The organism is Pedobacter nutrimenti (assembly GCF_003208655.1).
Lineage (GTDB): Bacteria > Bacteroidota > Bacteroidia > Sphingobacteriales > Sphingobacteriaceae > Pedobacter > Pedobacter nutrimenti.
In genome coordinates this window covers 230,687-337,705 of sequence record NZ_QKLU01000008.1, presented here as the reverse complement: position 1 = coordinate 337,705, position 107,019 = coordinate 230,687, and the positions used below count along the sequence as shown (strand labels likewise).

General features: G+C 42.3%; 104 protein-coding genes and 1 tRNA gene (1 of these 105 running past the window's edge). 22 read left to right on the top strand and 83 right to left on the bottom strand.

All coding sequences use genetic code 11. The features are described 5' to 3' along the window. Positions 1-112: 112 nt before the first annotated feature. The 13 genes from B0O44_RS21145 to truA form a co-directional block, all read right to left on the bottom strand. Positions 113-1,183, bottom strand: a complete 1,071-nt coding sequence (locus B0O44_RS21145; protein WP_110834074.1) for an agmatine deiminase family protein — start codon at positions 1,181-1,183, stop codon at positions 113-115. Next, the gene (locus tag B0O44_RS21140) at positions 1,167-2,042 is read right to left on the bottom strand and encodes a carbon-nitrogen hydrolase (protein WP_110834073.1); all 876 of its coding nucleotides are present in this window, start codon (positions 2,040-2,042) and stop codon (positions 1,167-1,169) included. The genes B0O44_RS21145 and B0O44_RS21140 overlap by 17 nt, the downstream gene beginning before the upstream one ends. Positions 2,043-2,139: 97 nt before the next feature. Then, positions 2,140-4,095: an SPFH domain-containing protein gene (locus tag B0O44_RS21135; RefSeq protein WP_110834072.1), complete on the bottom strand. Its 1,956-nt coding sequence runs from the start codon at positions 4,093-4,095 to the stop codon at positions 2,140-2,142. Positions 4,096-4,193: 98 nt separating this feature from the next. Continuing rightward, positions 4,194-4,397 (bottom strand): cysteine-rich CWC family protein, encoded by a 204-nt coding sequence (locus B0O44_RS21130; RefSeq protein ID WP_110834071.1) that lies wholly within the window; start codon positions 4,395-4,397, stop codon positions 4,194-4,196. A 378-nt stretch (positions 4,398-4,775) separates the two neighbouring features. Then, a complete protein-coding gene (locus B0O44_RS21125) occupies positions 4,776-5,906 on the bottom strand; it encodes an RCC1 domain-containing protein (protein ID WP_146229883.1) in 1,131 nt (376 codons plus the stop codon). 154 nt (positions 5,907-6,060) lie between these two features. Then, positions 6,061-8,439: a ribonucleoside-diphosphate reductase subunit alpha gene (locus B0O44_RS21120; RefSeq protein ID WP_110834099.1), complete on the bottom strand. Its 2,379-nt coding sequence runs from the start codon at positions 8,437-8,439 to the stop codon at positions 6,061-6,063. 109 nt (positions 8,440-8,548) lie between these two features. Continuing rightward, entirely contained in the window at positions 8,549-9,523 is a 975-nt protein-coding gene (locus B0O44_RS21115; RefSeq protein WP_110834098.1) for a ribonucleoside-diphosphate reductase small subunit, read from the bottom strand. Between the two features lie 388 nt (positions 9,524-9,911). Beyond that, positions 9,912-10,301, bottom strand: a complete 390-nt coding sequence (locus tag B0O44_RS21110) for a septal ring lytic transglycosylase RlpA family protein (RefSeq protein ID WP_110834097.1) — start codon at positions 10,299-10,301, stop codon at positions 9,912-9,914. Between the two features lie 254 nt (positions 10,302-10,555). Continuing rightward, positions 10,556-11,035: a methionine-R-sulfoxide reductase gene (locus B0O44_RS21105; RefSeq protein WP_110834096.1), complete on the bottom strand. Its 480-nt coding sequence runs from the start codon at positions 11,033-11,035 to the stop codon at positions 10,556-10,558. 147 nt (positions 11,036-11,182) lie between these two features. Continuing rightward, positions 11,183-11,266 (bottom strand) — tRNA-Leu (locus B0O44_RS21100). 116 nt (positions 11,267-11,382) lie between these two features. Beyond that, the gene (gene sucD / locus B0O44_RS21095; RefSeq protein WP_110834069.1) at positions 11,383-12,255 is read right to left on the bottom strand and encodes a succinate--CoA ligase subunit alpha; all 873 of its coding nucleotides are present in this window, start codon (positions 12,253-12,255) and stop codon (positions 11,383-11,385) included. Positions 12,256-12,380: 125 nt separating this feature from the next. Beyond that, entirely contained in the window at positions 12,381-14,150 is a 1,770-nt protein-coding gene (locus B0O44_RS21090) for an ABC transporter ATP-binding protein (RefSeq protein ID WP_110834068.1), read from the bottom strand. 3 nt (positions 14,151-14,153) lie between these two features. Continuing rightward, positions 14,154-14,906, bottom strand: coding sequence for a tRNA pseudouridine(38-40) synthase TruA (gene truA, locus B0O44_RS21085; RefSeq protein ID WP_110834067.1), 753 nt, complete (start codon positions 14,904-14,906; stop codon positions 14,154-14,156). Between the two features lie 94 nt (positions 14,907-15,000). On the opposite strand from truA, the gene B0O44_RS21080 reads away from it, so the two are divergent. Then, on the top strand, positions 15,001-15,465 hold the full coding sequence (locus B0O44_RS21080) for a DUF4293 domain-containing protein (protein ID WP_110834066.1): 465 nt from the start codon (positions 15,001-15,003) through the stop codon (positions 15,463-15,465). A gap of 89 nt (positions 15,466-15,554) precedes the next feature. After that, positions 15,555-17,405, top strand: a complete 1,851-nt coding sequence (locus tag B0O44_RS21075) for a DEAD/DEAH box helicase (protein ID WP_110834065.1) — start codon at positions 15,555-15,557, stop codon at positions 17,403-17,405. Between the two features lie 81 nt (positions 17,406-17,486). Here B0O44_RS21075 and B0O44_RS21070 read toward each other — a convergent pair whose 3' ends face one another. From B0O44_RS21070 to B0O44_RS21050, 5 genes are all read right to left on the bottom strand, one after another. After that, entirely contained in the window at positions 17,487-20,264 is a 2,778-nt protein-coding gene (locus B0O44_RS21070; RefSeq protein WP_110834064.1) for a TonB-dependent receptor, read from the bottom strand. Between the two features lie 132 nt (positions 20,265-20,396). Continuing rightward, positions 20,397-20,720, bottom strand: a complete 324-nt coding sequence (locus B0O44_RS21065; protein ID WP_170123384.1) for a hypothetical protein — start codon at positions 20,718-20,720, stop codon at positions 20,397-20,399. 46 nt (positions 20,721-20,766) lie between these two features. Then, on the bottom strand, positions 20,767-21,765 hold the full coding sequence (locus B0O44_RS21060) for an NAD(P)H-dependent glycerol-3-phosphate dehydrogenase (protein WP_110834062.1): 999 nt from the start codon (positions 21,763-21,765) through the stop codon (positions 20,767-20,769). Between the two features lie 74 nt (positions 21,766-21,839). Beyond that, complete coding sequence (locus B0O44_RS21055) at positions 21,840-23,213, bottom strand: efflux RND transporter periplasmic adaptor subunit (RefSeq protein WP_110834061.1); 1,374 nt, start codon at positions 23,211-23,213, stop codon at positions 21,840-21,842. Positions 23,214-23,251: 38 nt separating this feature from the next. Beyond that, the gene (locus B0O44_RS21050) at positions 23,252-24,628 is read right to left on the bottom strand and encodes a TolC family protein (RefSeq protein ID WP_110834060.1); all 1,377 of its coding nucleotides are present in this window, start codon (positions 24,626-24,628) and stop codon (positions 23,252-23,254) included. An 83-nt stretch (positions 24,629-24,711) separates the two neighbouring features. On the opposite strand from B0O44_RS21050, the gene B0O44_RS21045 reads away from it, so the two are divergent. Together B0O44_RS21045 and B0O44_RS21035 are read left to right on the top strand one after the other, a co-directional pair. Further along, positions 24,712-25,329, top strand: a complete 618-nt coding sequence (locus B0O44_RS21045; protein WP_110834059.1) for a polysaccharide deacetylase family protein — start codon at positions 24,712-24,714, stop codon at positions 25,327-25,329. Between the two features lie 287 nt (positions 25,330-25,616). After that, a complete protein-coding gene (locus tag B0O44_RS21035; RefSeq protein ID WP_110834057.1) occupies positions 25,617-27,893 on the top strand; it encodes an aconitate hydratase in 2,277 nt (758 codons plus the stop codon). Between the two features lie 188 nt (positions 27,894-28,081). Here B0O44_RS21035 and B0O44_RS21030 read toward each other — a convergent pair whose 3' ends face one another. Both B0O44_RS21030 and B0O44_RS21025 read right to left on the bottom strand, forming a co-directional pair. Continuing rightward, entirely contained in the window at positions 28,082-29,416 is a 1,335-nt protein-coding gene (locus B0O44_RS21030) for a GH1 family beta-glucosidase (RefSeq protein WP_110834056.1), read from the bottom strand. Positions 29,417-29,577: 161 nt separating this feature from the next. Continuing rightward, the gene (locus B0O44_RS21025) at positions 29,578-31,407 is read right to left on the bottom strand and encodes a MutS-related protein (protein WP_110834095.1); all 1,830 of its coding nucleotides are present in this window, start codon (positions 31,405-31,407) and stop codon (positions 29,578-29,580) included. A 98-nt stretch (positions 31,408-31,505) separates the two neighbouring features. Between B0O44_RS21025 and rlmH the strand changes: the two genes are divergently transcribed. Next, entirely contained in the window at positions 31,506-31,979 is a 474-nt protein-coding gene (rlmH, locus tag B0O44_RS21020) for a 23S rRNA (pseudouridine(1915)-N(3))-methyltransferase RlmH (protein WP_110834055.1), read from the top strand. 262 nt (positions 31,980-32,241) lie between these two features. Here the strand turns inward: rlmH and B0O44_RS21015 are convergent, their stop codons facing one another. After that, positions 32,242-32,781: a DUF5606 family protein gene (locus B0O44_RS21015; protein ID WP_110834054.1), complete on the bottom strand. Its 540-nt coding sequence runs from the start codon at positions 32,779-32,781 to the stop codon at positions 32,242-32,244. A gap of 31 nt (positions 32,782-32,812) precedes the next feature. Further along, a complete protein-coding gene (locus B0O44_RS21010; protein WP_110834053.1) occupies positions 32,813-33,274 on the bottom strand; it encodes a peptidylprolyl isomerase in 462 nt (153 codons plus the stop codon). A 179-nt stretch (positions 33,275-33,453) separates the two neighbouring features. Here B0O44_RS21010 and B0O44_RS21005 point away from each other — a divergent pair, with 179 nt between their 5' ends. After that, positions 33,454-34,635, top strand: a complete 1,182-nt coding sequence (locus B0O44_RS21005; protein WP_211321430.1) for an asparagine synthetase B — start codon at positions 33,454-33,456, stop codon at positions 34,633-34,635. A gap of 22 nt (positions 34,636-34,657) precedes the next feature. On the opposite strand, the gene B0O44_RS21000 is transcribed toward B0O44_RS21005, so the two are convergent. From B0O44_RS21000 to lpxK, 3 genes are read right to left on the bottom strand one after another with little or no spacing between them, the layout of a single operon-like run. Next, the gene (locus B0O44_RS21000; protein WP_110834051.1) at positions 34,658-36,649 is read right to left on the bottom strand and encodes a putative porin; all 1,992 of its coding nucleotides are present in this window, start codon (positions 36,647-36,649) and stop codon (positions 34,658-34,660) included. Then, entirely contained in the window at positions 36,649-37,464 is an 816-nt protein-coding gene (locus B0O44_RS20995) for a purine-nucleoside phosphorylase (RefSeq protein WP_110834050.1), read from the bottom strand. The genes B0O44_RS21000 and B0O44_RS20995 overlap by 1 nt, the downstream gene beginning before the upstream one ends. Next, positions 37,424-38,491: a tetraacyldisaccharide 4'-kinase gene (lpxK, locus tag B0O44_RS20990; protein ID WP_110834049.1), complete on the bottom strand. Its 1,068-nt coding sequence runs from the start codon at positions 38,489-38,491 to the stop codon at positions 37,424-37,426. Before lpxK ends, B0O44_RS20995 begins: the two co-directional genes overlap by 41 nt. Positions 38,492-38,601: 110 nt before the next feature. On the opposite strand from lpxK, the gene pruA reads away from it, so the two are divergent. Then, a complete protein-coding gene (gene pruA, locus B0O44_RS20985) occupies positions 38,602-40,236 on the top strand; it encodes an L-glutamate gamma-semialdehyde dehydrogenase (RefSeq protein ID WP_110834048.1) in 1,635 nt (544 codons plus the stop codon). A gap of 71 nt (positions 40,237-40,307) precedes the next feature. Here pruA and B0O44_RS20980 read toward each other — a convergent pair whose 3' ends face one another. The 3 genes from B0O44_RS20980 to B0O44_RS20970 all read right to left on the bottom strand — a co-directional run bounded on the left by B0O44_RS20980 (position 40,308) and on the right by B0O44_RS20970 (position 42,999). Next, positions 40,308-40,973 (bottom strand): carbonic anhydrase, encoded by a 666-nt coding sequence (locus B0O44_RS20980; RefSeq protein WP_110834047.1) that lies wholly within the window; start codon positions 40,971-40,973, stop codon positions 40,308-40,310. Positions 40,974-40,979: 6 nt separating this feature from the next. Further along, entirely contained in the window at positions 40,980-42,581 is a 1,602-nt protein-coding gene (locus tag B0O44_RS20975) for a SulP family inorganic anion transporter (protein WP_110834046.1), read from the bottom strand. A 79-nt stretch (positions 42,582-42,660) separates the two neighbouring features. Then, complete coding sequence (locus B0O44_RS20970; protein WP_110834045.1) at positions 42,661-42,999, bottom strand: hypothetical protein; 339 nt, start codon at positions 42,997-42,999, stop codon at positions 42,661-42,663. Positions 43,000-43,181: 182 nt separating this feature from the next. Here B0O44_RS20970 and B0O44_RS20965 point away from each other — a divergent pair, with 182 nt between their 5' ends. From B0O44_RS20965 to B0O44_RS20935, 7 genes are all read left to right on the top strand, one after another. Further along, the gene (locus B0O44_RS20965) at positions 43,182-44,414 is read left to right on the top strand and encodes a porin (RefSeq protein ID WP_110834044.1); all 1,233 of its coding nucleotides are present in this window, start codon (positions 43,182-43,184) and stop codon (positions 44,412-44,414) included. A gap of 48 nt (positions 44,415-44,462) precedes the next feature. Beyond that, positions 44,463-46,004, top strand: coding sequence for an acyl-CoA carboxylase subunit beta (locus tag B0O44_RS20960; protein WP_110834043.1), 1,542 nt, complete (start codon positions 44,463-44,465; stop codon positions 46,002-46,004). Continuing rightward, positions 46,005-47,174: an MFS transporter gene (locus B0O44_RS20955; RefSeq protein WP_110834042.1), complete on the top strand. Its 1,170-nt coding sequence runs from the start codon at positions 46,005-46,007 to the stop codon at positions 47,172-47,174. Next, positions 47,167-47,580, top strand: coding sequence for a GNAT family N-acetyltransferase (locus B0O44_RS20950; RefSeq protein WP_110834041.1), 414 nt, complete (start codon positions 47,167-47,169; stop codon positions 47,578-47,580). The genes B0O44_RS20955 and B0O44_RS20950 overlap by 8 nt, the downstream gene beginning before the upstream one ends. Positions 47,581-47,639: 59 nt before the next feature. Further along, positions 47,640-48,752, top strand: a complete 1,113-nt coding sequence (locus tag B0O44_RS20945; protein ID WP_110834040.1) for a M42 family metallopeptidase — start codon at positions 47,640-47,642, stop codon at positions 48,750-48,752. A gap of 114 nt (positions 48,753-48,866) precedes the next feature. After that, positions 48,867-50,411 (top strand): helicase HerA-like domain-containing protein, encoded by a 1,545-nt coding sequence (locus tag B0O44_RS20940; RefSeq protein ID WP_110834094.1) that lies wholly within the window; start codon positions 48,867-48,869, stop codon positions 50,409-50,411. 91 nt (positions 50,412-50,502) lie between these two features. Further along, positions 50,503-51,402, top strand: a complete 900-nt coding sequence (locus tag B0O44_RS20935) for a nucleotidyltransferase family protein (protein WP_110834039.1) — start codon at positions 50,503-50,505, stop codon at positions 51,400-51,402. A gap of 60 nt (positions 51,403-51,462) precedes the next feature. Here B0O44_RS20935 and dnaK read toward each other — a convergent pair whose 3' ends face one another. Next, on the bottom strand, positions 51,463-53,385 hold the full coding sequence (gene dnaK / locus B0O44_RS20930; protein ID WP_110834038.1) for a molecular chaperone DnaK: 1,923 nt from the start codon (positions 53,383-53,385) through the stop codon (positions 51,463-51,465). Between the two features lie 156 nt (positions 53,386-53,541). Further along, positions 53,542-54,735 (bottom strand): class I SAM-dependent methyltransferase, encoded by a 1,194-nt coding sequence (locus B0O44_RS20925; protein ID WP_110834037.1) that lies wholly within the window; start codon positions 54,733-54,735, stop codon positions 53,542-53,544. 57 nt (positions 54,736-54,792) lie between these two features. Between B0O44_RS20925 and B0O44_RS20920 the strand changes: the two genes are divergently transcribed. Then, complete coding sequence (locus B0O44_RS20920; RefSeq protein ID WP_110834036.1) at positions 54,793-55,347, top strand: 2'-5' RNA ligase family protein; 555 nt, start codon at positions 54,793-54,795, stop codon at positions 55,345-55,347. A 53-nt stretch (positions 55,348-55,400) separates the two neighbouring features. Here the strand turns inward: B0O44_RS20920 and rplQ are convergent, their stop codons facing one another. The 31 genes from rplQ to B0O44_RS20765 all read right to left on the bottom strand — a co-directional run bounded on the left by rplQ (position 55,401) and on the right by B0O44_RS20765 (position 71,768). After that, entirely contained in the window at positions 55,401-55,949 is a 549-nt protein-coding gene (gene rplQ / locus B0O44_RS20915) for a 50S ribosomal protein L17 (RefSeq protein ID WP_110834035.1), read from the bottom strand. A gap of 84 nt (positions 55,950-56,033) precedes the next feature. Then, on the bottom strand, positions 56,034-57,026 hold the full coding sequence (locus B0O44_RS20910; protein WP_110834034.1) for a DNA-directed RNA polymerase subunit alpha: 993 nt from the start codon (positions 57,024-57,026) through the stop codon (positions 56,034-56,036). A 78-nt stretch (positions 57,027-57,104) separates the two neighbouring features. Beyond that, entirely contained in the window at positions 57,105-57,713 is a 609-nt protein-coding gene (gene rpsD, locus B0O44_RS20905) for a 30S ribosomal protein S4 (protein WP_110834093.1), read from the bottom strand. Between the two features lie 65 nt (positions 57,714-57,778). Continuing rightward, complete coding sequence (rpsK, locus tag B0O44_RS20900; protein WP_039475175.1) at positions 57,779-58,168, bottom strand: 30S ribosomal protein S11; 390 nt, start codon at positions 58,166-58,168, stop codon at positions 57,779-57,781. An 18-nt stretch (positions 58,169-58,186) separates the two neighbouring features. Next, positions 58,187-58,564, bottom strand: coding sequence for a 30S ribosomal protein S13 (gene rpsM, locus B0O44_RS20895; RefSeq protein ID WP_110834033.1), 378 nt, complete (start codon positions 58,562-58,564; stop codon positions 58,187-58,189). A gap of 82 nt (positions 58,565-58,646) precedes the next feature. Next, positions 58,647-58,763, bottom strand: a complete 117-nt coding sequence (rpmJ, locus tag B0O44_RS20890) for a 50S ribosomal protein L36 (RefSeq protein ID WP_107214554.1) — start codon at positions 58,761-58,763, stop codon at positions 58,647-58,649. A gap of 1 nt (position 58,764) precedes the next feature. Continuing rightward, complete coding sequence (gene infA, locus B0O44_RS20885) at positions 58,765-58,983, bottom strand: translation initiation factor IF-1 (protein WP_008244555.1); 219 nt, start codon at positions 58,981-58,983, stop codon at positions 58,765-58,767. Positions 58,984-59,050: 67 nt separating this feature from the next. Continuing rightward, positions 59,051-59,839, bottom strand: coding sequence for a type I methionyl aminopeptidase (gene map / locus B0O44_RS20880; protein ID WP_110834032.1), 789 nt, complete (start codon positions 59,837-59,839; stop codon positions 59,051-59,053). Positions 59,840-59,847: 8 nt separating this feature from the next. Next, the gene (gene secY, locus B0O44_RS20875) at positions 59,848-61,185 is read right to left on the bottom strand and encodes a preprotein translocase subunit SecY (protein ID WP_110834031.1); all 1,338 of its coding nucleotides are present in this window, start codon (positions 61,183-61,185) and stop codon (positions 59,848-59,850) included. A gap of 3 nt (positions 61,186-61,188) precedes the next feature. After that, positions 61,189-61,635, bottom strand: a complete 447-nt coding sequence (gene rplO, locus B0O44_RS20870) for a 50S ribosomal protein L15 (RefSeq protein ID WP_110834030.1) — start codon at positions 61,633-61,635, stop codon at positions 61,189-61,191. A 110-nt stretch (positions 61,636-61,745) separates the two neighbouring features. After that, positions 61,746-61,925, bottom strand: a complete 180-nt coding sequence (rpmD, locus tag B0O44_RS20865; protein WP_108554171.1) for a 50S ribosomal protein L30 — start codon at positions 61,923-61,925, stop codon at positions 61,746-61,748. Positions 61,926-61,929: 4 nt separating this feature from the next. Then, a complete protein-coding gene (rpsE, locus tag B0O44_RS20860) occupies positions 61,930-62,448 on the bottom strand; it encodes a 30S ribosomal protein S5 (protein WP_110834029.1) in 519 nt (172 codons plus the stop codon). Between the two features lie 18 nt (positions 62,449-62,466). Further along, positions 62,467-62,820: a 50S ribosomal protein L18 gene (rplR, locus tag B0O44_RS20855; protein WP_110834028.1), complete on the bottom strand. Its 354-nt coding sequence runs from the start codon at positions 62,818-62,820 to the stop codon at positions 62,467-62,469. Positions 62,821-62,825: 5 nt separating this feature from the next. Then, a complete protein-coding gene (rplF, locus tag B0O44_RS20850; protein WP_110834027.1) occupies positions 62,826-63,383 on the bottom strand; it encodes a 50S ribosomal protein L6 in 558 nt (185 codons plus the stop codon). 18 nt (positions 63,384-63,401) lie between these two features. Next, positions 63,402-63,800, bottom strand: a complete 399-nt coding sequence (rpsH, locus tag B0O44_RS20845; protein WP_110834092.1) for a 30S ribosomal protein S8 — start codon at positions 63,798-63,800, stop codon at positions 63,402-63,404. A 129-nt stretch (positions 63,801-63,929) separates the two neighbouring features. Beyond that, positions 63,930-64,199 (bottom strand): 30S ribosomal protein S14, encoded by a 270-nt coding sequence (rpsN, locus tag B0O44_RS20840; protein WP_110834026.1) that lies wholly within the window; start codon positions 64,197-64,199, stop codon positions 63,930-63,932. Further along, positions 64,199-64,765: a 50S ribosomal protein L5 gene (gene rplE / locus B0O44_RS20835; RefSeq protein WP_110834025.1), complete on the bottom strand. Its 567-nt coding sequence runs from the start codon at positions 64,763-64,765 to the stop codon at positions 64,199-64,201. The genes rpsN and rplE overlap by 1 nt, the downstream gene beginning before the upstream one ends. Then, positions 64,765-65,106, bottom strand: coding sequence for a 50S ribosomal protein L24 (gene rplX, locus B0O44_RS20830; RefSeq protein WP_110834024.1), 342 nt, complete (start codon positions 65,104-65,106; stop codon positions 64,765-64,767). Before rplX ends, rplE begins: the two co-directional genes overlap by 1 nt. 1 nt (position 65,107) lies before the next feature. Continuing rightward, on the bottom strand, positions 65,108-65,476 hold the full coding sequence (gene rplN, locus B0O44_RS20825; RefSeq protein ID WP_008244575.1) for a 50S ribosomal protein L14: 369 nt from the start codon (positions 65,474-65,476) through the stop codon (positions 65,108-65,110). A 1-nt stretch (position 65,477) separates the two neighbouring features. Beyond that, positions 65,478-65,732 (bottom strand): 30S ribosomal protein S17, encoded by a 255-nt coding sequence (gene rpsQ / locus B0O44_RS20820; protein WP_084237687.1) that lies wholly within the window; start codon positions 65,730-65,732, stop codon positions 65,478-65,480. Between the two features lie 13 nt (positions 65,733-65,745). Next, positions 65,746-65,955 carry a 50S ribosomal protein L29 gene (gene rpmC / locus B0O44_RS20815; RefSeq protein WP_110834023.1) on the bottom strand — a complete coding sequence of 70 codons (210 nt, stop codon included), beginning with the start codon at positions 65,953-65,955 and terminating at the stop codon, positions 65,746-65,748. Positions 65,956-66,027: 72 nt separating this feature from the next. Then, positions 66,028-66,450 (bottom strand): 50S ribosomal protein L16, encoded by a 423-nt coding sequence (rplP, locus tag B0O44_RS20810; RefSeq protein ID WP_110834022.1) that lies wholly within the window; start codon positions 66,448-66,450, stop codon positions 66,028-66,030. Between the two features lie 38 nt (positions 66,451-66,488). After that, the gene (gene rpsC, locus B0O44_RS20805) at positions 66,489-67,325 is read right to left on the bottom strand and encodes a 30S ribosomal protein S3 (RefSeq protein ID WP_110834021.1); all 837 of its coding nucleotides are present in this window, start codon (positions 67,323-67,325) and stop codon (positions 66,489-66,491) included. A gap of 9 nt (positions 67,326-67,334) precedes the next feature. Beyond that, a complete protein-coding gene (gene rplV, locus B0O44_RS20800; RefSeq protein WP_108554181.1) occupies positions 67,335-67,694 on the bottom strand; it encodes a 50S ribosomal protein L22 in 360 nt (119 codons plus the stop codon). Positions 67,695-67,701: 7 nt separating this feature from the next. Beyond that, positions 67,702-67,968 (bottom strand): 30S ribosomal protein S19, encoded by a 267-nt coding sequence (rpsS, locus tag B0O44_RS20795; protein WP_008244581.1) that lies wholly within the window; start codon positions 67,966-67,968, stop codon positions 67,702-67,704. Beyond that, positions 67,968-68,792, bottom strand: coding sequence for a 50S ribosomal protein L2 (gene rplB / locus B0O44_RS20790; RefSeq protein WP_110834020.1), 825 nt, complete (start codon positions 68,790-68,792; stop codon positions 67,968-67,970). Before rplB ends, rpsS begins: the two co-directional genes overlap by 1 nt. Positions 68,793-68,815: 23 nt before the next feature. After that, positions 68,816-69,106: a 50S ribosomal protein L23 gene (gene rplW / locus B0O44_RS20785; RefSeq protein ID WP_110834019.1), complete on the bottom strand. Its 291-nt coding sequence runs from the start codon at positions 69,104-69,106 to the stop codon at positions 68,816-68,818. Between the two features lies 1 nt (position 69,107). Beyond that, positions 69,108-69,737, bottom strand: a complete 630-nt coding sequence (gene rplD / locus B0O44_RS20780; protein WP_110834018.1) for a 50S ribosomal protein L4 — start codon at positions 69,735-69,737, stop codon at positions 69,108-69,110. 4 nt (positions 69,738-69,741) lie between these two features. Beyond that, positions 69,742-70,359: a 50S ribosomal protein L3 gene (gene rplC / locus B0O44_RS20775; RefSeq protein ID WP_110834017.1), complete on the bottom strand. Its 618-nt coding sequence runs from the start codon at positions 70,357-70,359 to the stop codon at positions 69,742-69,744. 180 nt (positions 70,360-70,539) lie between these two features. Next, the gene (locus B0O44_RS20770) at positions 70,540-70,935 is read right to left on the bottom strand and encodes a DUF1634 domain-containing protein (RefSeq protein ID WP_110834016.1); all 396 of its coding nucleotides are present in this window, start codon (positions 70,933-70,935) and stop codon (positions 70,540-70,542) included. Next, positions 70,932-71,768, bottom strand: a complete 837-nt coding sequence (locus B0O44_RS20765) for a sulfite exporter TauE/SafE family protein (protein ID WP_110834015.1) — start codon at positions 71,766-71,768, stop codon at positions 70,932-70,934. The genes B0O44_RS20770 and B0O44_RS20765 overlap by 4 nt, the downstream gene beginning before the upstream one ends. Positions 71,769-71,848: 80 nt before the next feature. On the opposite strand from B0O44_RS20765, the gene B0O44_RS20760 reads away from it, so the two are divergent. Further along, complete coding sequence (locus B0O44_RS20760) at positions 71,849-72,457, top strand: hypothetical protein (protein WP_110834014.1); 609 nt, start codon at positions 71,849-71,851, stop codon at positions 72,455-72,457. Positions 72,458-72,518: 61 nt separating this feature from the next. Here B0O44_RS20760 and rpsJ read toward each other — a convergent pair whose 3' ends face one another. The 8 genes from rpsJ to B0O44_RS20720 all read right to left on the bottom strand — a co-directional run bounded on the left by rpsJ (position 72,519) and on the right by B0O44_RS20720 (position 78,372). Next, entirely contained in the window at positions 72,519-72,824 is a 306-nt protein-coding gene (gene rpsJ / locus B0O44_RS20755) for a 30S ribosomal protein S10 (protein ID WP_008244591.1), read from the bottom strand. 59 nt (positions 72,825-72,883) lie between these two features. Then, positions 72,884-74,998, bottom strand: coding sequence for an elongation factor G (fusA, locus tag B0O44_RS20750; RefSeq protein WP_110834013.1), 2,115 nt, complete (start codon positions 74,996-74,998; stop codon positions 72,884-72,886). Positions 74,999-75,015: 17 nt separating this feature from the next. Next, positions 75,016-75,483: a 30S ribosomal protein S7 gene (gene rpsG / locus B0O44_RS20745; RefSeq protein ID WP_084287544.1), complete on the bottom strand. Its 468-nt coding sequence runs from the start codon at positions 75,481-75,483 to the stop codon at positions 75,016-75,018. Positions 75,484-75,499: 16 nt separating this feature from the next. After that, positions 75,500-75,913: a 30S ribosomal protein S12 gene (gene rpsL, locus B0O44_RS20740; protein ID WP_008244597.1), complete on the bottom strand. Its 414-nt coding sequence runs from the start codon at positions 75,911-75,913 to the stop codon at positions 75,500-75,502. A gap of 173 nt (positions 75,914-76,086) precedes the next feature. Continuing rightward, positions 76,087-76,782: a carboxypeptidase-like regulatory domain-containing protein gene (locus B0O44_RS20735; protein WP_110834012.1), complete on the bottom strand. Its 696-nt coding sequence runs from the start codon at positions 76,780-76,782 to the stop codon at positions 76,087-76,089. A gap of 117 nt (positions 76,783-76,899) precedes the next feature. Next, positions 76,900-77,217, bottom strand: coding sequence for a hypothetical protein (locus tag B0O44_RS20730; RefSeq protein ID WP_245943760.1), 318 nt, complete (start codon positions 77,215-77,217; stop codon positions 76,900-76,902). Between the two features lie 82 nt (positions 77,218-77,299). Continuing rightward, entirely contained in the window at positions 77,300-78,142 is an 843-nt protein-coding gene (locus B0O44_RS20725) for an isocitrate lyase/PEP mutase family protein (RefSeq protein ID WP_110834011.1), read from the bottom strand. Between the two features lie 5 nt (positions 78,143-78,147). Further along, positions 78,148-78,372, bottom strand: coding sequence for a VF530 family protein (locus B0O44_RS20720; RefSeq protein WP_110834010.1), 225 nt, complete (start codon positions 78,370-78,372; stop codon positions 78,148-78,150). Between the two features lie 36 nt (positions 78,373-78,408). Between B0O44_RS20720 and B0O44_RS20715 the strand changes: the two genes are divergently transcribed. After that, on the top strand, positions 78,409-79,047 hold the full coding sequence (locus tag B0O44_RS20715; RefSeq protein WP_110834009.1) for a hypothetical protein: 639 nt from the start codon (positions 78,409-78,411) through the stop codon (positions 79,045-79,047). 65 nt (positions 79,048-79,112) lie between these two features. Further along, the gene (locus B0O44_RS20710; RefSeq protein ID WP_110834008.1) at positions 79,113-80,426 is read left to right on the top strand and encodes a mechanosensitive ion channel family protein; all 1,314 of its coding nucleotides are present in this window, start codon (positions 79,113-79,115) and stop codon (positions 80,424-80,426) included. Positions 80,427-80,432: 6 nt separating this feature from the next. Here B0O44_RS20710 and B0O44_RS20705 read toward each other — a convergent pair whose 3' ends face one another. The 3 genes from B0O44_RS20705 to B0O44_RS20695 all read right to left on the bottom strand — a co-directional run bounded on the left by B0O44_RS20705 (position 80,433) and on the right by B0O44_RS20695 (position 83,662). Further along, positions 80,433-82,415, bottom strand: coding sequence for a M1 family metallopeptidase (locus B0O44_RS20705; RefSeq protein WP_110834007.1), 1,983 nt, complete (start codon positions 82,413-82,415; stop codon positions 80,433-80,435). A gap of 92 nt (positions 82,416-82,507) precedes the next feature. Continuing rightward, on the bottom strand, positions 82,508-83,245 hold the full coding sequence (locus B0O44_RS20700) for a hypothetical protein (RefSeq protein WP_146229882.1): 738 nt from the start codon (positions 83,243-83,245) through the stop codon (positions 82,508-82,510). 63 nt (positions 83,246-83,308) lie between these two features. Then, the gene (locus B0O44_RS20695; RefSeq protein ID WP_110834005.1) at positions 83,309-83,662 is read right to left on the bottom strand and encodes an ArsC family reductase; all 354 of its coding nucleotides are present in this window, start codon (positions 83,660-83,662) and stop codon (positions 83,309-83,311) included. 163 nt (positions 83,663-83,825) lie between these two features. Between B0O44_RS20695 and B0O44_RS20690 the strand changes: the two genes are divergently transcribed. From B0O44_RS20690 to B0O44_RS20680, 3 genes are read left to right on the top strand one after another with little or no spacing between them, the layout of a single operon-like run. Then, positions 83,826-87,299, top strand: a complete 3,474-nt coding sequence (locus B0O44_RS20690; protein ID WP_110834004.1) for a response regulator — start codon at positions 83,826-83,828, stop codon at positions 87,297-87,299. A gap of 1 nt (position 87,300) precedes the next feature. Next, positions 87,301-88,137 carry a CheR family methyltransferase gene (locus tag B0O44_RS20685; RefSeq protein ID WP_110834003.1) on the top strand — a complete coding sequence of 279 codons (837 nt, stop codon included), beginning with the start codon at positions 87,301-87,303 and terminating at the stop codon, positions 88,135-88,137. A 33-nt stretch (positions 88,138-88,170) separates the two neighbouring features. Next, complete coding sequence (locus tag B0O44_RS20680) at positions 88,171-89,760, top strand: response regulator (RefSeq protein WP_110834002.1); 1,590 nt, start codon at positions 88,171-88,173, stop codon at positions 89,758-89,760. A 21-nt stretch (positions 89,761-89,781) separates the two neighbouring features. Here B0O44_RS20680 and pth read toward each other — a convergent pair whose 3' ends face one another. The 3 genes from pth to B0O44_RS20665 form a co-directional block, all read right to left on the bottom strand. Further along, complete coding sequence (gene pth, locus B0O44_RS20675) at positions 89,782-90,342, bottom strand: aminoacyl-tRNA hydrolase (protein WP_110834001.1); 561 nt, start codon at positions 90,340-90,342, stop codon at positions 89,782-89,784. Positions 90,343-90,482: 140 nt separating this feature from the next. After that, a complete protein-coding gene (locus tag B0O44_RS20670; protein WP_110834000.1) occupies positions 90,483-91,061 on the bottom strand; it encodes a 50S ribosomal protein L25/general stress protein Ctc in 579 nt (192 codons plus the stop codon). A gap of 56 nt (positions 91,062-91,117) precedes the next feature. Beyond that, a complete protein-coding gene (locus tag B0O44_RS20665; protein ID WP_110833999.1) occupies positions 91,118-92,059 on the bottom strand; it encodes a ribose-phosphate pyrophosphokinase in 942 nt (313 codons plus the stop codon). Between the two features lie 438 nt (positions 92,060-92,497). Between B0O44_RS20665 and B0O44_RS20655 the strand changes: the two genes are divergently transcribed. Continuing rightward, on the top strand, positions 92,498-95,530 hold the full coding sequence (locus B0O44_RS20655; RefSeq protein ID WP_110833998.1) for a glycosyltransferase family 117 protein: 3,033 nt from the start codon (positions 92,498-92,500) through the stop codon (positions 95,528-95,530). 81 nt (positions 95,531-95,611) lie between these two features. On the opposite strand, the gene B0O44_RS20650 is transcribed toward B0O44_RS20655, so the two are convergent. The 8 genes from B0O44_RS20650 to B0O44_RS20610 form a co-directional block, all read right to left on the bottom strand. Then, the gene (locus B0O44_RS20650) at positions 95,612-96,574 is read right to left on the bottom strand and encodes an acetyl-CoA carboxylase carboxyltransferase subunit alpha (protein ID WP_110833997.1); all 963 of its coding nucleotides are present in this window, start codon (positions 96,572-96,574) and stop codon (positions 95,612-95,614) included. Positions 96,575-96,625: 51 nt separating this feature from the next. Next, positions 96,626-98,179 carry a S10 family peptidase gene (locus tag B0O44_RS20645; RefSeq protein ID WP_110833996.1) on the bottom strand — a complete coding sequence of 518 codons (1,554 nt, stop codon included), beginning with the start codon at positions 98,177-98,179 and terminating at the stop codon, positions 96,626-96,628. Between the two features lie 274 nt (positions 98,180-98,453). Beyond that, on the bottom strand, positions 98,454-100,346 hold the full coding sequence (locus B0O44_RS20635; protein ID WP_110833994.1) for an alpha-amylase family glycosyl hydrolase: 1,893 nt from the start codon (positions 100,344-100,346) through the stop codon (positions 98,454-98,456). A gap of 1 nt (position 100,347) precedes the next feature. Beyond that, positions 100,348-101,685 (bottom strand): MFS transporter, encoded by a 1,338-nt coding sequence (locus tag B0O44_RS20630; protein ID WP_110833993.1) that lies wholly within the window; start codon positions 101,683-101,685, stop codon positions 100,348-100,350. A 10-nt stretch (positions 101,686-101,695) separates the two neighbouring features. Further along, the gene (locus tag B0O44_RS20625; protein WP_245943759.1) at positions 101,696-103,492 is read right to left on the bottom strand and encodes an alpha-amylase family protein; all 1,797 of its coding nucleotides are present in this window, start codon (positions 103,490-103,492) and stop codon (positions 101,696-101,698) included. Continuing rightward, a complete protein-coding gene (locus tag B0O44_RS20620) occupies positions 103,483-105,801 on the bottom strand; it encodes a glycoside hydrolase family 65 protein (RefSeq protein ID WP_110833992.1) in 2,319 nt (772 codons plus the stop codon). The genes B0O44_RS20625 and B0O44_RS20620 overlap by 10 nt, the downstream gene beginning before the upstream one ends. A 16-nt stretch (positions 105,802-105,817) precedes the next feature. After that, on the bottom strand, positions 105,818-106,492 hold the full coding sequence (gene pgmB, locus B0O44_RS20615; protein ID WP_110833991.1) for a beta-phosphoglucomutase: 675 nt from the start codon (positions 106,490-106,492) through the stop codon (positions 105,818-105,820). A 13-nt stretch (positions 106,493-106,505) separates the two neighbouring features. Beyond that, positions 106,506-107,019 carry the final stretch of a glycoside hydrolase family 13 protein gene (locus B0O44_RS20610; RefSeq protein ID WP_110833990.1) on the bottom strand. It continues 1,334 nt past the right edge of the window, so only the last 514 of its 1,848 coding nucleotides appear in the window; its start codon lies off the right edge, out of view; it ends in the stop codon at positions 106,506-106,508.

Below are 107,019 nucleotides of genomic sequence, written 5' to 3'. Positions count from 1 at the left end.
CTTTGAAATTTTAATGACTATTTTAATCCTGTCGGATTCATCTGTTCGTATTTATTGCTATTCAGTTGTCAGATGGAGCCTTGGAGGATTCATCTGATAAATTTATTTATAATTAATGCGCGTGGTTAATTTGTAAAGCAGGTTCCTGCTGGCTTAAACAATGGAAACTGCCCAGTCCCCAAATGATGTCAACTGAATCAATACCGATTACTTTTCTGTCTGGGAAAGCCCCCTGAATAATTTCCAGCGCTTTAGCGTCATTGACATCCCTGAAAGTCGGGACCACCACAACCTTATTGGCAATATAAAAATTAGCGTATGAAGCCGGCAAACGGGTATCTTCATGAATAACAGGAGAAGGCATCGGAAGCTCAATGATGTTCAACGCTTTGCCGTTGAGCAACCTCATTTGTTTTAAGCTTTCCAGGTTTTCCTGCAACAACAGATAGTTTTCGTCCAGCGGATTGCTTTCCACCACGGTCAGTACCGTATCCTGGCTTACAAAACGGGTAATGTCATCAATATGGCCGTCCGTATCGTCACCGACAATACCATCACCCAGCCATAAAACCTGCTCAGCCCCATAAAAGTCCATTAAATATTGTTCAATCTGCGCTTTGTTGAGCTCCGGATTGCGGTTTTCATTGAGCAGGCAGGCCGTGGTGGTCAAAATGGTACCGGCACCGTTAAATTCGACCGATCCTCCTTCCATCACAATGCCAGGATTATAGAGCGGCAATTTAAAATGCTGCGCAATTCTGGTTGGCACCACATCGTCCAGGTCAAATGGAGGGTACTTACCGCCCCAGGCATTATAACCCCAGTCGATAACGGCCTTTTTACTTTGATCGGCATTCAGCAGAAAAGCGGGGCCGTGATCCCGGCACCAGGCATCGTTTGTCGGATGAAAATAAAATTCGATATTGGCCAATTCTGCCCCGGCTTTTTTAAGCTCAGCAATGGCAAAATCCCTGGTCTTTTCATCGTTCACATTGATCCTCACTTTTTCCCCTTCGGCTACGGCTTTGATGAATTCACAGTAAGGGGCATAAATCGTTTCGATTTTACCCGGCCAGGAGGCTTCTTTATGGGGCCAGCTTAACCAGGTGGCTTCATGCGCTGCCCATTCGGCAGGAAAAACATATCCGGCCGCTTTAGGCGTATCTTTAAATAGACTCGTCATCTATATATCTTTTTGTAATTGGTGAATAACTATCGATACGTCTGTCACGTAAAAACGGCCAGTGGGTCCTGTAACTGTCTGATTTGGACAAGTCCAGTTCCACGACTTTTAATTCTTCCTGGTTGTGACTGGCCTGGTATAAAAGAGATCCAAAAGGATTAGAGACAAAGGATCCGCCCCAGAATTCTACACCGGCTTCTTCGCCCACACGGTTGATGCTCACCACCGGAACACCGTTGGCAATGGCGTGTGAACGCTGTATGGTTTGCCATGCATTGTATTGCTCTTTATTGGTTTGTTCATCCTGAGTGGTTGCCCAGCCGATTGCAGTCGGGTAAACCAGAAAATCTGCACCCATCAGCGCGGTCAGACGTGCTGCTTCGGGATACCACTGGTCCCAGCAAATCAGCACACCAATTTTGGCATATTTGGTTTTAAATACTTTATAGCCTAAATCGCCTGGGGTAAAATAAAATTTTTCATAAAAGCCCGGATCATCCGGAATGTGCATTTTGCGATATTTACCCAAATAAGCGCCATCTGCATCCAGAACAGCGGTTGTATTGTGGTACAGACCTTCTGCTCTTTTTTCAAACAAAGAAGCCACAATGACCACTTTCAGTTCAGCTGCTACTTTGGACAACACCTCTGTAGAAGGTCCTGGAATGGCTTCCGCCAGTTTAAAGTTCTCGTAATTCTCTTCATCACAAAAATAAAGAGATGTAAACAATTCCTGCAGACAGACCACCTGAGCACCCTGAGCAGCAATTTCACGTATTTTAACGATCGCTTTATCTAAATTTTCCTGTTTATTACTGGTACAGCTCATCTGCACCAATCCAACTTGTACTTTAGCCATTCTATAAAAATTTAAAGTGCAAAGTTAACCAAAAAGGTTAAAGCTAAAAGGATAAACCTTAAAGCTTCATGACCTTAGGACACAGGAAGCTTAATATTTACTCCAGAGACTTATTTTCACTGGTTTTATCGGCAATAATTTTGATTTCTTCAATTAGCGGATCTTTCTTTTTGGGGTCCATCATATCCATCAGCTTTAAACCCAATAAGCCGTCCATGGCAGATCCATTGCCACTAGCACCTCCAATCAATACATCAGGAATGAGTTTAATTTTTGCCTTAGAAAGTTCTTCAGTAATCTTGTACCGGGTGAAATTTTCTTCTCCCAGTGCTTTAACGGCCAATTCATAGGCCTCTGCTGTAGATTTACCAATGGCCAGGATTTTACCTGCCTCGGCGCTACCGGTTAAAGAGATTTGCTCCGCCTGTGCAGAAGCTTTCAGTTTTATGGCCTGTGACTCTGCCTCGGCCCTTGCTTTCATGGCTTCGGCCTCCGCATGAGCCCTCATTTTTGTAGCCTCTGCCTCGGCGCCCACAGCCAGCTTTACACCTGCCGCATCTCCCTCCGATTTTTTAACGGTCGCACTGGCCGTACGTTCGGCAATCTCTACACTTTGTTGCGCCTTCACAATATCTTTCTGCATATCGGCAATCGCTGTTTCCTTTTCCATACCTTGCCGTGTCTCCTGCGCTTGTTTTTGAGTATTATAAGTCACTTTCTGTTCCTCTGCAATCTTACGGTCAGTCAGGGTCTTCATTAGAGATTCCGGCGGAACGATATCCCCAATTAAGGTATCTACCGCATTGACATTGTATTCGTCCAGTACTTTTTTAATATGCGCCTTTGCAGATTCCTGTCTTTCTTTACGTGTACTCAAAAAAGCAATCACATCACTGTCCTGGGCCGAGTTTCTGAAATAGTTACCAATTGTCGGTTCCAAAACCTGAGAAACCAGGTTAACCATATTTCCAAAGCGGGCAATCACTTTCGGCGCTTCGGTGGTGGGTACATGGATAATTTGGGCAACATCCAGGTTAAAAGGGAATCCATCTTTGGAACGAACAGTAATTGTGGAAAGGTTCTTATCCAGATTGTGGGCCTCACTTCTGGCACTTGCCCAGTTCAGGACCAGGTTGGTGGTCGGCACCTGCTCCACTTTCATAATGTATTTATTGATCGGATATTTACCGGGTCCTAAGGGCTGTAACCATACGCCCTTGAAGCCTTTTTCCACAATATTTCCGTGTTTAAACTCAGAACCTGTCAGATCGTTCCCTTCCTGTCCGATATAGGAAATGACTACACCAACATAACCAATAGGGATCTCGGTCATAGGAATTTCTTCTATTTGTACCGCCCAGGGGTTTAAGTTATAGGACCCCGCCAGTATCACCTGTGGCTGCAAACCGCGGTTACCGCCACCCGTTATAAATTTATCAAAATCCTGAAAATTATTATGTCCGGCAATTAATTTACCGGCAATCTGGCCTTCTTCAATCGGCAAACCATCCAGCGTGGTCACAATGCCAACCATGCTTTCCTGGATGCGCACCATATCTGTTACAGAAACCTGGAACAACATGGTATTGATCCGGTAAGAACCCGCAGTGATGTAAGCCGTTTGGCGGCCGCGCTGCCCCCCGTTTAACAGAAATTTTGAGGCATCCTGGTAATTGTCACATTCCACATGCTCTGCCAGTATATTTCCTGTTGGGATTTCCACTCCGTCTTTTGCAAGGACCAATCCAATCTGTCCCTCAGGAATAATGGTAAATTGTTCCATCGTTACATTGTACTGCCAAAACCACATGCCAAAATACAATCCCGGGGCCAGTCCTTTTGCCTGGAAGCCCGCCTCTCCCTTTGTAGCAATGATCCGCCCATCGGGCATTTCTTTATCTCCCCCAAAAAGCACGAATTTTTTTGTGACCAGACCAATGCGGTCTTCCGGAACGATGACCATCCCAAACAGAAAGCGCAGGATATATTTATACAGGATTAAACAAATGGCGGCCAGTAATATCCACCAGTAAGAGCGCAACAGATCTTCCATGAAATAAGAATATTTTTTGGTAATTCTAGTAAATATTCCAGATATAAAATAGCATTTTAATAAGAATATTTTTACCGATAAAAAGGGGACTTAGGTCCTTAGATATGTACGCTGTCCCGGTACTCCTGCTGCAGTTCAAACAGGCATTTGGCACAAAGACAGCCATCGTACAATTCGCTAATGTACTGCACCTCGTTCAAGTCAAGCTGCACCACGCTGCACTGGCATTTGGTATAAGAATTTGCCTTACACTCTATTGCTGCACCGCAACGTTCACAAGGTATAATTTCGTGCTTAGCCATGACCACAAAGATACGGCATTATCTGTAATCTTCTTTTGTGGGAAATAAAATGACAAACCAGCGATCGGATAAAACCCAGGACCTGCGGCCAGGCATGTAGCAATTTTTTGGATTTGTTCCAAAAAAACCAGGTGGTTATTATAAATTAATACAGTAATAATCAGATGAAAACTATATAAATGACCCTGTTATCACCCTGTTACCACCCTGTTAAGACCTAGTTACCACCTAGTTTTTTTAAAAAAATTTTGCAGCACTTTATACAGATAACATCCACAATTTTTTGAAGTTTTAATCCTGGATTAAAACTTCAAAAATGAACTCGTTTAAACTTCAGAAACTGCACTGTTTTACCGGTGGTTGTGCACCGAAAAATCATTAAAACAACTTAATGGCTTTGTGGCTATTTGTGGTTGTCCCCTGCCCAAGCTGACCGGAACGGTTGTCACCAACACCATAGACCTCTCCATTGTTTTTTAAGACCATGCAAAATAAAGTCCCCGCAGCGATGGATTTTACCTGGTCCATAAGTTTTACTGGTGTAGAAATTGGGTTAATGTCCCCGGTACCCAACTGGCCCATTTCATTATTACCTGTTATCCAGGCGGAGTTATCTTGTTTAAGAACCAGGGCAAAGGCACCAGCAGCCATATCCAGTACCCCATCCATAATTTTTACTGGAACGTTTGATCCTGTAGTGGTTCCATTGCCAAACTGACCATAGTTATTTTTGCCTGTTGCCCAAAGGCTGTTGTCTGCTTTCAGGATCAGCGTAAGGTACTCTTTGGAAGATACTTTTTTGACCCCATCCATGAGTTTAATAAAGCTGCTCACATTTTTATTGTCACCGGTCCCCAGCTCACCATATTGATTGAATCCGGTTCCCCATAGACTGTTGTCCTTTTTAATAACAAAGGTAGTATTTTCACCTGCCCCCAACTGCAACACATCATCCATTAGCTTTACAAAGCCATTTCTGTCTGTTGTTGTTCCGTCACCCAGCTGACCAAAAGTATTTGCGCCTGTCCCCCATAAAGTACCATCATTTTTAATGACAAAAGATTGCCAGTAGCCTGCGCCAATGTCTTTTACATCACTGTTCACCTTTTGAAGTTCTGCTCTTCTATCTAAATCCCCTCCGCCCAGCTCTCCCCAGCTGTTTCTTCCGGTAGACCATACGGTACCATCTTTTTTAAGGATAAAGGTATGGCTGATGCCAATAGAGATTTTTGAAACCTGATCGGTGATAAACAACGGTTTTGGATTTTCAACAACACCGGTTTTTTTTCCAAGTTGTCCCCAGCCATTATCGCCAGCAGCCCATAAACTGCCATCCTGAAGGATAAAGTAACTACTGGACCCTCCAGCCTGGATCTGAGCAATATTTTGTAATACCGGCTTTTCAGCAGGCACAACAACAGGTGGATCAACTGGAGCGGGATTTTTCTTTTTGCAGGCCGGTACAACAAATACCAGGGCCAGGGCAGCGGCTATAAAAATTTTCTTCATAAAATTAATCTGTTCTTCTTTGGTAGATAGGTAAAAGTAATATAAAATAAGGAGCCAAAGGTTAATCAAGTATTAATTTTTATAAATATAACGACCAAAAAAAGGGCTGTAAACTTTAACAGTTTACAGCCCTTGATCAGATAAAATGCGGGTACTATCCCGAGCAGCTGATGCAGCCCTCTTCCATCGTACATACCGGTCCTTCGATAATCTCTTCGGCACTTTGTTCAATGTGCTCAGGGATTACAGGTTCCATATTTTTTCCGGCCTGGTTCTCTACGGTAAATTTAACAGCCTGGGAAGCGGCCTGTGTACGCAGGTAATACATTCCGGTTTTCAAACCTTTTTTCCAGGCATAGAAATGCATAGAAGTCAGTTTGGATGTATTTGGTGCATTGATAAACAGGTTCAGGGATTGCGACTGGCAGATGTAAGCACCGCGATCGGCTGCCATATCAATGATGCTGCGCATTTTAATTTCCCAAACTGTTTTGTACAGTTCTTTAATATAATCCGGAATCTCGGCAATGTCCTGAATAGAACCGTTTGCCAGAATAATTCTGTCTTTCATCGCAGGCGTCCATAAGCCTAGGGCCACCAGGTCTTTTAACAGGTGTTTGTTCACCACGATAAATTCACCGCTCAATACCCTTCTGGTATAAATATTTGAAGTGTAAGGCTCAAAACACTCATTGTTGCCCAGAATCTGTGAAGTGGAAGCCGTTGGCATCGGCGCCACCAGCAGGGAGTTGTACACGCCGTTTTTGACTACTTTTTCACGCAATGTTTCCCAGTCCCAGCGGTTGCTGTCTGGTTGTACATTCCATAGGTCAAACTGGAATTTACCTTCTGACAATGGAGAACCTTTGAAAGTCTGGTAAGGACCATGTTTAACAGCCAGGTCATGTGAGGCCGTCATGGCAGCAAAATAAATCGTTTCAAAAATTTCTTTATTTAAAATTTTTGCCCCTTCACTTTCGAATGGTAAACGCATCAGGATAAAAGCATCCGCCAATCCCTGTACACCTAAACCCACTGGCCTGTGGCGCATGTTGGAATTTTTGGCTTCCTCTACCGGATAATAATTATGATCAATAATTTTATTCAGGTTCAGGGTAGCCTGATAGGTTACATCGTATAATTTCTGATGATCAAACTCCCCGTTGATGACAAATCTTGGCAAAGCCAAGGAGGCCAGGTTACATACAGCAACCTCATCTTTGGAAGTATACTCTATAATTTCTGTACAAAGGTTGGAACTTTTGATGGTTCCTAAATTTTGCTGGTTGGATTTGCTGTTTGCTGCATCTTTATACAACAGGTAAGGGGTTCCGGTTTCAATCTGTGAATCCAGAATGGCAAACCAAAGCTCTTGTGCTTTAATGGTTTTACGGGCACGTCCTTCTTTTTCGTAACGCTCATATAAAGCATCGAATTCTGCACCAAAGCAATCTGCCAGTCCCGGGGCTTCATGAGGACAGAATAAACTCCAGTCCCCGTTTTCTTCTACCCTTCTCATGAACAGGTCACATACCCAAAGGGCATAGAATAAATCTCTGGCACGAAGTTCTTCTTTACCATGGTTTTTACGCAGGTCCAGAAAACTCAGCACATCCGCATGCCATGGCTCCAGGTAAATGGCAAAAGCACCTTTACGTTTACCTCCACCCTGGTCCACATAACGGGCGGTATCGTTAAATACTTTCAGCATAGGTACAATCCCATTGCTGGTCCCGTTTGTTCCACCAATATAAGATCCCGTGGCGCGGATGTTATGGATGCTCAAACCAATACCACCTGCACTTTGTGAAATTTTAGCGGTTTGTTTTAAAGTATCGTAAATTCCTTCAATACTGTCGTCCTGCATGGTTAGCAAAAAGCAGGAAGACATTTGAGGTTTAGGAGTCGCTGCATTAAATAAAGTTGGGGTTGCATGCGTAAACCAGCGCTCGCTCATCAGGTTATACGTTGCAATCGCACTTTCAATATCTTCTTTGTGAATCCCTACGGCAACACGCATAAACAAATGTTGCGGGCGTTCTACAATTTGTCCTTCTATTTTCAGCAAATAGGATTTTTCAAGGGTTTTAAAACCAAAATAATCGAATCCAAAATCCCTGTCATAAATAATGGTGCTGTCCAGAATCTCTGCATTTTCTTTGATCACCTCCCAAACATCGTCTGCAATCAGTGAAGCAGATTTGTCTGTTTTGGAATCCACATAGTTATACAGCATCTCCATGGTTTTGGAGAAAGATTTCGTGGTGTTCTTGTGCAGATTGGATACCGCAATACGGGAAGCCAGCAATGCATAATCAGGATGCTTGGTGGTCAGTGAAGCTGCCGTTTCCGCAGCCAGGTTATCCAGTTCTGAGGTGGTTACCCCATCGTACAAACCTTCAATTACCTTTTTCGCCACATCAATCGGATCCACCAGTTCTGCATTAAAGCCATAGCAGAGCTTTTCAATACGGGCGGTTATTTTATCGAACCTTACCGCTTCCATGCGGCCGTCTCTCTTTTGTACAAACATATTTTCCGGGTATTTAGTGCATATCAGCTTGCCGGGAAGCAATATAACAGCGGCACTTGTGATTAATTATTTTCTTTATCTCTATACTTTAGTGTTTCTTTGGCTGGGCTTAAAAATCATCATCCAGGGAGAAGGCCGAAGCTTTATCTTCCGTAGAGGTCAAGACCCCACTTTTTTGATAATCACCCACACGTTTCTCGAAGAAATTGGTTTTGCCCTGCAGGGAGATCATCTCCATAAAGTCAAACGGATTGGTGGCATGATATATTTTGGTATAACCCAGTTCCTGCAGCCATCTGTCTGCCACAAATTCAATATACTGTGACATCAGCTTAGCATTCATCCCGATCAGGGCAACCGGCAAGGCATCTGTAATAAATTCCTTTTCGATTTCTACCGCGTCGCGGATAATTCCATGAACGACTTCCTGGCTCAGTTTATTTTTGAGCATTTTATAAAGCAGGCAGGCAAATTCACAATGCATCCCCTCATCTCTGGAAATCAACTCATTACTAAAAGTTAGCCCTGGCATCAGGCCTCTTTTTTTCAGCCAGAAGATTGAACAGAAGCTCCCGCTGAAGAAAATGCCTTCCACTGCGGCGAAAGCCACCAAACGTTCGGCAAAATTTCCGCCCTCAATCCAGCGCAACGCCCATTCTGCTTTTTTCTTTACACAAGGAACCGTTTCTACGGCATGGAACAGCCTGTCTTTTTCTTCAGGATCTTTAATATAGGTATCGATCAGCAGCGCATAGGTTTCAGAGTGGATGTTTTCCATCATGATCTGGAAGCCATAAAAACAACGGGCTTCGGGAAGCTGTACTTCGCTCATGAAGTTCACTGCAAGGTTTTCATTTACAATGCCGTCACTTGCAGCAAAAAAAGCAAGTATATGAGAAATGAAATGACGCTCGCCTGTATTTAAGTTGTCCCAGTGCTTCTGGTCATCAGAAAGGTCAATTTCTTCAGCGGTCCAGAAACTTGCTTCACTCTTCTTATACATTTCCCAGATTTCAGGGTATTTAATAGGCAAAAGAACAAAGCGGTCCTTGTTTTCTCTTAATAGTACTTCTTCTTCCTGCATAAGCATTGTTTTTTTAATGAGTGATGATTATTTATTCTGATTGTTCCCAGCAAACCACAGCCGCCAAGCAAGCCATACTTAATTTATAAAGACCAAAAAAAAATGAAATTCCTCTGTAATCTTATCAACTAAATACAACAGCTTTAACTAAAAATCGGTGTGTGATTTATTAAAGAACTTTATGTAAACAAATATAAAGTGCATGCCTTTTTGTTGATCACAATAGTTGTTAACAACTCTTAGTTTTTATTAACAACCAGAGGAGAAATTGACACATTAATTACCCGGAAAACTTGGTGTGGATTCCTTTTTTAAAACCCGAATAAATCAAAAAACAGTGTTAATAAATTTAAAATTCTGAGTTCAAATGTTTTGCGGAAAAAGGTGTTTAAACACCTTGGTGATCATAGCTGATTTCCACTTTTGAATGCCCCTTTTTATAAAAGCCCAGAATTTTTGCAGCGGCGGCTGAAATGTCTATAATATATCTCTTTGTGAATGGGCCCCGGTCGTTGATTTCCACATCGACCGATTTTCCGTTGGCAAGATTGGTAACCGTTACAATGGTGCCGAAAGGAAGGAACCTATGGGCCGCTGTTAATTTTTTAGCCCTGTACCTTTTACCACTGGTTGTTCTTCTTCCTTCAAACCGGTTCGCGTAATAGGTCGCATAACCCGTTTTCACATGGGCTTTAGCTGGCTTTTCTGCTGTTCTTTCTTCTTGTGCAGGCGCCTGTAAAAACAGGAACATACTCAGTAAAATCAAACAATACTTCATCTGCATATATTTATTTTTTTCAGTGGCCTTTATTGCTCCTTTTGTGCTCAAGCAGCCTTCGGCAGTTCCTCTCTCAGATGGATCCTTTGACGTTTAAAATCACCTGTTTTTTGTATTTAATGATTCCTTTTAAACCTATTGGATTCCCCATCAATCTCAGTTAATGAACGCGCAAAGATAAGAAAACTAACCATTTATAAAAGCAAAAAGGCCCGGAAGCTGATCTTCCGGGCCTTTTTGGGCTTTTCAGGGCCTTATTCACTGTCAGGCACAAATTTCATAGAAATAGAATTTACGCAGTGCCGGGTATTTTTGGTGGTAAAGCCTTCGCCCAGAAAAACGTGCCCAAGGTGCGCTTTACAATTGGCACAAACAATTTCAGTACGGGAACCGTCGGCATCCGGAATCCTTAAAACCGCGCCTTTTATTTCATCATCAAAACTTGGCCATCCGCAATGGGAGTCAAATTTGGTTTCGGACCTGTACAGGGGGGCATTACATCTTCGACAGATATAAGTTCCTTTCTGTTTATTGTTCAAAAGGGCACCGGTACCTGGATATTCTGTCCCTTTACGGACAATTACATCTTCCTCTTCTTTTGTTAGGTTATTCCATTCCATATTCTTATTTGTTTTAACAGGGGGTGTTTTATCCTGCTTTTGGGCGCATGCGGTAAAGCTGGTTAAAAAGACCAGGCCTGCAATACTTAGCATTCTATTAATCCGGATGTTCATTTGCATTTGTTTATACAATATACGCATCCTTAAATTTTAAAGTTTCAGCGCTGGGTAATAATTCTGTCATTAGCCCTTTTGTCCGGATGTTTTTTTCATAAAAAAACCCTGAAAGATCATTTCAGGGTTTCATTCTTGAATCGGGTGTGCCCGAAGAGAGACTCGAACTCTCAAGGATTGTGCTCCAACGGCTTCTGAGACCGCAACGTTTACCAATTTCGCCATCCGGGCATTTTGTAAATAAGCATTTTCCGCTCAATGGCACAAAAGTAATATTATTTCCTGAAATAAAAAAGCTCCAATGAAATTATCACCAGAGCTTTTTAGCATTATACAAGAAGATCTTATTATTTTTTCAATAACGCTGCCATTGCAGCACCAATTTCGGCCGGGCTTTCAACCACACGGATACCACACTCTGCCATAATTTTCATTTTTGCAGCAGCAGTATCGTCGGCACCACCAACAATCGCACCGGCATGTCCCATTCTGCGGCCTGCAGGAGCAGTTTGTCCGGCAATAAAACCAACAACTGGTTTTGTACCGTTTTCTTTAATCCAGCGTGCAGCTTCTGCTTCCATACCGCCACCAATTTCACCAATCATAATGATGCCTTCAGTTTCAGGATCGTTCATCAGCAATTCAACCGCTTCTTTGGTTGTGGTACCAATAATCGGGTCACCACCAATACCAATGGCAGTGGTAATACCCAGACCAGCTTTAACAACCTGATCAACGGCTTCGTAAGTTAAAGTACCTGATTTGGACACCACACCTACTGTACCTTTTTTAAAGATAAAACCTGGCATGATACCGATTTTAGCTTCATCAGCGGTAATGATTCCCGGACAGTTAGGACCGATTAAACGGCAATCGCGGTCTGAGATATATTCTTTAACCTGAATCATATCCTTGGTCGGGATACCTTCAGTAATACAAACAATAACTTTAATTCCTGCTTCAGCAGCTTCCATAATGGCATCTGCAGCAAATGCAGGAGGAACAAAGATGATAGATACATTGGCACCGGCCTTGTCAACCGCATCCTTAACTGTATTAAATACCGGTCTGTCTAAATGAGTTTGTCCACCTTTACCAGGGGTAACTCCTCCAACAACGTTAGTCCCGTATTCTATCATTTGAGAAGCATGATAAGTGCCTTCATTTCCTGTAAAACCCTGAACAATAACTTTTGAATCTTTATTTACTAAAACACTCATGTATCTATATTTTTTTGTTGCAAATCTAAGGTAATTGAAATGGATTGTCAAATCGATTACCATTTTTATTACAGATGTTTTCCCATTCTGATTTATATGGGATATTTATGACATGAGGCAGGAATTTAATTGGAGATGCCCACGGAATTGAACTGCAGGTCATACAGTTTTTTATAATATCCGTCTATTTTCAGCAGTTCCTGATGGGTTCCTTTTTCCTTGATCTCCCCTTTGTCCAGTACAATAATCTGATCTGCTTTTTGAATCGTAGACAAACGGTGCGCAATCACAATCGAGGTCCGGCCGGTCATCAGGTTTTCAATAGCCCTTTGGATCAGCAGTTCAGTTTCCGTATCCACTGAAGAGGTGGCCTCGTCCAGGACCAGAATAGCAGGATTGTAAACCAGGGCACGGATAAAAGAAATCAGTTGTGCCTGCCCCACAGAAAGGGTTGCCCCCCTTTCCATCACATTATACTGATAGCCGCCAGGCAGCTTTTCAATAAAATCATGCGCCCCCACTTTTTTGGCCGCATCCACCACTTCCTCCATACTGATGTCGGGGTTGTTTAAAGTGATGTTGTTAAAAATGGTATCAGAAAACAGGAAAACATCCTGTAATACGGTGGCAATATTTTTTCTGAGGTAACTCAGTTCATACTGATGAATGTCAATCCCGTCCAGTTCAATATCCCCTTTTTGAATTTCGTAAAAACGGTTCAGGATATTAATGGTAGAAGATTTTCCTGCTCCTGTGGCCCCCACCAGGGCAACAGTCTGACCGGCTTTTACTTCAAAGGAGATGTCTTTTAAAACATAATTCTCATCGGTATAGGCAAACCAGACTTTTTTAAAGGAAATGCGGCCCGTTAGTTTCTCCGGGGCAAGCGCACCCTCATTCGGGGTAACTTCTTTTGTATCCAGCACATTAAACACGCGTTCTGCCCCAACCATTCCCATTTGCAGGGTATTGAATTTATCGGCCAGCTCCCGGATTGGCCTGAACAGCATGCTGATGTACATTAAAAAAGCGGTAATTGTTCCTGGAGTCACATCTAGTGGCCGGTTCAGGATACTTTTTGCTCCATACCAAACCAGCAGGCCCATAGACATCGCCGAAATGATTTCCACGACAGGGAAAAAGATCGAATAATACCAGTTTGAACGGATATTTGCATCCCTGTAACGGGAATTGATTTTTTTAAATTTAAGGTATTCCTGGTCTTCCCTTGCAAAATACTGAATGATGGAAATACCGGTAATGTGCTCCTGTAAATAGGTATTCAGGTTGGATACCTCTGTTCTGATTTCCTGGAAGGCAGATTTAATGGCTTTCTGAAAAATGGAAGTGGCCAGCATCAGTAAAGGCATTGGAAGCAGGACCATCAGGCTGAGCTGCCAGTCTTTATAAAACATAACCGCTATAATCGCAATCACTTGCAGGATATCCCCGATCATGGCGATCAGGCCTTCCGAAAAAATATCTGATATGGTTTCCAGATCCGATACCGTCCGGGTAATCAGTTGTCCGATCGGTGTCCGGTCAAAATATTTGAGCCTCAGCTTGGTAATGTGGTTAAACACATTGATCCGTAAATCCCGAATCGCCGATTGCCCAAGGGTATTGGTCATCAGGGTCTGGCTGTACTGAATGACACTTTGCAGCACCAGTAAAACCAGCATCAGCACGGTCATGTTTAGCAAACCGCTGTACTGACCGGTCATGATGTATTTGTCTAAGGTATATTCAATCAGCAAGGGTCTGACCGGGGCCACAACCGCCAGTAAGATGGTTAAAATCACCGACCAGATAAAAATGCTCCGGTAAGGTTTTACATATTGAAAAACCCTTTTGAGTAAACCGACATTTAAAGCATCTCCAGTTATTCTTGACATATATTAAGGTATAAAAGGATATTTAACATCCACCAGGTACAATCCACAGGCCGGCACCGACTGTCCTGCTTTACTCCTGTCTTTACTTTCCAGTATGTCGGCCAGGTCCGTCAGACTGATTTCTTTGCGGCCTATCCTGACCAGCGTTCCCATGACCGCCCTGACCATATTGCGTAAAAAACGGTCCGCCCGGATGGTAAATACCAGACCATCTTCCAGTTCTTCAAAAACAGCCTCTGTAAGCACACAGTTATTGGTGAAGGTTTGGGTGTGGGATTTACTGAAACAGGAAAAATCTTTATAATTCTTTAAAATTTCAGCGCCCTGGTTCATCAGCGCTATATCCAGTGTTCCTTTAAACAGCCAGGACCGATCGAGTTTAAAAGGATCTTTGTGAAAATGAAGATAATATTTATAGGCCCTGGAAGTTGCATCAAAACGCGCATGGGCATTATTGTCCACTGCAAAAATCCTTTTCACTGCAATATCATAAGGAAGCAGGGAATTGATCCCAGGTACCTTTCGTTCCATTTGAGTCCCCAGTGCCCCGGGTAAATCAAAATGGGCAAAAAAACGTTTGGCATGCACACCTGTATCCGTTCTTCCGCAGCCCAGGGTCTGCACCGGCTGACGAAAAAAAACAGACAAAGCCTGGTCCAGGCATTCCTGAACAGATAAGGCATTGGGTTGTATCTGCCAGCCGTGATAGGCTGTACCATTATAGGACAATTCGATAAAAAAACGCTGCGTATTCAATAAGACAAAGTTAACCGATAATATTCCGATCCTTCCATATTGGATTAAAAAAATATGCAGGTTTTGATATATTTGCTAAAATTATTGAACTGATATGATACAAAGAGTGCAGTCGGTATGGCTATTGTTAACAAGCTTGACTTTGTTTGTTTTGTTGGCTTTACCCATCGTAAGTACATTAGACAAGGGAACCGAATTTAGCATCTATGCACATGGATTGCACCACAAAGCCGTCACCGCAGGAAGCGAGCTCATCGTCGATCTTTTTCTTCCACTGATTATTTTTACTGCAGCAGTTGCCTTACTCTCCTTGGTGAACATCTTTATGTTCCGCAACAGGCTTCTGCAGAAACGCATTTGCATCATGATCATTCTGGGTATTCTTGCACTGGGGGTCTGGATTGGCTGGATGGCTTCAGAAATACCGGGCGGCCTGGAAAATGCTTCTTATAAAGCTGGCACTTTTTTACCATTGCTGGCCCTGATTTTTTGTATACTGTCCCTTCGGGGCATCCGAAAAGACGAACAGTTAATCAGGTCTGCAGATCGTTTGCGCTAAGTAACTGAGCCCCTGCGCTTTTTTATTTAGTTCGCTACCAGTGAAATACCAATTTAAAAGCGTACCTTTGCGGCTTAATTAAATAATACATGACAAACCCATTTAAATTATTGGGGATAAGTGATGACGTTGTTAATGCTGTAAAGGATTTAGGTTTCGAAAATCCAACACCTATTCAGGAACAAGCTATTCCTGTGCTGTTAGAGGGCAATAATGACTTTGTTGGTTTGGCCCAGACAGGAACAGGAAAAACAGCCGCATTTGGTTTGCCGCTGTTAGAATTGATAGACTTTAAGAGCAATAAGCCTCAGGCATTGATTCTATGCCCGACAAGAGAGCTTTGCTTACAGATTACTAGCGACATCAAGAATTTCTCTAAGAACATCTCAGGTGCAAATGTGGTTGCCGTTTACGGTGGCGCTAACATTATGCAACAGTTGCGTGAGATCAGAAACGGTGTACAAATTGTAGTGGCTACACCGGGCCGTATGTTGGACATTATAGGCCGTAAGGCTATAGATTTCAGTAATGTGAAATATGTAGTCCTGGACGAAGCCGATGAAATGTTGAACATGGGCTTCCAGGAAGACATTAATGATATTTTGTCTACTACGCCTGATGATAAAAAAACATGGTTATTCTCTGCAACTATGCCTCCTGAGGTAAGAAGAATAGCTAAAAATTACATGGACAGCCCAACCGAGCTGACTATGGGTACAAAAAATACCGGTAACGTTAATATTGAGCACGAATACTATGTGGTCCGTGCAAGGGATAAATACGCAGCACTTAAACGCATTGTGGATTTCAACCCTGAAATTTTTGGTGTGGTATTTTGTAAAACCAAAATGGATACCCAGGATGTTGCAGAACACCTGATCAAAGATGGTTACAATGCCGATGCACTGCACGGAGATCTTTCCCAGCAGCAACGTGACAAAGTAATGCAGCGTTTCCGTGACAGACATATGCAATTGTTAATTGCAACTGACGTGGCTGCACGTGGTATTGATGTGAACAACGTGACACACGTGATCAACTACTCTTTACCTGATGAAATTGAAAGTTATACCCACCGTAGCGGCCGTACCGGTCGTGCCGGCAAAACAGGTATTTCCATCTGTATCGTCAATTCCAAAGAAATTGGTAAAATCCGTCAAATTGAAAGAATTATTGGCAAACAGTTTACCAAAGCTGAATTGCCTACTGGTTTTGATGTTTGCGAAAAACAATTGTTCTCTCTGGTTCATAAAGTTCACAATGTTGAAGTGAATGACAACCAGATCGATCAGTACATTCCGCGCATTATGGACGAGTTTGCCGAACTGAGCAAAGAGGATGTCATTAAACGTTTTGCTTCTTTAGAGTTTAACCGCTTTTTAGAGTATTACAAAAATGCACCGGACCTGAATGCTTCGGCAGATGACCGTGGTGAGCGCGGGGAAAGAGGAGAACGCGGTATGAGGTCAAGAAGCAGCGAAGGATATACCCGTCTGTTTATTAACCTTGGATCAGTGGATGATTTTACCAGAGGTGACCTGTTGTCTTTCGTTTGCAATAACGGTAAGATCAGCGGAAAAAACATTGGAAAAATTGACCTGAAAGGTGTTTATTCTTTCTTTGAAGTTGAAAATGCTGCTGTAGATTCTTTATTCAGCAATTTCAGGGACATTCAGTTCAACAACCGTGGCGTAAGGATTGAAAAATCTGGTGATGCCGCAGAAAGCAGAAGCGGTGGCGGACGTTCACGCAATTACAGCGGTGGTGGCGGTGACAGAAGAAGTTCTGGCGGCGGTCGTCGTGACGGCGGAAGCGGAAGACGTGAAGGCGGAAACAGTGGCGGTGGTTTCAGGGATTTTTCCGGAAGAAGCCGTGAAGACCGTGGCGGAAGACGCGACGGTGGTTTCAGTGGCGGAAGCGACAGAAAACGCAGGTCTTAACAGATTCCCGTTTTAAAAATAAAAAAAGCCCCGGAAAACCGGGGCTTTTTTGGTGATTGGGTTAGGGTTGTTGATGGTTCATTAAAAATTAAGAGACAAACGGGTAAATACATAACGGCCTAAAAAACCAAATTGAGGGGCCTGGTTGGGATAGAGTATACCCGAAGTACCCTGGCTACCCAACAACAGTTCTGCCGGATAAACATCAAATACATTATTGGCCCCAATGGTCAGTTTCAGGTTACTGGTTAAGTTATAACCGGCACCTATATCTGTAATGACCCGGCCGGGCAATACCTGCTGATTGGCCAGCACATTGGTTGGCTGAGATACTTGCCCGAAATACACATTTCTTAAAAATACATTCCACTTACGGATGCTGTAATCCAGGGTCAGGTTGGCTTTAATTCTTGGGGTTACTTTTTCAATCAGGATCCGGCTGGCATCGTCCAGGTAAATATTTTCTTTCCCGGCCAGCAAGGGGGAGGAATGAATTCCATGCACAATTTCTGTTTTGGTAAGTGTTGCGGCCAAATCGGCACGCAAAGTACCTGCGCTGAGCGCTGTGGTATAAGTCAGGACAGCATCAATGCCTTTAGTACGGGTATCTACCGCATTGGCAAAAAAACGTGCCGTCGTTGCATTGGCCTGGCGCAGCAGGTCATAGATTTCCTTGTCCTGGGCACTTGCACCCGGGGCATTGCTGCCACTGAATTGTCCCGTATAAATCACCCGGTTGTTGATCTGGATCAGGTAAGCATCTACCGTTAACTTAAATTTCCCAAGATTAGAGGTAAAACCCAAACTGTAGCTGTCTGAAGTTTCCTGCTTTAATTTGGGAATTCCCAACAGTTGGGCCACCCGGCTGTCGTTGGCAAAGGTCCCCGATTCTACAAAAGCGCCATCTATAAATACCGTTGAGGTGGCGCTGAAATACCTTTGATGTAAGGAAGGTGCCCTAAACCCTGTACTGAAGGCCCCTCTGAGTAAAAACTGATCTGAAAACTTATAGCGTGTTGCAATTTTTCCATTCAGCGTAGAACCAAAGTCCGAGTAATTTTCAAAACGCAATGCACCGTCTACAAGCCACTTTTCCGTAAAATTAAGTTCCACATCTGTATAAGCGGCTACAGAAGATCGGGAAGCAGTGGTTTGGTTGTCTTTACTGATACCGGGAAAACCCTGGGCACCGCCCGCATAGGCCTGACCATTTGCCGCAAAACGGGTAGAAATATTTCCTTTCGGATCTGGCACCAGAATGGGCTTGCCCGAACCATCTGTACCTACCTGAATGGCATTGCCATAATTAACATAGGAAGCTTCTTCTCCGGCAATGATTCTATAATTCTCTACCCTGTTTTCAAAACCAAAGGCTACATTCAGGCCACTCAGCGTATTTTTATAAAAACGGGAAAAGTCCAGATTGGTGGTGTTTTGGGAAAAAGCGAAACCACCCGACTCAAAAGAGGTCGGAGAGGCGCTCAGCAAAGATGCATTTAACGAGTTTTCTGTCCGCAGATCTATTTTATTGCGCCCGAAATTGTTACTCAGGTCGACTTTCCATTGTCCAAGTGTGCCCCGTATACCGACCGCGATGGACTGGTCGAGGTTACCGGTGACAATATTGGGCAGAAATCCATTGGGATAAATTGTGGCAATGTTTTGAGTCAGCTGGCGCGGCGTGCGGTAAAATGCAGTAGAACGTCCGTTCCGGTAATTCAACCCTCCAAAGGCATAGACTTCTGCACCAGCCGAAACCGGAATGACGGAGTTAAAAAACAAAGCACCTCCCCTGTTTTTAGACTGCCCGATATTCGGGACAAAGTCCGACCGGCTTAAGCCCCTGCGCTGGAGCTCGGCATCGGTAATGTCTTTTCCTGTTGGCGTGGGATATAAAGCCGGGTTATTGTAATCTGTAAAGATCACCCCTCGGTAAGGAGTGGTCCTGGAGGCATAGTCGCGATAATCGAAAGAGCCCGATACATTTAAAAAACCACCTTTATCGGTTAAGGCAACTCCGTAATTGACATTGGCTTGTATGGTCTGACCATCCAGGCCATCAGAATGTTTTCCGGCAAAACCACCAGCGGTGAAATTGGAGTTTAACTGATTGACATTGTCGTTCAGCACAATATTAATGACACCGGCAATGGCATCAGAACCATACTGGGCCGCAGCCCCGTCCCTGAGGATCTCCACTCTTTTAATGGCAGAGGTTGGAATGGCATTTAAATCGGTTCCTACCGACCCCTTACCTAAACTGCCGTTGATGTTTACCAGTGAAGTGGTATGTCGTCTTTTTCCATTGATCAGCACCAAGACCTGATCGGGACCAAGTCCCCGTAACGAGGCCGGATCGATATGGTCAGTACCATCTACCAGGCTCATTACATTGGAAGTAAAAGAGGGGGCCACATAATTCAGGATCTGGTTCAGGGAAACCTGGGGTGCATTTTGTGTCAGTTTTTTTATGTCCACCACATCTACCGGCACAGGTGTATCCAGATAGGAACGGGGTGCACTTCTTGAACCGACAACCACCACATCACTCAGGTTGTTGCTGTTGTCCTTTAAAACAAAGTCAAGTTCTTTGCTTTCACCCTGGGCCAGGGTAATGGTTTGCTGTGCCTGCTGGTAACCGATGTAGTTGACCAGAACGGTATAGGTACCCGGGGCATTCAGTTTAATTTCGTACCTGCCCTTTGCGTCAGTTCCGGTGCGCTGTTTTTGTCCGGCCACCGAAACGGTTGCCCCTACAATGGCTTGACTGGTGTCCCGCACCACACCTTTAATGGTTTGGGATTGGGTAGCTACCGCGCTGCCCAGCAGCAAAAAAACAATAAAGTAAAATCTTCTCATATAATTGGTTACGTTGATGTAACACAAATATATCTTATAAATACTACTTTATTGGTAGTATTTATACAAAAATATTACAAAGAAAAAAAGCCAGGACAAACATCCTGGCTTTTTCATCTTCTTTCCATGTTTTTAACTCTTTTTTTCCGGTCTGGTTTTAATTTCAGAGGCTTTCAAATATACTTTTGCCCCTTTTTTATTGACATAGTATTTCCGGTTTTTATTGTTGATGTAAACATCGGAACCATCGGGGGCCATTTTGCCTTTCCAGGTTTTATCCCCGATTTTAGAGGTCCCTTTTACGGCCACCTCTGCGGTTTTATTGCCCACTTTATCGGCAGTTTTTTCAATCTTTTTTCCTAAAGATTCTTTTTTCTTTTCCTGGGCTTGTGCTGAGAGCGCAACCGAGGCTAGCAATCCAAGGGCCAATAGCCCTGAAAAAAATTTCTTATTCATAGTGATCCTTTTCAGCTATAACAGCTTTCTGTTCAAATTGTTTGCTTCAATTCAACTGTTCGCTAAGTAATTTCATTTCAATAACCGGAGAATGCTTTTCGTAAAGGATGGCATAAACAGCCCTGCTGATGGGCATATCTACTTTGTATTTCTTGTTGATCACGTGCATACAATTCACCGCATAATAGCCTTCTGCAATCATATTCATTTCCAGCTGGGCAGATTTAACCGTATAGCCTTTACCAATCATATTTCCAAAGGTCCTGTTCCTGCTGAACTGGGAATAAGCCGTCACCAGCAAGTCTCCCAGGTAGGCCGATTCTTTAATATCTCTGGATATCGGATGCACCGCATTTACAAAACGGTCAATTTCGCGGATTGCATTTGAAATGAGTACGGCCTGAAAATTATCGCCATAACCTACCCCATGGCAAATTCCGCTGGCCACGGCATAAATATTTTTCAATACCGCTGCATATTCTGTCCCAAAAATATCGTCCGACACATTTGTCCGGATATACCTGGTATTGAGCATACCGGCAAATTCTTCTGCATGAACGGTACTAACAGAAGCTATGGTCAGATAGGAAAGCTTTTCCAAGGCCACCTCTTCTGCATGGCAGGGCCCGCTGATGACCAGGATATTTTCCAGGGGAACACCAAATTTTTCATTTAAAAATTCGCCAATGATCTGGTTTTCATCAGGTACAATACCTTTAATTGCAGAAACGATCTTTTTTCCTTCCAGGTCCTTTGGTCCCAACTCCTTCAGGGTTTCTTTCAGGAAAGCAGCAGGGACATTCAGGACCACATAATCTGCTGACGCAATCATTTCCCTGATCTGATCGGAAATATTGGCTTCAGGAATACGGATTTCTACTGAACTTAAATAATTTGGATTGTGTCTGTATTTTTTGATGTGCTCTATGGCTTCGGTGTTTCTCATCCACCAGAACAGCTCTTTTTCGGTGATGTTATCTGAAAGCATTTTTATGATGGCTGTAGCCCAGCTACCCCCACCAATCATTGCAACTTTTGGCCCCATATGGTATAAATAAAAATCCCGGTTAATCAGAATTAACCGGGACAATTTACTCAATTTATTGCGATTGCTTTGCCTTACTTTTTCGAAGGGCTTGCAAAGAGCTGATCTTTAGAAGTTTTTTCTACTTTAGCACCATCCTTTAATCGGTTCTGGATGGCGGAATATGGACCTGTAACCACTTCGGTTCCTGCTTTTATTCCCGACTTCACAATGATGTACCTGTCGTTCTGGATACCTGTAGTCACTTCTACTTTTTTAACGGTTCCGTTATTGAAAGTATACACATACTGCTTAACGGTTTTATCCGCCAGCTTGCTTTTTTGTTTATCCTTTTTATCACTATTTTCACCATTATCCTCATCATCCCCTCCTTTAGGTTTGTCTGTGGAAGATTTTTTCTCTGTAAAAACAGATTGGATAGGAATAGACAAGCCTTTTAGGGATTCGCTTTCTATATCCACACTGGCAGAAAGTCCTGGTCTGAAAGGAGATGGCAAATCTTTTGCCCCGCTTTTAACATCTGTATAAGAATCTGGCAAAACGCGCACTTTTACCACAAAATTGGTCACCTGATCTACCGAAGAAGTCGCTGTCGTCCCGATATCTTTGGAAGAACTGGCAATTTCCCGGACTACACCTTTAAATTTCTTGTCCGCAAAAGCATCTACTTCTATGGTCGCTTTATCACCAACATTGACCCTGTTGATGTCATTTTCATTTACATCCACCCTGACTTCCATTTTGGCCAGATCTGAAATTCTCATGATTTCTGTTCCTGCCATTTGGGCTGTTCCAAGGATACGGTCTCCCTTTTCAACAGAAAGTTTTGAGATTACCCCATCTACAGGGGCAAAGATGGTGGCTTTAGCTAAATTGGCATTTGCCTCCTGGGCGCTGGCACTAAATTGGTCCATTTGAAATTTGGCAGCATTCAGGTCTTCTTTGGACTTGGCCAGATTTGTCTTGGCGGTCAGGTAAGTCGCTTTTGCTGCGTCAAACTCTGAAGCAGATATCACCTTTTTGCCAAACAACTCTACATTACGTTTATAAGTTGCTTCAGCATTCACAAAATTGGCTTCATTTTGTTTGAGCAATTGCGCCGCTGAAGCGACAGATGATTTCTGGGAACTGAAAGCGGCTACTGCACGGTCATAACCAGACTTCAAAACGTCCGGACGAACTTTACAAAGCAACTGGCCTTTCTTAACCACATCGCCTTCTTTCACCAACAATTCCACAACTTCTCCTGAAACCTCAGAACTTAGCTTGACCTCTGTCTCGGGCTGAACCTTACCGCTTGCGGTAACTGTTTCAACCACTTCCCGGTCGGCTGCTTTTTCCACCGTTACTTTTTCGACCCCGCTGCCCCCTATTACGCCGGTTACTTTAAGAACAACCACTAAGGCGATGAGTACAACGACGGCTATGATAATGTGTTTGAGTTTCATTGATTTGTTGTTTTATTGTTTATTGATGCTAAGCTGTATTAAAATATAATTTGTTTTCCTAAATAATAATCAATCACTTTTGCTTTAAACAGCAGATCATACTTGGCCCGGATCATATCTACTTCTGCTTTGTTCTTGTTGCTTAGAGAAGTACTGTAATCTAGTGAATTCACTAGCCCAACCGCATAACGCTGCTCAATCACATTAAAAGCATCTTTTTGCGCCAGAAACGTGTTTGTGGTCGAAGCATAATTACTTTCTGCAGCTTTTAAATCGGCAACAGCCTGGTAAATCACTTTGTTCAGGTTGTTTTTGGCAAGTTGCTCCTGTGTCTGATTCTGAAGATAGCTGATTTTTGCTTTTCTTACCGATGACCTGGCCTGGAAACCATTAAAAATTGGCACACTCAGGCTAAATCCAATAGATTGACCAAAGTTATCTTTGATCTGATCAAAAAAGTGATAAGCTGAGGGGTCAGGCACTCCACCTGGCAAAATGCGTTTGTTGGTACTGGCAAAGTTGGAAGCGAGCGTTCCACCGAAAGTCAGTTTGGGATAATAATTTCCTTTGGCTACCTCAATTCCTTTTTTGGAGGCTTCTGTTCTCAAGCCTGCTAATTTAATATCCGGAAAAGTAGCCATGGCCTGACCATAAACCTGATCTGGATCATAGTTTACTGAAGGTTTATTAAAGCTCGATAGAACCGGCGCCTGTACTTCGTATTTGGAAGAGGACGGGATTTCCATCAGCTGTGCCAAGGTCAGATAAGATATGGTCAGTGCATTTTCGGCATTGGTCCTGTTGAGTTCGGAAGTCGCCAGCTGGGCTTTTGCCTGGGATAAATCGGCCAGGGTTTTATTGCCTACATCCAGCAATTGCTGCTGCACGTCCAGCTGCTGTTTGGATACAGCCAGCTGTTGGTCTGAAGCTTTTAAAAGGTCTTTATTATACAAAATCTGCATATAAGCCGTTACAACCTGTAAAATCAAATCGTTCTTTACTTTTTCCGTATTGGTTTTATCTGCAGTAAACAACAATCTGTTCTGTTTAATCTGATTGAGCTTTTGAAGCCCTTGGAACAAAACCACATTACCAGACACACTCCCATTGTAGGAGGAGAACTGGCGGTTGTTATAAGTATAGGTAGATTGGTCTAAACTCCGTCCAAAATTGATGTTGTAGCTATTACTATTATTAAAACTCGGCAGCAAGGCATATTTGGCCTGACTTAAGTCTTCTTCAGAAATACTTTCGCTTAACTTCGCCTGTTTTACCTGTAAGTTACCGCTAAGTGTTTTATCAATTGCTTCCTGGATGGTAATCACTTGTTGTGCCATCGACTTTTGTACAAAGCCTGTTGTAAATACAACCGACAGGATCAAACCGATTTTGGGTAACGCACTATATATTTTCATAATTCTAATTTCACAATAATTCGATAAACAACTAACTGATTTTGTAAATTTCAATACAGCCGGTACATTTTATACCTTTGGGCATGTATCTGGTTAAATCTCCTCTTCTGTTAAAATGGTATTACCCATCTTTGGTCTGGAACAAAACCCGCTCTGACAAAGTCATTTATTTAACCTTTGACGACGGACCTATACCCGATGTTACAGACTTTGTTTTAAAAACTTTAAAAAGCTTTAATGCTAAGGCAACATTCTTTTGTATTGGCGATAATATTATGAAGCATCCTGCGGTTTTTAAACGTCTGAAAGAGGAAGGGCATAGTATAGGCAATCATACCTTCAACCACCTTAAAGGATGGAAAACGGAAAATGAAGCCTATGTTCAGAACTTCAGTAAATGTCAGGAGCTAACCGCTACCAAGCTCTTTCGTCCGCCATATGGCCGGATTAAAAAATCCCAGGTAAAAGCCATAAGAAAGCTGATGCCTGATGTACAAATCATTATGTGGGATGTGCTCAGCGGTGATTTTGACCTGAAGCTTGATCCCCATACCTGTTTTACTAATGTGATTAAACATACGGTTAATGGCTCTATTGTTGTTTTTCACGATAGCCTGAAAGCTTTTGAGCGATTGGAATATACCCTTCCGCGTGCCTTACAGTACTTCAGTGAACAAGGCTATAGTTTTAAAGCACTATAGTCTTCGTGGGCTTTACACTAAGTTCAGGCCAGAACAAAAAAAAACGCATAAACAACCGTACAACAACACATTAACGGAAGGCATTTTATCCATACTGTTCATTTATGAACAGTATTGTCCGCAATTGAACGTCCTTTTAAAGCTGCCACCACCTCTGCCATGCTACAGATATTATTTAGAATATGTATAAATAATATAATGATCTGCGGATGATCACTCAGCCCTGTTTTTTTTTGTAAATTCGCTACAAATAATTCTAATATATTACCTTTTAACACAGATTATCAATGGCTTTTGATATAGATATGATCAAAAAGGTGTATGCAAACTTCGGACCCCGTGTAGAGGCGGCCCGTAAACTAGTAGGCAGACCTTTAACACTTTCAGAGAAAATTTTATATACGCACCTTTGGGATGAAAACACCAGCACATCCTATGTAAGAGGTACTGACTATGTAGATTTTGCTCCTGATCGGGTAGCTATGCAGGATGCTACGGCCCAAATGGCTTTACTGCAGTTCATGCAGGCTGGCAGGCCTAAAGTTGCGGTACCTTCGACCGTACACTGCGACCACTTAATTACAGCTAAATATGGCGCTGAGCAGGATTTGCCAGCAGCCAATACAGAAAGCAAAGAAGTATTTGACTTCCTGGCTTCTGTTTCCAATAAATATGGTATCGGCTTCTGGAAACCGGGAGCAGGTATTATTCACCAGGTGGTTTTGGAAAACTATGCTTTTCCAGGCGGAATGATGATCGGAACAGACTCCCACACGGTAAATGCCGGTGGTTTGGGTATGGTGGCCATCGGAGTGGGTGGTGCTGATGCCTGCGACGTCATGGCAGGTCTTCCATGGGAGCTTAAATTCCCTAAATTAATTGGTGTGAAGTTAACCGGAAAATTAAACGGATGGACTTCTCCTAAAGACGTGATTTTAAAAGTAGCAGGTATCCTGACGGTAAAAGGTGGTACCGGAGCTATTGTTGAATATTTTGGTGAAGGTGCAAACAACATGAGCTGTACCGGTAAAGGCACCATTTGTAATATGGGTGCTGAAATTGGGGCAACAACCTCGACTTTCGGTTACGATGAAAGCATGGAACGTTACCTGCGTGCCACCAACCGTGCCGACGTTGCCGATGCAGCCAACCAGATTAAAGCGCATTTAACCGGTGACCCTGAAGTTTATGCCAATCCGGATAAATACTTCGATCAACTGATTGAGATTAATCTTTCTGAACTGGAACCATATCTGAATGGTCCTTTTACACCAGATCTGGCTACGCCGATTTCAAAAATGAAAGAGGTGGCAAAAGAAAACGGATGGCCAACTAAAGTGGAAGTGGGCCTGATCGGTTCTTGTACCAACTCTTCTTATGAAGATATTTCACGCGCGGTAAGCATCGCCAAACAGGTTTCGGCCAAAGGCTTAAAAACCAATGCCCAGTATTGCATTAACCCGGGTTCAGAACAGATCCGTTATACCATTGACCGTGATGGTTTCCTGGATGTATTTAAAGAAATCGGGGCAACTGTATTTACCAATGCCTGTGGTCCATGTATTGGAATGTGGGACAGGGTTGGTGCCGAAAAACAAGAAAAAAACACCATTGTACACTCCTTTAACAGGAATTTTGCAAAACGTGCAGATGGTAACCCAAATACTTTTGCTTTTGTGGCCTCTCCCGAGGTGGTCACAGCCCTGGCAATTGCAGGTGATCTGAGCTTTAACCCGCTAACCGATACCCTGACCAATGCCAATGGCGAACAGGTAAAACTGGACGAGCCTACTGGCCACGAATTACCGCCAAAAGGTTTTGATGTAGATGATGCCGGCTTCCAGGCACCTGCTGCGGACGGCAGTGGTGTACAGGTGATCGTTTCCCCTACTTCTCACCGTTTACAATTGCTTGATCCTTTCAAAGCCTGGGAAGGTACTGATCTTAAAGGTTTAAGGTTGCTGATCAAAGCAAAAGGAAAATGTACTACTGACCACATCTCTATGGCTGGTCCGTGGTTAAAATTCCGTGGTCACCTGGACAACATTTCCAACAACATGCTGATCGGTGCGGTCAATTTCTTTAATGAGAAAACAGACAATGTTAAAAATGAACTGACCGGAGAGTACGGTCCTGTACCAGCTACACAACGTGCATATAAAGCTGCAGGAATTGGTTCTATCGTGGTTGGTGACGAGAACTATGGTGAAGGATCCAGCCGTGAGCATGCCGCCATGGAGCCACGTCACCTGGGTGTTCGTGCCGTACTGGTTAAATCTTTTGCGCGTATTCACGAAACAAACCTTAAAAAACAAGGTATGCTTGGCTTAACCTTCGCGAACAAAGAGGATTATGACAAGATTCAGGAGGACGACGTAATTGACATCATTGGCTTAACTGAATTTACCCCTAATGTTCCCCTTACGGTTGTGTTAAACCACAAAGACGGTTCTAAAGAGGAGATTAAAGTGAACCACAGCTACAACGCCCAGCAGATTGAATGGTTCAAAGCAGGAGGTGCATTAAACATCATCCGCAGAGAAGCTGCTGCTAAAAACGCATAAAGTTTTTATATTGTATATAAACAAAAGGCTATCCCCAGGGATGGCCTTTTTTAATGGACCCTGGTTGGTTTTTTTATAGATGTTGGATGGAAGGGTTCAGATGCTCCGCTTTCAGGGAGCCTGGTCAGGCGCCAGTCCTGGAATAGCGTTTGCCAGATTTGTCAGGATTGATCCTATTCCCTGCAAAGTTACTGACTAAGGAATTCCCGAAACCAAAGCCCTGAGTCCTTCACAATCCTTTCCTGAGTTTTAAAATCGGTATAAGCCAGGCCAAAACGGGCATTATAACCTTCGGCCCATTCAAAATTGTCCATCAGGGTCCAGGCCATATAGCCTTTGATGTTGATGCCTTCTTTTTTAGCGCGCAACAAAGCCTCCAGATACAGCTTAAAATAACTGATTCTTTCCTGGTCATGAACCCTTGTTCCGGTCAGTTTATCATGAAAAGCAGCACCGTTTTCGGTTATAATCAGGTTCTTTACCTTTGGATAAGCGGCAAATTGCCGGATTACATTATAAAAGCTGTCTGCATTAATTTCCCAGCCCATGCCGGTATGTGGTTTTTTACGACTTTTTGCCTTCACCTCCCAGGCCTGCAGCACGGGGATAAAGGCATTGTATTTTATGGTAATCGGGAAATAGTTTTGTAATCCGATAAAATCAAAATCAAAAGTAAGGCGCTCGGTATGTCTCCAGGTAGAGTGGTTAATGGAAAATTTTTCCATCACATCCCAGTCTGCCTGCGGATAACCCATACCCAAAGCGGGTTCTATGAACAGGCGGTTCATTAAACAGTCTACCCGTTTTGCCGCCAGAACATCCGCATCACTTTGTGTATAGGGAACCACTTGTGAGCAGGAATATGTCGTTCCTATATTTGCTCCGGCCACCTCTGCCCGAAGAATTCTTCCGCCCTCAGCCTGTGCAATCGCGGTATGGTGTACCGCTGAAAAGAAATTGGTCAGCCCGGTTTTACCCGGAGCGTGTATGCCCAGCATATAACCCAGAGAGGTAAAACCAAAAGGTTCGTTCAGTACGATCCAGTTTTTCACTTTATCCCCATATGTTTTTGCACAGACTTTTACAAAATGGTTAAAGGCTGTATTGATGCTAAATGCCGTCCAGCCACCTTCCTGCTCCAGGGCCTCAGGTAAATCCCAGTGGTAAAGGGTAATGTAAGGGGTGATGCCCTGCAAAAGACATTCATCTATCACCTGGTGATAAAAGCGGATGCCTTCCTGGTTCACTGCTCCCTGCCCGGAAGGCAAAATTCTCGACCAGGAAATGGAAAAACGGAACACGCTAAAACCAAGGCTTTTTAAAAGGGCGATGTCCTGTTTGTAGCGATGATAAAAGTCACAGGCCATTTCAGGATGATGGCCTTTTTTAATTTTACCGGGCCGTTTCGAAAAGGTATCCCATATGGATGGTCCTTTTCCATAACTTGCGGATGCGCCTTCAATTTGTGCGGCTGCTGTAGCCACCCCCCAGAAGAAATCATCTCCAAAGTCAGATGCTTTCATCTATTTTATATTTATTGTCTTTTTCAGTAGTTCCTGTTGTTTCTTTTGCCAATGCCCCCTTTGATGGTAAACTTAAGCCCGTCAGGTTGACCTTAACCTTAAATTAACCGACAAGATGGACATTACATATTAAATCCATGTTAAAAAAACAACAAGATCACCTAAGCGCTTTCTTCGTCTGTCAAACTCAGGCCTATTTGCTTTAACAAAATGGCTGCATTGAAAGTTTTACAAGGGCCATGTTTCAGCCGATAATCAAAATGCATCTGGTGCTCGGTGATCTGTATATCAAAATGATAATTGCGCAACTGCTCAGGATAGGCACTAACCATTTCCGACAGCTGGAGGTCATGGGTAGCGAACAAAGCCGGGGTATGCTGTTTAATCATTTTCTGGATAAAAACTTTAGAGCCTAAATACTTATCCCGGCTGTTTGTCCCCCTTAACATTTCGTCAATAAGGACAAAAGCATTTTCCTGCTCGCTGGAATGGCCCAGGATCATTTTTAAACGATTCAACTCTGCTTTAAAAGTAGAAGTCTGGTCATTAAGCGAGTCTTTAATGCGCATATAGGAAAGAACGTTAAAAATAGATAAGCTCAATTCTGCAGCACAAACCGGCGCTCCGGCATAAGCCAGCACCATATTAATGCCAACAGTTCTTAAAAAAGTACTTTTTCCGGCCATATTCGATCCGGTAACCACATCCACTGTTGCCTGTGGCTGGAGTTCAAAATCATTCGCTACTCTTATTTTTTCCTCGATCAAAGGATGCCCAAGGGACTTTGCTTTCAAACCAAAAACAGAGCTGATGACCGGAAATTGCCAGGAAGGTTCATTATACTTTAAAGTTGCAAAACAGATCAGCTCTTCAAATTGACTGATCCTGTACAAACCCTGTAAAATCTGTTCTGAAGATCCTTCATACCATTTAGATAGCCTGAGGCAGCATCTAAGGTCCCATAAAAAACAAAGATTCAGAAAGGAGGCAACCAGAAGATTTAATCTCGCATCAAAATCCTGTATAATGGAAGATAGTTTTTTAATCTTGGCGCTTACACTGACCTGTTGGTTTGCGCCCTTAAAAAACTGAAGGATGTACGCACTTTTCCAGGAGATTCCTTCGGTCCAGGCAATGGTTCCCGAAAAAGCCTTCAACAGGTTCGCACTACCGCTAAAGCCAGAATACACCTGATTGATTCTGCTTAGGTTCAGAAAGGTAAGGCCTGCATTAAAAAGCAAAAGCAAGGCAAAAAAATTCCAGCATAAGCCTCCTAAAAATAATGCGGCAATAAAAAAAACAGTTGTTAAAAAGGGAACAAGCAACACATATGATTTTAAAAATCTATGTCTTATAAAATGCAACTGTAAGGGCAGTTCATGGACCAGTTTTCTTTCTATATTTCTCAGCTGCTCGGGTTGGTGTGCCTGAAGCTTTGCCCGGAAATGAAAAGTATCGTCTATATGCCCCCCTAGCTCTTCGATGGCAGTTTGTCTTTCCTCTATTTCCGTTTTACTTAAGGGTACTCCAAGATGCCTGGCCAGCAGGTCCTGCGCTTTAACGGTTTTACACCGGTTCAGCAGCGAATACAGCGAAGCCGGTCCGTAAATATCCAGGTCCGAGGCGTAAGGGTGTTGTTCCTGTTCGTAATTTTTTCCATCCGAATACCCGTTTTTATGTCTCAGGACCTGATCCTCTTCATTTTGAAATATCCACAGCAATTGCTTCGCATATTCCAGCTCCTGCTGAACTTTTACCTGTTTTTTAACCTGCATTAAAAACAAGAGCACAGGGATAAACAGCAGCACAGAAAAGATCCAGTGAAACCCTTGCTGGATCATCAGGGCCACGATGAGTAACTCTGCAACAAATAGCCCCAAACGGGAAAAAGAAATGTTATTCAGTTTACGGCCAAGCACCTGAATCAGGTTTTGCTGCACCAATATGTGATTTTGATAACTGTTTAAAATCTCTTCTTTAGTTTTTAGCATATATTTGAAAATTCTTTGAGTTGTTAAATATAGCAACTTAATAAAGTCCTGGTGGGCTTTGGACATTTAAAAAATTAAAACCTAAACAAATTACCTCCATGAAGATTACCCTGCTGGTGGTTGGCAAAACCGAAGATAAATACCTGATCGAAGGAATTGACAAATACCTGAACAGACTTAAACATTATATTGGTTTTAACCTGGTGGTGATACCTGAAATAAAAAACACCAAAAACCTGACCCAGGCACAGCAAAAAACAAAAGAAGCTGAACTGATTTTTAAACAGATCAGTAATCTGGACATGGTCATTTTACTGGATGAAAAGGGGAAAAAACACAGTTCTGTCTCTTTTGCAAACTACCTGAACAAACAAATGATCAGCAGTGTACAACATATGGTTTTTATCATCGGAGGGCCTTATGGTTTTGATGAAAGTATTTATAAAAGGGCTGGTTCCAGTATTTCTTTATCTGAGATGACCTTTTCCCATCAAATGGTCCGCTTGTTTTTTGTGGAACAATTATACCGGGCTTTTAGCATCCTTAAAGGAGAGCCTTATCATCATGAATAATTTGAGAACATCTTGTGGAAATTAAAAAGAATCATCATCATTGTATAAAAGGAGGTTTGTATGTTGCCCGGAGATTTTTTAAGGAAATATAAATTTAAAAGTGATACCAGTACTGCAAAAGGCAGTTACTGGTTGGCCATTATCATTTCGGCCATCGCATTTGCGTTGATCTGGTATCTGCTCTGAGCTCAGGGCAAATCGTTTTGGCCATAAAAAAAGCCGGATACTTTTAAGTATCCGGCTTTTTTTATGTTGTATCAGCTTACACGCCTTTTTTACTGGTCATGTTTACTTTTTTTGCAGGCTGAGCTGTTTTACTCGGTGCTTTCGCATTCGAAGGTTTAGGGCTTGCTTTTGGCTTTTTCTCTACCACTTTTTCTTCTGCTTTAACCGCATCCTGCTCTTCAGTACCAGCTGCTTCCTCACTAAACAATGGAAGATCTTTCAGCAAATGATACCAGGTTACAATCTTCTTCATGTCCGAAGTGTAAACCTTCTCTGTATCGTGCGTTGGAGCAACTTCCTCAAAGAAAGACCGCAATACTGCTGCATCCGACTTCGCGTCCGGAACATTTGTTTTGCTGCTGCTGATGTTCGACAATACGTCTACCAGTTTCAAATCATCCTCCTGGCCATATACGGTAATGTCTTCCAGTGAAGCCAGTTTAGTGGTTGAAATATTCGCTATAATTTTTACTTTCTGGGCGTCCAGGCTTTCCAATACATATCCTGCCTTGTTTTGTCCAACCAGTTTAAACAAACCTGGTCTGCCTGACACCGCTACGATTCCTCTTAAATTCATATGTTTGCGTCTTTTTCTAAAAGCGACAGGATTAATCCTCTATCACCTCGATATTTAAAATCTTATCTCCCTGTTTGATGTCATCAACCAGGTCTACATTTTCTGTTACTTTACCAAAGCAGGTATGGTTCCTGTCCAGGTGGGCTGTATTTGTTCTGCTGTGGCAGATGAAAAACTGCGATCCGCCTGTATTTCTTCCTGCGTGTGCCATAGACAATACTCCACGGTCATGAAATTGGTTCTCGCCATCAAGTTCGCAATCAATTTTATATCCCGGACCACCAGTACCTGCTAAATGAGCTTTTGCAGGATCTTTTGAGTTCGGACAACCGCCTTGTACTACAAAATTAGGAATCACACGGTGAAAAGTAACGCCATCATAAAAGCCTTCTTTAGCAAGTTTTTTAAAGTTGGCAACGGTATTCGGTGCATCTTTGTCGTAAAATTCGACAGTCATATCACCTTTTTCTGTTTTTATTATTGCTTTGCTCATATTCGTTTTGTAAGTAAATGCCAAACTTAGATAAAATTGTTTTTATATGCAATTTACCTCTGGGGAGGGATAAAACAATTTTATAATTACCTTTAACTATGATTTCCAAAAAGTATCTGTTTTTGCTGGTCCTCTTGGTCCTTACGCTTGGCGTAAAGGCTTCTTCCATTCTTATTTATATGGATGAAGATCAGAAAAACCATCTGAAAGCCTATGGCCTGGCTTATTGGAGCATTAAACAGAATACAGAGGTAAGCTGGTTGCTCAATTACAGGGGCGGGAGCTTTCTGATTAAATATGCAAAGCCTATAGAAGACGAATGCAAGACCAGGGGGGTATCCTATCAGGTCATTACGGATGCAAAGGTTACAGCCCTGCTCAATGAAATCAGTAATCCGGGTGTAAACATGGAAATGGTCAAATTGGAAAAGGCCCCTAAAATTGCAGTGTATTCTCCCAAAAGCAAACTCCCCTGGGACGATGCGGTAACCCTGGTGCTCACCTATGCGGAAATACCCTATGATGTGCTTTATGACGATGAAGTCCTGAAAGATAAACTAACCGGCTACGACTGGCTCCATCTTCATCATGAAGATTTTACGGGTCAGTATGGACGTTTCTGGAGTGCATTCAGAAATGCTTCCTGGTACAGGGACGATGTAGCCAATCAGGAGGCCGCAGCAAAACGAAACGGTTTTAAAAAAGTCTCGGAAATGAAACTGGCTGTGGCCAAAAGAATCAGTGAATTCTGTGCTGGTGGGGGCTTTCTATTTGCCATGTGCTCGGGAACAGATAGTTTTGACATTGCACTGAGTGCTGAAGGTGTAGACATTTGTGAAAGGATGTTTGATGGTGATCCTGCGGATCCTAATGCCCAGTCCAAACTGAATTTCAAGAAGACTTTCGCTTTCAGGGATTTTAAACTGGACCTGAACCCCGCAAATTACGAGTTTTCGGACATTGATGTTACCCAGACCAGGACCCTGGTACAAAGCAATGACTTTTTCACTTTATTTGACTTTTCTGCCAAATGGGATATCGTACCCACCATGTTAACCCAAAACCACGAAAAGGTCATTAAAGGTTTTATGGGACAAACTACAGCCTTTAGAAAATCATTGGTTAAACCGGAAATTACTGTACTGGGTGAAAACAAAGGTGCCGAAGAAGTCCGATACCTGCACGGAGATTTTGGTAAAGGCCAGTTTACCTTTTATGGCGGGCACGACCCGGAAGATTATCAGCATGCGGTTGGAGACCCGCCCACCGACCTGAGTTTACATCCCAATTCACCAGGTTACCGGCTCATTTTAAACAACATCCTGTTTCCTGCTGCTAAGAAAAAACCTCAGAAAACCTGACCAAAGGAAAGCGGCAGCTTTTCTAATCGTAAAAATTCCAGCTTACCCCAAACTTCAGCATACGGTCTGGCATCGGATAACGGTACACCGAATAATAACCTTTGGACAACAGGCCCTGGTTAACATAGTCGTATTTTACAAAAAGATTGGCCTTTCTTAAACTGGCCCTGACCCAGACATCCACAATAGGCGTGGTTGCCAGTTTAACCGGGTCTGTGGTTGTATAAAATTGTCCCGCAGCGGGTGAATAAGCATAGCCATTATAAACCGTATTGTACCTCAGGTCAAAACCCACATTGGTTTTCAGCACTTTAAAAAAATTCTGGTTCAGGTAAAAGCTGTTAAAAGTGTACAACTCCGGTGTGCGCAATACATTCTGTTTGTCCGTTTTCTGATAAACGATATAACTGTCCAGGTTAAACTTACCAAAACTTAATTTCTTACCTACCGTGATTTTTAACAGGTTCACACTCCCTTCCTGAGCCGGTTTTATACCTACTGCACCAGCCTGTGCAAAATACAGGTAATCCGTAATCAGGTTGTACTGCGCCCCTGCTTCGAATTTGTATTTGTCATTAAAGTAATTGAAAGAGAGGTTTAAAGTTTTGGTTTTGTTAAAATCATTTACCCAGTTGTAGTGGTTTCCGAAATAACGGTTGTAAATTTCTTCCGGTGATTTACTCTGCAGATAAGCCCCCAGAACAACTCTTCCAACGGAATTGCTCAGCAGCACATTACTTTTGGCTTCATACAAGAAATCGCCAAACTGTTTCCCCTGAAAAATCTGCTGGACATCTACATTCAGGTCAATCCTGTCACTGAACCGATAGCCCAATGCACCCAATAGGGTAGAATTCTGGAAAGTAGAGTTGTAATTGTAGTAATTTGTCCGATCTGCATATCTTGCCACCTGCTCATATTTGTAATAATCATGGCGGATCCCCACGTCCAGTTTTAACTCGTTTTTGATAAATGAATTCGACTTTCCCCGTAGAAAAAAACTATAAATAAATTCATTTTGTAAATGTTTAACATTGGTCGAATCATTGGTCGCAACCGTATCTATAAGGCCTTTTGGAATTACTGAATGGTCGTCCGCTTCATTTTTCTGAAAACTATAGGACTGAGAGGAATAAGACATCGTGTAACTCACTTTATTGGTCGGCAACACCTTCTTCATGACTTCCTGCTCAACTGTATCAATGCGTCCAATAAAATAGGTTTGCTTAAGGACCAACGCATTCTTTCTCCAAAGCTGTTTGGCAGAATTTAACCTGACTACCTCCGCCGCTCTGGCAACAGGCCTGTTCTCATTGGTAAAAATAAGATCATTGTTTACTGCCCCATTTTCCTGTGCTTTAAGTGTATTAAAAACAACACTTGCAAATAAATTGTATCTCTTATTTGGAGATTGGTACCAGGAAAATAAAGATGCATTCAGATCATCTCCTTTTTGATTTGAAAAAATACCTTTTGAACCAATTCTAAAATAGTTGGCCCCTACATTAAAATTTCGCTTTACATTCTGGGAATGGGTCACCTTGAACAGCTCACCTTCTCCCCCTCCGCTGTAATAGGAAAGGTTACTGAAAGGAGATCGGGCCTGATAGTAAATGATGTCTTCGTTATTAAGTAAATACACATCCAAAGCATGAAAACCGGCATCAAAGCCCATGGTTTTTGAAGGTTCATAAAGCAGGGCTTTGGCCGCCTGTCCGGAGGCTCCTAAATTGATGGTAGGCCGGCGGGGCTGGTTAAGTACGTTATAGTTCTGAAAATTTCTTAAACTCGTATCCAAAGGCAACGTCTGTATGCTGTCCTTGGTGAGCCGAAGGGTAGTATAACGAACATATCTTGAGGTAAATACGACTGAATCTTTTGAGCCATCCAGTTTTTTTCTCAGGGAGTCCAGTTCTTTATTGTTACCGACATTCGTCTTTAAATCTTGCGCCACAGCTACGCCTCCCATCAAAAGGCAAGAAAACAAAAAAGAAACAGCGAGGATTTTATACATTAGAGTCGGGAAATTAACTGGCTCAATATCTTTGTCATCTTGGGTTCAGCAATGCGGGCGGTCTCCAGGATATCTTCCAGGCTAAAAGGGTGCAGGACTTCAGGAAAACCTTCATCGGTCAGGACAGAAATTGCAAATACAGGAAGGCTCATATGGTTTGCGACAATCACTTCAGGAACGGTGCTCATTCCAACCGCATCGCCTCCGATAATCCGGAGGTACTTATATTCTGCACGGGTTTCCAGATTCGGGCCTGTAACCGAAACATACACCCCTTTATGACAGGTGATCCCATCCTTTTCAGCAATGGCCAAAGCATCTGCAATTAATTTTCTGTTATACGGTTCACTCATATCCGGAAACCGCGGACCCATTTCTGCATCATTACGTCCCCTTAAAGGGCTTTCCAGTTGCAGGTTAATATGATCATCTATCACCATCAGGTCTCCCTTTTTGAAATCAGGATTTAAGGAGCCTGCGGCATTGGAAACAAACAGGTATTTTATGCCCAGTTCCTTCATCACGCGCACCGGAAAGGTAATTTGCTGCATGTTATAGCCTTCATAATAATGCAAACGCCCCTGCATGGCCACTACCCTTTTTCCGTTCAGGGTTCCAAAAATGAGTTTGCCGGAATGGAATTCAAGCGTAGAGATTGGAAAATTTGGTATATTCGGGTACATTAGGCTAAAAGCAACATCAATTTCTTCCACCAGACCACCAAGGCCGGTTCCAAGAATGATTCCGATTTCAGGCTGAAAATCGGCTGTCTTTTTATTTATGTAGTCTGCGGTTTCGTGTATGGTTTGAGACATAATCTATAATATTTTGATCAAATGTAGCTTTATCTTCTGCCAGTATATCTATTTTAATCGGCAAATAAAAGACGGGCAAATTTAAAAGTAATTCTTTTATTCTAATATCAGATAAACGCTGGGCGTCCTTTTCTGTTGTGAGGATTAACTTTTTAACCGTTTTTTCTTTTTCAAAGGCAAGAATAACTTTGCGGATGTCTTCCGCCGTAAAGGAATAATGGTCGGGATAATCAAAATGCACGATGTGCGGGGTCATTTCCTTTACATACGAGTGTAAAGGTTGCGGATTGGCAATTCCTGTCAGCAGCAGTACACGGGTATCCTGGTCAATAATTTTCTCTGTCACAGGTCCCTGGTCATAGACGGGCTGCAATGTTCCATATTTAATCCTGGAAAAACAGGGGGAATGCGATGGGGAAAACCGGTGCCGGATTTTATGTTTTATCTTTTCGTCCAGTTTTCCGGAAACTTTCGTGATCAGGATCTGCTGGGCTCTTTTATAGCCCATAAAAAACTCTCTTAAATTACCTGCCGGCAATAAAAATTGTGGAGACAATATTTTCCGGTAATCAAAAAGCAATATGTTATAGCCAGCGGTTACTTTTCTGTGCTGAAAAGCATCATCCAGTATAATCAGATCATGCTCCTGTTCCAAAAGCCGGATTCCCTTTACCCGGTCCTCACAAACAGCAACACTTACCTGCTTAAATTTTTTATAGTATTGCATTGGCTCATCACCTATAAGCTCAGCGTTTGCTTTTTCATCTGCAAGAATAAAACCTTTTGTGCTACGGCCATAACCCCGGCTCAGTATGGCAATTTTATAATTGTCCAGTAAACCGACCAGGTATTCTGTGACCGGTGTCTTCCCGGATCCCCCAACCACAAGATTTCCCACGCAAATGACGGGTACATCGAATTTCATGGAAGGGTAAAATTTCCAGTCATATAGCTTGTTCCGGATCATGGTAACCAGACCATACAGTAAAGAGAATGGCAGCAGCAACAGCCTGAGGTAGTTTATCATTTCTGCTTCAAAAATAGGAATTATCGACCAGAATATCCGATACAGATTACCCACTCCATACACGGGCTGAAAAATAAAAACTATCTTTGTAAAAACAACAATTTATTATCATGCTTAAAGGATTTTTTAACGTACCTGCACCGGTAAATGAGCCCATTTTGGGTTATGCACCAGGAAGTAAAGAACGTGAACTTTTAAAGGCCGCGCTGGCCGATGCCCGGTCAAAACAGATCGATATCCCTATGTATATTGGTGGAAACGAGGTTCATACTGAAAGTAAAGGAAAAGTTACGCCACCACACGATCATCAGCACATCCTGGGTTATTACAGCAAAGGGAATAAAGATCATGTAAGTAAAGCCATTGATGCAGCCCTGGCTGCAAAGTCAGACTGGGAGAACCTAGCCTGGGAACAGCGTGCAGCCGTTTTCTTAAAAGCTGCTGACCTGATTGCCGGTCCGTACAGATATAAATTAAATGCAGCAACCATGCTTGGCCAAAGCAAAAACGCTTACCAGGCCGAAATTGATTCTGCTTGTGAATTGATTGATTTTCTCCGTTTCAATGTCAGCTATATGGCTGAAATTTATAAACAACAACCTCCTGTTTCTCCTAAAGGTTCCTGGAACCGGGTGGAACAGCGTCCTTTAGAGGGTTTTGTATTTGCCCTAACCCCTTTCAATTTTACCGCTATTGCCGGCAACCTGCCAACCTGCGTGGCCATGATGGGAAATGTGGTGGTCTGGAAACCTGCAAATACACAGATTTTCGCTGCAAATGTTTTAATGCAAATCTTTAAAGAAGCTGGTTTACCTGATGGGGTCATCAATCTGGTGTATGTTTCCGGTCCGGATGCTGGTGAAGTTATTTTTAACCATCCTGATTTTGCCGGTATACATTTTACAGGATCAACCGGGGTATTCCAGGACATCTGGAAAACCATTGGAAACAACATCCACAAATTTAAAACCTATCCACGTATTGTTGGGGAAACCGGTGGAAAAGATTTTATTCTGATCCATGGTTCTGCTGAAGCAGAAAGTTCAAGTACTGCGATTATCCGGGGTGCATTTGAATACCAGGGACAGAAATGTTCCGCAGCTTCCAGGGTGTATGTAGCCAAAAGCATTTGGGCGGAAGTTAAAAAGTTTATGCTCCGTGACCTTGCCACTTTTAAAATGGGCGGAACAGAAGATTTCAGTAACTTTATCAATGCGGTTATTGATGAAAATTCCTTCAACAAGTTAACCAAATATATTGATGAGGCTAAGAAAGACCCTGCCGTAGAAGTGATTGCCGGTGGTGGTTACGATAAATCTAAAGGTTATTTCATTGAACCAACCGTATTAGTCGTTAAAGATCCGAATTATGTGACCATGAGCGAAGAGTTGTTCGGCCCGGTACTGACACTTTACGTCTACAATGATGAAGATTACGAACAGGTATTAGACCTGGTTGATCAGACTTCTATTTATGCATTAACCGGTGCAGTGATTGCAAGGGACAGGTATGCTATTGAAAAGGCAACACACCGTTTACGCAATGCAGCTGGAAATTTCTATATCAATGATAAATGTACAGGGGCTGTTGTTGGCCAACAGCCTTTTGGCGGTGCCAGGGGCTCAGGTACAAATGACAAAGCCGGATCTATGATCAATTTGCTTCGCTGGGTATCTCCCAGAACGATCAAGGAAACTTTTGATCCGCCAAAGGATTACCGTTACCCATTTTTAGCTGAAGATTAAAAAACAAAGGCCCGGTGTGTATACCGGGCCTTTTGTTTTCACAAAGTACTAATCTCTAAAGAGACAGTTTTTTACGCTTTCATTTTGAATACAGGAGACAGCTCATCGGAATTCGAGGCACTTACCTGCAGATCGGTAATCAATCCTGTTTTCAGGCTATACACCCAGGCATGAACAGAAAGCTCCTGACCTGAAGCCCATGCATTTTGTACAATAGAAGTACTCATTACGTTAGCGGCACTTTCTATCGCATTCAATTCTACAAGTCTGTCAGACCTTTTTTGAGGATCTTTAATCGTAGACATTTCACGTTCATGCATACGGATCACATCTTTGATGTTTCTTAACCAGTTGTCGATTAATCCTACTTGTTTATCTCCAAGGGCCGCATTCACACCACCGCAACCATAATGACCACAGACTATGATGTGCTTTATTTTTAATACATTAACTGAATAATCCAGTACACTCAGCAGGTTCATGTCCGTATGTGTGACCACATTGGCAATATTGCGGTGTACAAAAATATCACCAGGCATGGTATTGGTAATCTGATTGGCCGGCACGCGGCTGTCGGAACAGCCAATCCACAATACCGGCGGGGCCTGCCCAGCGGATAACCGGTCAAAAAACTGAGGATCTTCTTTCAGCGTGGCTGCAACCCAGTCTTTGTTGCCTTTAAGTAATCCTTCGTAGGTGATTTGATGAGCTTGTTGTTGTTCTAATTTTGCACACATGGTATGTTAATTATTAATGTCTTCTAATTTGTTAGTTAATTTAGGTACTATGTAATGGGATTTTATATCCTCCAATATCACAATAATTCCTTTGGTATAAGCATTGTGCTTATAGTTAAAAATGGTCTCCAGCACGTCCGGATCTATATATCTGGAATTGCTCCCGTCAATTGTCACCGTAGTTTCCTTAGGAATCCTGTTGAGCATCACCTGTATGGCGGCTTTATTTAAAAAGGAAACTTCTTCGGCGAGCTTGATCCTGATGTTCTTTTTATTTCCCTCTTCATGGATCCTGTAAAAGAAAGGGTTACGCATATTGGTGCGCAGCAAATAGAATATGGAAACCAGCATCCCAATAGCAACTCCTTTTAACAGGTCTGTAAGCAATACCGCAACCACGGTCACCACAAAAGGAACAAACTGGTCCCAGCCTTTGTGGTACATATGCTTAAACAATTCTATTCTGGTCAGTTTATAACCCGTTACCAACAGGATCGCCGCCAGACAGGCCAGCGGAACCATATTGATAATTCCTGGTATAAACAATAAGGACAACAATAACCAGCAGCCATGAAAAATAGCTGACATTTTTGTTCTTCCGCCCGCATTCACATTCGCAGAACTTCTTACAATAACTGAAGTCATCGGTAAACCGCCAATCATTCCGCTGGCCACATTCCCGATACCCTGGGCAAAAAGTTCGCGGTTTGTCGGGGAAATCCTTTTAATCGGATCGATCTTATCAACAGCTTCAATACTCAGCAGGGTTTCCAAACTTGCAACAATCGCAATGGTACCTGCAACCACCCATACGTCTTTATTTCCTATCGCCGCGAAATTAGGCAGGGTGAACAGTCCCATAAACTCCGACCAGCCTTGTACCACGGGGATAGCCACCATCTGTTTGGCTTCCAGCGCATAAGAGGTGCTTTTAAATGCATAACTTAGTGCAATCCCCAGCACAACGACAATTAAGGGGGCGGGGATGCTGCTGACTTTTTTAATTTTCGGCCAAAATAAAAGTATGGCGATGGATAAAGCACTAATGACAATAGCCGCCAGGCTAAAATGGCTCAGTGCACTATTAATTGCCGAAAATGTATTCTCGTCATTTTTCTGGAAAAAACTCTCGTCTCCAGGAAAATCAGAGTCCACTCCTAAAGCATGTGGGAGCTGTTTAAGGATCAGAATTAACCCGATCGCTGCCAGCATTCCTTCGATCACACTCGAAGGAAAGTAATTCCCGATCGTTCCGGCTTTAATCATTCCCAAAACCATTTGCATTACCCCTGCCAACACAACGGCCAGCAAAAAAGTCTGGTAGGATCCCAGTTGTGCAATCGCACCCAGTACAATTACCGTTAAACCAGCAGCTGGTCCGGTCACACTTAATTGTGATCCGCTAAAACTCGCAACGACTACCCCTCCGATAATTCCGGCAATCAATCCTGCGAAAAGCGGTGCACCTGAAGCCAAAGCAATACCCAGACAGAGTGGCAGTGCAACTAAAAACACTACAATACTCGCCGGAAGATCACGCTTCAGGTTCTTTTTTAAAATATATTTCTTTACGTCCAACCTTGAAAAGATTGAATTCCCTTCTTGCATAAAATTAAATTTTATTCGTGTATATAATTATTTTACTATACAGTAACGACTTAAATAACAGTCGCTTCTATAAAAAAACTTATACCAAGTTAGGAGGAGGTGTCGGCACGGAAGGGTGATATGGATTTACATATCTTTTGAAATGATCAATATAACTGTTCCTGATAAAGAAATGATAGCGCACCGGAACATAGGAAAAAGGTGCATGCAAAGCAATCAATTTGCAATCTACATATTTCAGCGTTTTTGCAGAATCTCCCTCAGAACCATGTTCCAGTTCAATCTGCATAATTACATTTTTGATGATCTCTTTATCCAGATGGGCAAAAAATACAGGCGCAGCAGAAATTACCATCTTCGCTGAGAAGATGCCAATGAAGGCAATTACAATCAGTAAACGGTATTTTCTTAAGCTCATGTTTATTTTTGCTTATCTCTTTTTCCCAAAAATAGTTCCAAACTTCCCTAATAAGCAAATTAAGTTGTAAAAAAAATGTAATTAAAAAAAGGCCCTAAATGGTTTACATTCCAAAAAACAACAGGAGCTTACCATAAAATTATACATTAAACGTAATTTAGCACCGCGATGAGCAATTGCCTATGAAACGATACCTACTTCTGTTACCCCTCTTATTTCCACTGGCCGCCCGGAGTCAAAGCAACAACGCCCCATCCACTTATGACCCCCATGAAATTGCCATTACCGGTTACCTGCAGACACAGTATCAAAGGGCGCAGTCTGAAGGTATTCTGTCTTTTTCAGGTGGGGATTTTTCAAAAAACTCCAGGGACCGTTTTATCATCCGGCGCGGAAGATTAAAAATAGACCGTGTGGATAAGTACTCCAGTATTGTTTTTCAAATCGATGCCACACAAAACGGGGTACAGCTCATGGATGCTTTTATACAGCTTTACAGGCCCACTTCCAAAGACCTTATTTTTACAGCGGGTTTGTTTAACCGTCCTTTCGGGCACTCCATTGTCTATTCATCAGGTTTCCGCGATTTTCCGGAAAGGGCCCGGGTGTTCCAAACACTGATGCCCCGGGAAAGGGATATCGGCGCCATGATCAGCTACCATCCTAAGAACATTTTTAAATTCATCACCGCAGACCTGGCCCTGGTTAGTGGTAGCGGTTATGCAGCCCGGGATTATGACTCTAAAAAAGATGTGATCGGAAATCTTGCTTTTAAATTTGACAGTCTGGCCAATAAAAAACTGCATATCGGTTTTGGGGGCTCGGTTTACAAGGGTAGCGTGAGAAATGATACAGAAAGCTATTATACTTTTGAAGGAGATCAGTATGTTAAACACAGCGGCGCCGAAAATGTAGGATGGAACGCCAAAAGAGATTATTTTGGAGGAAATCTTCAGCTTCAGTATGACAATACCTTCGGGAAAACTATTTTTAAGGCAGAGTATATCGGAGGAACCCAGCCTGGTGTGGCTTCTTCGCCCAGTATTAATGGCCCTATGGCCAGTCAGAGTTTTTCTGCCCAGCCAACCACAGACCTGTACCTGCGCCCCTTTTCAGGTTACTATTTATGGCTGACCCAACAAATTGCAAAATCGAAATTTACGGCCTTGCTGGCTTATGATGCTTACGACCCCAACCGGAAATTAAAGGAAAGTGACATTGGTTTAAAGAGCAATACTTCTGCAGGTGACATCAAATTCAGCACGCTGGGTTACGGCTTGACCTATGTACTCAATACACGCGTAAAAATAACTTTGTATAATGAACACGTTGTAAATGATCCAACCAGTTTACCTGGCTATACCGAAGATTTGAAAGATGATGTGTTTACCGCCAGGCTGCAATATCGCTGGTAATTGTTAATTTAGAAAAGTTTAGAGGATAAAAAAATTGATTCAGCATACATGAAGAATAAAATAGAATTACTTCAGGATAAAATAAAACAAGCCCATCTGGGTGGCGGGGCAGCGCGTATTGCCGGTCAGCATAAAAAAGGAAAACTAACCGCCCGTGAGCGCATCCATTTCCTGATGGATGAAGGTTCTTTCGAAGAAATCGGAATGCTGGTCACCCACCGCAGTACAGATTTTGGAATGGAAAAGGAAAAATATCCCGGAGATGGTGTGGTTACCGGTTATGGCAACATCAACGGACGTTTGGTCTATGTTTTTTCCCAGGATTTCACTGTTTTTGGTGGTTCCCTGTCTGAGACACATGCCGAGAAAATCTGTAAAATAATGGACATGGCCATGAAAAACGGAGCCCCGGTCATTGGTCTTAATGACAGTGGCGGTGCGCGTATACAGGAGGGCGTAGTATCCCTTGGTGGTTACGCCGATATCTTCTATAAAAATGTACAGGCTTCCGGGGTTGTCCCACAACTTTCGGCGATCATGGGGCCCTGCGCTGGTGGCGCGGTCTATTCTCCGGCCATTACAGATTTTATTCTGATGGTTGAAAATACCTCTTATATGTTTGTCACCGGCCCCAATGTAGTCAAAACCGTTACTCACGAAGAAGTTACCTCTGAAGAACTTGGCGGCGCGTCTACCCATGCGACCAAATCTGGTGTTACCCATTTTGCCTGTCCAAACGAGCTCGATGCGATAAACCACATCAAAAAATTATTGAGTTATATGCCGCAGAACTGTGAGGAACTGCCTGCTTCAATTCCTTATACTCCCGGAAATGAAGTGCGTGAAAAACTCAATGATTTGCTGCCTCAAAATTCTAACCAGCCCTATGACATCCGGGATGTCATTACCGAAACTGCAGATGAAGACAGTTTTCTGGAAGTCCACAAGGACTATGCAGAGAATATTGTGGTCGGTTTTGCCCGGCTCGGTGGACGAAGTATTGGCATTATCGCCAACCAGCCCGCTTATCTGGCTGGCGTACTGGATAATCACGCCTCTGTAAAAGCAGCCCGTTTTGTCCGCTTCTGTGATTGCTTCAATATTCCGATACTGGTCTTTGAAGATGTGCCTGGCTTTTTGCCGGGCACCGATCAGGAATGGAATGGTATCATTTCCAATGGCGCAAAATTACTTTATGCTTTTAGTGAAGCTACCGTTCCAAGAATTACGGTCATTACCAGGAAAGCTTATGGTGGCGCCTACGATGTAATGAACTCCAAACACATCGGAGCCGACCTGAACTATGCCTGGCCTTCAGCAGAAATTGCCGTGATGGGCGCTAAAGGTGCAGCAGAGATCATTTTCAAAAAGGAAATCACCACCGCAGAAAATCCGGAGGAAAAATGGCTGGAAAAGGAAAAGTTATATTCAGATATTTTCGCCAATCCTTACCGGGCCGCTGAACGCGGCTTCGTAGACGAAGTCATTCTACCCGACCAGACCAGGATAAAATTAATCAAAGCTTTTAAAATGCTGGAAAATAAAGCTGTTAAAAATCCACGTAAAAAACACGGGAATATCCCATTATAGATGAAATTAAGCCGTAAAGACATTTTACTCATGGCCTTTTGTACAGGGCTGATTGTTGCAAATATTTATTATTGTCAGCCCCTGGTGATCCTGGTGGCCAAAGAATATGGCCTGACCGAAAGTTATGCAGGTCGCATCACTTATCTTACACAGGCAGGTTATGCCATAGGCCTGTTCCTGCTGGTCCCCCTAGGAGATATGTTTGAACGCAGAAAACAAATCCTGGTGATCACCGGACTTGCCATTGCATCGCTGCTAATGGCCGCCTTTTCGCATACGTTCCTGGTTTTGGAAATTGCCTGTGTGCTGATTGGCGCAAGCTCTATTGTTCCACAATTGATCCTGCCCATGGCAGCCAACCTCAGTTCAGATGAAAGCCGGGGACATACCATTGGCATTATTATGAGTGGTTTACTTGTTGGAATCCTTGGTTCCAGGGCCATAAGCGGAAGTATTGGATTTTTATGGGGCTGGAGGGCCATGTTTGGCATCGCCGCAGGTCTTTGTTTCCTATTGCTTTTATTAATGGCCAGCCGCTTTCCCCAAAGCAAACCCACATTCAAAGGCACTTACCGGGAACTCATGTCTTCCATGTTTAACTACATCAAAACCCAACCTGTACTCCGGGAAGCTTCTTTAATCAATTTTCTTGCTTTTGCTACACTAAGCGCTTTTTGGACAACGATGGTTTTGTTTCTTGCCAATCCGCCCTTTAATTTCCAGTCTCTGCAAATTGGTTTATTTGGAATTGCCGGTGCGGCCGGGGCCCTGGCTGCTCCTTTGGTTGGAAAATTAAGTGATGGAAAAGAACCAAGAAAAAACCTGCTGATCGGGCTCTTGCTTCAACTGGCAAGTATTGCCGCCTTTTATTTTACCGGAAGTCATTTATACCTGTTTGTTGTTGGGATTATCCTTATAGACATTGGGCAGCAAGCCATCCATGTAACCAACCAGACCAGGATTTATGCCCTGATCCCTGAAGCCAGAAACCGGTTAAATACGGTTTTTATGTCTGTGAGTTTTGTGGGAGCTTCTTTCGGATCAGCCATGGGGCTTTGGCTTTGGGACAAGGGCCAATGGCCAATCTATTGTCTTGGTTCGGTGCTGGTTATTGCCATCAACATCCTCATTTACCGTTTATACGCAAGGAAAATATTTAATTATGCCTAAGATCCAGATAGAACAGATCCATCCGGCACTGACCTGGAGAATCCGGCACCAGGCCATGTACCCGGATATGCCTTTTGACTCGGTCAAGCTAAAGAATGATGACCAGGGAATACATTTTGGTTTATATGCAGATGATCAGCTCAGCTCAGTTGTCTCCCTTTTTGAGCAGGGCGAACTTTGTCAGTTCAGAAAATTTGCGACCCTCCCTGAAGCTCAGGGAAAAGGTTTTGGAAGCCTGTTGCTGGAACATATTATTGAATTCATCAAAAAAACAGGTGCAAAAAAGATATGGTGCAATGCAAGGGTCAATGCCTCTTCTTTTTATGCAAAATTCGGTTTTAAAAAAACGGAAAAGACTTATTATGAAAATGGTTTTGACTTTGTCATTATGGAGTTAGAACTTTAACCCTTAACTTGTGGCTTTGTCCCTTGTTTATATATTTGTTTACATTTTAATACCGACATATGGCTAAAAAGAAAGATGACAAGCAGAAACATGTTTCTGTTGTCAATAAAAAATCGCTACAATTTTTTGAAAAATATATCAATAATCCTTCACCAACTGGTTTTGAATATCCAGGGCAGAAACTTTGGCTTGATTACCTTAAGCCATATATAGATGAAAGCTTTATTGACAGTTATGGAACAGCCGTGGGTGTGATTAATCCAAAAGCAACCTACAAAGTTGTCATAGAAGCACATGCTGATGAGATTTCCTGGTTTGTGAACTACATTACCTCAGATGGCCTGATCTATGTGATCCGTAACGGTGGTTCAGATCATCAGATTGCCCCATCAAAAAGGGTGAATATACATACCGACAAGGGATTGGTAAAAGCGGTATTCGGATGGCCTGCCATTCATACCCGTGGTGGAGAAAAAGAACATGCCCCTGCTTTAAAAAACATCTTCCTGGACTGCGGTTGTACCAGCAAAGAAGAAGTAGAGGCACTTGGGGTTCACGTAGGATGTGTGATTACATATGAAGATGAGTTCATGATCTTAAACGACCGGTATTATGTAGGCCGTGCCCTGGACAACAGAGCAGGTGGTTTTATGATTGCAGAAGTAGCCCGGTTACTACAGGAAAACAAGAAAAAACTTCCTTTTGGTTTATACATTGTGAATTCGGTACAGGAAGAGATTGGTCTTCGCGGGGCAGAGATGATTGCCAACCGGATCAAACCCAATGTAGCGATCGTTACAGATGTAACTCATGACACAAGTACCCCAATGATCAATAAAATTACCCAGGGGGACCTGGCTTGCGGAAAAGGCCCGGTTGTATCTTACGCCCCTGCGGTACAAACCAATCTGAATAAATTACTCATTCAGACTGCAGAAAAAAATAACATTCCTTTCCAGCGTCAGGCTTCTTCACGTTCTACAGGAACCGATACAGATGCCTTTGCTTATTCCAATGACGGGGTACCATCGGCCTTGATTTCCTTACCTTTACGCTATATGCATACCACGGTGGAAATGGTACATAAAGAAGATGTAGACAATGTCATCAGCCTGATTTATCAGACGCTGCTGAACATCAAAAAAGATCATGATTTTACTTACGGCAAGTAATTTTTAAGCCTTATTAAAAACGTGTCCGGCCTCAGCCCGGACACGTTTTTTTTTCCACGTTTTACAGCATCTTTCCTTACTTTTATAATTCACACAGGAATTAAATTATTTCTTATGCCTGATCAATCTGAAAAATTTATAGAAAAAATCAAAGCTTCTTATAGTCCCGAGGGATCTTCTATTTATCTGGGCGCCGGTATGCTGGATGGAAAGGTCCTGGCAAAGGCTGAGGTTAATCTTTCCCTGAAAATGATGAACCGGCATGGCCTGGTCGCAGGAGCAACCGGCACGGGAAAAACACGGACCCTTCAATTGCTGGCAGAACAACTCTCCGATGCTGGTGTACCTGTATTTATGCTGGATGTTAAAGGTGACCTCTCTGGTCTTGCCCAAAGCGGACCGGCGAATGCCAAGGTAGAAGAAAGGTCGTCAGAACTCGAAAGAACTTTTAATCCAACTGGATTCCCTGTAGAAATATACTCCCTATCCGGGAAATTAGGTGCGCAGATGAGGGCAACGGTACTGGAATTCGGACCAACCCTTTTGGCTAAAATATTGGATTTAAACGATACACAATCTGGTGTACTGGCTGTTATCTTTAAATATGCCGATGACCAAAAACTTCCGGTCATCGACCTCAAAGACCTTAAGAAATTGCTGTCTTATCTGACAGACGGACCGGGCGCCGAAGAAATTAAAAGTGATTATGGAAAAATATCCTCGGCCACCTCTGGTACGATTCTCCGGAAAATAGTCGCCATTGAGCAACAAGGCTTAGGCAGCCTGTTTGGAGAAACCTCCTTTGATATCCAGGACCTGCTCGGACGGATCGATGGTAAAGGTGTCATCAGTTTGCTCAACATTTCAGACGTACAAAACCAACCAGTCCTATATTCCACCTTCTTGCTGAGCCTGCTTGCTGAAATTTTTTATACTATGCCTGAGGCAGGGGATCTGGACAAACCCAAACTGGTCTTTTTTATTGATGAAGCTCATTTACTCTTTAAAGACTCTTCCAAGGCATTTTTAGCTCAGATCGAAACCATCATCAGGCTCATCCGGTCTAAGGGTATAGGTGTCTTCTTTTGCACCCAGGCACCCACAGATATACCTGAAAGTGTATTGTCACAGCTTGGCAGCCGTATACAACATGCCTTAAGGGTTTTTACCCCCAACGATGCGGATGCATTAAAAAAAACGGTCAATACCTATCCTGGCTCTGATTTTTATGATATAGGCAAAATGCTGACCTCTTTAGGAACAGGTCAGGCCATGATTACCGTATTAAATGAAAAGGGAATTCCAACAGAAGTTTCAGCCACCATGCTGACCCCACCAAGATCTGTAATGGGCCCTCTGGACAGCGCCTTATACAATCAATTGGTCAATGCCAGTTCATTAAATTTAAAATACAAGGAATCAGTAGATCCAGAAAGTGCTTATGAAATTCTGACCAACCGGTTAAATGAACAGTTGAACCAGCAGGTACAACCAGAAACACCAGGGACATCTGGCAAAACAGAGAAAAGTTTGGTGGAGCAAGTGATGGGTGCCACCATTACAAGACAAATTGGTAAGGAAATTGTAAGGGGGATATTCGGTATGCTTAGTGGTAAAAAATCCCGGAGTACTGGAGGAAAAGGATTTTTCGGCTTTTAAAAGCGTATAAAATACTATAATAAAGATATTTAAAAATTAAAACAGTTACAAAACAACTTAGAATATAAACCCAAATAACTATTTTCGTTAAATGAAACCTACTTTATTAATACTTGCAGCTGGTATGGCAAGCCGTTACGGCAGCATGAAACAAATAGACGGCTTCGGCCCCAATGGAGAAACAATTATTGACTATTCTATATACGACGCCATCAAAGCTGGTTTTGGAAAAGTAGTTTTTATCATTAAAGAAGAATTCGTTGATAATTTTAAGAGCATATTTGAACCTAAACTGAATGGAAGAATCGAAACAGATTACGTATTTCAAAATTTTGACCTGAAACAATTTGGTATCGAAGAAGAAATTTACCGGGAAAAACCATGGGGAACTGCCCATGCAATCCTTTCTGGTAGAAATCTTATTAAAGAGCCATTTTGTGTCATCAACGCGGATGATTATTATGGCTATGATTCTTTCAAAAAGATGGTGGATTTTTTAACCACAGAAGCCACAGACAGTAATTACGCTATCGTGGGCTATCAAATTGGAAAAACGCTTTCTGAGTTTGGCTCTGTATCCAGGGGTGTTTGTAAAACCAATGAGGAGGGCTATTTAGAAGAAATCACCGAACGTACCCAGGTCTATAAAAAAGAGGATGTAATTGTTTATGAGGAAAATGGTACAACGTATCCTTTAAGCTTCGATACCCCTGTTTCTATGAATTTCTGGGGTTTCACACCCGCCGTCTTTAAACTGACCGAAGAACTGTTTAAAACTTTCGCCCTGGAAAACAAAGACAAACCTAAAGCAGAGTTTTTTATTCCATTGATCGGAGAAAACCTGGTTAAAAGTAATAAAGCAAACTTTAAAGTGATCCCGACCGACAGCCAATGGTTTGGCGTGACCTATAAAGAGGATAAACCTTTTGTGCAGGATAGTATAGACCAGCTGATCAAAAGCGGTACCTATCCGGAGCGTCTTTGGAAATAGAGTATAAAAAAAGCCCCCTGATAAATATCAGGGGGCTTTTTTTATACTTAAAGGAGATGATTATTTTTTATCATCCTTTACTTCTTCAAAGTCAACATCGGTTACATTATCACCTCCGTTAGCTGCCTGGTCGTTTGCATGCTGTTCAGCACCACCTTCTGGTTGCGCTGCTGCACCATCCTGACCTGCTTTATACATTTCTTCAGATGCAGCATTCCATGCTTCCTGAAGAGCTGTCTGAGCGGCGTCGATATCAGCAAAATTTCTTGCTGCATGAGCATCTTTCAATTTTTTCAAATTGTCTTCAATAGGTGCTTTTTTATCTGCGGAAATCTTATCACCAAACTCTTTCAGTTGTTTCTCTGTAGAGAAGATCAGGGCATCAGCACTATTAATTTTATCTGCTTCTTCTTTAGCTGTTTTATCTGCTTCTGCATTTTGTTCAGCTTCTTCTTTCATTTTTTTGATTTCCTCATCAGTTAAACCAGATGAAGCTTCAATGCGGATTTTTTGTTCCTTACCTGTTGCTTTGTCTTTAGCACTTACATGCAGGATACCGTTGGCATCAATATCAAATGCAACTTCAATTTGAGGAACACCACGAGGTGCTGGTGGAATACCATCTAAAATAAAACGTCCAATAGTACGGTTTTGAGCTGCCATAGGGCGTTCTCCCTGTAAAATATGGATTTCTACTGAAGGCTGGTTGTCAGCAGCAGTAGAGAAAGTTTCTGCTTTTTTAGAAGGAATAGTTGTATTGGCTTCAATCAGTTTTGTCATGACACCACCCATGGTCTCAATACCTAATGAAAGCGGGGTAACATCCAATAATAAAACGTCTTTTACTTCACCCGTCAATACACCACCCTGGATTGCAGCACCAATTGCAACAACCTCATCAGGGTTTACACCTTTCGAAGGTTCTTTACCAAAGAAAGCTTTAACAGCCTCTTGAATGGCAGGAATACGGGTTGAACCACCTACTAAAATGATCTCATCAATATCAGAAGTCTTTAAACCAGCATTTTTCAGGGCAGATTTACAAGGATCAATAGTACGTTTAATCAGGTCACCAGCCAGTTGCTCAAATTTTGCGCGGCTAAGGGTTCTAACCAAGTGTTTAGGCCCTGTTGCATCAGCAGTAATATAAGGCAAGTTGATTTCTGTAGAAGTTGTGCTTGAAAGTTCAATTTTAGCTTTTTCGGCAGCTTCTTTTAAACGTTGCAAAGCCATTGGATCCTGATGAAGGTCCATACCGTTTTCATTCTTGAATTCCTCAGCCAGCCATTCAATGATAATGTGGTCAAAGTCATCACCACCCAGATGGGTATCACCATCAGTTGATTTTACTTCAAAAACACCATCACCCAGTTCCAATACAGAAACGTCATGTGTACCACCACCACAGTCAAACACAACAATTTTCATGTCTTTGTGTGCTTTATCCAAACCATAGGCTAAAGCCGCTGCAGTAGGCTCGTTAATGATCCTTTTTACAGTTAAACCTGCAATCTCACCAGCCTCTTTTGTAGCCTGACGTTGTGCGTCATTGAAATAAGCAGGAACTGTGATCACAGCTTCAGTTACTTCTTGACCTAAAAAGTCTTCGGCAGTTTTTTTCATTTTCTGCAGAATCATTGCAGAAATCTCTTGTGGAGTATATTTACGGTCATCAATTTCTACACGCGGTGTATTGTTGTCACCTTTAACAACTTTATAAGGAACCCGGCCAACTTCTTTAGTGACCTCAGCAAAACTGCTTCCCATAAAGCGTTTAATTGAATAAATTGTCTTTGTTGGGTTGGTGATTGCCTGACGTTTAGCCGGCTCACCTACTTTACGCTCACCATTTTCTGCAAAAGCAACAATAGACGGCGTAGTACGTTTACCCTCACTGTTGGCTATAACTACAGGTTCGTTACCTTCCATTACGGCTACGCAAGAGTTCGTTGTTCCTAAGTCTATACCAATAATTTTTCCCATTTTTATTATATCTTTTAATGTTATACAAATTCGATAGATCGTATTAAACAAGGGTTGTGCCAATTACCATTTGGCAGAGTATTGACATAAATATGACCTGTAAATCTGCTAAAATGTAAAGAAAAACTATTTTTAGCTATGACAGGTTGGCATAATCTATGTATCCAGTCCAAAGAGCCTCTCCAGATGATGATGACCAATTCCAAAATAGGCCTTGGTTTCTCTTATCTTTTTCAGCGCCGCGGATTTAACAGCCTCCGTTTCCTTTCCTTTAACCCCAATAACCAGCACATTTTTTGGTGTATGTGCATCTGATATAAATTCCATTACTTTCGTTTTATATCCAAAATATTCCAGGATCAGTGTTCTTATTCCGTCGGTAACCATCTCGGCCTGACGCTCCAGGAATATGCCATATTTCAATAAAAAGTCCAGTTCATTCTTCTGTTTACCTTTAACAATCTCTTTTCTAATTTGTTTGTGGCAGCAAGGGGCAACCACAATGAGCCGGGCACCAGCTTTAATTCCTTTATATATGGCGTCATCAGTTGCCGTATCACAGGCATGCAGGGCAATCAGCAAGTCAATGGAGTCCATGGTAAAGTCCTGAATAGACCCCTCTACAAAATTCAGATTATTAAAGGCTGCTTTAGCTGAAATTTGATTACATAAACTCACCAGGTCTTCACGGTACTCCACCCCTGTCACTTTTGTTTCCAGTCCCAGTACATGATGCAGATAGTCATACAAAGCAAAGGTAAGATAGCCCTTTCCTGATCCCATATCTACGACACTTTTCAGACTGTCAGGTGGCAGCTCTTTAACCATCGGGCTCAATAGTTCGATATACTGATTGATTTGTTTGTACTTGTCCTGCGCATTTTTAAATACCTCTCCCTTCCGGTCGGTTATGCCCAGATCCTGCAAATAACTTTTATCAATGCCCGGTTGGATTAATCTTTTCTTCTCTTTATTATGAGACCTGTCCGGAGCTGCAACTACTTTTGCAGCCACTTCCCGGATCACGAAAGTATCTTTTTTCCCATGTTCCATAATAAACTCCCCTGCTGTTGTAAATAAAGTACAAATCTTAAAATCATGACTGACCAGGTGGGCGATTTGTCTAATCCCATCTTCAATGGAATAATTTTTAAAAATGTCCCTTGTTTTGTACCTGTAAGTAAAAGAAAGCATGTCGTTCCTTTTGATGACGACACTTCTGACATATATATTTTTCAGTTCTTTCTCATTCCCCTGATAATTTCCCAGAGATAATTTAACAAAGATATCTTCCTTAATGCTATTTGTTAATTTTAACAGAAACTGATCTAAAAGAATTTGATTTGACATGGATTGGAATATAGGGTACAAAGATAACCTTTTGAATAAGGAATTGTAAATTACTTTATGACATCCCCCTATTTAGTCGCCATCTTACCGCCTAAACAATTGTCTTTACAAATAGACGGGATCCGAAAAGAATGTGCACGGATTTTCAAAGTTTACCGGGCACTGAAACCACCGGTGCATTTAACCCTTATGTTTATTCCCGGGCTTGAGGAAACCTTTGAAACCAATCTCATTAAATGTCTCGGGGCCGCCCGAAATTTTCAGCCATTTACGATACAACTCCTCCATTACAACAGCTTTCCATCCAATCATGTCGTCTATATCGATGTACTCGCAAATCAAGCACTTCAGGAATTATACAAAAATATTAAAAGCGCAACCAGCCCCTATCAAAAAGAATTCAAATCCCGGTTTACTCCACATTTTACGATTGCTTATAGAGATACTAAAACACAATTTGAACAGATTGCCAGCTACTACAGCAAGGAGACATTTTGTGCTGAATTTCTGACAACATGTTTCACACTACTAAAACATGACGGAAAACAATGGAACATTTTAAAGGAGTTCAACTCTAAACCAACAAATGTCCAGCTGAAACTATATCTATAAAAAAAGCCCTGTCCAATACGGACAAGGCTTTTCTATTTCGAAAAAAGATAGGACTATTCGCCTTTATCTTCTGCTTTCTCTTCAGTAGCAGCTTCTTCTTTGGCTGGTACCTCAGGGGCAACTTCCTCAGCTTTAACTTCAGCAGCTTTTTCAGCTTTAGCAGGTGCATCAGCTTTTTTTGTTTTGCTTCTGCCACGACGAGTCGTTTTCTTTTCAGCTGACTCAGCTTCTTTGCCATAAACCTCGTTGTAATCAACCAACTCAATCATCGCCATTTCAGCGTTATCACCTAAACGATTGTTTAATTTGATGATCCTTGTATAACCACCCGGACGGTTAGCTACTTTAGCAGCTACATCACGGAACAATTCAGTCACCGTATCTTTATCCTGTAAATAGCTAAATACAACACGACGGGAATGTGTAGTGTCATTTTTAGATTTAGTGATAATAGGCTCAACATAAGTACGCAAAGCTTTTGCTTTGGCAAGGGTTGTTGAGATCCTTTTGTTTTTAATCAGGGATGAAGCCATGTTAGCCAGCATCGCCTTACGATGTGAATCTGTTCTTCCTAAGTGGTTTACTTTTTTACCGTGTCTCATTTTTTAATTTATTCTTGTGTACCGTCTCGTTGTGATCAATCTGAGGGAATTACACACGATTAACAATATGTTATTTGTTGTTTTTTATTCTTCGTCCAATTTGAATTTAGACAGGTTCATACCAAAAGACAAGCTTTTAGATTTAACCAGTTCCTGAATTTCAGTTAAAGACTTTTTACCAAAGTTTCTGAATTTCAGCATATCAGCCACATCATAAGATACCAGATCAGCAAGCGTGCGGATATCAGCTGCTTTCAGGCAGTTTAATGCACGAACTGAAAGATCCAGATCAACCAACTCAGTTTTAAGGATCTTACGCATATGCAGGATTTCCTCATCAACCTCTTTAGTCTCTTCTTTTGCTTGAGATTCCAATACCAGGTTCTCATCAGAGAACAACATAAAGTGCTGGATCAGAATTTTAGCTGCTTCTTTCAATGCTTCTTCCGGATGAATAGATCCATCAGTAGAAATATCAAGGATTAACTTCTCATAATCTGTTTTCTGTTCAACACGATAATTTTCAATCGTGTATTTCACATTTTTCATTGGAGTATAGATCGAATCAATTGCGATCACACCAACAACAGCATCATTGATTTTATTCTCTTCTGCAGGAACATAACCACGTCCTTTATTGATGGTCAGTTCCACCTCTAAAGTCACCGATTTTTCCATGTTGCAAATCACTAAATCAGGATTCAACACTTCAAAATTACTGGAGAATTTGGTTACGTCACCAGCTTTAAACTGATCTTGACCACTTACTATGATGAAAACTTTTTCTGCATCACCTGCATCACCAACTTTCTTAAAACGTACTTGTTTCAGGTTAAGGATGATTTCGGTTAAGTCTTCAACAACACCTTTGATCGTAGAAAACTCATGGGATACGCCTGAAAAACGAATACTGGTAATGGCATAACCTTCTAATGAAGACAATAAAATTCTTCTTAAGGCATTACCTATTGTTACACCGAAACCGGGCTCTAAAGGACGAAATTCAAATGTACCATCGAAATCAGTTGATTTCTGCATGATTACCTTATCGGGTTTCTGAAATGCTAAAATTGCCATTTATAATGTTTTTAGATCGTTATTAAATTTTTGTAACGCAAAAAAAATTAACTGCCCGAAGGCAGTTAATTAAGATGATTACTTAGAGTATAACTCTACTATAAGGTTCTCTTTTATATTTTCCGGAATCTCATCGCGGTTTGGATAAGCCAGGAACTTACCAGTAAGTTCTCTTGCATCCCAATCCAACCAATTGAATTTATTGATTGTTCTACCAGCAACAGAGTTCGTGATTGCTTCTAATGTTTTTGATTTCTCGCGAACTGCAATAACATCACCTGCCTTTAACTGATAAGAAGGAATATTGACCACTTCACCATTCACTGTTACGTGTTTATGGCTAACTAACTGACGTGCAGCTGAACGTGTAGTTGCAATACCTAATCTGTATACAGTATTATCTAAACGGGCTTCTAATAATTGCAATAAGTTATCACCGGTAATGCCCTGACGTGATGACGCTTTTGTAAACAAGTTACGGAACTGACGCTCTAATACACCATAAGTATATTTCACTTTCTGTTTTTCCATTAACTGTACAGCGTACTCTGATTGTTTACCTCTTCTTTTGGAAGCACCATGCTGTCCAGGAGGATAATTTTTTCTATCTAATACTTTATCAGGGCCGAAAATTGGCTCTCTGAATTTACGCGCGATTTTGGATTTTGGTCCTGTATATCTTGCCATTTCTTTTTGTTTTAAAGTATCATGCAACCTGTAGCTGCAGACTCTTAGCTTTAAAAATTAATAAATTAAACTCTTCTCTTTTTCGGTGGACGACAACCGTTGTGAGGAAGTGGGGTAATATCTTTGATCGAGGTTACTTCAAGACCTGCTACCTGCAATGTTCTGATTGCAGACTCACGACCTGAACCCGGACCTTTTACAAATACCTCTACTTTACGCAGACCTAAGTCAAATGCTACTTTACCGCAATCAGATGCAGCTTGTCCGGCAGCATAAGGAGTGTTCTTTTTAGAACCCTTGAATCCCATTTTACCTGCTGAAGACCATGAAATAGTTTGACCGTTGTTATTTGTTAAGGTAACAATGATATTGTTAAAAGTAGCATTGATGTGTGCCTGACCAACAGGCTCAATCACAACAATACGCTTTTTGGTTACTTTTTTACTTTTAGCCATAATTATACGATACTACTATTATTTAGTAGCTTTTTTCTTGTTAGCAACTGTTTTTCTCTTGCCTTTACGAGTACGAGAATTGTTTTTAGTACGCTGACCACGTACCGGCAATCCTTTTCTGTGACGTAAACCGCGGTAACAGCCGATATCCATTAAACGTTTAATATTCAACTGAACTTCAGAACGCAAAGCACCTTCTACTTTGATCTGGTCGTTGATGATGGTACGGATTGCTGATAACTCATCATCAGACCAGTCCTGTACTTTTTTGCTTAAATCGATACCTGCTTCCGTTAATATACGTTGAGCAGTTGATCTACCTACACCATAGATGTAAGTTAATCCAATTTCGCCTCTTTTGTTTCTTGGTAAATCTATACCTGATATCCTTGCCATATTTTATACTAATGTTGATTATTTGATTAAACGACAGATTGAGTAACCTGTACATTCAATCCAATCATACTTCAATAATTTCTTATCCCTGACGTTGCTTGTACTTAGGGTTTTTCTTGTTGATAACGTAAAGTTTACCTTTACGACGAATAACCTTGCAATCCGCGCTACGTTTTTTAATTGATGACCTAACTTTCATTTTATTTATATCTATAAGTAATCCTGCCTTTTGATAAATCGTAAGGCGACATCTCTAATTTTACTTTATCTCCGGGCAAAATTTTGATGTAGTGCATCCTCATTTTTCCCGAAATATGTGCTATTATCTCATGCCCGTTTTCAAGTTCAACCCGAAACATTGCATTTGATAATGCTTCTCTTATTACACCGTCTTGTTCAATTGAGGCTTGTTTAGCCATATAATCTTGATTTTTACTTAATTAGCTGCTATTAAACAGGGTTGCAAAATTAAATAAAAAATTTTAATTATTTACTTTTTTTATTTAAAACTTCTTCAATAAGTGAAAAGGTCGATAAAACATCTGCTTTCCCCTTTTTGACGGCAACTGTATGTTCAAAATGTGCCGATGGCCTGTTGTCCTTACTGGTAACAGTCCAACCATCTGACCAAAATTTAATATTAGCGGTACCAGCATTAATCATTGGTTCTATGGCAATTACCATACCTTCCTCTAACTTAATCCCACTACCACGTTTACCGTAATTAGGAACCTCTGGTTTTTCATGCAGCTGTTTACCAACCCCATGTCCTACCAATTCCCTAACCACACCAAAACCATTGTCTTCTGCCAGCTTTTGAACCGCATAACCCACATCCCCAATACGGGATCCGACCACTGCTTTTTCTACCCCGGCATCCAGACATTGTTTTGTAATATCTATCAGCTTCTGCTTTTCAGCATCAATTTCACCAATCGCGAATGTATAAGCTGAATCACCAAAAAAATCATTTTTAATGACCCCGCAATCTACAGAAATTAAATCTCCCTCCTGTATCACATAATCACTTGGAAAACCATGGACAACCTGATCGTTTGGAGAGATACATAAAGAATAAGGGAAACCATTATAATTCAAAAATGCAGGTATTCCTCCATTGTCTCTTATAAAGGTTTCTCCTAAATTATTTAAGCTCATCGTTGTCATTCCAGGTCCAATCACTTTGGCAATTTCGGCCAGGGTTTTGGAAACCAGTAAGGAACTCTCTCTGATGAGTTCGATTTCTTCCGCAGACTTATAATAAATCTTCGACATCCTTAATCTTAAATCACTGCGTTACTACCGCTGGCAGCAGGAATACCTGTACGACCAGTTACTCTTCCGGTTTTCATCAAACCATCATAGTGACGCATTAACAAATAACTCTCCACCTGCTGCAGCGTATCCAAAACAACCCCTACCAGGATCAATAATGAGGTACCTCCGTAGAAGTGTGCAAATTCAGATTTAATACCAAATTTAACTGCGATAGAAGGCAAAATAGCAATGATTGCCAGGAAGATTGCACCCGGGAAGGTGATCTTGGAAATCACATCATCAATAAATGATGAAGTTGACAGACCTGGCTTAATACCAGGAATGAAACCACCATTTTTCTTCATATCATCAGACATTTGAGTCGGATTAACTGTAATTGCCGTATAGAAAAACGTAAATGCAATAATTAAAAATGCGAATGTTAAGCTATAGGCCAGTGAAGTATAATCACTGAACTGGATTAACCATGAATTTTGCAAAGAAGGGAAAAACTGTGTTAAAGTTGCAGGTATGAACATCAGTGCCTGAGCAAAAATGATCGGCATTACACCAGCAGCATTTACCTTCAATGGGATGTATTGTCTTACACCGCCGAATTGTCTGTTGCCTACAATACGTTTTGCATACTGTACCGGCACTTTACGTACACCTTGTACAATCATGATCGTAAACATCACAACACCAAATAAGGCAGCGATTTCCAGTACCAGGGCAATTAGTCCACCACCCTCACCAACAAGACGTGAGCTGATCTCTTGTTGCAAAGCAATCGGTAAACGGGCTATAATACCAACCATAATGATCAGTGAAATACCGTTACCAATACCTTTATCTGTAATCTTCTCTCCCAACCACATGACAAATAATGTACCTGCAGAAAGAACGAAAGTAGAGACCACAAAGAAAAGCGTATGGTTGATGATAATGGCTTCAGTTGGCACCTGTGTTTTCACATAACCTACTGCCTGAACTGCAGTAATGGCCACGGTCAAATACCTGGTAATCTGATTTAATTTGTTCCTGCCGCTTTCTCCTTCTTTTTGCATTTTCTGGAAAGAAGGGACAGCAATTCCTAATAACTGAACTACAATGGACGCAGAAATATAAGGCATAACACCCAAGGCTAAGATCGAGACCCGAGAGAAAGATCCGCCGGCAAACATATCCAATAGACCTAAAAGACCTGATTTTTCATTATTGCCTAAGGCAGTTGCATCCACACCTGGAAGAACCACGTGTGAAACAAATCTATAAACCAAAAGAATGATGAGCGTAAATAATATACGCTCTTTCAATTCTTGAATTTTCCAAATATTACTTAAAGTAGTAAACAGCTTCTTCATTAATTACAATTTTTCGATTGAGCCACCAGCAGCCTCAATAGCTTTTTGTGCGGTTGCAGAAAAAGCATGTGCTTTAACCTCTAATTTAGATTTAACCTCACCACGACCTAAAACTTTTACTAAGTCATTTTTAGATGCCAACCCATGTTGTTGCAAGGTAGTAAAATCTATGCTAGTTAAGTTAAATTTTTCAGCCAAACCTTGTAAAACGTCTAAGTTGACGCCTACGTATTCCACACGGTTAATTGGTTTGAAACCTACTTTAGGCACACGGCGCTGTAAAGGCATCTGACCACCTTCAAATCCAACTTTAGTGGAATGACCTGAACGAGATCCGGCACCTTTATGACCACGAGTGGAAGTACCACCACGACCAGAACCAGTACCACGACCAATTCTTTTACTATTTTTAGTAGAACCTGATGCAGGTTTTAAATTACTTAAGTTCATTTTTGAAACTTATTGTGTTGCCCTTCGCTTTCACTAATCAGGGACAACGGTTAAACATATAATAAAGGTTGCAAAATATAAATATATTATATTTTAAACAACCTTTATAATTATAAACTCTCTATAGCTACCAGGTGATTTACCTTTCTAACCATACCTATAATGGCAGCTGTTGCTTCAACCTCTACGCTTTGGTTTAATTTTGTTAAACCTAAAGCCTGCATTGTTCTCTTTTGGCGTTCGCTTCTGTCGATAATGCTTTTTACCTGGGTTATTTTGATCTTCGCCATAATATTATCCGTTAAAAACTTTATTTAAATCTACACCCCTGTGCTGAGCTACAGTGTAAGCATCGCGCATTTTGGTCAATGCATCAACAGTCGCTTTAACCACGTTGTGCGGGTTAGAAGAACCTTTTGATTTTGCCAATACGTTATGTACCCCTGCACTCTCTAATACGGCACGCATCGCACCACCAGCAATTACACCGGTACCTACTGCAGCTGGTTTGATTAATACAAAACCACCTGAAAATTTACCGATCTGCTCGTGAGGAACAGTACCTTTCAGCAAAGGAACTTTTACCAAATTCTTTTTAGCATCATCGATGCCTTTAGCAATGGCTTCAGTTACCTCTTTCGCCTTACCTAAACCATAACCAACGATTCCGTTTTCATCTCCAACAACTACGATAGCTGAGAAGCTGAAAGTACGTCCGCCTTTGGTTACTTTGGCAACACGCTGTATGCTAACTAAACGATCTTTTAATTCGATCTCGCTAGTCTTAACTCTTTTTATATTGATAGTTGACATTCTTATCCTATTTTCAGATTAAAATACTAAACCAGCTTCGCGGGCACCTTCTGCCAACGATTTTACGCGTCCGTGGTATAAGTAGCCATTTCTATCGAAAACAACTTCTTTAATACCAGCTGCAATTGCTTTTTCCGCTACCAGTTTACCTACAGCTACAGATTGCTCTGATTTGTTACCGTTACCAGAAAAATCTTTGGATAAAGATGATGCTGACACCAATGTGTTACCGGTTACATCGTTAATGATTTGAGCATAAATCCCTTTATTGCTTCTATAAACCGATAAACGTGGACGGTTTTCGGAACCTGTTAATCTTTTTCTGATTCCTTTTTTTATACGATCTCTACGAGATAATTTTTTCCCTGCCATGATGATTATTTTTTAGAAGCTGATTTACCTGCTTTTCTTCTTAACACTTCGCCAACAAACTTGATACCTTTACCTTTATATGGCTCTGGTGCACGTAATGAGCGGATTTTCGCTGCTACCTGACCGATCAGTTGTTTATCAATACTCTCCAAAATGATTTTAGGAGTCTGACCTTTCTCAGAAGTTGTTGTTACTTTAATCTCTACCGGTAATTGGAAAACATAGTGGTGAGAATAACCTAAAACAAGATCAAGTGTATTACCTGTGTTTGTAGCACGGTAACCAACACCTACTAATTCTTGCTCTAATTTATAACCTTCTGTTACACCAACAACCATATTGTTTAACAGTGAACGGTATAAACCGTGCAATGCTTTGTGTCTTTTTTGCTCTGTAGGACGTTGTACAGTCAGTACACCATCTTCCTGGCTTACAGTGATATCTGAATCAACTGCTTGTGTTAATTCTCCTTTTGGACCTTTAACAGTTACAACGTTATCCTTAGATACGGTAATTGTTACACCTGCTGGGATATTAATCGGGGCTTTTCCTATTCTTGACATTTTGCTATCCTCCTTTAATTAATAAACGTGACACAAAACTTCGCCACCAATGTTCAACTTGGCTGCTTCTTTATCGGTCATTACACCTTTAGAAGTAGATAAGATAGCGATACCCAAACCATTTAATACTCTTGGCATATTTTCAACACCAGCATATTGCCTTAAACCTGGTTTACTGATACGTACTAAGGTACGGATTGCAGGAATTTTAGTAATGGCGTTATACTTAAGTGCGATTTTAATCACGCCTTGAGTATTCGTGTCTTCAAACTTGTAGTTTGCGATGTAACCTTTGTCAAAAAGTACTTTCGTAATTTCCTTTTTAAGATTTGATGCAGGAATTTCTACAATTCTGTGATTTGCCTTAATGGCATTTCTTACTCTTGTAAGATAATCTGCTATTGGATCTGTATTCATTTTATGTAGTTGTGATAGTGGTTTCCTTTCCGACCCATTCGGAACGACCTTCCATCGGTTAATACTTATTTTACGCAATAACGTTAGAGCCTCTGCTATGGGCAGAGTTGCTCTAACGTAAATACGGTTTTACCAGCTGGCTTTTCTTACTCCAGGAATTTTTCCTGCTAAAGCCATGTCGCGGAACAATACCCTTGAAATACCAAAGGTACGCATATAACCACGAGGACGGCCAGTAATTTTGCAACGGTTGTGCAAACGAACAGCTGATGAGTTTTTAGGCAACTTATCAAGTCCTTCGTAATCACCTGCAGCTTTTAATTCTGCACGTTTTTCTGCAAACTTAGCGACCAATCTTTGGCGCTTAACTTCGCGAGCTTTTACTCCTTCTTTTGCCATTATTGATTTGTGTTTTGATTTTTAAACGGTAATCCAAATTGTTTTAAAAGTTCCAATGCTTCAACATCATTAGTAGCAGTTGTTACAAATGTAATGTCCATACCTAAAATCTTATTGATTTTGTCGATGTTGATCTCAGGGAAGATGATTTGCTCAGTTACACCTAAAGTGTAATTACCTTTTCCATCAAAACCTTTATCATTGATACCTTTGAAGTCACGGATACGTGGCAAAGCTACGGAAATTAAACGATCTAAAAACTCAAACATGTTGTTGTCACGTAAAGTTACACGCACACCTACCGGCATACCTTTACGCAATTTAAAGTTTGAAATATCTTTTTTAGATTTCGCACCTACTGCCTGCTGTCCTGCGATTGTAGTCATTTCTACAATAGAACTGTCAATGATCTTCTTGTCAGTTACAGAGAAACGTCCAACACCCTGGTTGATCGAGATCTTTACTAACTTAGGAACCTGCATAACACTTTTGTAAGCAAACTTATCTTTAAGTGCAGTTACAATTTCCTCTTTATATTTACTTTTTAATCTTGGTACGTAAGTCATTATTTGATCTCCTCTCCTGATTTTTTAGCAACCCTAACTAATTTTCCATCAGCGTTTAGCTTTCTGCCAACGCGGGTAGTAGCACCAGTTTTTGGATCTACTAACTGTACGTTAGAAATATGAAGAGCAGCTTCTTTTTTAATGATACCACCATTTGGAGTAGCAGCATTTGGTTTCGTATGTTTTGACACAAGGTTAACGCCTTCAACAGTTACCCTGTTTTTAGCAACAAGTACTTCAAGTACTTTACCTTGTTGGCCTTTTGAATCGCCAGCTATAACCTTTACTAAATCTCCTTTACGGATTTTAATTTTTGGTTGTGTAGTTACTTTTTCTTTCATTTTATAATACCTCCGGTGCTAATGATACAATTTTCATGAATTGTTTTTCACGCAGTTCTCTTGCTACCGGGCCAAAAATACGTGTACCACGCGGCTCATCTTGTGCATTTAATAATACTGCTGCATTGTCGTCGAAACGGATATAAGAACCATCCTTACGTCTGATCTCTTTCTTAGTTCTTACCACAACTGCTTTAGAAACTGTTCCTTTCTTGATGTTTCCGGAAGGCAATGCACTTTTAACGGTAACAACGATCTTGTCACCAATAGAAGCATATCTCTTACCAGTACCACCAAGTACACGGATAACCAATACTTCCTTTGCGCCGCTATTGTCGGCTACGTTTAATCTTGATTCCTGTTGTACCATGTTATTTAGCCCTTTCTAAAATTTGTACCAATCTCCAGTTCTTGTTTTTACTCAGCGGACGAGTCTCCATGATCAGTACTGTATCACCAATACCACAATCGTTTTTCTCGTCATGAGCCATAAATTTGGTAGTTTTCTTAACAAACTTACCATAGATCGGGTGTTTCACTTTACGCTCTACCGCTACAACAATAGATTTATCCATCTTGTTGCTCACCACCAACCCGGTTCTTGTTTTTCTTAATTGTCTTTCCATTTCGACTCTAAAGTTATTTAGTTTCAGTAGCTGACTGAGCTTTGCGCTTAGTCATTTCAGTATTTAATCGGGCAATATCTTTCCTTACCTTACTAATGCGGGAAGGATTCTCGATAGCCGAAATTGTATGCGCAAATTTCAACTTAACTAAGTTTTCTTTTTCTTCTGCGATCCTGGCTACTAGTTCTTCCTGTGAAAGCCCTGTGATTTCTGAGTTCTTCATTTTATTAATTTTTATGTTGTGGGTCTAGAGGTTATAATAACAAGTTACTTACAACATGCAACCCATAACTTATTATGCCTCTACGTAATCTCTACGTACTACAAATTTTGTTTGTACTGGTAATTTCTGAGCTGCTAAACGCATGGCTTCCTTTGCAATTTCCAAAGGCACACCTTCAGCTTCAAAAATAATTCTTCCGGGTCTGACAACGGCTACCCAATATTCAGGAGCACCTTTACCTTTACCCATACGTACCTCGGCTGGTTTCTTAGTTACCGGTTTGTCCGGGAAAATTCTAATCCACACCTGGCCTTCACGTTTCATGAAACGAGTTACCGCAATACGGGCTGCCTCTATCTGACGACTGGTAATCCAGGTCGACTCTAAAGATTTGATCCCGAAAGACCCGAATGATAATTCAGCACCACGAGTTGCTAAACCTTTCATTCTGCCTTTTTGCATCTTTCTGAACTTCGTTCTTTTTGGCTGTAACATTGTATTTTAATATTATCGTAAAACGATCTGTTAACTATTTATTTACGGGGACCTCTGTTCTGAGTATTTCCACCCCTGTTGTCTCTACCCTGACCACCTTGACCTGGACCTCTTCCGCCACGACCTTTGTCGTTTCTTCTGTCGCCACCGCCACGGTTATCCCTGTCTCTGCCACCAAAGTTGCCTTCAGGTCTGCCACCTTTACCAGGAGCATTGCTTGTTGCACCAATGTTTGGAGAAAGATCACGTTTACCGTAAACCTCACCTTTGCAGATCCATACTTTAACACCTATTTTACCATAAGTTGTCAAAGCTTCAGCCAGTGCATAGTCGATGTCAGCACGGAAAGTATGCAAAGGAATTCTTCCTTCTTTATACTGCTCGCTTCTTGCCATCTCAGCACCACCTAAACGGCCTGATGTCATGATTTTGATTCCTTCAGCTCCCATACGCATAGTAGATGCGATAGTTGATTTCATTGCTCTACGGAAAGAGATCCTTGCCTCTAATTGTTTCGCAACACCTTCAGCTACCAGTTGAGCATCTAATTCAGGACGTTTGATCTCAAAAATGTTGATTTGAATTTCCTTTTTAGTCAATTTTTTCAACTCTTCTTTGATCTTGTCAACTTCCTGACCTGCCTTACCGATTACAATACCCGGACGAGCCGTGTGAATGGTTACGGTAATGCGTTTTAATGTACGCTCGATAACTACTTTTGCTACACCGCCTTTTGCAATACGGGCAGAAAGGTATTTTCTTATTTTTTCGTCCTCAACTAATTTATCAGCATAGTTGTTGCCTCCGAACCAGTTAGAATCCCAACCTTTGATGATTCCTAACCTGTTACCTATTGGATGTGCTTTTTGTCCCATTTCTGTTAATTAGTTTTGAGTTTCAACGTTTTTACTATCTACTATCAAAGTCACGTGATTTGAACGTTTACGTATTCTGTAACCACGTCCTTGAGGTGCCGGTCTTAATCTTTTCAGCTGACGGCCACCACCAACCATGATGGTTTTAACATATAGTTGGCTTTCTTCAGGGCGAGAACCTTCATTTTTATTTTCCCAGTTTTTGATGGCTGATAATAACAGTTTCTCAACTCTTACTGCGGCATCTTTATTGGTAAATTTTAAAATATGTAATGCTTTCTCTACACGCTCACCTCTGATAAGATCTACAACCAAACGCATCTTACGTGGTGAGGTTGGACAATTGTTTAATTTCGCTACTGCTTCCATCTCTTAATTATTTTTTCTTTTCAGAGTGACCCCTAAATGTTCTGGTTGGAGCAAACTCTCCCAGCTTGTGACCAACCATGTTTTCTGTTACGTATACCGGTATAAATTTATTACCGTTATGTACTGCAAATGTATGACCCACAAAATCTGGTGAGATCATTGATCTGCGAGACCAAGTTTTAATTACAGACTTCTTGCCTGAATCATTCATAGAGACTACTTTCTTCTCTACGTTATGGTCAATATAAGGTCCTTTTTTTATCGAACGAGCCATTATTTTTTCCTTTTCTCTATGATGAAACGATTTGAGTATTTTTTAAGTGAACGGGTTTTAAATCCTTTAGCATAAACACCGTTTCTTGACCGGGGCTGACCTCCAGATGAGCGACCCTCACCACCACCCATTGGGTGATCAACAGGGTTCATTGCTACCGGACGCGTTCTAGGGCGACGACCTAACCAACGGCTACGTCCCGCTTTACCCAATACTTCATTTGCATGATCTGAGTTGGAAACAGCTCCGATTGTAGCCAGACAAGTTACCAGGATTAACCGGGTTTCACCTGAAGGCATTTTCAATGTTGCATATTTACCATCACGAGCTGCTAATTGTGCATACGCACCAGCACTACGTGCTAATTGTGCTCCACGACCTGGGTGAATCTCTACGTTATGGATAATAGATCCCAATGGGATTCTTGATAACGTTAAAGTATTACCTACTTCTGGAGTAGCTGTTTCTCCCGAAACTACTGTTTGTCCTACTTGCAGCCCTTCAGGCGCAATAATGTAACGCTTCTCGCCATCTGCATAGTGTAATAAAGCGATACGTGCAGTACGGTTAGGATCGTACTCAACAGTAGCTACTGTTGCAGGAATATCAAATTTCTCACGTTTAAAATCAATCAAACGATAAGATTTTTTGTGACCACCACCCATGTAGCGCATAGTCATCTTTCCTGTATTGTTACGTCCTCCCGACTTCTTAGAAGATACAACCAATGATTTTTCGGGCTTGGTTGCTGTAATCTCCGTAAAACTGGCACCTACTCTAAAGCGGGTTCCCGGAGTGACTGGTTTAAATTTTCTTAAGCCCATAGTTATAAATTATTCAATTCTTATTAAATATTCGCGTAATAATCGATTGTCTCGCCTGCTTTCAGGGTTACAATAGCTTTTTTGTATTTCGGGCTACGGCCTGAAACTAAACCACCTTTAGTATTTCTTGACTTCAGTTTACCAACCACAACCATTGTATTAATGGCAAGGATGTTCACTCCGTACATTTTTTCTATAGCAGCTTTGATTTGCAATTTGTTTGCTTTGTGATCTACTTTAAAAGTAAAGCGGTTAGACTTTTCTGTTAATGCAGAAGCTTTCTCTGTTAATACTGGTTTCTTTAAAAGTTCCATATTACTTGGCAAATGCCTCCTCCAATGTTTTAACAGAATCAGCAGTCAACAAAAGTTTGCCACAGTTCAATACATCATAAGTATTCAGCTGATCAGCAGTGATCACTTTCGCTTTCTGAATGTTTCTGCTTGATAAATAGATATTGTTATTTTGTGAAGGTAAAACCAGCAGTGTTTTCTCGTTAGTCAGATTTAATGCGCTAACCAAATTCACATAGTTTTTAGTTTTGATTGAATCAAAAGTAAAGTCTTCCAAAACCACAACATTGTTATCTTGTGCTTTATAAGTTAAAGCCGATTTACGGGCTAAAGCTTTTAATTTCTTATTCAATTTAAAACTATAATCGCGTGGCTGAGGACCAAACACACGACCACCACCATTAAACAATGGAGATTTAATACTTCCGGCGCGAGCACCACCAGTACCTTTTTGTTTGTATAATTTGCGGGTTGAACCAGCGATTTCATTACGTTGTTTAGCTTTGTGCGTTCCCTGACGTTGGTTAGCCAGATATTGCTTAACATCTAAATAAATTGCATGATCAACAGGCGTAATACCGAATACCGACTCAGGAAGCTGCACCTTGGCACCTGTCTCTTTTCCTGAAATGTTTAATACTTTAACTTCCATCTGCTTACTTGTCTAAGATTACGTAAGATCCTTTAGCTCCTGGTATTGAACCACTAACTACCACAAGGTTTTGATCAGCATAAACTTTCAAAACCTGTAAGTTTTGAATTTTTACTCTGTCACCACCCATTCTTCCCGCCATACGCATACCTTTAAATACACGAGCTGGATAAGACGCTGCACCCAGTGAACCTGGCGCACGCATCCTGTTGTGCTGACCGTGAGTCTGACCACCAACACCACCAAATCCGTGGCGTTTAACAACACCTTGAAAACCTTTACCTTTTGATGTACCAACTACATCCACAAAATCTCCTTCGTTAAAGATGCTTACCGTTACTGTATCACCTAAGCTAAGTGATTCTTCAAACGGCTCAAATTCAACCAGTTTACGTTTTGGGGTCGTGTTTGCTTTCGCAAAGTGGCCTTTAAGAGGCATGGTAGTGTTCTTTTCTTTGGCTTCGTCGAAACCTAACTGAACTGAAACGTAACCGTCTTTCTCTTCGGTCTTTACCTGTGTAACTACACAAGGTCCAGCTTCGATCACCGTACATGGTATATTTTTACCATCGGCGTCGAAAATGCTGGTCATTCCTACTTTTTTTCCAATAATACCTGACATTTTCTTTTTTTAATTTAACACCCATCGAAGCAGTAGGGCTTCGTTCAAGGTGGATACACATTCCCGCTAAGGGACGGCAAAAATAGGAAAGAAATCTTAATTTTCAAATAGTTAGCTAATTATTTTTTCAAATAACTGCATTTATTTTTTCGGAAGAGCAATAAAGCGAAGACTTGAATTTTAGCCAACCAGTTTATTACTTAAACTAAACAGAATTACGCACAGCACAAAGATTCCGATCAGCACATACATATAATCCTTTTCAATCAGGAAGCTAAAGATAGAAAAAACGACCCGCGTAATTGGTGTAAAAATCAGCAACAATACGCCAAACTGTATAATAGCAGTACTATCCAGGGATTTTAATCCCCTGAAAATAGCCAGAACAGAAGAATACTCTGCCTTTAAAGGATCAAAAACCCGGTAATTTACAGGACCATTTCCATAATGCCACAGATAAATAAAACCTCCGATCAGTACAATAGACATAGACAGCACAACCCCTACCCGGAGCAAAGTTCCCAGAATGACCTGCACATCTTTATCTGCAAAAAAATGTTTTCCCTGCTCTTTCATAATTTCCCTGACAAGCCGTTATAAATCATTTGCAAAGCCAAAAATACCACAACAGCGGCAAATATGACCTTAAGTTTATCCGTTTTTGTTTTGACCAGGATCTTGGAACCCAGGGTAGCCCCAAACAGCACACCAATAGTTACCGGCATGGCAATACCCGGAACGATCTGTCCCCTGTGTAAATAAACCACAGCACTTGCCGCAGCAGTTACGCCCATCATAAAATTACTTGTGGTGGTGGAAACTTTAAACGGAATACGCATAATGTTATCCATTGCCAATACTTTCAAAGCCCCTGAACCGATTCCCAGTAAGCCTGAAATGATCCCTGCAAAAAACATCATTACAAAACCACCAATTACATTATGTACGCCATATTTTTTCAAGCCCCCTTCTACAGGATAACTGCCGTTCAGTTTAAAAAACACAGCCAGACGTCCGGATGCATCATCATCAGAATGGTCCACTTTTTTTCTGACCATCATTACTGCAGAAAACAACAGGATCAAACCAAAAATAACCGCAATATACCCCGGATTAATATATACAGTAATAACGGCACCAAAAATGGCGCTGATGGTTGTTGCGATTTCCAGAAACATACCAATCCTGATATTGGTGATGCCCTCCTTTACATAAGCCGCTGCTGAACCCGAAGAAGTTGCAATTACCGAAACAATAGAGGCACCTATGGCATAATGAATGTCTACCCCAAGGGCCAGTGTCAGTAAAGGGATAATGATCACCCCTCCTCCTAAACCAGTTAATGATCCGACAAGACCAGCGAGGAAAGCGCCTACCAAAACAATAACTGTAAAAAGTAATACCGACATCGCCACAAATATACCTTATCCAATTAAAACACAATAAAATTTAAATATTAATGTTAAATTAAACACATTAACACCATATTATGAAAAGATTTATACTCCCCCTTATCGCAGCATTTTGTTTTGCAATCGGCACGCAAAACACTTTTGCTCAGGACAGTACAAAAACCGACCCCTCCCTGAATGGTCAGTATGAGTTCATGTTGTCAAAATCAAAAAGCCTTTACGGCGCCAAGCTCATTAACCCTGTACGCTTGTCGGGTCTGTGGAAAAGTGTCAAAGACACTTTAAACACTGAGCGGAAACAATTGAATCAGGCAAAAGCCAAAATTAAAGCGCAACAACAAAACATCACCGATCTGAAAGCCCAGATTGAAGGAAAGGAAAGCTCTCTGGCCAGCTCTAATGCCAAGGTGAACGAAATCAATTTTCTGGGCATGTCTTTCAGCAAATCTACCTATAATACAGTCGTCTGGACGTTGATCATTGTTCTTGGCCTTGCGCTCTGCTTTGTAATTATCCGCTCTGCAAAACACATTCATGAAGCAAAATACAGATCTACCCTTTACCAGGAAGTTGCCGATGAATACCAGGCTTATAAAGTCAAGGCAAATGATAAAGAAAAGAAACTGGCGCGTGAACTCCAGGACGAACGGAACAAATTTGAAGAATATAAAAGCCGGGAACGCTAAAAAACACAAACAAAAAAGGCCTCTGCAATTGCAGAGGCCTTTTTTTTAATGCATTATCTCATTAAACTTTGATTTCAACTTCAACACCGCTAGGCAATTCAAGTTTCATCAGTGCATCAACTGTTTTAGAGTTAGAACTGTAAATGTCTAACAAACGTTTGTAAGCGCACAATTGAAATTGCTCTCTTGCTTTTTTGTTCACGTGTGGTGAACGTAAAACAGTAAAGATTTTTTTCTCTGTAGGCAAAGGGATTGGTCCGCTTACCACTGCACCCGTAGGTTTAACAGTTTTTACGATTTTCTCAGCAGATTTATCTACCAGATTATAATCGTAAGATTTTAATTTGATTCTGATTCTTTGGCTCATTTTATTTATTTAATTGAGGCTGCCTGTTAGAGCTATTAATAACAGGCAACCGATTAGTATTAATCTGAAGATTTAACTTTTCCTTTTGATTTTGCAATCACCTCATCCTGTACGTTCTTAGGAGCTGGATCATAATGATCAAATTCCATAGTAGAAGTCGCACGGCCTGAAGTAATGGTACGCAACTGAGTTACATAACCAAACATCTCAGAAAGAGGAACCAATGCTTTAATCACCTGGGAACCGTTACGGGTGTCCATACCTTGCAGCTGACCACGACGACGGTTTAAGTCTCCCATTACATCACCCATGTTTTCTTCCGGAGTAAGCACCTCAATTTTCATGATCGGCTCCATTAATACCGGTTTACATTTAGGCAATGCCTCACGGAAAGCTGAACGTGCAGCAATCTCGAAAGATAAAGCATCCGAATCGACTGCGTGGAATGAACCATCAATCAAACGAACTTTCATATCAGGAAGTGGATAACCTGCAATAACACCATTAGACATTGCTGCAGCAAAACCTTTCTCTACAGAAGGGATAAACTCACGTGGAATAGATCCACCTACGATTTCGTTTACGAATTGCAAACCGCCTTTTTCGTAATCTGCATCAATAGGAGAAATAATCACCTGAATATCTGCGAATTTACCACGACCACCAGTTTGTTTCTTATACGTTTCACGATGTTGAGTTGTGCCTGTGATCGCCTCTTTATAAGCAACCTGAGGAGCTCCCTGGTTTACTTCTACTTTGAATTCGCGTTTTAAACGGTCAATCAAAATATCCAAGTGAAGCTCACCCATACCAGAGATTACAGTCTGACCAGTTTCCTCGTCAGTCTCTACCCTGAAAGTAGGATCTTCTTCAGCAAGTTTACCTAAAGCCATACCTAATCTATCCACGTCAGCTTGAGTTTTAGGCTCAATCGCCAAACCGATTACCGGCTCAGGGAAGTTCATAGACTCCAGAATGATTGGGTTCTTCTCATCACAAAGTGTATCACCAGTTTTGATATCTTTAAATCCAACAACCGCAGCAATATCACCAGCACCTACATTAGGGATCGGATTTTGTTTGTTGGCGTGCATTTGGAAGATACGGGAAATACGCTCTTTGTTTTCCGAACGTGCGTTATATACATAAGAACCAGCTTCAAGGTTACCTGAATATACACGGATAAAGCACAAACGGCCCACGAAAGGATCGGTTGCAATTTTAAATGCCAAAGCTGCAAAAGGCTCTTTTACATCCGGTTGACGGGTTACTTCTTCACCAGTATCAGGATTGGTACCAGTAATACCTTCCACATCCATTGGCGAAGGCAATAATTCCATTACCAGGTCAAGCATGGTTTGTACACCTTTGTTTTTGAAAGATGAACCACAAACCATAGGAACAATTTTCGCATCCAAAGTTGCTTTACGCAATGCATCAAGAATTTCACGTTCTGTGATAGAGTTAGGATCATCAAAGAATTTCTCCATTAATGACTCATCATAATCCGCAACAGCTTCTAATAAATTCTCTCTCCATTCTGCAACCTCATCAATCATATCGTCAGGAATCGGCACTTCAGTAAAGGTCATCCCTTTATCATGCTCGTTCCATACAATACCACGGTTGTTGATTAAGTCAACCACACCTTTAAAGCTATCCTCTGCGCCAATTGGCAATTGCAAAGGAACAGCATGGCTACCTAACATTTCTCTTACCTGTTTTACAACTTTTAAGAAATCTGCACCGGAACGGTCCATTTTGTTTACGAAACCAATACGTGGAACAGCATAGTTATTTGCTAAACGCCAGTTGGTTTCAGATTGAGGTTCAACACCATCAACCGCAGAAAACAAAAATACCAGACCATCAAGAACACGCAGGGAACGGTTTACCTCTACGGTAAAATCCACGTGTCCAGGGGTATCAATAACGTTTACCTGATATTTGTTACCACGGTAAGGCCAGAATACAGTCGTTGCTGCAGAGGTGATGGTTATCCCACGTTCCGCTTCCTGTACCATCCAGTCCATTGTAGATGCACCTTCGTGTACCTCACCAATTTTGTGGTTTACTCCAGCATAATATAGGATACGCTCGGTTGTTGTGGTTTTACCCGCATCAATGTGAGCCGCGATCCCAATGTTTCTTGTGTATTTTAAATCTCTTGACATTTTATGATTCTATCTAATTAGAAACGGAAGTGAGAGAACGCTTTGTTGGCTTCTGCCATTTTATGCGTATCTTCTTTTTTCTTAACTGCTGCACCTTCACCTTTAGCTGCTGAAACGATTTCACCTGCTAATTTCTCTTTCATTGTTTTTTCTCCACGTTTACGGGCGTAAGAAATTAACCATTTCATGCCTAAAGCAATTTTACGGTCAGGTCTTACCTCTGTAGGTACCTGGAAGTTTGCACCACCAACACGACGGGATTTAACCTCTACAGCTGGCATTACATTTGTTAAAGCACGTTTCCATACTTCTAATCCATTCTCACCTGATTTTTTCTCTGCAAGTTCAACTGCATCATAAAAAATAGAATAAGCGATAGATTTTTTTCCGTCAAACATCATATTGTTTACGAAACGGGTCACCTGAACATCGTTAAATTTTGGATCAGGAAGAATGATTCTCTTTTTTGGTTTTGACTTTCTCATTTTTTTGTCCTCCTAATTATTTCTTTTTACCTTTTGTTGGCGCCGCAGCTACTTGTCCTGGTTTAGGACGTTTTGTTCCGTATTTAGAACGACGTTGGTTACGACCAGCAACACCTGAAGTATCTAATGCTCCACGGATGATGTGATAACGTACACCTGGTAAATCTTTAACACGACCACCACGGATCAATACAATCGAGTGCTCCTGTAAGTTGTGACCTTCTCCAGGGATGTATGCGTTAACCTCTTTACCATTGGTTAAACGTACACGCGCAACTTTACGCATTGCTGAGTTTGGTTTTTTAGGGGTAGTGGTATATACACGTGTACATACACCTCTTCGCTGTGGACAGCTGTCCAACGCCGGAGACTTACTCTTGAACTCCAGTGCTACTCTACCTTTTCTAACTAATTGTTGAATGGTTGGCATTGTTCTTTTGTTGTTTTTCTATTTATGTTTAAAAACTTTACCCCTCTATAAGGGACTGCAAAGGTAAGACAATACATTTTATAAATCAAGGGGTTACCTGAAATTTAATGCAGACGAAACATAAAAAGAAAAAAACACTTAGGGCTAAGTGTTTTACAGCGGAATAACTCCTGTTAATTAAGGCCGGAAATCACCCTTTTATCCGCAGGTAGTGTCTTGAATTCTTTATACGCATTCATAATATAGAACTTAAGGTCTTCTGCATCCATTTTATTCAGGTCCTTTAGCTCCGGCCGGTACATGGCCATAAAAGCGTCCAGTTCCCCCGCATTTAAAGGAGTTACCGCTTTCACCCCGGCCTCGTTCCAGCGTTCATCAATTTTCCGCTCAATTTTCTCTCCTTCGAGTTTACGTTTACCTTTTCTGGCAAATTTACCTTCCCGGCTAAAATAACCGGATGGGTAAAAGGCGAAAGGCTTGTTTACTTCCAGTTTTGTCGGATTGGCTTTTCTATAAATATCCGCATATTCTACCTCCGGGTTAAAGGTCTTGGACTGGATCTCTACGGTTTTAAGTAATTTGGGATCCGGTGCAAGAAAGCGTTTTACCGGTTTCATATCCACCAACAGCAGGGTATCCGATATGTATCCTGGGTAATAAAAAACAAGCACCTGATTTACGGATGCTTTTAAGCTAAACTGGCCGGCAGCATCTGTAACTGTCTTTTCTCCGGTATTGACATTTAACACATGAACTTGTTCCAATGCCGAACGCGTCTTCCTGTCGGCAATAGTACCATTAAGGGATTGGGCCCTCACACCAAAGCCAAACAGAACAAAAAGGACAGAAAAAAAGATTTTTGAGCTCATGCTTAAATATACCAATTTTCAGCAAGCAATCCTCTTTCCTGCATCTTATATAATATTTTTTTAGCATTTGGCAGACAAAAGCCTCTACATCCGATGAGAAGGACCTGGGTTTCTCCTTTAGTTACGGGAATTGAAATTATAAATGGTGCTGCCCTTCCATAAAACATAACCCAGCAGGGCACAATGCCTGGCCACCTCGGACTCTATAGCTGCTGATACATCATTAACGATTTTCCAGCGAACATTATATTTACTGTCATATCCCAGATAAATCACCACGTCCTCACAATCAGGATCCAGTAAATCCAGGTCTTTTAAATGTTTATCCTGCAATTCAGCAGCAAAGCGGCGCAACCTTTCATTCATCACTTTAGATAAGGGGGCTGCTGGTATGGTATCGGATTCTATAATCGCAAGCACAGTAACGGTCATCATGTATCTCTCTCTATACTACAAATATTAGCAAATATAGAAATTGTATTCTAAATCGAAAATTTCCCCTAAAAAAACACAAGCATTACTTCTTTTTTTTAAACAAATCATTCATCTCTCCATAAGGCATCACCTCTTGTGCAAAGGTAAAACTGTTGTTTCCTGAAACCTCTTGTGCTGCTCTGAAAAAAGCATGATAGGCTGTTCTGGCCAATGAAGAACCCAGACTGATTCTTTTTACACCCAGATCCCTTAAACGCAGTACAGAAAGCTCCGGGTGGTTTCCGCCCAGCAATACATTGACTGGTTTAGGTGCCACCGCCTTTACAACCGCTTCTACTTCTGCCAGGTTCTTTAACCCAGGCGCAAATAAAACATCTGCACCTGCATCCGCAAAAGCTTCCAACCGCTTAATGGTATCCTTCAGATCCGGACGCCCGTAAATCAGGTTTTCAGCCCTTGCAGTAAATGTAAAAGGAAAAGAAAGGCTCCTGGCAGCTTCCACCGCAGCTTTCACCCTTTCTACTGCAAGCCCAAAAGGCAAAACCGGTTTTGCCGGATCAGCACTTGTATCTTCAATAGAAGCTCCGGCAAGCCCCACCCCGGCGGCCATTAAAATCGTTTCTGCACAGGCTTCCGGGCGCTGGTCAAATCCATTTTCAAGATCGGCAGCAACCGGCAAACAGCTTGCATTTACAATCATCCGGGCATTATCGAGCGTTTCTTCCCGGCTTACTGCCGCCACCCCATCTGCTCTTCCCAATGAAAAAGCCAAACCGGCGCTGGTGGTAGCTAAAGCCTCAAAACCCAGGTGCTCCAGTATGGTGGCTGAACCCGCATCCCAGGGATTGGGAATAATAAAAAGTCCTTCACGCTCATGAAGCATTTTGAATACACCCGCCTTAGCAGCCTGAGCAGTAACATCCATATCTTTTAATGAAAAGTATTGAGGTATAATTTTTCCACCTTTTTCCGTGCCCAATCTGTTTTGCGCAGAAATTTTAAACTCGAATTCATGGTTGGATTGTTGTTGAAACAATCTATCCGGACAAGCCTGCCCATCTCTTCCCACCCATAATGCCAAACCAGTTGTTTAACAATAAATTCAAGTGTTTTCCCATGCAGGGGGTTGTTCACCTGTTCTTCTGTCTTTGCCATGATGTAAAATTAGCAAGAAAGCCTTAAATTTGGACTATGCAAGTAAAATTAGGTGATTTTGTTCGTTTTGTAGACGAAAACATAGAAGGGTACATCACCCGCATTATTGATAAGGATACCATAGGAGTAACAGACAGCAATGATTTTGAGATTCCGGTCATGGCCTCTAAGGTAACCCTGGTTCATGGAGATGTTCCGGACGAAAGCGGCATTGTTAAAAACAGGCCGGAGCAACCCGTTGCAGAAGCAGAATTTGTGCATGAAGGCATCTATTTGGCCCTGGTCAGTGACCAGCACAGTCAGGCCGTTGCGCATTTTCACCTGGTCAATGACAGTTCTTATCAACTCCTGCTGAGTTTCACCACAGAAAAAGGCCAACATTATAAAGGAGAATTTGCAGGTCTGGTCCCTGCCCATAAAAGCGCAAGAATATTTTCGGCCAATATGGGAGATATTCAACTCTGGCCAAAATTCAGAATGGAAATCCTGTACCACAGCACCGCAGACCAGGAACCTAAAGAACCCCTTGTTTTTCATCAGAGCCTGAAGGGAAAAGACCTTTCGGTTGCCAAGGTTGACATTGCGCAGCTGAAACAAAAAGGCTGGCTGATCCGTCTGGACTCCCCTGCTACGGGTATTGATGCAGAAAAACTAAAAGCCAGTTTTTTTAAATAATTTATTTTTTTTTCGTATTCTGCTGCTCTGAGCGCTCCGGCGCTGATCATTTAAATGCCCAGAAAATGAACACAGCAGAATACGAATTTGATCCTTTTGATCTTTATACGGTCAGTCAAAAAACTTACAGCCTCCTTTTGAAATGGGGCGTGCCGCACAGTATAGCCATTTATGTCAATCTGATCCTACACCTGCTGATACTGATTTTGCTGGTCTATATCCTGCAGTACCTGGTCAGACGCCTGCTCCGTGTAGCCCTGATTCGCATTGCCAAGCGCAGCAGGATCAGTTTTTTCCAACACCTGCTGGAAAACCGTTTTCCGCATTTTCTTGCACTCAGCGCCCCTTTAATTCTGGTCAAAAAAGCAATTCCTATTATTTTTTCGCCCTTTCCGGCTTTGATTCCCTCATTAACCGCCCTAGCCGACATCTATATGGTGGTGATCATCATCTGGATGATCATGTCCCTGCTCCGTTCGGGTGCAGACAGTCTGCAGAAAAAAACAGCTTTCCGCGCAAAACCTATTGAAAGTTATTTGCAGGTCATCCGCATCATCCTTTTTCTCATTGGGGCGGTAGTCATCTTCTCCAATCTCACCGGCCAGTCTCCTATTGCCTTTTTTACAGCAATGGGTGCCATTTCTGCGGTATTACTGCTAATGTTTAAAGACACCATTATGGGTTTTGTGGCCAGCATTCAGGTCAGCACCAATGACATTGTACGCATTGGCGATTGGATTACCATGACCAAATATGGTGCAGACGGAGACGTTACTGAAATCAACCTCACCACTGTAAAAGTGCAAAACTTTGACAAGACCATTACCACCATCCCAACTTACGCCCTGATATCCGACTCCTTTCAGAACTGGAGAGGCATGCAGCAGGCAGGAGGCAGGAGAATTAAAAGGGCCATTTACATCAAACAGTCTACCATACGCTTTGTCACGGACCAGGAACTGGAAAACTTTAAAAGAATTCAGGCCATTGCACCCTATATTGACCACCGTAAAAAAGACATTGACAAAAGCAATGAGCGCAGTGGCGCTGATAAAAGTCTGTTGATCAATGGCCGCAACCTCACCAATGCAGGACTTTACCGGAAATACATTGACAACTACATATCAAGCCATTCAGGCATTCATAAGAAAATGACCATGATGGTCAGACACCTTGCCCCGACAGCCAACGGCCTGCCTTTAGAGATTTACGCTTTTACCAGCACGACCAAATGGGCAGATTACGAATACATTATGGCCGATATCTTCGACCACCTGCTTGCCGCAGCCATTTATTTTGACCTGCAGATTTATGAAATGGAGGGTTCAGGAGATACCAAAACCCTTCATTTCGGCAATTCTTTATCCTTACAACAATAGAAGAACTTAATTTTTTATCCAGCTGTTGTTATCCGGGTTCACATCCGGGAGTACTTTTTCAGGATCCAAAACCACAGAGACCACTTCTTCTGAAGAAGGATAATATACCGTCCAGGTTTTATTGCGCATCCAGACATCGGCAGCCAGTTTGACCGTCTCTTTTTTTCCGCTTTTCAGGGTCACTTCCAGAATGACCGGCATCGGTAGTTTTTCCAGATTGGCTACTGTAATGTTATATCCTTCTGTTGTTCCATCTGCAGCATTTACAGGGGCCACCGCTGTAATTGCCTGGTCCATTTTCCAGTTTTCAATAAACCATCCTCTCCAAAACCACGCAAGATCTTCTCCAGCCCCATTTTCCATCGAACGGAAAAAATCAAAGGGTGTCGGATGCTTGTATGCCCAATGCCTGATGTAATTCTGAAAAGCGTAGTCAAAACGCTCGGGCCCCAGAATCTGGTTGCGCAGCAGGTTTAATCCTGCAGCCGGCTTATAATAAAGGTTTTGTCCAATATTTTTCTCCCGCATGGCATCCGGTGTCAACATAATATATTCAGACTCCGGTTTAGACATATTTTTTCCGTTGACCTGCATATTGGCAGGTTTTCCCTTATATTCTCCATTATTAAAGGCTTCTGTTGAACCTCCATTTATAAAAGTATTAAAACCCTCATCCATCCAGCCATACTTACGTTCATTACTTCCGACAATCATCGGAAACCAGGTATGCCCGAACTCATGGTTAATTACACCCCATGCCTGGCCCTTTTTTGCAGTCCACCCGCAAAATACGATGCCCGGATATTCCATACCACTAATATTTGTGGCGACATTGACTGCCATAGGGTATGGATATTCAAACCATTTTTTTGAATAATATTCAATAGAAGCCTTCACATATTCAACCCCTCGGCCATAACCATCTGCCCCATTACTTTCTACTGGATGAGCAGATACAGCCAAAGACTTTTTACCACTTGGAAGATTAATTCTGGCCGCATCCAGGACAAAAGCTTTGGAAGAAGCCCAGGCCACATCCCGGGTATTGGACATTTTGAATTTCCAGACCAGACGGTCTTTAGCCGGGCGCGATTTTGGATCGGTCACCTCTGTTTCTGAACGGATGACAATCTTTTCATCACTGTTTTTTGCCGCATTCCAGCGTTTTAGCTGTTCGGCTGTAAACACCTCCTGTGGGTTTAGCAATTCCCCCGATCCCATTACAATATGATCTGCAGGGGCATTTACCGTAAAATCCATATTGCCATATTCACAATAGAACTCCGATGCCCCCCAGTAAGGCAGGGTATTCCAGCCAATTACATCGTCATAGACACACATTCTGGGATACCATTGGGCAATGGCGTAAATCTCCCCGTTTTTTGTAGACAAATGTCCCAGGCGGTCAGAACCATTTGCCGGAATGAGAAAAGAATACTCCATTTTAATGGTGATCACTCCTCCGTTTTCTGCCAGTGGTTCAGTCAGGCGGATCTGCATACGGGTATCCTCGGTCAGGGAAGTAAATTTTACCGGTTTTCCATTTTGGAAAACACTTAAGCCCTGAATGACATAGCCCCCATTAATCTTTTCTCCTCTTGAGCCATAACGGCTCCCCGCAGGGATCAGCACAGCTCCTCTGGACTTTTCTTTAAACAGATTCTGGTCCATCTGAAGCCAGAGAAAAGGCAATTTGTCGGGACTATTATTTTTATAGGTGATGGTTAATGATCCAGTAATGGTGTTCTTCTGATCATCCAGACGGGATGAAATCGTATAATCTGCCCGGTTCTGCCAATACTTTGGCCCCGGATAACCTATGGCCGAACGGAATTCATTTCCATTTTGACTGTAAAACAAAGGGCTGAATGCCGCATGAGGGTCGTAATTACTTTCAGGTTCGGTGTTCTGTGCCTGCAGGCAAGTTGTAAAACTCAGGGAACAAAGCAAAGTTAAAACCAGGCAGGGTTTTAAAGTCTTCCAAGTCATTGACAAAAAATTAAGGTTCGGTTAATAAGGTAAATGTACTAAAAACCAAAACCATCTTGCCTGCTATTTTTCCAGAAACACTTGTAACATTATTACTGACGTTGTTTCATCACCGGTACAGGAGGTAATTTACGTTCAGCGGGTGTCATTTTAAGCCAGCGCTGGTGTGCCTGGGCGATGTAATAAGAATAATTAAAAGGCCTTTCATCTTTAATCAGCGCCACCGATGGCCTGAACATGGCAATAAAATCTTTCAGTTCCTGACCTTTGAGTTTAATCAGTGCAGAAACCGTTTGCTCATTAAAATTATTATTGATCTCTGTCTCGTAAGCATCCCTGGCTTCCAGCGCCCTGATTTTGGCCTGTTCTTTTTTAATTCTACCGGCACCAAATCCAAGGATCAAACCGCCGGCCCTGTCAAAATTCCCCTTTCCGGCCAGACCATCTGTAGAAACCGTAGTGGGTCCCTTAGCTGTATTTTTCAGGTCCAGATACGGAGAAAGTTTTGCACTGACAATACTAACCTCTTTAAGATTTTTGGCATTAACGGGCAAAAATATTGTTTTCGGGTTCAGGTCCGTTAGGAACAGGGTGTCGGTATGGTAGCCAATCAGGGAAAGCTCCAGCACATCACCTTTGTTGGCATCAATAGTAAATTGTCCGCTTGCTTTTGTAATGGCCAGTTTTTGATTGTTGAGATTTTTCACCACCACTTTCTGTAAAGGGAAAGTTTTATTTTCAAAATCATAAACCGTTCCGGTCACTACGCCCTGGGCAAATAACTTAAACGGCAAAACAAACAAGAACACGACGATTACTTTTTTAACCATGGCCAAATTTAATATAGTTTTAATGCCGGATGATCTATTTAACAAAAATTAACAAGCAAATGTTTAAACCTTGTTTAGAACTTGTCCGTATTGCTCCTCATTAAAACTTAACAATACCGCCTTACCCTCCAGTTCTACTACTGGTCTTTTAATCGCACTGGTATGGTTTACCAGTAATTTTATCGCAGACTCCTGATCTTTAACCGACTGCTGCGTCTGGGGATCAAGTTTTTTCCAGGTTGTGCCTTTTCTGTTCAATACATTTTCCCAGCCAAATACAGTACACCACTCATTGAGTTTCCCTGCAGTTATTCCCTTCTTTTTAAAATCATGGAATTCATAATCAAAGCCATGCTCTTTCAGCCAGGTCTGCGCTTTTTTTACCGTATTACAATTTGGAATGCCGTAGACTATCATATAGATTAAAATACATTAATTGCGCTAAAATAGATAATCTTTCAAAACATTTTTCACTAAATACACAGTTTAAAATCGCACGAAAATATTTTATAGTTAATATTGCATAACTTTCTGAAGCAATCAGGATTTATGGACACCAACAAAATCTCACATATTATATATGTTTAAGCTTTCTTTCAAACAGCAAGTACTCACCGGCTTCGCCATTTCGCTGCTATTTGTACTTTTTTCTGCTGTTACTTCCTATCTGAGTATCAATTCTTTTGATGAAGATTCCAACTGGGAAAACCACACCTATGAGGTGATGATTCTGACCCAGAAAATTAAATTGGAACTGGTGAACACTGAGAGTGGGCTAAGGGGGTTTATTTTAACCCAGGAGCCGAAGTTTATGGACTCCTATTCTGCCAATGTCAACAAAGTAATGCCCTCGGTTCATGACCTCAAAAAACTTGTCAGGGACAATCCCGCCCAGGTAGAACGGGTGGACAGCCTGGAACTATATGCCGAAAAGCGGCTCAGTTTCATAAAAGGGGTCATACAACTCAACTATACTTCAGGAAAAGAGGCTGCGCTGAACCGGCTAAAAGGCAACGAAGGCTGGCTCATCAGGGAAAATCTGAACAAGCTGACCGATAAAATGGTGCTGGAAGAAAGGGCCCTGCTCGAAAAAAGACTGCACAAGACCATCGTCAGTAAAAAACAAACTGTAGCCATTGTGATCGGCAGTGCCCTGGTTATTTTCATCTTAATTTTATTCCTTTTCTCTTACATCAGAAGAACTTTTGACCAGCAGAAGGAAACAGAAGCCCAGATCAGGACCAACAATGCCCAGCTGGAAAAACTTTCCACAGAAAATGAGCAGAAGAACTGGCTGCTTTCGGGAGCGACCGCCATTAATGAGGCCATGCGCGGAGAACAGGAAATGGATGAACTGTCCACCAATATTATAACGGGTGTATGTAACTACCTGGCACTGCCCATTGGTGCCCTTTTTCTTTCCGATGACAAGAGGAGCCGCCTGGAGCTCAGTGGCAGTTATGCCTATACCCCAAAAAAGGGAAATATAGCCAGTTACAAATTTGGAGAAGGCCTGGTTGGCCAGACTGCCCTGGAAAAACAACATAAACTTTTACAGGATGTTCCGCAGGGCTATCTTCAAATCATATCCGGCCTGGGACAAACCTCCCCTGAATCCATATACCTGTTTCCGGTTCTGTTTGAAGAAGAAACCGTTGCGGTACTGGAACTTGGCTTTAAAAACACGCCGGATGAATCTGCAATCCTTTTCCTAAGTACCATTTCCGAAAGTATTGGAGTAGCCATAAACAGTGCTGCCGCCAGAATCCAGCTCCGGGGCCTGTTTGAGCAGACCCAGCAACAAGCAGAAGAACTCGAAAGCCAGCAGGAAGAATTGCGGACGACCAATGAAGAGTTGGTTTACAAATCTGAGCAGTTGCAGGCTTCAGAAGAAGAATTGCGGGTCCAACAGGAAGAGTTGCGTCAAACCAATGCCGAACTGGAAGAAAAGGCGCAGCAGCTGGAAGAAAGAAATGTCCTGGTTAACCAGGCACGTGAAGCCATGAGCCTCAAGGCAGAAGAACTGGAAATTTCCAGTAAATACAAATCGGAATTCCTGGCCAACATGAGCCACGAACTTCGTACCCCGCTCAACAGCATCCTGATCCTGGCCAGGATCCTAAAGGAAAACAAACCGGAAAACCTGACCGAAGACCAGATCAAATATGCAGGTGTGATTCATAATGCAGGTTCGGACCTGCTGACCTTGATCAACGACATCCTAGACCTCTCTAAAATAGAATCTGGTAAAATAGACCTGAGCATTGAGGTGGTCAGACCAACAGAGATCAAGCAAAACATGGAGTCCCTGTTTAATGAAATTGCAAAGAGCAAAAAAATTCATTTCCAAACCATCTTGTCTCCCGGTCTTCCGGCCCAACTGAGCACAGATCTGGCCCGTGTGGAACAGATTGTTAAAAACCTTTTGTCCAACGCCTTTAAATTTACCCCGGAACAAGGAAAAATCAGCCTTAAAATCGAACCGGTAAAACCGGGGAAAACCTATTTTTCTGCAGCATTGCAGGGGGCACAAAACATCATCGCCCTGCAGGTACAGGATTCTGGTATTGGAATTCCGGCCGATAAACAGAAACTGATTTTTGAAGCCTTCCAGCAAGCCGATGGCTCGACAAGCAGAAAATACGGCGGTACAGGATTGGGCTTGTCCATTAGCCGTGAACTTGCCCATATTCTTGGCGGAGAGATCCAGGTAGAAAGCGAGCCACAAAAAGGAAGCCTTTTCACCTTGTATATCCCGGCAGTCTATAGTGGACATGAAACCGCGGAAAACACGACTTTGGTTCAAGCACTTGCCCAGCCTGAAATCCCTGTTGTACCAGAAGAAAAAACATTGGCCCTAAAAGAAGGTCAGATTCTGCTCATCATTGAAGACGATGAAGTCTTTGCTGACGTACTTAAGGACTATGCCTTTGAAAAAGGTTTCCAGCCAATTCTTGCCCATAGCGGGGATACCGGTCTTGAGATGGCTTTTACACACCTCCCTGATGCCATTGTCCTGGACATTATGCTGCCCGTGGTGGATGGCTGGACCATTTTGAAAAAATTAAAATCAGACCCAAGGACCAAACACATTCCGGTCCATATGATGTCAGCCGGTGATGAAAAAACAGATCAGGCAGAACGTGAGGGCGCTATCGGTTTTCTGAAAAAACCAATAGAAAAAGATCAGCTGGACCAGGCCTTTGATCTTTTGCTGGACAAGCATATAAAATATAATTTCAAAACTGTATTGCTTATTGAGGACCAGGAACTGCAAAGTATGGTCGTTAAAGAGGAACTGGTCAGTAAGGGAATAGAAGTGGTCCAGGCCTTTACCGGTCATCAGGCCCTGGATATCCTGAAGAACAATATATTCGATTGCATTATCCTGGACCTGAACCTACCCGACATCTCCGGATTCGATTTACTCGATCAGATCAAAGCCCAGCCGGAACTGACACATATCCCGGTCATCATCAATACCGCCATGGAACTGGACCAGGATAAAATGTCGCACATTATGAAATACACCGAGGCCATGGTGCTCAAGTCGACAAAATCCAATAACCGGCTCATCGACGAGGTCAGTTTGTTCATGAATAAACTAAAAAAAGAAGAAGAGCTCCAGCTTTCTAAACCCTCTTCTGCAAAAAACAAAAGTGTATCTACCCTGGAAAAGGCACTTAAAGATAAAACAGTACTCATTACAGACGACGACATGCGAAATATCTTCGCCCTTTCGAGTGCGTTGCAGAGTTATGACCTGAAAATTATCATTGCGAATAACGGACGGGAAGCCATCGAAAAGCTGGAAGAGGAACCGGGCATTGACCTGGTGCTGATGGACATCATGATGCCGGAAATGGATGGCTATGAAGCCATGAGGGCCATTCGTTCAAAGAAAGAGTTTTCAAAACTTCCTATTATTGCATTAACTGCAAAAGCAATGAAACAGGACCGGGAAAAATGTATAGAAGCTGGTGCAAACGATTATATTTCCAAGCCTGTTGACGTGGACCAGCTGCTGTCAATGATGAGGGTATGGCTAAGCTAATATGAAACAGCGTTTGGAAAATATCCCTGAAACCATCAGCTATGCAGAGCTGGATCACCTGATCACGCTTATTCATCATATTCATGGCTTTGATTTCAAAAATTATTCCGGGGCCTCCCTTAAGAGAAGGGTAACCAGGATTATGCAATTGCAAAAACTAAGCCTGTTTGATTTACGTACATTACTGACCAATGACCCTGATTATTTTGAATCCTTTCTGATCGAAGTAACCGTAAACGTGACAGAAATGTTCAGGGACCCCTTATTTTATGCCGCAGTTAAAGAACAGATCATTCCCTACCTACGCTCTTATCAGCGCATTAAGGTCTGGAATGCAGGCTGTTCTACGGGTGAAGAACTGTACTCTTATGCCATCCTCTTTGCGGAGGCACAGCTTTATGAGCGGAGCTTCTTTTATGGTACAGACATCAATTCTGAAGTACTGGAATTTGCAAAGAATGGTATTTATGACCTGCAGAAAATGAAACTGTATTCAGAAAATTTTTTAAAAACCGGGACCTCCCATACCCTGTCGGATTATTATACCGCCAAATACGACGCCGCTTCCATTCACCACCACCTGAAAAAAAACATCTTGTTCTCAGCCCACAACCTGGCATCAGATGGTGTTTTTAACGAATTTCAGGTGATCTCCTGCCGTAACGTTCTCATTTATTTCAATACAGATTTACAAAAAAAAGTGATCGACCTTTTTTACAACAGTTTAGCTAATTTTGGTTTTTTATGCCTGGGTTCCAAAGAGACCCTCAGAAGTACCGAAACCGGCCGGTTTAAAGTGATCGATAAAAAAAACAATATCTACCAAAAGACTGCTTAGCAGAAAAATATTTGAATGACAAAGAACGACCCAATGGAAAAAATTAACATATTAATTGTTGATGACCGACCGGAGAACATCATCGCCCTGGAAGCCTTACTGGACAGGGAAGATGTAAACATTATCAGTACCACCCTTCCAAACGAGGCATTGAGGTTGTCCTGGGAGATGGATATTTCTATTGCCCTTGTGGATGTTCAAATGCCGGAAATGGATGGTTTTGAACTGGTGGAAATCCTCAAAAGTAATCCCAGGACCAAAGACATCCTGATCATTTTTGTAACCGCTATTTCTACAGAAACCAAGTATGCGGTAAAAGGTCTTAATACGGGAGCTGTAGATTACCTGTACAAGCCTTTAAACCCTTTTGTGACTTCTGCAAAAGTAGATTCCTTTATACAATTTGTTAGGAACCAGCGGGACATTAAAAAGAAGAATGAAGAACTGCAGGCCTATCAGAAAAAACTGATCCAGGCCAAAGAAGAAGCCGAACAGGGAAAAAGGATCAAAGAAAATTTCCTGGCCAATATGAGCCATGAGATCAGGACGCCCATTAACGGGATTATAGGTATCGCCAACCTGCTCAACAGTACCTCCCTGACAGAAGAGCAAAAAGAGATGGTCAATTTACTGGAGATCTCCTCCAATTCCTTACTTGGGGTCATCAACGACATATTGGACCTCTCCAAAATAGAAGCCGGTAAATTTAAAATTAACCGGGCTGAGACAGACCTGCTTAAAAACTGCAATGCCGTAGTCAACTTGCTGAAAATCCATGCGAAGGAGAAATCCCTGGAACTGCTAACCGATTATGATCAAAACATACCGACACTGGTTATGGCCGATTCCCTTCGTTTAAACCAGATCCTGATGAACCTGATTGGGAATGCCATCAAGTTCACCCAACATGGACAGGTAGCCCTGAAAGTTGAAGTTATAGATAAAAAGGGCAATAATGTTCAGGTCAAATTTTCCGTTTCTGATACAGGTATCGGTATTGCCAAAGAAAATATAGAAAAGATATTTGAAACTTTTGAGCAGGCCGATGAACAAACCACCATTAAATTCGGAGGAACAGGATTGGGGCTTTCCATCGTAAAAAATCTGGCAAAACTCAAAGGAGGAATACTCGAAGTTTTCAGTGAAGAAAACAAAGGCAGTACTTTCTGTTTTACCAATTGGTATGAGGTGCTGAGTAATGATGCCCAGGAGAAACCTGCGGGCCAGACAAAACTGCTGCCTTTTGAAAATGTAAGTATCCTGGTTGCTGAGGACAATCCTATTAATGCTTTCCTGATCAAAAAAATCCTCAAAGACTGGAACATCAGTTTCGACCTGGTTGAAAACGGCCGCGAAGCTTTGGAACAGTTGAAAGAAAAAGATTACGACCTGGTTCTAATGGATACTTTTATGCCTGTTATGAACGGCCTGGATGCCATAAAACTGATCCGGGATGGTTATGTAAGCGGCAAGGAGCAGATCCCTGTGATTACTTTTTCAGCCGCTGTTCTGGAAGACGATAAAAGAACTGCGATTAATGCAGGCGCCAATGATGTCATCAGTAAACCTTTTGAACTGGATGTACTGCATAGAAAAATAACTTTATACGCTGCAAAAAATTAAACTGCAGCGTATAATTTAGGATCATTTATTAAAAGCAGTCATCGTTTGTGCCGCACCAATGGTCACCAGACTTTTAATCAGCTCCACACTGCGGTCAATTAAAGCAGGCAGTTCCGGTTGTTCCTCCTTGTCAAAAGGGGCCAGCACATAATCCACCTGTCTTCCTTTGGGAAAATTATCATCTATACCAAAGCGCAATCTGGGATAATTCTGGCCTCCGCATACATCTTCAATATTCTGAAGACCATTATGCCCGGCACTGCTGCCTTTTAACTTGAGCCGGAGCTTCCCAAAGGGTATGGCCAGGTCATCGACCAGCACCAGAATATTTTCCAATGGGATTTTAAATTCGTGCATCCAGTAATTAACGGCTTTTCCACTTAAATTCATAAAAGTTGTTGGCTTGATCACATGCAGTTTTCTGCCTTTATAAGAACATTCTGCGTAATAGGCCAAACGCATATTGGTAAAGCTTCCACCCAGTTCTTTGACCAGCCCGTCAGCAATGTCAAACCCTATATTATGTCTGGTATGGGCGTATTCGGGCCCAATATTCCCTAAGCCTACAATCAGGTACTTCATCTAGTTATATTTATTTTTCTATGTTTTCGGGTTGTATTTTCTTCAACAGTCAACAGCCAGCGCGCCAAAGTTAAAAAAACACTTTCAAAAAAAAAGCAGCACCGTTTTCGATGCTGCTTTTCCACGCTGAAAGCTCAGGATTATTTTTTACCTGCCTGCTGTTCTGCTTGTTTCAATGCTCTTGACATACCAACAGAAACGATTGTATCTTCAGGAGTGTTGGTTACAGTGTAAGCACCTTTTGCAAGGTCACGTACACGGAACAAGTTACCAACTTCTAATTTTGCGATGCTTACTTCAACAGCCTGAGGCATGTCTTTAGGTAAAGCTTTCACACGAAGTTTACGTAATTTCTGAACCAGTTTACCTCCCATTTTAACACCTGGAGAAGTTCCGGTCAATTTAACAGGGATTTCCATAAGGATCTCTTTGTTGTCAAATAACTGCAGAAAATCTACGTGTAACAATTGGTCAGTAACCGGGTGGAACTGTAATTCTTTGATGATGGCATTGGTTTTTGTACCGTTAACAGCAATTTCTACGAAATTGGCCTCCGGAGTGTAAATTGCATCTCTAAGATCAGTGATCAACACTGCAAGATGTGTTTGCTCTTTACCACCATACAATACCGCAGGAACCTTACCTTCGTAACGAAGTTCCTTAGCATCGCGTTTCCCTACGTTCTCTCTTGGAGAACCGCTAATTGCGATTGTTTTCATTTTTATTATATTAATTTATGTATTAAAATGGCTTTTCCAAGCCTTGTATTCAAATTTTAAACTTTAAACAGTTCACTGATTGAACCGTGCTCATTTACATTGGCAATCGCCTTGGCAAATAAGTCTGCAGTACTCAATACCCTGATTTTCGGGCTCGTTTGCTTTAACGGAATTGTATCGGTTACAATCAGTTCGGAAAGCATAGAGTTTTCGACTGTTTCATAAGCTTTACCAGAAAGCACCGGATGCGTACAAACAGCCCTTACACTTTTCGCTCCTTTTTCCATAATCAATGCCGCAGCCTTGGAAAGTGTACCTGCGGTATCGCAGATGTCATCGATCAGTACAATATCCTGACCAGTCACATCACCTATAATAGACATTGACTCAATCTCATTCGCTCTTTTACGGCGTTTATCACAAATAACCACCTCTGCATTAAAAAATTTGGCAAAGGTCCGGGCACGGTATGAACCACCCATATCCGGTGAGGCGATTGTTAAGTTTTCCAATCCAAGGCTTTTGATGTATGGAACAAAAATCACCGAGGCATCCAGGTGATCAACCGGAATGTCAAAGAAACCCTGAATCTGAGCAGCATGAAGGTCCATGGTCATAATCCGGTGGATCCCTGCAGACTTTAGCAGGTTGGCAACCAGTTTTGCACCTATGGCAACCCGTGGCTTATCTTTTCGGTCCTGTCTGGCCAGACCATAATAAGGAACAACAGCAGTGATGTAGTGTGCAGAAGCGCGCTTGGCTGCATCTATCATCAGTAAAAGTTCCATTAAATTGTCGTTGGGCTGGTAAGTAGAAGCGATCAGGAAAACATCGCAACCTCTGACGGTCTCATCATAAGAGGGCTGAAATTCACCATCACTAAACCGGTTCAAGGTAACATCACCTAGTGGCTTGCCGTAACTCTCGGCAATCTTTAGTGCTAACGCTTTTGTACCGGTTCCGGCAAAAAGTTTAACTGGGTTAAATTGCAATGGCATGATGGATCGGTATCAATGCTGGTTAAAAAAAATCGGGTTGCGGTTTTATTCACAACCCGAATATTGTTGTTGTCCGACCTGGATTCGAACCAAGACAAACGGTACCAAAAACCGTTGTACTACCCTTATACTATCGGACAATCTTCCCATTTAAAAGCTTTGAAATAACGTTCGCTTCGAAATGGAATGCAAATCTACGCACATTTTTGATATCTGCAAATACTATTTAAAAAAAATTTTACTTTTTTTTCTTCCATATCTGTCCTTCAGTAAATTGCACTGACAAATTTTTGAAGGTTAAATTTTGTTAATGTCCTTTTATCCTCCTAGAGACTGTTTAAATTTGTATTTTTAAACCATTCCTCATCATATTGTCAATCTTATTCTTTATTTTCGGCAGCATTTTTATAGTCTAACGATTATCTATTTAATAAAAAAATGAATTACTCAAAGATCAATAACATTACAGGCTGGTTCTGTTTCCTGGTTGCCACAGTATCTTACATTCTAACCTTAGAACCTTCTGTAAGTTTTTGGGATTGCGGTGAGTTTATAGCCTCTGCACTTAGAATGCAGGTTGTACACCAACCCGGCGCTCCATTATTTTTAATGATACAGCGCTTCTTTTCGCTCTTTGCGATGGGAGACCTGACCAAAATAGCCTACTTTATGAATGTAGGTTCGGCTGTTGCCAGTGGTGCAACCATTCTGTTCCTTTTCTGGACCATTACTGCACTGGCTAAAAAAATCATCCTCAAGCCAGGTGAAGAAGTCACTAAAGCCAAACTGATCAGCATTATGGGTTCAGGTGTGGTTGGTGCTTTAGCTTACACCTATACAGACAGTTTCTGGTTTTCAGCAGTAGAATCCGAAGTATATGCGCTTTCTTCTCTTTTTACGGCCATCGTATTCTGGGGTATCCTGAAATGGGAAGCCCATGCAGATGAGCCCCGCTCGGACCGCTGGTTATTGTTCATCGCCTATATTATGGGACTGTCCATCGGTATCCACCTGTTGAACTTATTGACTATACCTGCAATTGCATTTGTATATTATTTCAAAAGGACCTCCAAACCAAGCAATGCCGGAATCATCAAAACTTTTTTTATTGGTATCCTGATCCTGGCCTTTGTGCAATATGGTATTATACAATACCTGGTTTCCTTTGGCGCCTATTTTGATTTGTTTTTTGTGAACACCTTGGGACTGGGCTTTGGTTCCGGTGTACTTTTCTTTGCCATTCTGTTGATTGGCGGACTGGTATGGGGCATCCGTTATTCCATTAAACACCAGAAAAGGATTTTAAACCTTGCCCTGCTTTCCACTGCCCTGCTCATTTTTGGTTATGGGTCTTTTGCCATGATCATTATCCGTGCAAAAGCCAATCCGAACCTGAACAACAGTGATCCCGATAACGCCTTCTCTTTTCTGGGTTACCTGAACAGGGAGCAATACGGGGACAGACCTTTATTGTTTGGCCCGAACTACAACTCTCAGAAAGTGAGTCTTAAAGAAGGCAAAACCCTGTACAGAAAAGGTGCAGAGAAATATGAAGTTGCAGGAAAGAAAACCGATTACGAATACGACAAAACCACTCCTTTTCCAAGGATGTACAGTGACGACGAAAGACACGTTGCCTATTATAAAGATTTTATGGGTTTCGACGACAGTCATTTCCCAAGCCTGTTTGACAACATCGGCTTCCTGTTCAAATATCAGATCGGGAACATGTACATGCGTTATTTCATGTGGAATTTTGTTGGCCGTCAAAACGATGACCAGGGTCAGGGAAGCTTGTACGAAGGACAGTGGTTAAGCGGTATTAAACCGATTGATGCACTGATGCTTGGAAGCCAGAAAAACCTTCCGCCAACCATCGTGGAAAGCCATGCCTATAACCGTTTCTTCTTTTTACCTTTAATTATTGGCTTAATCGGGGCCGTATGGCATTTCAAACGCAATCAGAAAGATGCCGGTATTGTCGGTTTACTGTTCTTCTTTACCGGAATTGCCATTGTACTCTATTTAAATCAGAAGCCGCTCGAACCAAGGGAAAGGGATTACGCCTATGCGGGCTCTTTTTATGCCTTTGCCATATGGATTGGTATTGGTGTACTTGCCCTGCAGGACTGGTTGTTTAAAAAAATTACCCCGGTTAATGGCGCTATCGCTGCCACGGTAATCGGTTTATTTTGTGCGCCTGTCATTATGGGCCAGCAGGGATGGGATGACCACAACCGCTCGACCAAAATGGTGGCCCACGATATTGCAGTCGATTACATGCAATCCTGTGCACCAAATGCCATTTTATTTACCTACGGGGATAATGATACTTATCCTTTATGGTATATACAGGAAGTGGAAAATGTCAGACCGGATATCCGTCTGGTGAACCTGAGTTTATTTGATACCGACTGGTACATCAATGGCATGAAACGTAAGCAAAACGGATCAGAGCCGCTTCCAATTACGATGAAAGAATCACAATATGTACAGGGCGTCAGGGATGTAATGTATTATCAGGATGCCAATCTTGCCGGTTCGGTAGAACTGAAAGACATTGTTGACATCTTGTTGTCCGATAATGATGAAGATAAAGTTCCTCTTCAAAACGGGACAAAAGAAAATTTCATTCCGACCAAAAATTTTAAACTGACCATCAACCCTGCTGATGTCATTAGCACAGGTACAGTAAGTGCTGCAAATGCAGATAAAATTGTTCCGGTGATGGAATGGAAATACAACAAAAGCTATGTGACCAAAGGAACGCTGGCGATGTTTGACATCCTGGCACACAACAACTGGAAAAGACCAATTTATTTTGCCAGTACCGTACCATCGGATCAGTATAATGGCCTGGACAATTACCTGTATACTGAAGGCCTGGCCATGCGCCTGATGCCACTTAAAGTGGACAGTGCAGCCACCAAGTCTGACCTGATCAATACGCCTGTATTGTATGACAACCTGATGAATAAATTCAAATGGGGCAATATTAAAACCGCCACTTACCTGGACGAGCAAGCTGCAGCTGATGTTTCTATTTTTGGAAATGTTTTCAATTCATTAGTCACCAGCCTGATTAAAGAAGGTAAAACCGAAGAAGCGAAAAAAGTTGTCGAAAGGTATTACCAGGTGATGCCGGAAAGATTTTATGGACTTCGCTCTATGATCGGCACTTATTTTATGGCAGAGAACCTCTACGCCTTAAATGAAACTGCAAGGGCTAATGCAATGCTGGAAAAAGCGGCTGTTTATATTCAAAAAGAACTGACCTACCTGGCAGATGTTTCTGACAGTAAAAACACCTATGTTGGCGGACAGAATGTACAACTGGGCATGTCTTTCCTGAATCAAATGGCCCATACCGCCGATCAGTATAAACAAACGAAATTAAGTAAGGACCTTAAAAACCAGTTCTCTGCACTGGAATCCAGGTTTGCATCACACTTCCCTCAGGGCGGCAATTAAGTCCGGGGGATATCAAAAAGAAAGGGCTGCAATTGAAATTGCAGCCCTTTCTTTTTGATATCGGGAATAAATAAACAGTACTTATTCTGTCACTACCCCCATTGCACAGAACTTATCAATTCTTTCTGTGATTAATTTATCTGTATTTTTTTTACCCAGCTCTTTCAGGTCTTTAACAATCTGTTCTTTCAGGGTGATGCCCATTTGCTCGGGATCCTGATGCGCACCGCCCAGTGGTTCTTTCACGATACCATCAATGAGCTTATTGTTAAACATATCGGTAGAAGTTAGCTTTAAGCATTCTGCAGCACGTTCTTTATAATCCCAGCTTCTCCACAAAATGGAGGAACAGGATTCAGGAGAAATTACCGAATACCAGGTATGCTCCAGCATATATACTTTATCGCCTATTCCAATACCCAAAGCACCGCCTGAGGCACCTTCACCTACAATAAAGCAAACAATAGGCACACGAAGGACAGACATTTCCAACAGGTTCCTTGCAATGGCTTCCCCTTGTCCACGCTCTTCTGCTTCCAGTCCCGGATAAGCACCCATGGTGTCTATAAAGGAAATCACCGGTTTATTGAATTTTTCGGCTAGCTTCATCAGACGCAGCGCTTTTCTGTAACCTTCAGGATTGGCCATCCCGAAATTACGGTACTGGCGTTCTTTGGTATTTTTACCTTTCTGATGCCCGATGATCATCACCGTCTGGCCATTAATCGTCGCAAAACCACCAATGATCGCTTTGTCGTCTTTAACGGTCCTGTCACCATGAAGTTCTATAAAATCATCGCAGATCATGCTGATGTAATCCAGCGTCTGAGGCCTTTCCGCATGGCGGGACAACTGAACTTCCTGCCAGCCGGTCAGATGGCTGTAAGTAGATTTTCTGGTTTCCACCAGCTTCTCTTCCAGTTCTGTTAAGGTAGCAGACATATCTACTTTGGTTTTTTCAGCAACCTGTTTCACCTTTTCAATTTGCTGAAGCAACTCAGCAATAGGCTTTTCAAAATCAAATGATGTTTTTATCTGTTCCATAATTGGGCGGTAAAAATAGGTATTTTATTAAGAACCTAATTAAAATATATCCTAAAATTTTGCAGGCACCCCTTGTTTAGGCAGGGACTTCTTTACAAATTCACGGATATGGTCATTGGCTTTAACCAGGTCATCTTTACGCAAATACATCATATGGCCACTTTCATAACCTTCCCAGCTGATCCTGTCTTTTAATTTACCACTCTGATCCATTTGCCACATACTGTATTTCGCATTAAAATAATCGCATGCCCCGTCATAATAACCCGATTGAACCAACAGGTTTAAATACGGATTTTGAGCCATAGCCTGACGCAGGTTGTCTCCGGTACGATTACCGGTATTGTCCCATGGATACACCATTCCAAACATGTTGTATTTCAGGTCAGTTTTATAATTCAGTTCATTACGCAGGTACATATTGATTGCCGGTGTAAAGGAATGTAGCCAGGAAGTCAGCTCGGCATTGTAATCCGGTGAATCACCTCCGGCCATTTTATCAATTCCACGGTAGCGGGAATCCAGACGGCCAACCGTATAACCTTTATCCCTTAACAGTTCTTTCCAGAAAAAAGAAGGTGGAACATCCATATTGTACTCCAGAACTGTTTTTGCAGACAAACCTGAATACCTGGCCATTTTTGCTGCAATTTCATTTCTTTTCTGATCACTCAGGTTACTTCCCCTTGCAATAGCGGGCAGGAGTTCGGAAACCGTAAATTCTTCTGCTTCGGCCAGCATAGGGTATAAACCTTTAGCCTGCAAATCTGCAGGAAGGGCTTTATGGTACCAGGCTGTTGCCGCAAAATAAGGCAACCGCAGGGCCGCCTCTACAGGTCCGCCCCGTTCTATGCCCAGTTCTGTCGGGGAAACCAGTACCACCCCGTTCAGGTACATCCATTGTGAATTCTGCAATTCCAATGCAAGGCCCGAAACCCTGGTGGTACCATAACTTTCGCCAATCAGAAATTTAGGAGAAGCCCAGCGGTTGTTCCGGGTCACAAAAGTATTGATCCATTCTGCCAGGTATTTGATATCGGCTTTCACACCAAAAAACTTACTTCCCGGAACATCTTTATTGGTTGCCCTGGAATAACCCGTATTGACAGGGTCCACATATACGATATCTGCAATATCCAGAATAGAGTTTGGATTTTCTTTATAACCATAAGGCTGTACCGGATAACCTTCATCATCAATATTCAACACCACTGGTCCGGTATAGGCAATGTGCATCCAAACCGAGGCAGATCCCGGACCACCATTAAAGGAAATGATCAGTGGTCTGGAAGCCCTGTTGGCCACATCTGAGCGCTCATAATAGGTGTAAAAAAGACCGGCAATTGGTTTTCCTTCTTCATCCCAGACCGGCAAAGTTCCCGCTGTGGCCTTATAAGGGATGCGTTGTCCTTTTATGGTGACCTGGTGCTGGGTCACCACAGCACTTTCCGGAACAATGGTTCTGGAACCCGCTTTGCTCTCTTCCTTAGCCGGCGCTGATGCCTGGGCTGCAGGAGGAGGTGTCTTTATGGGTTCCCATTTCTGGGCCATGGTGCTGCTCAAACCCAGGGCCGTTAACAGAATTAGCAGTGAAAATTTTCTCATTTTAATTTAGTTTGAGGTTTATCCTATAAATATCAAATTATTGATGCTTAATCCGGGATATGATTTAAAAATGTTACCTCAACCTGGCGATAATCACCTGATTACAGGAATAATTCCCGCTGTCCCTGTTTCAGGAATCTGCATCGAGGTGGGCACCCGAAACAGGGAACAAAATATGGACATAGTATATTGCACCATATATGTCGCATATGCAACTTGCCTGCACACTGAGCCGGATCCAGAATGACGCACTCTATTTTAGCCTAAAAATCCTTTAATTACTCAAAGCGGTCTTACTGTAAATATGATACTCGCCGGGTGCCAGGACTTTGAAATACGTACTGCTGTTTAAATTCAGCACCTGCCCCCCGACCTCATACCAGTTGCCGGAACTTCCAAAATCTATATTGGCCGTCTGGGAAACCACGTCAAAATTCCCAACAACGACAACCGTATTGCTGCCTTCGGTCAGTTTAATATACTTAACTGCCCCTGCCAGGTTATACTGCGTATTTGAGGAATTAAAAACACTGTTGCGTTTTTTCAGGCTGATGAATTTAGCATAGGCGCTGTATAAAGCCTTGCGGTCCGCTTGCTGCAGGTATTCCCAGCGAATGGGCTTGTTGCCTGTCCTTCCATTCACATCAATGGATACCTCATAACCCAATTCTTCAAACTGCCAGATCATTTTCGGGCCCGGGACAGCAAACAGGAAGGCCGCAGCCATTTCTTCCCTTTTCAGTGCGGTTGAAAGATCTTTTACGTTGTAGTTTCCCGAAGCATTACCATAACTGATGTTTTTAAACATCGTCCTTTCCTCATCGTGGCTTTCTATAAAATTCAGCAGGTTCTCAGGCTGGCTGAAACCATGTTTTGCAAAAAAGGCCCAGGAAAAATCGGAATTGCCCAGCCAACCCATCGTTGCTTCGTTCATATTATAGTTCAGGTTGTTCCAAAGCAGCATGCCTTCATCTGCCAGTACTTTTTCTTCAGAAGCATCCGCAAAATGCTCCAGGATCACATAAAAATTATTGTTGTCTATGCTTTTGATATAATTGTTGTATTCCTTCCAGATGGCAATCCGGCTGGCGTCATAAGCGCTGAAAGAAGCATCATCCGTGGATTTTTTCTGCGTAAAACCCTTCGACAAATCAAAACGGAAACCATCAATGCGGTATTGCTGCATCCAGAATTTCACCACATTTTTGACAAAGGTTTTGGTCTCTGCCCTTTCATGGTTAAAGTCATAGCCCACATTGTACGGATGGGTGGCATCGGCATTAAACCAGGGGCTGTTTGCTGAAGGCTTGCCAGCCGCTTTATCAAAGTACAGCTGGACCATAGGAGACTGGCCAAAAGAATGGTTCAACACAATATCCAGGATCACTGCGATGCCCCTTCCATGGCATTCATCGATAAAGTTTTGTAAAGCAGCCTTGGTCCCGTAGTATTTATCGGGTGCAAAATAAAAAGAAGGATTATAACCCCAGCTCAGGTTCCCTTCAAATTCATTGACCGGCATCAGCTCAATGGCATTAACACCCAAAGAAACCAGATAATCCAGTTTTTGCAAGGTGGAAGCATAATTGTGTTCGGCGGTAAAATCCCGGACCAGCAACTCATAAATGACCAGGTTGTTCTTGGCAGGCCTGTTGAAACCCGCGTTTTTCCAGGTATAGAGGGGAGGATTGCCCTGCATCACACTCACGATCCCGGTAGTTTTACCTGCAGGATAGGCTTTTAGGGATGGGTACGTTTGGGCATCTATATAACTGTCATTGTCCGGATCGAGGATTTTTTCACTGTAAGGGTCCGCCACCTTTAGATTGTCGTCGACCAGAAACTGATAAGCATATTCGGTCGAGGGGTTCAGGTTATCAATCTGTACCCACCAGATATTGCCATCAGGTGTGTTTTTCATGGGGGCTGCCGAAGCCGACCAATTGTTAAACTCGCCGATCAGGGAAACAGTTTTTTTTCCTGGGGCATATAGGGTCACCAGGGCAGAGGTGCCGCCGTTGAGGTAAACAACCCCGTCTTTTGCTCCGGCCGGAAGCCCTGGATTGCCCGGTGTTACCGGAACAACAGGCGTGTTCCCTGCCTCGTTTTTTTTGCATGCAGTGGCCAATACCGATAAAATCAGTACCATTAAACAAATCCTTTTCATATTATGGTTTAAGTTGGTTTTTTTCTTCTTTTACAAAAACGTAACAGATCACCGCTGCAACAATCATGAGCCCGCCCCCAATCTGAACAGCCAGGAGCCGGTCGTTGTGCAACACCTCACGCATCAGCCAGCCAAAACCCAAAGAAGCCATAATTTCGGGCAATACAATAAAGAAATTAAAAATCCCCATATAAATCCCGATCTTATGCTTGGGCAAACAGCCACTCAGCATGGCATAAGGCATAGATAAAATACTGGCCCATGCAATCCCTACCCCGGTCATACAGAGGTAAAGCATGTTTTTATCATGGACCCAGGCCACACTGATCAGGCCCATAGCACCACAAAGCAGACACAGGGCATGGGTTGTTTTACGCCCCAGCCTGTCGGCTATTTTTGGCAACACCAGTGCAAATAAAAAGGTAACCACACTATAATAGGCCAGGGTCAAACTACCGAAATCGGCACCATGCGCATATACCGGATCACTGGCATCCTTACCGCCAAAAACATTTACGGCTACCGCCGTAGTATAATAAAACCACATCAGAAATAAACCTGGCCAGGTAAAAAACTGTACCAGGGATACAATCTGCATCCTTTTGGGCATGTTCAGCAAAGAAGACCAGATGTCCTTTGCCCCGGCCGCAAAGCCTTTATGATTTTCCTGCGCTTTCAATTCCAGTTCAGCGGCTGTAGGCGGATATTCTTTTGTGGTAAAAACCGTGTACAGGACAGAAGCCAGAAAAAAGAAAGCCCCGGCATAAAAAGAAAACTTTACGTTTTCCGGAATATGTCCCTGATGGGCGGTATTGGTCAGATGAAATACATTGTTCATGAGCCAGGGCAAAGCTGAAGCAATACTGCCGCCCAGACCGATCATCATACTTTGCATGATAAAACCCCGGTTTACCTGTGCATCCGGCAATTTATCCGTCACAAAAGCACGAAAGGGTTCCATGGCCACATTACCCGCCACGTCCAGGATCCATAGCAGCCCCGCTGCCATCCATAAAGCACTGCTGTGTGGCATAAATACCAATGCAACCGAACTGACAATTGCCCCGATCATAAAATAAGGCCTTCTTCTGCCCCATTTCGGATGCCAGGTCCGGTCACTCAGATAACCAATCACCGGCTGGACAAGCAAGCCCGTTAAAGGGGCGGCCAGAAACAACAGCGGAACCTGATCGGGGTTTGCCCCCAGGTTTTCATAAATACGTCCCATATTGGCCCGCTGTAAATCCCATCCAAACTGGATACCAAAAAAACCGATACTCATATTTATAATTTGTACCAGGCTCAGTTTTGGATTTTCGGTGATTGTTTTTAAGCTCATTTAGTTTGGTTTAAAATGCAATGATCTGTGCAGAAACAGGTTTTAGGTTTACCGGGATACTGGTCGGGGAAGTCGTGTTCCATTCCTGATCACTCAGGAGCTCCCTCAGCGGGCTGGCTATACCTTTCCCAGACAATTCAGCCGGAATGTTGATGTCTGCTGTAAAATTCTGTTCCCGGTCAAAATTAAGCAGGACCAGCAAGCGCTGCTGCTCTGTATAACGGATAAAAGCATACATTCTGTTGTTCATAGTACCGCTTACCGGGACTTCGTATATTTTACCCGCCCCCACAGCAGCAGATTCCCCGGCCAGGCGCAAGAGCTTTTGATAAAATTTCCGAAGTGTCATTTGTTCAGGGCTCAGTAAAGCACCGTCAAAGGCCCCATTGTTCATCCATTTCTGATGCTCAGGCACCCCCCAGTAATCAAATATTGTGGTCCGGTTGTCGTCCCCGCCAAAGCCTTCCTTTCCTTTTCCGGGCTCCCCGCTTTCCTGTCCAAAATACAGCATCACCGGTCCTTTGCCTAAAGTAGCCGAAAGCACCATGGCCGGAAGGGCCAGTTCGGCACGGCCTGCAAAACCTGCTGAAGCGATCCGCTCCTCATCGTGGTTTTCCAGAAAACGCAGCATACGGTCATCATATCCGGCACTCCCGGTTTTCCAGGCCGATTTAATGTCTTCCACAGTTGCCGAAGGCTCATTGCGGATCAGTTTCTTCAAACCATCATACAACCCTACTTTATCGTACAGATAATCAAACTTACCTTTTGTAAAATAGATCTCATACGCTTTGGGATTATAGGCTTCGCCGATAAAGATCAGCCCGGGATATTTCTTTTTAACCTCCGGAATGACCCATTCCCAAAATTCCACCGGTACCATTTCGGCCATATCACACCTGAAACCATCTACACCTTTATCGGCCCAGTACAACAGAATGGCCCTCATTTTAGTCCATACCGGTGGTAGCGGGCTAAAATATTTTTTCTCCCCGTCCAGGTAATCGACACCATAATTTAATTTAACCGTTTCATACCAGTCATCGGCTTTGGGTCTTTCAGAAAAGACATTGTTCCCTGTCGCCTTTGCCGGATTTTCCAGATACAGCTGGTCCTTTAAAGGACTTAGCGGATTTGAAATTTTATCCGCATCCGGCGGAACAACCAGGGCTTTGCCCGGGATATAATAAAAATCATTTGCAGCACTGAAGGCTTTACGAACGTCGTCATAAACCCCAAAATCAACCACTCCCTGAGGTTTTACCCCCGAATGATAATGCCTGGCCACATGGTTGGGCACAAAATCAATCAACACTTTCATGCTTTTTTGGTGTGTCCTCTCAACCAGGGCTTCAAACTCAGCCATTCTTTGTCCAGTATGCTGGGCCAGGTCCGGATCTACATCATAATAATCGCGGATGGCGTATGGAGAACCTGCCCGGCCCTTGACCACATCGGCATCGTCCGGTAAAATTCCGTATTTGCTGTAATCGGTCAGGCTGGCGTGGGCAATTACCCCGGTATACCAGACATGGGTGGTCCCCAGTTCTTTAATCCCTTCCAGTGCTTTATTGTCCAGATCGGCAAACTTGCCGCTCCCGTTCTGCTCAATGGTACCATAAGGAATATTATGGCTGTTTTTATTGCCAAACAATCTTGGCAACAGCTGATAGATGATTATTTTTTTCTGCTCCATAGCTCCCTTCCTGTGCGGTACAGCCGTCCCTTTTTTCTGTGCCAGGACGGGTAAAACACCCCCCGGCAGCAGGAGTAAAATAACAACAATTTTTTTAAGGATTAAACGCATAATTGATAAGTTATGCTTTGTTCCCCCTGCGCTACTTCATAATAGCGGTCAAAAACCTGGATCTCCAGCGCCTGGGCACTATGGTTGGTAATGCTGATTTCTGTTGCCGTGATCTTTACCCTTAAAGTTGTCCCCCTGAAATTCAGGTTAAAAGAAAAAGACTTCCATTGCTTGGGCACAAAAGGGCTGAACTTCAGTTTTCCGTTTCTCACCCGCATACCCGCAAAACCTTCCACAATACTCATCCAGGTACCCGCCATAGAGGTGATGTGCAGGCCATCCTCGGTGTCGTTATTGTAATCGTCCAGGTCCAGCCGGGCCGTGCGCAGGTAAAATTCATAAGCCTTTTGCTCATCACTCAGTTTGGCGGCAAGGATGCTGTGAACGCAGGGCGACAGGGAACTTTCATGGACGGTCCTGGACTCATAAAAATTGAAATTCCGGCGAAGGGTTTCCAGATCATAATCGTCTTCAAAGAAATACATGCCCTGCAATACATCTGCCTGTTTGATAAAGCAGGAACGCAGGATCCTGTCCCAGCTCCATTTTTGGTTTAGGGGCCTTTCCGATGCCGGAAGGTCTTTAACCAGCACCTGCTCCTTATCCATATAACCATCCTGTTGTAAAAATACCCCTTCCTGTTCATCATAAGGGTAATACATCTGGCTGGCAATGTTTTTCCAGTCTTCAAATTCCTTAGCAGTATCCAGTTTTGTTTTTTCTGTGATGCGGGCATATTCCTGAGGTGCCAGGGTTTTAACCAGATCTGCGGCTTCTATAGTATAATTTAAACACCAGGCCGCCAGGGTATTGGTATACCAGTTGTTGTTGATGTTGTTTTCGTATTCATTCGGCCCGGTCACCCCCAGCATGACATATTTATTTTTGTCTGCACTCCAGTTGACCCGTTGTTTCCAGAAACGGGCAATACCGATCAGCACTTCAAGTCCGTATTGCTGCAGGTAGCTTTCATCACCTGTATAACGAATGTAATTGAAAATGGCAAAAGCGATGGCACCGTTCCGGTGGATCTCTTCAAAAGTGATTTCCCATTCGTTATGGCACTCTTCCCCGTTCATGGTGACCATTGGATACAGGGCCGCTCCATTTTTAAAGCCTAGCTTCTGGGCATTTTCAATGGCCTTGTCCAGTTGTTTATAACGGTACACCAGCAGGTTTTTAGCCACCTCGGCCGGGGCTGTGGACAGGTAAAAAGGAATACAGTAGGCTTCTGTGTCCCAATAGGTAGAGCCTCCGTATTTTTCACCGGTAAAGCCTTTTGGCCCAATGTTCAAACGGGCATCCTTACCCGTGTAGGTCTGGTTGAGCTGGAAGATGTTAAAACGGATGGCCTGCTGGGCGGCCACATCCCCTTCAATTAAAATATCACTTTCCTTCCATTTGTTTTCCCAGGCCTGTTGTTGCTGTTGAAGTAAAACTTCAAAGCCTTTTGCGCAGGCCCGGGCTATGGCCTGCTGGGCTGCCTGCTGCAGTTCAGTGGTGGCATAGTTCATGGAACTCAGGTTGGCTGCAATTTTATAAATGTCCACACGGTCGTTTTGCACCAGCTCCAGTACAGCCAGTTGCGCCACATATTTATCCCTGATTTCTGCTGCCCCCTGCAGGTTTTGCGCCTTGTCATTTTTAAATACACTGCTCTGCACGGCAGTGCAAACTTCAAAAGCGGTCTTTTTGGTCCTCAGGGTTAAGTAAGAAACCGGCCCTTGTTGACTGCGGGCCACTTCCTCCCAAAACTTTTCATCATAATTGGAATCCTGGTTTTTGACATCCCCGTCTGTGAAAGAGCAGATTTCCAGTTTTCCGGAAAAATTTAAAGGGACCAGGCTGTAATGTAGGGCGGCGATTTCATCATCTGCTATACTGCAAAAGCGTTTAGAGACCACGCTTACCTTTTTGCCGCTCAGCAGCTCTGCGGTAAAGGAACGTTCCAGATAACCTTCCTTCATGTTCAGCACACGTTTAAAATCACTAACCTTACAGGTATTCAGGTCCAGCAGTTCTCCATCGAACTTCAGCTCCAGTCCAATCCAGTTGGCAGCATTTAAAACCTTTGCAAAATATTCCGGGTAACCATTTTTCCACCAGCCCACACGGGTTTTGTCCGGATAATAAACACCTGCTACATAATTTCCCTGCAGGCTTTCTCCACTATAGCTTTCCTCAAAATTGGCCCGCTGGCCCATACGGCCATTGCCTATACTGAAAATGCTTTCTGATATTTTATTTAAATGAGGATCAAAACCTTCCTCTATAATGTTCCACTCTGTGGCTTGTATATAATTCTTCATCTTAATTCGCTGCGCTTTATTTTTCTGTCAATGCTACAATATCTTTTACACTCAATTGCGAAAGGTCTTTCACATACAATTGTGCTCCTTTCAGGTTGGCTTCCTGTCCAACCCCAATGGCTTTCATTCCTCCGGCCAGGGCTGCTTCTATACCCGCCTGGGCATCTTCAAACACGACACAATCTGCCACCGGAACACCAAGCAGCTGGGCCCCTTTCACAAAAACTTCAGGATCAGGTTTGGATTTGGAAACCACATTGCCGTCTACAATGGCATCAAAAAAATGGGTGAGTTTTGTCCGCTGGAGGATCATGCCCGAATTTTTACTGGCAGAGCCCAGGGCAATTTTGATCCCTGCCTGCCTTAAGTTTTCCAGCAGGGCCACAGAACCCGGCAAAACTTCTGCCTGGGTCATCCTGTCAATCATGGCCACATACCACTCATTCTTTTGTGCGGCAAGTGCCAGCTTTTGGGTTTCTGTTTTTTCGACCCCGCCCCAGTTTAAAATCATGTCCAGCGAACGCATTCGGTTCACCCCTTTAAGGTGTTCATTCTGTGCTTCGGTAAAATCAAACCCCAGGCTGTTGGCCAGTTGTTTCCAGGCTTTGTAATGATAAACTGCCGTATCGACCAGGACACCGTCGAGGTCAAAAAGACAGGCGATTGTTTTTGCAGGTGGATGATGTTGCATTAGGTAGGTATAATTATTTTAGTTCAAGTACAAGTACCGATTTAGCAGGTACGGTAATGGTTTTAATCTGATCGAGGGTTGCTCCGCTGAGCACATTGCTTGCAGCAGAAAAGGCAGCTGTTCTTTCTTTAAACCTGTCGGTTTTCAGCTCTTTGGTTTTATCTTCTGTATTGAAAATCACCATCACAGGTTTCTCTGCACCTTCTACATAACGGAAGTACACATAAATGCCGTTTTCAGGAACATATTGCATCATTTTACCGCTTTGAAGCGCTATACTGTTTTGGCGGAACCTGGCCAGTTTTCTAAAATAGTCAAAGGCTTCGTTCTCTTTGCTGCTGCGGCCCGAGGCACTGAATTTATCCGTTTTATCACCTTTCCATCCTCCTGGAAAATCTTCACGGACTTTGCCATCGGGATCGGAATAGTTTTTCATCAGGATCTCTGTCCCATAATACACCTGCGGAATGCCCCGAAGGGTCAACAGCAGGGCCAGGCCATTTTTGTATTTGCCCAAATCTTCCTTT

Coding starts and splice junctions, on each gene's coding strand:
- B0O44_RS20665 (WP_110833999.1), bottom strand. CDS start 92,059: ATGCCATTGCAATTTAACCCAGTTAAACTTTTTGCCGGAACCGGTACA.
- B0O44_RS21035 (WP_110834057.1), top strand. CDS start 25,617: ATGGCTTTTGATATAGATATGATCAAAAAGGTGTATGCAAACTTCGGA.
- B0O44_RS21135 (WP_110834072.1), bottom strand. CDS start 4,095: ATGGAAGATCTGTTGCGCTCTTACTGGTGGATATTACTGGCCGCCATT.
- B0O44_RS20685 (WP_110834003.1), top strand. CDS start 87,301: ATGAAACAGCGTTTGGAAAATATCCCTGAAACCATCAGCTATGCAGAG.
- B0O44_RS20910 (WP_110834034.1), bottom strand. CDS start 57,026: ATGGCAATTTTAGCATTTCAGAAACCCGATAAGGTAATCATGCAGAAA.
- B0O44_RS21130 (WP_110834071.1), bottom strand. CDS start 4,397: ATGGCTAAGCACGAAATTATACCTTGTGAACGTTGCGGTGCAGCAATA.
- B0O44_RS20645 (WP_110833996.1), bottom strand. CDS start 98,179: ATGAGAAAATTTTCACTGCTAATTCTGTTAACGGCCCTGGGTTTGAGC.
- B0O44_RS21145 (WP_110834074.1), bottom strand. CDS start 1,183: ATGACGAGTCTATTTAAAGATACGCCTAAAGCGGCCGGATATGTTTTT.
- B0O44_RS20690 (WP_110834004.1), top strand. CDS start 83,826: ATGTTTAAGCTTTCTTTCAAACAGCAAGTACTCACCGGCTTCGCCATT.
- B0O44_RS21070 (WP_110834064.1), bottom strand. CDS start 20,264: ATGAGAAGATTTTACTTTATTGTTTTTTTGCTGCTGGGCAGCGCGGTA.
- rpmD (WP_108554171.1), bottom strand. CDS start 61,925: ATGGCGAAGATCAAAATAACCCAGGTAAAAAGCATTATCGACAGAAGC.
- rplB (WP_110834020.1), bottom strand. CDS start 68,792: ATGGGCTTAAGAAAATTTAAACCAGTCACTCCGGGAACCCGCTTTAGA.
- B0O44_RS21115 (WP_110834098.1), bottom strand. CDS start 9,523: ATGCAGGAAGAAGAAGTACTATTAAGAGAAAACAAGGACCGCTTTGTT.
- B0O44_RS20765 (WP_110834015.1), bottom strand. CDS start 71,768: ATGTCGGTATTACTTTTTACAGTTATTGTTTTGGTAGGCGCTTTCCTC.
- B0O44_RS20950 (WP_110834041.1), top strand. CDS start 47,167: ATGCCTAAGATCCAGATAGAACAGATCCATCCGGCACTGACCTGGAGA.
- B0O44_RS21050 (WP_110834060.1), bottom strand. CDS start 24,628: ATGAAAATATATAGTGCGTTACCCAAAATCGGTTTGATCCTGTCGGTT.
- B0O44_RS21005 (WP_211321430.1), top strand. CDS start 33,454: ATGGATGAAGATCAGAAAAACCATCTGAAAGCCTATGGCCTGGCTTAT.
- fusA (WP_110834013.1), bottom strand. CDS start 74,998: ATGTCAAGAGATTTAAAATACACAAGAAACATTGGGATCGCGGCTCAC.
- infA (WP_008244555.1), bottom strand. CDS start 58,983: ATGGCTAAACAAGCCTCAATTGAACAAGACGGTGTAATAAGAGAAGCA.
- B0O44_RS20630 (WP_110833993.1), bottom strand. CDS start 101,685: ATGAGCTTAAAAACAATCACCGAAAATCCAAAACTGAGCCTGGTACAA.
- map (WP_110834032.1), bottom strand. CDS start 59,839: ATGTCGAAGATTTATTATAAGTCTGCGGAAGAAATCGAACTCATCAGA.
- B0O44_RS21120 (WP_110834099.1), bottom strand. CDS start 8,439: ATGTTTGTACAAAAGAGAGACGGCCGCATGGAAGCGGTAAGGTTCGAT.
- B0O44_RS20935 (WP_110834039.1), top strand. CDS start 50,503: ATGAAACCTACTTTATTAATACTTGCAGCTGGTATGGCAAGCCGTTAC.
- B0O44_RS20670 (WP_110834000.1), bottom strand. CDS start 91,061: ATGAAAACAATCGCAATTAGCGGTTCTCCAAGAGAGAACGTAGGGAAA.
- rpsQ (WP_084237687.1), bottom strand. CDS start 65,732: ATGGAAAGACAATTAAGAAAAACAAGAACCGGGTTGGTGGTGAGCAAC.
- B0O44_RS21060 (WP_110834062.1), bottom strand. CDS start 21,765: ATGGGGCCAAAAGTTGCAATGATTGGTGGGGGTAGCTGGGCTACAGCC.
- B0O44_RS20770 (WP_110834016.1), bottom strand. CDS start 70,935: ATGAAAGAGCAGGGAAAACATTTTTTTGCAGATAAAGATGTGCAGGTC.
- B0O44_RS20995 (WP_110834050.1), bottom strand. CDS start 37,464: ATGTCTCAAACCATACACGAAACCGCAGACTACATAAATAAAAAGACA.
- rplC (WP_110834017.1), bottom strand. CDS start 70,359: ATGTCAGGTATTATTGGAAAAAAAGTAGGAATGACCAGCATTTTCGAC.
- rplE (WP_110834025.1), bottom strand. CDS start 64,765: ATGACTTACGTACCAAGATTAAAAAGTAAATATAAAGAGGAAATTGTA.
- B0O44_RS20940 (WP_110834094.1), top strand. CDS start 48,867: ATGCCTGATCAATCTGAAAAATTTATAGAAAAAATCAAAGCTTCTTAT.
- B0O44_RS21080 (WP_110834066.1), top strand. CDS start 15,001: ATGATACAAAGAGTGCAGTCGGTATGGCTATTGTTAACAAGCTTGACT.
- B0O44_RS21075 (WP_110834065.1), top strand. CDS start 15,555: ATGACAAACCCATTTAAATTATTGGGGATAAGTGATGACGTTGTTAAT.
- rpmJ (WP_107214554.1), bottom strand. CDS start 58,763: ATGAAAGTTAGGTCATCAATTAAAAAACGTAGCGCGGATTGCAAGGTT.
- rplP (WP_110834022.1), bottom strand. CDS start 66,450: ATGTTACAGCCAAAAAGAACGAAGTTCAGAAAGATGCAAAAAGGCAGA.
- rlmH (WP_110834055.1), top strand. CDS start 31,506: ATGAAGATTACCCTGCTGGTGGTTGGCAAAACCGAAGATAAATACCTG.
- pgmB (WP_110833991.1), bottom strand. CDS start 106,492: ATGCAACATCATCCACCTGCAAAAACAATCGCCTGTCTTTTTGACCTC.
- dnaK (WP_110834038.1), bottom strand. CDS start 53,385: ATGGGAAAAATTATTGGTATAGACTTAGGAACAACGAACTCTTGCGTA.
- B0O44_RS20705 (WP_110834007.1), bottom strand. CDS start 82,415: ATGACTTGGAAGACTTTAAAACCCTGCCTGGTTTTAACTTTGCTTTGT.
- B0O44_RS21000 (WP_110834051.1), bottom strand. CDS start 36,649: ATGTATAAAATCCTCGCTGTTTCTTTTTTGTTTTCTTGCCTTTTGATG.
- B0O44_RS20730 (WP_245943760.1), bottom strand. CDS start 77,217: ATGATGACCGTTACTGTGCTTGCGATTATAGAATCCGATACCATACCA.
- rpsH (WP_110834092.1), bottom strand. CDS start 63,800: ATGAATACAGATCCAATAGCAGATTATCTTACAAGAGTAAGAAATGCC.
- B0O44_RS20980 (WP_110834047.1), bottom strand. CDS start 40,973: ATGTGTGCAAAATTAGAACAACAACAAGCTCATCAAATCACCTACGAA.
- B0O44_RS20925 (WP_110834037.1), bottom strand. CDS start 54,735: ATGTCAAATCAAATTCTTTTAGATCAGTTTCTGTTAAAATTAACAAAT.
- B0O44_RS21055 (WP_110834061.1), bottom strand. CDS start 23,213: ATGAAACTCAAACACATTATCATAGCCGTCGTTGTACTCATCGCCTTA.
- B0O44_RS20715 (WP_110834009.1), top strand. CDS start 78,409: ATGCAAGTAAAATTAGGTGATTTTGTTCGTTTTGTAGACGAAAACATA.
- B0O44_RS20975 (WP_110834046.1), bottom strand. CDS start 42,581: ATGCAAGAAGGGAATTCAATCTTTTCAAGGTTGGACGTAAAGAAATAT.
- rplW (WP_110834019.1), bottom strand. CDS start 69,106: ATGGAACTTTTAAAGAAACCAGTATTAACAGAGAAAGCTTCTGCATTA.
- rplX (WP_110834024.1), bottom strand. CDS start 65,106: ATGAAAGAAAAAGTAACTACACAACCAAAAATTAAAATCCGTAAAGGA.
- B0O44_RS21140 (WP_110834073.1), bottom strand. CDS start 2,042: ATGGCTAAAGTACAAGTTGGATTGGTGCAGATGAGCTGTACCAGTAAT.
- B0O44_RS20625 (WP_245943759.1), bottom strand. CDS start 103,492: ATGCGTTTAATCCTTAAAAAAATTGTTGTTATTTTACTCCTGCTGCCG.
- rpsK (WP_039475175.1), bottom strand. CDS start 58,168: ATGGCTAAAAGTAAAAAAGTAACCAAAAAGCGTATTGTTGTGATTGAG.
- B0O44_RS20620 (WP_110833992.1), bottom strand. CDS start 105,801: ATGAAGAATTATATACAAGCCACAGAGTGGAACATTATAGAGGAAGGT.
- sucD (WP_110834069.1), bottom strand. CDS start 12,255: ATGAGTGTTTTAGTAAATAAAGATTCAAAAGTTATTGTTCAGGGTTTT.
- B0O44_RS20970 (WP_110834045.1), bottom strand. CDS start 42,999: ATGAGCTTAAGAAAATACCGTTTACTGATTGTAATTGCCTTCATTGGC.
- B0O44_RS20920 (WP_110834036.1), top strand. CDS start 54,793: ATGACATCCCCCTATTTAGTCGCCATCTTACCGCCTAAACAATTGTCT.
- rplQ (WP_110834035.1), bottom strand. CDS start 55,949: ATGAGACACGGTAAAAAAGTAAACCACTTAGGAAGAACAGATTCACAT.
- B0O44_RS21030 (WP_110834056.1), bottom strand. CDS start 29,416: ATGAAAGCATCTGACTTTGGAGATGATTTCTTCTGGGGGGTGGCTACA.
- rplF (WP_110834027.1), bottom strand. CDS start 63,383: ATGTCAAGAATAGGAAAAGCCCCGATTAATATCCCAGCAGGTGTAACA.
- B0O44_RS20725 (WP_110834011.1), bottom strand. CDS start 78,142: ATGGATGTTACTGCTCAGGCTGCTAAGGCGGGTGTATTCAAAATGCTT.
- B0O44_RS21105 (WP_110834096.1), bottom strand. CDS start 11,035: ATGAACATCCGGATTAATAGAATGCTAAGTATTGCAGGCCTGGTCTTT.
- B0O44_RS21110 (WP_110834097.1), bottom strand. CDS start 10,301: ATGAAGTATTGTTTGATTTTACTGAGTATGTTCCTGTTTTTACAGGCG.
- B0O44_RS20710 (WP_110834008.1), top strand. CDS start 79,113: ATGAACACAGCAGAATACGAATTTGATCCTTTTGATCTTTATACGGTC.
- B0O44_RS20700 (WP_146229882.1), bottom strand. CDS start 83,245: ATGGTTAAAAAAGTAATCGTCGTGTTCTTGTTTGTTTTGCCGTTTAAG.
- B0O44_RS20760 (WP_110834014.1), top strand. CDS start 71,849: ATGAAAAGATTTATACTCCCCCTTATCGCAGCATTTTGTTTTGCAATC.
- B0O44_RS20965 (WP_110834044.1), top strand. CDS start 43,182: ATGAAACGATACCTACTTCTGTTACCCCTCTTATTTCCACTGGCCGCC.
- B0O44_RS21090 (WP_110834068.1), bottom strand. CDS start 14,150: ATGTCAAGAATAACTGGAGATGCTTTAAATGTCGGTTTACTCAAAAGG.
- rplO (WP_110834030.1), bottom strand. CDS start 61,635: ATGAACTTAAGTAATTTAAAACCTGCATCAGGTTCTACTAAAAATAGT.
- B0O44_RS20655 (WP_110833998.1), top strand. CDS start 92,498: ATGAATTACTCAAAGATCAATAACATTACAGGCTGGTTCTGTTTCCTG.
- pth (WP_110834001.1), bottom strand. CDS start 90,342: ATGAAGTACCTGATTGTAGGCTTAGGGAATATTGGGCCCGAATACGCC.
- B0O44_RS20735 (WP_110834012.1), bottom strand. CDS start 76,782: ATGAGCTCAAAAATCTTTTTTTCTGTCCTTTTTGTTCTGTTTGGCTTT.
- B0O44_RS20680 (WP_110834002.1), top strand. CDS start 88,171: ATGGAAAAAATTAACATATTAATTGTTGATGACCGACCGGAGAACATC.
- rplN (WP_008244575.1), bottom strand. CDS start 65,476: ATGGTACAACAGGAATCAAGATTAAACGTAGCCGACAATAGCGGCGCA.
- rpsL (WP_008244597.1), bottom strand. CDS start 75,913: ATGCCAACCATTCAACAATTAGTTAGAAAAGGTAGAGTAGCACTGGAG.
- B0O44_RS21125 (WP_146229883.1), bottom strand. CDS start 5,906: ATGAAGAAAATTTTTATAGCCGCTGCCCTGGCCCTGGTATTTGTTGTA.
- rpsJ (WP_008244591.1), bottom strand. CDS start 72,824: ATGAGCCAAAGAATCAGAATCAAATTAAAATCTTACGATTATAATCTG.
- rpsC (WP_110834021.1), bottom strand. CDS start 67,325: ATGGGACAAAAAGCACATCCAATAGGTAACAGGTTAGGAATCATCAAA.
- rpsN (WP_110834026.1), bottom strand. CDS start 64,199: ATGGCAAAAGAAGGAGTAAAAGCTCGCGAAGTTAAGCGCCAAAGATTG.
- B0O44_RS21010 (WP_110834053.1), bottom strand. CDS start 33,274: ATGAGCAAAGCAATAATAAAAACAGAAAAAGGTGATATGACTGTCGAA.
- pruA (WP_110834048.1), top strand. CDS start 38,602: ATGCTTAAAGGATTTTTTAACGTACCTGCACCGGTAAATGAGCCCATT.
- rplR (WP_110834028.1), bottom strand. CDS start 62,820: ATGGCAGGGAAAAAATTATCTCGTAGAGATCGTATAAAAAAAGGAATC.
- B0O44_RS21025 (WP_110834095.1), bottom strand. CDS start 31,407: ATGCTAAAAACTAAAGAAGAGATTTTAAACAGTTATCAAAATCACATA.
- B0O44_RS20650 (WP_110833997.1), bottom strand. CDS start 96,574: ATGGAACAGATAAAAACATCATTTGATTTTGAAAAGCCTATTGCTGAG.
- rpsG (WP_084287544.1), bottom strand. CDS start 75,483: ATGAGAAAGTCAAAACCAAAAAAGAGAATCATTCTTCCTGATCCAAAA.
- B0O44_RS20635 (WP_110833994.1), bottom strand. CDS start 100,346: ATGAAAAGGATTTGTTTAATGGTACTGATTTTATCGGTATTGGCCACT.
- rpsS (WP_008244581.1), bottom strand. CDS start 67,968: ATGGCTCGTTCGATAAAAAAAGGACCTTATATTGACCATAACGTAGAG.
- B0O44_RS20960 (WP_110834043.1), top strand. CDS start 44,463: ATGAAGAATAAAATAGAATTACTTCAGGATAAAATAAAACAAGCCCAT.
- B0O44_RS21065 (WP_170123384.1), bottom strand. CDS start 20,720: ATGAATAAGAAATTTTTTTCAGGGCTATTGGCCCTTGGATTGCTAGCC.
- lpxK (WP_110834049.1), bottom strand. CDS start 38,491: ATGATAAACTACCTCAGGCTGTTGCTGCTGCCATTCTCTTTACTGTAT.
- B0O44_RS20945 (WP_110834040.1), top strand. CDS start 47,640: ATGGCTAAAAAGAAAGATGACAAGCAGAAACATGTTTCTGTTGTCAAT.
- rpsD (WP_110834093.1), bottom strand. CDS start 57,713: ATGGCAAGATATACAGGACCAAAATCCAAAATCGCGCGTAAATTCAGA.
- B0O44_RS20720 (WP_110834010.1), bottom strand. CDS start 78,372: ATGGCAAAGACAGAAGAACAGGTGAACAACCCCCTGCATGGGAAAACA.
- B0O44_RS20695 (WP_110834005.1), bottom strand. CDS start 83,662: ATGATAGTCTACGGCATTCCAAATTGTAATACGGTAAAAAAAGCGCAG.
- rpsM (WP_110834033.1), bottom strand. CDS start 58,564: ATGGCAAGGATATCAGGTATAGATTTACCAAGAAACAAAAGAGGCGAA.
- secY (WP_110834031.1), bottom strand. CDS start 61,185: ATGAAGAAGCTGTTTACTACTTTAAGTAATATTTGGAAAATTCAAGAA.
- rplV (WP_108554181.1), bottom strand. CDS start 67,694: ATGGAAGCAGTAGCGAAATTAAACAATTGTCCAACCTCACCACGTAAG.
- rplD (WP_110834018.1), bottom strand. CDS start 69,737: ATGGAAGTTAAAGTATTAAACATTTCAGGAAAAGAGACAGGTGCCAAG.
- B0O44_RS21015 (WP_110834054.1), bottom strand. CDS start 32,781: ATGAATTTAAGAGGAATCGTAGCGGTGTCAGGCAGACCAGGTTTGTTT.
- B0O44_RS21045 (WP_110834059.1), top strand. CDS start 24,712: ATGTATCTGGTTAAATCTCCTCTTCTGTTAAAATGGTATTACCCATCT.
- B0O44_RS20955 (WP_110834042.1), top strand. CDS start 46,005: ATGAAATTAAGCCGTAAAGACATTTTACTCATGGCCTTTTGTACAGGG.
- rpsE (WP_110834029.1), bottom strand. CDS start 62,448: ATGTCAACTATCAATATAAAAAGAGTTAAGACTAGCGAGATCGAATTA.
- rpmC (WP_110834023.1), bottom strand. CDS start 65,955: ATGAAGAACTCAGAAATCACAGGGCTTTCACAGGAAGAACTAGTAGCC.